The sequence below is a fragment of the Agrobacterium larrymoorei genome, assembly GCF_037722385.1.
Classification (GTDB): Bacteria; Pseudomonadota; Alphaproteobacteria; order Rhizobiales; family Rhizobiaceae; genus Agrobacterium; species Agrobacterium larrymoorei_C.
Genome location: NZ_JBBKAQ010000001.1, coordinates 230,687 through 346,029, shown reverse-complemented (window position 1 = coordinate 346,029; position 115,343 = coordinate 230,687). Strand labels below are relative to the sequence as shown.

General features: G+C 57.3%; 103 protein-coding genes (2 of these 103 running past the window's edge). 56 read left to right on the top strand and 47 right to left on the bottom strand.

Annotated elements, in window-relative coordinates; all coding sequences use genetic code 11:
- The 6 genes from WKI41_RS01555 to WKI41_RS01530 form a co-directional block, all read left to right on the top strand.
- Positions 1-1,343, top strand: the 3' portion of a protein-coding gene (locus tag WKI41_RS01555; protein ID WP_340191776.1) for a DEAD/DEAH box helicase. It extends 160 nt beyond the left edge of the window; 1,343 of the gene's 1,503 nt are visible here — the last part of the coding sequence; its start codon lies beyond the left edge, outside the window; the stop codon is at positions 1,341-1,343.
- On the top strand, positions 1,343-1,756 hold the full coding sequence (locus WKI41_RS01550; RefSeq protein WP_340191775.1) for an NUDIX domain-containing protein: 414 nt from the start codon (positions 1,343-1,345) through the stop codon (positions 1,754-1,756). The genes WKI41_RS01555 and WKI41_RS01550 overlap by 1 nt, the downstream gene beginning before the upstream one ends.
- Positions 1,757-1,903: 147 nt before the next feature.
- A complete protein-coding gene (locus tag WKI41_RS01545) occupies positions 1,904-2,977 on the top strand; it encodes a branched-chain amino acid ABC transporter substrate-binding protein (RefSeq protein ID WP_340191774.1) in 1,074 nt (357 codons plus the stop codon).
- 138 nt (positions 2,978-3,115) lie between these two features.
- Positions 3,116-3,793, top strand: coding sequence for a ribulose-phosphate 3-epimerase (gene rpe / locus WKI41_RS01540; protein ID WP_340191773.1), 678 nt, complete (start codon positions 3,116-3,118; stop codon positions 3,791-3,793).
- 128 nt (positions 3,794-3,921) lie between these two features.
- Positions 3,922-5,229 (top strand): adenylosuccinate lyase, encoded by a 1,308-nt coding sequence (gene purB, locus WKI41_RS01535; protein ID WP_340191772.1) that lies wholly within the window; start codon positions 3,922-3,924, stop codon positions 5,227-5,229.
- Positions 5,230-5,391: 162 nt separating this feature from the next.
- A complete protein-coding gene (locus WKI41_RS01530; RefSeq protein ID WP_340191771.1) occupies positions 5,392-5,979 on the top strand; it encodes an RBBP9/YdeN family alpha/beta hydrolase in 588 nt (195 codons plus the stop codon).
- A 192-nt stretch (positions 5,980-6,171) separates the two neighbouring features.
- On the opposite strand, the gene WKI41_RS01525 is transcribed toward WKI41_RS01530, so the two are convergent.
- On the bottom strand, positions 6,172-6,513 hold the full coding sequence (locus WKI41_RS01525) for a DUF1476 domain-containing protein (RefSeq protein WP_340191770.1): 342 nt from the start codon (positions 6,511-6,513) through the stop codon (positions 6,172-6,174).
- A gap of 248 nt (positions 6,514-6,761) precedes the next feature.
- On the opposite strand from WKI41_RS01525, the gene purC reads away from it, so the two are divergent.
- The 5 genes from purC to gpt all read left to right on the top strand — a co-directional run bounded on the left by purC (position 6,762) and on the right by gpt (position 9,731).
- Positions 6,762-7,526 carry a phosphoribosylaminoimidazolesuccinocarboxamide synthase gene (gene purC, locus WKI41_RS01520; RefSeq protein WP_027673419.1) on the top strand — a complete coding sequence of 255 codons (765 nt, stop codon included), beginning with the start codon at positions 6,762-6,764 and terminating at the stop codon, positions 7,524-7,526.
- A gap of 17 nt (positions 7,527-7,543) precedes the next feature.
- Positions 7,544-7,786, top strand: a complete 243-nt coding sequence (gene purS, locus WKI41_RS01515) for a phosphoribosylformylglycinamidine synthase subunit PurS (RefSeq protein WP_062441600.1) — start codon at positions 7,544-7,546, stop codon at positions 7,784-7,786.
- Between the two features lie 119 nt (positions 7,787-7,905).
- On the top strand, positions 7,906-8,577 hold the full coding sequence (purQ, locus tag WKI41_RS01510; protein WP_340191769.1) for a phosphoribosylformylglycinamidine synthase subunit PurQ: 672 nt from the start codon (positions 7,906-7,908) through the stop codon (positions 8,575-8,577).
- Between the two features lie 66 nt (positions 8,578-8,643).
- Positions 8,644-9,048, top strand: a complete 405-nt coding sequence (locus WKI41_RS01505) for a hypothetical protein (protein ID WP_340191768.1) — start codon at positions 8,644-8,646, stop codon at positions 9,046-9,048.
- 185 nt (positions 9,049-9,233) lie between these two features.
- Positions 9,234-9,731 carry a xanthine phosphoribosyltransferase gene (gene gpt / locus WKI41_RS01500; RefSeq protein ID WP_296021871.1) on the top strand — a complete coding sequence of 166 codons (498 nt, stop codon included), beginning with the start codon at positions 9,234-9,236 and terminating at the stop codon, positions 9,729-9,731.
- Between the two features lie 115 nt (positions 9,732-9,846).
- Here the strand turns inward: gpt and soxR are convergent, their stop codons facing one another.
- Entirely contained in the window at positions 9,847-10,314 is a 468-nt protein-coding gene (gene soxR, locus WKI41_RS01495; protein ID WP_340191767.1) for a redox-sensitive transcriptional activator SoxR, read from the bottom strand.
- A gap of 65 nt (positions 10,315-10,379) precedes the next feature.
- Between soxR and WKI41_RS01490 the strand changes: the two genes are divergently transcribed.
- The 4 genes from WKI41_RS01490 to WKI41_RS01475 all read left to right on the top strand — a co-directional run bounded on the left by WKI41_RS01490 (position 10,380) and on the right by WKI41_RS01475 (position 18,404).
- A complete protein-coding gene (locus tag WKI41_RS01490) occupies positions 10,380-10,955 on the top strand; it encodes an NADPH-dependent FMN reductase (RefSeq protein ID WP_340191766.1) in 576 nt (191 codons plus the stop codon).
- Positions 10,956-11,748: 793 nt separating this feature from the next.
- Entirely contained in the window at positions 11,749-15,552 is a 3,804-nt protein-coding gene (locus tag WKI41_RS01485) for a vitamin B12-dependent ribonucleotide reductase (RefSeq protein ID WP_340191765.1), read from the top strand.
- Positions 15,553-15,671: 119 nt separating this feature from the next.
- Positions 15,672-16,766, top strand: coding sequence for a protein kinase domain-containing protein (locus WKI41_RS01480; protein WP_340191764.1), 1,095 nt, complete (start codon positions 15,672-15,674; stop codon positions 16,764-16,766).
- A gap of 111 nt (positions 16,767-16,877) precedes the next feature.
- Positions 16,878-18,404 (top strand): hypothetical protein, encoded by a 1,527-nt coding sequence (locus WKI41_RS01475; protein ID WP_340191763.1) that lies wholly within the window; start codon positions 16,878-16,880, stop codon positions 18,402-18,404.
- 207 nt (positions 18,405-18,611) lie between these two features.
- Here the strand turns inward: WKI41_RS01475 and WKI41_RS01470 are convergent, their stop codons facing one another.
- The 5 genes from WKI41_RS01470 to WKI41_RS01450 all read right to left on the bottom strand — a co-directional run bounded on the left by WKI41_RS01470 (position 18,612) and on the right by WKI41_RS01450 (position 24,450).
- Complete coding sequence (locus tag WKI41_RS01470; RefSeq protein WP_340191762.1) at positions 18,612-18,953, bottom strand: hypothetical protein; 342 nt, start codon at positions 18,951-18,953, stop codon at positions 18,612-18,614.
- Positions 18,954-19,136: 183 nt separating this feature from the next.
- Complete coding sequence (locus WKI41_RS01465; protein WP_425340963.1) at positions 19,137-20,744, bottom strand: ABC transporter ATP-binding protein; 1,608 nt, start codon at positions 20,742-20,744, stop codon at positions 19,137-19,139.
- 1 nt (position 20,745) lies between these two features.
- Positions 20,746-21,876: an ABC transporter permease gene (locus tag WKI41_RS01460; protein WP_340191760.1), complete on the bottom strand. Its 1,131-nt coding sequence runs from the start codon at positions 21,874-21,876 to the stop codon at positions 20,746-20,748.
- On the bottom strand, positions 21,869-22,792 hold the full coding sequence (gene oppB / locus WKI41_RS01455; protein ID WP_340191759.1) for an oligopeptide ABC transporter permease OppB: 924 nt from the start codon (positions 22,790-22,792) through the stop codon (positions 21,869-21,871). Before oppB ends, WKI41_RS01460 begins: the two co-directional genes overlap by 8 nt.
- Positions 22,793-22,851: 59 nt before the next feature.
- Complete coding sequence (locus WKI41_RS01450; protein ID WP_340191758.1) at positions 22,852-24,450, bottom strand: peptide ABC transporter substrate-binding protein; 1,599 nt, start codon at positions 24,448-24,450, stop codon at positions 22,852-22,854.
- Between the two features lie 380 nt (positions 24,451-24,830).
- Between WKI41_RS01450 and WKI41_RS01445 the strand changes: the two genes are divergently transcribed.
- The 8 genes from WKI41_RS01445 (at position 24,831) to WKI41_RS01410 (ending at position 33,260) form a co-directional block, all read left to right on the top strand.
- Positions 24,831-25,628: a DeoR/GlpR family DNA-binding transcription regulator gene (locus WKI41_RS01445; RefSeq protein WP_340191757.1), complete on the top strand. Its 798-nt coding sequence runs from the start codon at positions 24,831-24,833 to the stop codon at positions 25,626-25,628.
- An 82-nt stretch (positions 25,629-25,710) separates the two neighbouring features.
- The gene (gene glpD, locus WKI41_RS01440) at positions 25,711-27,219 is read left to right on the top strand and encodes a glycerol-3-phosphate dehydrogenase (RefSeq protein ID WP_340191756.1); all 1,509 of its coding nucleotides are present in this window, start codon (positions 25,711-25,713) and stop codon (positions 27,217-27,219) included.
- A gap of 77 nt (positions 27,220-27,296) precedes the next feature.
- The gene (locus tag WKI41_RS01435) at positions 27,297-28,379 is read left to right on the top strand and encodes an ABC transporter ATP-binding protein (RefSeq protein WP_340191755.1); all 1,083 of its coding nucleotides are present in this window, start codon (positions 27,297-27,299) and stop codon (positions 28,377-28,379) included.
- A gap of 12 nt (positions 28,380-28,391) precedes the next feature.
- On the top strand, positions 28,392-29,462 hold the full coding sequence (locus WKI41_RS01430) for an ABC transporter ATP-binding protein (protein WP_340191754.1): 1,071 nt from the start codon (positions 28,392-28,394) through the stop codon (positions 29,460-29,462).
- 3 nt (positions 29,463-29,465) lie between these two features.
- On the top strand, positions 29,466-30,332 hold the full coding sequence (locus WKI41_RS01425) for a carbohydrate ABC transporter permease (RefSeq protein WP_340191753.1): 867 nt from the start codon (positions 29,466-29,468) through the stop codon (positions 30,330-30,332).
- Between the two features lie 14 nt (positions 30,333-30,346).
- Positions 30,347-31,162, top strand: coding sequence for a carbohydrate ABC transporter permease (locus WKI41_RS01420; protein ID WP_340191752.1), 816 nt, complete (start codon positions 30,347-30,349; stop codon positions 31,160-31,162).
- Positions 31,163-31,176: 14 nt separating this feature from the next.
- Complete coding sequence (locus WKI41_RS01415) at positions 31,177-31,458, top strand: DUF2160 domain-containing protein (RefSeq protein ID WP_306928115.1); 282 nt, start codon at positions 31,177-31,179, stop codon at positions 31,456-31,458.
- 80 nt (positions 31,459-31,538) lie between these two features.
- Positions 31,539-33,260 carry an extracellular solute-binding protein gene (locus tag WKI41_RS01410; protein WP_340191751.1) on the top strand — a complete coding sequence of 574 codons (1,722 nt, stop codon included), beginning with the start codon at positions 31,539-31,541 and terminating at the stop codon, positions 33,258-33,260.
- Positions 33,261-33,379: 119 nt separating this feature from the next.
- Here WKI41_RS01410 and WKI41_RS01405 read toward each other — a convergent pair whose 3' ends face one another.
- From WKI41_RS01405 to WKI41_RS01390, 4 genes are all read right to left on the bottom strand, one after another.
- A complete protein-coding gene (locus WKI41_RS01405) occupies positions 33,380-34,402 on the bottom strand; it encodes an LLM class flavin-dependent oxidoreductase (protein ID WP_340191750.1) in 1,023 nt (340 codons plus the stop codon).
- Between the two features lie 91 nt (positions 34,403-34,493).
- The gene (locus tag WKI41_RS01400) at positions 34,494-35,576 is read right to left on the bottom strand and encodes a betaine/proline/choline family ABC transporter ATP-binding protein (RefSeq protein WP_340191749.1); all 1,083 of its coding nucleotides are present in this window, start codon (positions 35,574-35,576) and stop codon (positions 34,494-34,496) included.
- The gene (locus WKI41_RS01395) at positions 35,569-36,456 is read right to left on the bottom strand and encodes an ABC transporter permease (protein ID WP_340191748.1); all 888 of its coding nucleotides are present in this window, start codon (positions 36,454-36,456) and stop codon (positions 35,569-35,571) included. Before WKI41_RS01395 ends, WKI41_RS01400 begins: the two co-directional genes overlap by 8 nt.
- Positions 36,457-36,604: 148 nt before the next feature.
- Positions 36,605-37,606 carry an ABC transporter substrate-binding protein gene (locus WKI41_RS01390; protein ID WP_340191747.1) on the bottom strand — a complete coding sequence of 334 codons (1,002 nt, stop codon included), beginning with the start codon at positions 37,604-37,606 and terminating at the stop codon, positions 36,605-36,607.
- Between the two features lie 413 nt (positions 37,607-38,019).
- On the opposite strand from WKI41_RS01390, the gene fba reads away from it, so the two are divergent.
- From fba to WKI41_RS01375, 3 genes are all read left to right on the top strand, one after another.
- Complete coding sequence (fba, locus tag WKI41_RS01385) at positions 38,020-39,084, top strand: class II fructose-bisphosphate aldolase (protein WP_340191746.1); 1,065 nt, start codon at positions 38,020-38,022, stop codon at positions 39,082-39,084.
- A 184-nt stretch (positions 39,085-39,268) separates the two neighbouring features.
- Entirely contained in the window at positions 39,269-39,928 is a 660-nt protein-coding gene (locus tag WKI41_RS01380; protein ID WP_340191745.1) for a peroxiredoxin, read from the top strand.
- A gap of 168 nt (positions 39,929-40,096) precedes the next feature.
- Positions 40,097-41,725 (top strand): ABC-F family ATP-binding cassette domain-containing protein, encoded by a 1,629-nt coding sequence (locus WKI41_RS01375; RefSeq protein WP_340191744.1) that lies wholly within the window; start codon positions 40,097-40,099, stop codon positions 41,723-41,725.
- Between the two features lie 77 nt (positions 41,726-41,802).
- Here the strand turns inward: WKI41_RS01375 and WKI41_RS01370 are convergent, their stop codons facing one another.
- A complete protein-coding gene (locus WKI41_RS01370; protein WP_340191743.1) occupies positions 41,803-42,036 on the bottom strand; it encodes a DUF2171 domain-containing protein in 234 nt (77 codons plus the stop codon).
- 201 nt (positions 42,037-42,237) lie between these two features.
- On the opposite strand from WKI41_RS01370, the gene WKI41_RS01365 reads away from it, so the two are divergent.
- Entirely contained in the window at positions 42,238-43,917 is a 1,680-nt protein-coding gene (locus tag WKI41_RS01365) for an FAD/NAD(P)-binding protein (protein WP_340191742.1), read from the top strand.
- Positions 43,918-43,970: 53 nt separating this feature from the next.
- Complete coding sequence (locus tag WKI41_RS01360; RefSeq protein WP_340191741.1) at positions 43,971-44,711, top strand: MOSC domain-containing protein; 741 nt, start codon at positions 43,971-43,973, stop codon at positions 44,709-44,711.
- 8 nt (positions 44,712-44,719) lie between these two features.
- On the opposite strand, the gene WKI41_RS01355 is transcribed toward WKI41_RS01360, so the two are convergent.
- From WKI41_RS01355 to WKI41_RS01300, 12 genes are all read right to left on the bottom strand, one after another.
- On the bottom strand, positions 44,720-45,970 hold the full coding sequence (locus WKI41_RS01355) for a glucoamylase family protein (RefSeq protein ID WP_340191740.1): 1,251 nt from the start codon (positions 45,968-45,970) through the stop codon (positions 44,720-44,722).
- 125 nt (positions 45,971-46,095) lie between these two features.
- A complete protein-coding gene (locus WKI41_RS01350) occupies positions 46,096-47,166 on the bottom strand; it encodes a lipocalin-like domain-containing protein (protein WP_340191739.1) in 1,071 nt (356 codons plus the stop codon).
- On the bottom strand, positions 47,156-49,564 hold the full coding sequence (locus WKI41_RS01345) for an ABC transporter permease (RefSeq protein ID WP_340191738.1): 2,409 nt from the start codon (positions 49,562-49,564) through the stop codon (positions 47,156-47,158). The genes WKI41_RS01350 and WKI41_RS01345 overlap by 11 nt, the downstream gene beginning before the upstream one ends.
- Positions 49,561-50,220 carry an ABC transporter ATP-binding protein gene (locus tag WKI41_RS01340; protein ID WP_340191737.1) on the bottom strand — a complete coding sequence of 220 codons (660 nt, stop codon included), beginning with the start codon at positions 50,218-50,220 and terminating at the stop codon, positions 49,561-49,563. Before WKI41_RS01340 ends, WKI41_RS01345 begins: the two co-directional genes overlap by 4 nt.
- A gap of 51 nt (positions 50,221-50,271) precedes the next feature.
- Positions 50,272-50,781: a 2'-5' RNA ligase family protein gene (locus WKI41_RS01335; RefSeq protein WP_340191736.1), complete on the bottom strand. Its 510-nt coding sequence runs from the start codon at positions 50,779-50,781 to the stop codon at positions 50,272-50,274.
- A 1-nt stretch (position 50,782) separates the two neighbouring features.
- Positions 50,783-51,034: a DUF2188 domain-containing protein gene (locus WKI41_RS01330; protein WP_340191735.1), complete on the bottom strand. Its 252-nt coding sequence runs from the start codon at positions 51,032-51,034 to the stop codon at positions 50,783-50,785.
- Between the two features lie 117 nt (positions 51,035-51,151).
- Complete coding sequence (locus WKI41_RS01325) at positions 51,152-52,048, bottom strand: DMT family transporter (RefSeq protein ID WP_340191734.1); 897 nt, start codon at positions 52,046-52,048, stop codon at positions 51,152-51,154.
- Between the two features lie 252 nt (positions 52,049-52,300).
- Positions 52,301-54,043 carry a methyl-accepting chemotaxis protein gene (locus tag WKI41_RS01320; RefSeq protein ID WP_340191733.1) on the bottom strand — a complete coding sequence of 581 codons (1,743 nt, stop codon included), beginning with the start codon at positions 54,041-54,043 and terminating at the stop codon, positions 52,301-52,303.
- 169 nt (positions 54,044-54,212) lie between these two features.
- Positions 54,213-54,869 (bottom strand): DNA oxidative demethylase AlkB, encoded by a 657-nt coding sequence (gene alkB / locus WKI41_RS01315; RefSeq protein ID WP_340191732.1) that lies wholly within the window; start codon positions 54,867-54,869, stop codon positions 54,213-54,215.
- Between the two features lie 2 nt (positions 54,870-54,871).
- Entirely contained in the window at positions 54,872-55,507 is a 636-nt protein-coding gene (locus WKI41_RS01310) for a hypothetical protein (protein ID WP_340191731.1), read from the bottom strand.
- 190 nt (positions 55,508-55,697) lie between these two features.
- On the bottom strand, positions 55,698-56,684 hold the full coding sequence (locus tag WKI41_RS01305; RefSeq protein ID WP_425340978.1) for an aldo/keto reductase: 987 nt from the start codon (positions 56,682-56,684) through the stop codon (positions 55,698-55,700).
- Positions 56,685-56,787: 103 nt separating this feature from the next.
- The gene (locus WKI41_RS01300) at positions 56,788-57,564 is read right to left on the bottom strand and encodes an SDR family NAD(P)-dependent oxidoreductase (protein WP_340191729.1); all 777 of its coding nucleotides are present in this window, start codon (positions 57,562-57,564) and stop codon (positions 56,788-56,790) included.
- A gap of 108 nt (positions 57,565-57,672) precedes the next feature.
- Between WKI41_RS01300 and WKI41_RS01295 the strand changes: the two genes are divergently transcribed.
- The 3 genes from WKI41_RS01295 to WKI41_RS01285 all read left to right on the top strand — a co-directional run bounded on the left by WKI41_RS01295 (position 57,673) and on the right by WKI41_RS01285 (position 60,831).
- Complete coding sequence (locus tag WKI41_RS01295) at positions 57,673-58,593, top strand: LysR family transcriptional regulator (RefSeq protein ID WP_340191728.1); 921 nt, start codon at positions 57,673-57,675, stop codon at positions 58,591-58,593.
- A gap of 207 nt (positions 58,594-58,800) precedes the next feature.
- A complete protein-coding gene (locus tag WKI41_RS01290; protein WP_340191727.1) occupies positions 58,801-60,021 on the top strand; it encodes a GGDEF domain-containing protein in 1,221 nt (406 codons plus the stop codon).
- Between the two features lie 87 nt (positions 60,022-60,108).
- The gene (locus tag WKI41_RS01285) at positions 60,109-60,831 is read left to right on the top strand and encodes a metallophosphoesterase (protein ID WP_340191726.1); all 723 of its coding nucleotides are present in this window, start codon (positions 60,109-60,111) and stop codon (positions 60,829-60,831) included.
- A gap of 448 nt (positions 60,832-61,279) precedes the next feature.
- On the opposite strand, the gene WKI41_RS01280 is transcribed toward WKI41_RS01285, so the two are convergent.
- A complete protein-coding gene (locus tag WKI41_RS01280) occupies positions 61,280-63,091 on the bottom strand; it encodes a dihydroxy-acid dehydratase (RefSeq protein ID WP_340191725.1) in 1,812 nt (603 codons plus the stop codon).
- 489 nt (positions 63,092-63,580) lie between these two features.
- Here WKI41_RS01280 and ytfQ point away from each other — a divergent pair, with 489 nt between their 5' ends.
- From ytfQ to WKI41_RS01255, 5 genes are all read left to right on the top strand, one after another.
- A complete protein-coding gene (gene ytfQ, locus WKI41_RS01275) occupies positions 63,581-64,546 on the top strand; it encodes a galactofuranose ABC transporter, galactofuranose-binding protein YtfQ (protein ID WP_340191724.1) in 966 nt (321 codons plus the stop codon).
- A gap of 173 nt (positions 64,547-64,719) precedes the next feature.
- Positions 64,720-66,243, top strand: coding sequence for a sugar ABC transporter ATP-binding protein (locus WKI41_RS01270; RefSeq protein WP_340191723.1), 1,524 nt, complete (start codon positions 64,720-64,722; stop codon positions 66,241-66,243).
- Positions 66,243-67,286, top strand: coding sequence for an ABC transporter permease (locus tag WKI41_RS01265; protein WP_340191722.1), 1,044 nt, complete (start codon positions 66,243-66,245; stop codon positions 67,284-67,286). Before WKI41_RS01270 ends, WKI41_RS01265 begins: the two co-directional genes overlap by 1 nt.
- Positions 67,283-68,263 carry a galactofuranose ABC transporter, permease protein YjfF gene (gene yjfF / locus WKI41_RS01260; RefSeq protein ID WP_340191721.1) on the top strand — a complete coding sequence of 327 codons (981 nt, stop codon included), beginning with the start codon at positions 67,283-67,285 and terminating at the stop codon, positions 68,261-68,263. The genes WKI41_RS01265 and yjfF overlap by 4 nt, the downstream gene beginning before the upstream one ends.
- 21 nt (positions 68,264-68,284) lie before the next feature.
- Positions 68,285-69,016, top strand: coding sequence for a FadR/GntR family transcriptional regulator (locus WKI41_RS01255; RefSeq protein ID WP_340191720.1), 732 nt, complete (start codon positions 68,285-68,287; stop codon positions 69,014-69,016).
- A 50-nt stretch (positions 69,017-69,066) separates the two neighbouring features.
- On the opposite strand, the gene WKI41_RS01250 is transcribed toward WKI41_RS01255, so the two are convergent.
- The 11 genes from WKI41_RS01250 to WKI41_RS01200 form a co-directional block, all read right to left on the bottom strand.
- A complete protein-coding gene (locus WKI41_RS01250) occupies positions 69,067-72,333 on the bottom strand; it encodes an error-prone DNA polymerase (protein WP_340191719.1) in 3,267 nt (1,088 codons plus the stop codon).
- Positions 72,330-73,847 (bottom strand): DUF6504 family protein, encoded by a 1,518-nt coding sequence (locus WKI41_RS01245; RefSeq protein WP_340191718.1) that lies wholly within the window; start codon positions 73,845-73,847, stop codon positions 72,330-72,332. Before WKI41_RS01245 ends, WKI41_RS01250 begins: the two co-directional genes overlap by 4 nt.
- Entirely contained in the window at positions 73,762-74,523 is a 762-nt protein-coding gene (locus WKI41_RS01240) for an ImuA family protein (protein ID WP_340191717.1), read from the bottom strand. The genes WKI41_RS01245 and WKI41_RS01240 overlap by 86 nt, the downstream gene beginning before the upstream one ends.
- A gap of 117 nt (positions 74,524-74,640) precedes the next feature.
- Positions 74,641-75,912: an O-antigen ligase family protein gene (locus tag WKI41_RS01235; RefSeq protein WP_340191716.1), complete on the bottom strand. Its 1,272-nt coding sequence runs from the start codon at positions 75,910-75,912 to the stop codon at positions 74,641-74,643.
- Positions 75,913-75,919: 7 nt separating this feature from the next.
- Positions 75,920-77,188 (bottom strand): polysaccharide biosynthesis/export family protein, encoded by a 1,269-nt coding sequence (locus WKI41_RS01230; protein WP_340191715.1) that lies wholly within the window; start codon positions 77,186-77,188, stop codon positions 75,920-75,922.
- Positions 77,189-77,305: 117 nt separating this feature from the next.
- The gene (locus WKI41_RS01225) at positions 77,306-77,986 is read right to left on the bottom strand and encodes a sugar transferase (RefSeq protein WP_340191714.1); all 681 of its coding nucleotides are present in this window, start codon (positions 77,984-77,986) and stop codon (positions 77,306-77,308) included.
- A gap of 670 nt (positions 77,987-78,656) precedes the next feature.
- On the bottom strand, positions 78,657-79,217 hold the full coding sequence (locus WKI41_RS01220; protein WP_340191713.1) for a DJ-1/PfpI/YhbO family deglycase/protease: 561 nt from the start codon (positions 79,215-79,217) through the stop codon (positions 78,657-78,659).
- Between the two features lie 39 nt (positions 79,218-79,256).
- Complete coding sequence (locus WKI41_RS01215) at positions 79,257-79,481, bottom strand: hypothetical protein (protein WP_340191712.1); 225 nt, start codon at positions 79,479-79,481, stop codon at positions 79,257-79,259.
- 350 nt (positions 79,482-79,831) lie between these two features.
- Positions 79,832-80,734: an amino acid ABC transporter substrate-binding protein gene (locus WKI41_RS01210; RefSeq protein WP_340191711.1), complete on the bottom strand. Its 903-nt coding sequence runs from the start codon at positions 80,732-80,734 to the stop codon at positions 79,832-79,834.
- Positions 80,731-81,531 (bottom strand): amino acid ABC transporter substrate-binding protein, encoded by an 801-nt coding sequence (locus tag WKI41_RS01205; protein WP_340191710.1) that lies wholly within the window; start codon positions 81,529-81,531, stop codon positions 80,731-80,733. Before WKI41_RS01205 ends, WKI41_RS01210 begins: the two co-directional genes overlap by 4 nt.
- Positions 81,532-81,682: 151 nt before the next feature.
- A complete protein-coding gene (locus tag WKI41_RS01200) occupies positions 81,683-83,893 on the bottom strand; it encodes an EAL domain-containing protein (RefSeq protein WP_340191709.1) in 2,211 nt (736 codons plus the stop codon).
- A 260-nt stretch (positions 83,894-84,153) separates the two neighbouring features.
- Between WKI41_RS01200 and WKI41_RS01195 the strand changes: the two genes are divergently transcribed.
- Entirely contained in the window at positions 84,154-85,086 is a 933-nt protein-coding gene (locus WKI41_RS01195; protein ID WP_340191708.1) for a methylenetetrahydrofolate reductase, read from the top strand.
- A gap of 31 nt (positions 85,087-85,117) precedes the next feature.
- Here WKI41_RS01195 and WKI41_RS01190 read toward each other — a convergent pair whose 3' ends face one another.
- The 4 genes from WKI41_RS01190 to WKI41_RS01175 are packed head-to-tail and all read right to left on the bottom strand — an operon-like array spanning position 85,118 to position 89,001.
- A complete protein-coding gene (locus WKI41_RS01190) occupies positions 85,118-86,032 on the bottom strand; it encodes an ROK family protein (protein WP_340191707.1) in 915 nt (304 codons plus the stop codon).
- Positions 86,029-87,210 (bottom strand): N-acetylglucosamine-6-phosphate deacetylase, encoded by a 1,182-nt coding sequence (gene nagA / locus WKI41_RS01185; protein ID WP_340191706.1) that lies wholly within the window; start codon positions 87,208-87,210, stop codon positions 86,029-86,031. The genes WKI41_RS01190 and nagA overlap by 4 nt, the downstream gene beginning before the upstream one ends.
- The gene (locus WKI41_RS01180) at positions 87,207-88,229 is read right to left on the bottom strand and encodes an SIS domain-containing protein (RefSeq protein ID WP_340191705.1); all 1,023 of its coding nucleotides are present in this window, start codon (positions 88,227-88,229) and stop codon (positions 87,207-87,209) included. Before WKI41_RS01180 ends, nagA begins: the two co-directional genes overlap by 4 nt.
- Before the next feature lie 22 nt (positions 88,230-88,251).
- Complete coding sequence (locus tag WKI41_RS01175; protein WP_340191704.1) at positions 88,252-89,001, bottom strand: GntR family transcriptional regulator; 750 nt, start codon at positions 88,999-89,001, stop codon at positions 88,252-88,254.
- A gap of 471 nt (positions 89,002-89,472) precedes the next feature.
- Here WKI41_RS01175 and WKI41_RS01170 point away from each other — a divergent pair, with 471 nt between their 5' ends.
- The 5 genes from WKI41_RS01170 (at position 89,473) to WKI41_RS01150 (ending at position 94,911) form a co-directional block, all read left to right on the top strand.
- The gene (locus tag WKI41_RS01170; RefSeq protein ID WP_340191703.1) at positions 89,473-90,651 is read left to right on the top strand and encodes a Gfo/Idh/MocA family protein; all 1,179 of its coding nucleotides are present in this window, start codon (positions 89,473-89,475) and stop codon (positions 90,649-90,651) included.
- Between the two features lie 13 nt (positions 90,652-90,664).
- Entirely contained in the window at positions 90,665-91,549 is an 885-nt protein-coding gene (locus WKI41_RS01165) for a carbohydrate ABC transporter permease (protein WP_340191702.1), read from the top strand.
- The gene (locus tag WKI41_RS01160; protein WP_340191701.1) at positions 91,546-92,406 is read left to right on the top strand and encodes a carbohydrate ABC transporter permease; all 861 of its coding nucleotides are present in this window, start codon (positions 91,546-91,548) and stop codon (positions 92,404-92,406) included. The genes WKI41_RS01165 and WKI41_RS01160 overlap by 4 nt, the downstream gene beginning before the upstream one ends.
- Positions 92,407-92,501: 95 nt before the next feature.
- On the top strand, positions 92,502-93,665 hold the full coding sequence (locus WKI41_RS01155; protein WP_340192290.1) for an ABC transporter substrate-binding protein: 1,164 nt from the start codon (positions 92,502-92,504) through the stop codon (positions 93,663-93,665).
- 127 nt (positions 93,666-93,792) lie between these two features.
- Complete coding sequence (locus WKI41_RS01150) at positions 93,793-94,911, top strand: sn-glycerol-3-phosphate ABC transporter ATP-binding protein UgpC (protein WP_340191700.1); 1,119 nt, start codon at positions 93,793-93,795, stop codon at positions 94,909-94,911.
- 119 nt (positions 94,912-95,030) lie between these two features.
- On the opposite strand, the gene WKI41_RS01145 is transcribed toward WKI41_RS01150, so the two are convergent.
- The 4 genes from WKI41_RS01145 to WKI41_RS01130 form a co-directional block, all read right to left on the bottom strand.
- Positions 95,031-95,432, bottom strand: a complete 402-nt coding sequence (locus tag WKI41_RS01145; RefSeq protein WP_340191699.1) for a DUF1398 domain-containing protein — start codon at positions 95,430-95,432, stop codon at positions 95,031-95,033.
- A gap of 43 nt (positions 95,433-95,475) precedes the next feature.
- On the bottom strand, positions 95,476-95,919 hold the full coding sequence (locus WKI41_RS01140; RefSeq protein ID WP_340191698.1) for a MarR family winged helix-turn-helix transcriptional regulator: 444 nt from the start codon (positions 95,917-95,919) through the stop codon (positions 95,476-95,478).
- Between the two features lie 72 nt (positions 95,920-95,991).
- On the bottom strand, positions 95,992-97,467 hold the full coding sequence (locus WKI41_RS01135; protein WP_340191697.1) for a M81 family metallopeptidase: 1,476 nt from the start codon (positions 97,465-97,467) through the stop codon (positions 95,992-95,994).
- A gap of 33 nt (positions 97,468-97,500) precedes the next feature.
- Positions 97,501-97,989 carry a hypothetical protein gene (locus tag WKI41_RS01130; protein WP_340191696.1) on the bottom strand — a complete coding sequence of 163 codons (489 nt, stop codon included), beginning with the start codon at positions 97,987-97,989 and terminating at the stop codon, positions 97,501-97,503.
- Between the two features lie 113 nt (positions 97,990-98,102).
- Between WKI41_RS01130 and WKI41_RS01125 the strand changes: the two genes are divergently transcribed.
- The 7 genes from WKI41_RS01125 to WKI41_RS01095 all read left to right on the top strand — a co-directional run bounded on the left by WKI41_RS01125 (position 98,103) and on the right by WKI41_RS01095 (position 105,748).
- Positions 98,103-98,489: a RidA family protein gene (locus WKI41_RS01125; RefSeq protein WP_340191695.1), complete on the top strand. Its 387-nt coding sequence runs from the start codon at positions 98,103-98,105 to the stop codon at positions 98,487-98,489.
- Between the two features lie 10 nt (positions 98,490-98,499).
- Complete coding sequence (locus WKI41_RS01120) at positions 98,500-99,366, top strand: MurR/RpiR family transcriptional regulator (protein WP_340191694.1); 867 nt, start codon at positions 98,500-98,502, stop codon at positions 99,364-99,366.
- A gap of 4 nt (positions 99,367-99,370) precedes the next feature.
- Positions 99,371-100,153, top strand: coding sequence for an SDR family oxidoreductase (locus WKI41_RS01115; protein ID WP_340191693.1), 783 nt, complete (start codon positions 99,371-99,373; stop codon positions 100,151-100,153).
- A gap of 27 nt (positions 100,154-100,180) precedes the next feature.
- Positions 100,181-102,100, top strand: a complete 1,920-nt coding sequence (locus WKI41_RS01110; protein ID WP_340191692.1) for a beta-N-acetylhexosaminidase — start codon at positions 100,181-100,183, stop codon at positions 102,098-102,100.
- A gap of 14 nt (positions 102,101-102,114) precedes the next feature.
- Positions 102,115-103,554, top strand: a complete 1,440-nt coding sequence (locus WKI41_RS01105; RefSeq protein ID WP_340191691.1) for a M81 family metallopeptidase — start codon at positions 102,115-102,117, stop codon at positions 103,552-103,554.
- Between the two features lie 207 nt (positions 103,555-103,761).
- Positions 103,762-105,021: an MFS transporter gene (locus WKI41_RS01100; protein ID WP_340191690.1), complete on the top strand. Its 1,260-nt coding sequence runs from the start codon at positions 103,762-103,764 to the stop codon at positions 105,019-105,021.
- Positions 105,014-105,748 carry a copper homeostasis protein CutC gene (locus WKI41_RS01095; RefSeq protein WP_340191689.1) on the top strand — a complete coding sequence of 245 codons (735 nt, stop codon included), beginning with the start codon at positions 105,014-105,016 and terminating at the stop codon, positions 105,746-105,748. The genes WKI41_RS01100 and WKI41_RS01095 overlap by 8 nt, the downstream gene beginning before the upstream one ends.
- A gap of 32 nt (positions 105,749-105,780) precedes the next feature.
- On the opposite strand, the gene WKI41_RS01090 is transcribed toward WKI41_RS01095, so the two are convergent.
- The gene (locus WKI41_RS01090; RefSeq protein ID WP_340191688.1) at positions 105,781-107,190 is read right to left on the bottom strand and encodes a sensor domain-containing diguanylate cyclase; all 1,410 of its coding nucleotides are present in this window, start codon (positions 107,188-107,190) and stop codon (positions 105,781-105,783) included.
- Between the two features lie 332 nt (positions 107,191-107,522).
- A complete protein-coding gene (locus WKI41_RS01085) occupies positions 107,523-109,613 on the bottom strand; it encodes a carboxy terminal-processing peptidase (protein ID WP_340191687.1) in 2,091 nt (696 codons plus the stop codon).
- Positions 109,614-109,787: 174 nt separating this feature from the next.
- Here WKI41_RS01085 and WKI41_RS01080 point away from each other — a divergent pair, with 174 nt between their 5' ends.
- From WKI41_RS01080 to WKI41_RS01050, 7 genes are all read left to right on the top strand, one after another.
- Positions 109,788-110,615: an alpha/beta fold hydrolase gene (locus WKI41_RS01080; protein ID WP_340191686.1), complete on the top strand. Its 828-nt coding sequence runs from the start codon at positions 109,788-109,790 to the stop codon at positions 110,613-110,615.
- 159 nt (positions 110,616-110,774) lie between these two features.
- Complete coding sequence (locus tag WKI41_RS01075) at positions 110,775-111,062, top strand: hypothetical protein (RefSeq protein WP_340191685.1); 288 nt, start codon at positions 110,775-110,777, stop codon at positions 111,060-111,062.
- Positions 111,063-111,448: 386 nt separating this feature from the next.
- Positions 111,449-111,949, top strand: coding sequence for a ribonuclease H family protein (locus WKI41_RS01070; protein WP_340191684.1), 501 nt, complete (start codon positions 111,449-111,451; stop codon positions 111,947-111,949).
- Between the two features lie 137 nt (positions 111,950-112,086).
- Positions 112,087-112,953: an SDR family oxidoreductase gene (locus WKI41_RS01065; RefSeq protein ID WP_340191683.1), complete on the top strand. Its 867-nt coding sequence runs from the start codon at positions 112,087-112,089 to the stop codon at positions 112,951-112,953.
- Between the two features lie 94 nt (positions 112,954-113,047).
- On the top strand, positions 113,048-113,434 hold the full coding sequence (locus WKI41_RS01060; protein WP_340191682.1) for a hypothetical protein: 387 nt from the start codon (positions 113,048-113,050) through the stop codon (positions 113,432-113,434).
- Positions 113,435-113,508: 74 nt separating this feature from the next.
- Complete coding sequence (locus WKI41_RS01055; RefSeq protein WP_340191681.1) at positions 113,509-113,976, top strand: hypothetical protein; 468 nt, start codon at positions 113,509-113,511, stop codon at positions 113,974-113,976.
- Positions 113,977-114,144: 168 nt separating this feature from the next.
- Complete coding sequence (locus WKI41_RS01050) at positions 114,145-115,284, top strand: ceramide glucosyltransferase (protein ID WP_340191680.1); 1,140 nt, start codon at positions 114,145-114,147, stop codon at positions 115,282-115,284.
- 51 nt (positions 115,285-115,335) lie between these two features.
- Here the strand turns inward: WKI41_RS01050 and WKI41_RS01045 are convergent, their stop codons facing one another.
- On the bottom strand, positions 115,336-115,343 hold the final stretch of the coding sequence (locus tag WKI41_RS01045; RefSeq protein WP_340191679.1) for a hypothetical protein. Its footprint extends 244 nt past the window's final position; only the last 8 of its 252 coding nucleotides appear in the window; its start codon lies off the right edge, out of view; its stop codon occupies positions 115,336-115,338.

Sequence of the window (115,343 nt, the reverse complement as noted above, 5' to 3'; positions counted from 1 at the left end):
CGTCCTTCGTGCTGCCGATGCTCACGTTGCTCGAAAAGGGCCGTGCTCGCGCGAGAATGCCGCGGACGCTCATCCTGGAGCCGACGCGTGAACTCGCCGCTCAGGTTGCCGAGAACTTCGAGAAGTACGGCAAGAATCACAAGCTGAACGTCGCACTTCTGATTGGCGGCGTTTCGTTCGAAGAGCAGGATCGCAAGCTGGAGCGTGGCGCGGATGTCTTGATCTGCACCCCCGGCCGTCTGCTCGATCACTGCGAACGCGGCAAGCTGTTGATGACAGGCGTGGAAATCCTCGTCATCGACGAGGCCGACCGCATGCTCGACATGGGCTTCATCCCCGATATCGAGCGTGTCGCGAAAATGATCCCCTTCACGCGTCAGACGCTATTCTTCTCGGCAACCATGCCGCCGGAAATTCAGAAGCTTGCCGATCGCTTCCTGCAAAACCCGGTCCGCATTGAGGTCGCCAAGCCCTCTTCGACGGCGAAGACTGTGACGCAGCGTATCGTTGCGACACACGACAAGGACTACGAGAAGCGCGCCGTGCTTCGCGACCTGATCAAGGCACAGACTGATCTGAAAAACGCGATCATCTTCTGTAACCGCAAGAAGGATGTGGCCGATCTCTACCGTTCGCTTGAACGGCACGGCTTCTCCGTCGGCGCCCTGCATGGTGACATGGACCAGAACTCGCGCACGAAAATGCTTGCGGGCTTCAAGGACAATCAGATCACGCTACTGGTCGCTTCCGACGTTGCCGCGCGCGGTCTCGACATCCCCGATGTCAGCCACGTCTTCAACTTCGACGTTCCGATCCATGCGGAAGATTACGTTCACCGCATCGGCCGTACCGGCCGCGCCGGTCGCTCCGGTGCTGCGTTCACACTCGTCAACCGTCGTGACACCAAGTATCTCGACGCGATCGAGAAGCTGATCGGCGAAAAGATCGAGTGGCAGAGCGGAGATCTTTCGGAACTTCCGGCACCCATGGAAAGTTTCGCCACCGATCGTCCACGCCGCGGCAAGGACAAAGATAAGGATCGCGGCCGTGGCCGAGATCGTAACCGCCGTGAAGCGCCTCAACAGGTCGAAGCGGAAACCCCGAATGAAAAACCGGCTGACAACATTCAGGTTGCGGCAAATGGAGGCGACAAGGTGAAGGCAGAGCGCAGGCACGAGAAGGCTCCTCGGAATTTCGACCGGAACCATGGTGCTTCCCACGCGAATGACGACAACCGTGATCGTCGCCGCCATTACCGCGATCATGATGATGGCCCGACACCGGTCGGCTTCGGCGACGACATTCCAGCGTTCATGCTGATCGTCGCAAGCGCCAAGGGCTGATGGCACAGCCAGGCATCGATTTTCCAGGTGTTGGATGCGGTCTCGTCATCAGACGAGACGGCAAAGTGCTGCTCTATAAGCGCGTCAAGTCGCCTGAAGCCGGACACTGGAGTATCGTGGGCGGCAAGGTTGATCATATGGAGCATGCCCTAGAGGCGGCCCGTCGCGAAGCCGAGGAAGAAAGCGGGCTCACCATCGGAGACGTTCGCTTCCTCTGTATCAGTGAGCAGATCATACCAGCCGACAGACAACATTGGCTGTCACTGATCTATGTGACGGACGATGTGGCGGGAACGGCACAATTGACGGAGCCGGACAAGCTGTCCGATATGGGCTGGTTTGATGTCGACGACCTGCCCTCTCCGCTCTCCCTTTTTGCGAAGGATGCGTTTCGCCATCTCGCATCACGTTAGGACGACGGCTGCGCCAGCGTCGGCACGCCGGCCATCCTGCAACGAACGATCATTCTTCACCATAAAGCGCACTTTTCTTGGCGTTGAACCTTTTGCATCCTGCTCAGCCTCGATAACATCGGACAATCGCACAGGATAATGCCGTCCATGAATTCACTTAACCTGCTCAGTCTTGCCTTCAGTCTCAGCCTGGCCGGCGCTGCAAGTGCCGCAACCATCGCGGTCGTTGCTCCGCAAAATGGCGCATATGAGATGCTGGGGTTGCAAGTTCGGCAGGGTGTAAAAGCGGCAGCCGCCAAGGTTGGCCTCGATGTGATGGAGATCCACGAGAGCTGTGAGGACGGCAGCGGTGGTGCGATCGCCGATGGCCTTGTCGCCTCGAAAGTGTCCGTTGTCGTCGGCTTCCTGTGCACGGAAACCCTGGCAGACGCGCTACCCACTCTCAAAAATGCGGCGATCCCGGCCATCACATTGTCAAGCCGATCGCCCATCCTGATGGAAGATGCATTGAAGCGCGGCTGGCCCCTCTTCCGTATGGCCCCTTCGGAGAACGACGAAGCTTCTGCCGTGGCAGACATCATGCTGCGCGACTGGAAGGGGTTGCCCTTCGCGCTTCTCGATGACGGAACGATCTATAGTCGCGAACTCGTTGACCGCGTGCGTGCGCGGTTGGAAGAAGCGGGGTTGAAGCCAACCTTTACGGACACGCTTCGCCCCTCTCAGGAACAGCAGATTGCCCTGGTACGTCGTCTTAGTCGAACCGGCGTCACCCATGTTTTCGCCGCCGCTGAGCGCAATGACCTTGCAATCATCGGACGCGACGCTTCCGCAGAAAAAATTCCGCTTGTGCTCTTGGGCAGCGATGCGCTGAGAGCCGCAAACGCGCCTGTCCCGCTGCAATCGGGCACGCTTGCCGTTGCTCTGCCGGACTCCGCGATACTTCCCACAGCGGCAGAACCGGTGCAACAGTTGCGTACTGCCGGTGTCGAACCCGAAGGCTATGTGCTTCCGGCCTACGCTGCCACTCAACTCTCCGCCCAAGCGTTGGAGAAGGCATCGGAGCAATCGAAGCCAACGCCTGATGTGATCGTCGGCGCAACGTTCAATACTGCCATCGGCCCTATCATCTTCAACGATCGCCACGAGTTGCAGGACAATCCTTACAGGCTTCAACGCTGGACTGGAACGAATTTCGTCTCCGTCGACAAGGCGTTGAATTAAGGCGCTCCGGCAACCTCGTATCGGGAGATCCATTTCCATCTAATCGATTTGGCCATTGCGAGGTTTGGATCGACGCTTGTTGACCCATGCGTGTGGTGCTAAGGGCCAGCAACGCCTTGCCAACTGGAGCATTTGCAGATGACCCTTCCCGTCCGGATCGCCCCTTCCATTCTTGCCTCCAACTTTGCAAAGCTCGGACAAGAAGTTGCCGATGTGACGGCGGCGGGCGCCGACTGGATTCATCTGGACGTTATGGACGGACACTTCGTGCCGAACATTTCTTTCGGGCCCGATGTGATCAAGGCGCTCCGCCCCCACAGCAAGGCCTTCTTCGATTGCCATTTGATGATCGCGCCAGCCGATCCATATCTTGAGGCCTTCGCCAAGGCTGGATGCGACAGCATCACCGTCCATGCCGAAGCCGGAGCGCATCTGCACCGCTCGCTGCAGACCATCCGCGCACTCGGCAAGAAGGTGGGCGTTACTCTCAATCCCGCAACGCCGCTCTCGGTTCTCGAAAACGTTCTGGATGATGTGGACCTCATCCTCATCATGAGCGTCAATCCGGGCTTCGGCGGCCAGAAGTTCATCCCAGCCATGCTCGACAAGATCCGCGCGGCAAAGTCGCTCATCGGCAATCGCCCGATCGAGCTGGAAGTGGATGGCGGCATCACCACCGAGACGGCAGGCAGCGCCATTGCAGCAGGTGCCAATGTGCTCGTTGCCGGCTCCGCGGTGTTCAAGGGTGATGGTGTAGACGACTACACCAAAACCGTATCTGCTCTCAGAGCCGCCGCAGAAAGCGGTCGCGCCTGATCGCAAGGTATTGCCTGCCAGAAGAATGCTGAGATCCCGGGATTCACCCTGACGCGCCGAATGCGTTGAGATTGCCGGAACACTTTGCTAAACGGGCACCAGATTTCTCAGTTCAAGAAGGCTTAGCCATGATCCCTCGTTATTCCCGGCCGGAAATGGTCGCTATCTGGTCGCCGGAAGCCAAGTTCCGCATCTGGTTCGAAATCGAGGCGCATGCCTGCGACGCGTTGGCCGACATCGGCGTAATCCCGAAGGAAGCGGCGAAGACCATCTGGGAAAAGGGTGGGGCTGCCGAATTTGACGTCGCCCGCATCGACGAGATCGAAGCCGTCACCAAGCATGACGTCATTGCCTTCCTCACCCATCTTGCCGAATTCGTCGGGCCCGACTCGCGCTTCATCCACCAGGGCATGACCTCCTCAGACGTGCTCGACACGACGCTGAACATCCAGTTGGTCCGCGCCGCCGACCTGCTGATCGCCGATATGGACCGCGTTTTGGCGGCGCTCAAGACCCGCGCATTCGAGCACAAGAACACGGTGCGCATCGGTCGCAGCCACGGCATTCATGCCGAGCCGACGACAATGGGTCTGACATTTGCGCGCTTCTTTGCTGAGATGGACCGCAACCGCGTCCGTCTCGTCAATGCGCGTGCCGAAATCGCCACGGGCGCCATTTCCGGCGCTGTCGGGACCTTCGCCAATATCGATCCGTCCGTCGAGGAGAAAGTCTGCAAGGCCCTGGGCCTCACGCCAGAACCTGTCTCCACGCAGGTCATTCCGCGTGATCGTCACGCCATGTTCTTCGCCACGCTCGGCGTCATCGCCTCCTCGATCGAAAACGTCGCCATCGAAATTCGCCATATGCAGCGCACGGAAGTTCTGGAAGCGGAAGAATTCTTCTCGCCGGGCCAGAAGGGTTCGTCGGCCATGCCGCACAAGCGCAACCCCGTTCTGACCGAGAACCTCACGGGTCTTGCCCGCCTCGTGCGCATGTCAGTCGTCCCGGCATTGGAAAACGTGGCTCTCTGGCATGAGCGCGATATCAGCCACTCGTCCGTCGAGCGCGCCATCGGCCCAGACGCCACCATCACGCTCGATTTTGCGCTCAACCGTCTGGCAGGCGTGATCGAGAAGCTGGTGATCTATCCCGAAAACATGTTGAAGAACATGAACAAGTTCCGTGGTCTCGTCCATTCGCAGCGCGTCCTTCTGGCTCTGACGCAGGCTGGCGTTTCGCGCGAGGATTCCTATCGCCTCGTGCAGCGCAATGCCATGAAGGTTTGGGAAGAGGGCAAGGACTTCCTTGAAGAACTGCTGGCCGACGAAGAAGTGCGCGCCGCCCTTCCGGAAGAAACGATCCGCGAAAAGTTCGACCTTGGCTACCATACAAAGCACGTCGACACGATCTTCAGCCGAGTCTTCGGCGAGGCTTGATCCTTAAGCCGAAGACAGAACTGACGCTTCGCCTCTCTTGAAGATCATCGCTCACTTCGGTCGAAACCGAGGTGAGCGCAGGCACCTCATACGATTGTATCCATCGGCATTTCCTGTGCTTTGCATCTTGATAACGCCATCCAACACACCAAGATAAGCGGCATGAAAGCATCAGAAGCAGATATCCTCATCGTCCCCGGCTACACCAATTCCGGCCCCGACCATTGGCAAAGCCGCTGGCAGGAGAAACTCTCCACAGCACGCCGTGTCGAGCAGGCGGAGTGGTCCAAGCCTGTGCGCGAAGATTGGGTTGCCCGCCTTGTGGAGGAAGTCAATGCCTCGACGAAGCCTGTGGTTCTCGTCGCGCATTCGCTCGGCGTGCCGACGGTAATGCACGCCTTGCCGGAGATTGCTCCCAAGGTAGCTGGTGCAATGCTCGTAGCACCGCCAGATGTCGCCAACCCAGACATCCGGCCAAAGCATCTGATGACCTTTGGCCCCTACCCTCGTGATCCGCTCCCCTTCCCGGCGATCACCATCGCCAGCCGCAACGATCCCTTCGGGACGTACGAGCATGCCGACGACATTGCTGCGGCCTGGGGGTCGCTTCTGATCGACGCCGGCATGTCAGGGCACATCAACACGGAATCGGGTCACGGCCCGTGGCCGGAGGGAACGATGGTCTTTGCTCAGTTCCTGAGCAAGCTTAAGCCGCCACCAGGCTTTATGTCCGCTGAACAAAAAAACTAGCAATATAATCGCAGCGTGAAGCGGTTTCGGTGATTAGCAAGTAAACAGAAATGCCGCGCAAGTATATCCCGCGCGGCTCCGGCCTCTCGGCACCTTGTGCTCAAACACCCTGAAGCTCGCGCCGTGCAAAGGCTGGATCATCTCCAGACACCACGAAAAGCTCTGTCGGTTGTTTGGAATTCAAAATGAAGTTCAGGCAGCGCGCTTGCTGTCAAATTGCGAGATTCCGTTGCGCAACTCGTCGGCGGCACAGCGCAGCAGGCTGCTCATCTGATCATGGATCGCATCGTCGGTCACGCCGACACCGGCGGCGACAAAGTCGTCGTGCAGCTTGTTGAACACGGCTTCATCGCCTTCGCGGCCGATGGAGGTAGCAACAATCTCGCTGGCATAGGAATTGGCGTCTTCCTTGTGCATCAGGGAGGCAGCCCAAAGGCCCATCAACCTGCTGCGCATGCCGTGAAGACGAAAGCTCAATTCTTCTTCGTGAAAATACAGATTCTCGATCGCTTTACCGCGCTGTCTCAGACCCATGATTATACCCCGTTTTTACTCTGTTGTTATTTGCGTCCTCTTGATCGGGACAACACTGTTCTAGAATACAACTGTTGAAAAAGCGTAACTTTGAGATGATGCCTTGGAAGAGCCAAAAACAGGGTTGAAGAATTGCAAACAAGCGCGTGCGGTCGCATTGTGAATTTGCTTCTTTTCCGTTATGGGACCGCTTCAAGAAACGAAACGAACGCCATCCGCACCGGCGCTACAACAAGAGATATGTCACTATGAACCGTCGCCGCCGAATCTATGAAGGCAAGGCCAAGATCCTTTATGAAGGTCCGGAGCCGGGAACGCTCATCCAGTTCTTCAAGGATGACGCCACCGCTTTCAACAAGAAGAAGCACGAAGTCATCGACGGCAAGGGCGTTCTCAACAACCGCATCTCGGAATACGTCTTCACGCACTTGAACAAGATCGGTATTCCCACCCACTTCATCCGTCGCCTGAACATGCGCGAGCAGCTGATCAAGGAAGTGGAGATGATCCCGCTCGAGGTTGTCGTGCGCAACGTTGCCGCAGGATCGCTCTCAAAGCGTCTTGGTATCGACGAAGGCGTCGTGCTGCCGCGCTCGATCATCGAGTTCTATTACAAGTCGGATGCGCTGGAAGACCCGATGGTGTCCGAGGAGCACATCACCGCTTTCGGTTGGGCAAACCCTGCTGAACTCGACGACATCATGGCGCTTGCCATTCGGGTCAACGACTTCCTCTCCGGCCTCTTCCTCGGCGTCGGCATTCAGCTCGTTGATTTCAAGATCGAATGCGGCCGCCTGTTTGAAGGCGATATGATGCGCATTATCCTTGCGGATGAAATTTCGCCGGATAGCTGCCGTCTGTGGGATATCGAGACGCAGGAAAAGATGGACAAGGACCGCTTTCGCCGCGATATGGGTGGGCTTGTGGAAGCCTATTCGGAAGTCGCGCGCCGTCTTGGCATCATCAATGAAAACGAACCGATCCGCGGCACAGGCCCGGTTCTCGTCAAGTGAAATCAGGAGACCATCAGGTGATCAAGGCACGGGTGACTGTTACGCTGAAGAACGGCGTTCTCGATCCGCAGGGTAAGGCAATCGAAGGCGCGCTGGGCAGCCTCGGTTTTGATGGCGTCGGCCAGGTTCGTCAGGGCAAGGTCTTCGATCTTGAACTGAACACGACCGACAAGGCCAAGGCCGAAGAAAACCTGAAGGCGATGTGCGAGAAGCTTCTCGCCAACACCGTCATCGAAAACTACGCGATCGCCATCCTCTAGAGCAATTCGGGTGGACGGGGTTCACCTCGATTGCTCTTAACTCTTTGTTTGACGCATTTCCTGACGCAAGACCGCAGATAGTTTTGCTGGAAATGCTCTGAATTTCGGAGCCAAGGCCCATGAAATCCGCAGTCGTCCAGCTTCCTGGCCTCAATCGCGACCGTGACATGATCGCGGCCTTGACGAAGATTTCCGGTCAGGCGCCCGTCACCATCTGGCAAACGGAAACGCAGATTCCGGATGTCGATCTCATCGTCATCCCCGGCGGCTTCTCCTATGGCGATTATCTTCGCTGCGGCGCGATCGCAGCTCGCATGCCGGTCATGCAGGCGATCCGCGAAAAGGCTGACCAAGGCGTCAAGGTTCTGGGTGTGTGCAACGGCTTTCAGATTCTGGTTGAAGCCGGGATGCTGCCAGGCGCATTGATGCGCAATGCCTCGCTCAAATTCGTCTGCCGCGAAGTGAAGCTCGAAGTCGTCAACAACGATACCGAATTCACGCGCACCTACGACAAGGGCCAGATCATTCGCTCGCCCGTTGCTCACCATGACGGCAACTACTTCGTCGAAGCCGACGAACTGAAGGCGATGGAAGACAATGGCCAGGTCGTGTTCCGTTACGCTGAGGACACCAACCCGAACGGCTCACTCAACGATATTGCCGGCGTCATCAATGCCAAGGGCAATGTTCTTGGCATGATGCCGCATCCGGAAAACCTCATTGAAGCCGCCCATGGCGGCAAGGATGGCCGTGGCATATTCGCCTCAGCGCTCGGCGTCATCGCCGCCTGATATCGGAAGCATCGAGCCGGGCGGATCAGCCCGGCTTTCTTTTTGCCGCTCATGCTGGATTGAAGAATGAACCGCACCGCTCCCACACGTTCCTTCGGCGTCGCCGCTCTCGGCTTTGCAGCGCTCGCACTTGCTGCATGCCAGCCGAAGCCTGAGCCACCGCGGGCTGCGTCGCAGGCTGCCCTTCCGGTGATGGAGCGCATCGCACTCGGCGCCAATGCCTGCTGGTTCAAGTCTGGCGATCCAGCGTTCAAGGCCTACCGCCTAGCACCGGAACTTAACTCCTTCTCCGGTCGTCCTCGCATTCTGCTCGTTCCACGCAACAGCCCGGAATCGCGCCCGATGCTCGTGGTACAGGCCGAAGGCAATCCGGCAAATCTCCAGGCCTTCGGTCCTGTAATGAATGACGGTCACGCTCCTCGCATCTCAGCAGACATCAAGCGCTGGGCGAATGGTGGCAAGGGCTGCTGATCGTCCATAGACCGGCTACGGTCTGTTGTGACGTTGATAGGAAGCACGCTGGAAATTCTCCGGCGCCTCTCCACAGGCAGCTTGAGCAAGATCATGATCGCCGCAAGCGCGCAGACTTGCTTTTTGCCGTTTCTTGCCGCTATTAGCCAAAGCCATCAGCAATTGAATGAGATGGCAAACCCACCATGTCCCTTCCCGATAAAGCCTTTCCCGTTTCCTGGGATCAGTTTCACCGCGATGCCCGTGCACTGGCATGGCGGCTTGCCGGCCTGAACCAGGAGTTCAAGGCCATCGTCTGCATCACCCGCGGCGGCCTCGTTCCAGCAGCGATCATTTCCCGCGAGCTTAACATCCGCCTGATCGACACGGTATGCATCGCCACGCGCCACGATTACCTGAACCAGGGCGATACCGTTCTGCTAAAGGGCATCTCTCCCGAACTGCTGGAAAAGTCTGGCGAGGGCATTCTGGTCGTCGACGATCTGACCGATACGGGCAAAACGGCACTGGAAGTGCGCGAGATGCTGCCCAAGGCGCATTTTGCCTGCGTTTATGCCAAGCCGACCGGCGTTCCAACCATCGATACCTTTGTCACCGAGGTCAGCCAGGACACCTGGATCTACTTCCCATGGGACATGGGCTTCACCTACCAGGAGCCGATCGCCAAGGGCGCGCCCGGCTGATCACCACGCATTGATCATGTCGCGCCAGGCGATTGAGGTTTGGCGCGACATGATCCGATCCTGTTTTTCCAGATCGTGTCTCGTCTGACAGACCTGAAGTGTATGGCTCAAGAAGCTACGGCCCCGGTTCGAGCAGCACCGGACCGGTGCCTTTATCTCCCAATATATCGGCCGGGTTGCGCAGTGGGCATTCGTCCGTCGAGAGGCAGCCGCAGCCGATGCAACCGGTTAGTTGATTGCGCAGCCGCGTGAGGCGTGCAATGCGGTCATCCAACTCGGCCTGCCAATGGGTGGCGAGCCTCTGCCAGTCCTTACCCGTTGGCGTGCAACCATCCGGCAGAGTGTTCAAGGCCTGCTGAATTTCCTTCAACGGAATGCCCGCCCTCTGCGCCACCTTGATGATGGCAATGCGTCTCAGCACATCGCGCCCATAGCGACGGTGATTGGAGCTGTTGCGCCAGCCTTTGATCAGCCCTTCTGCCTCGTAAAAGTGCAGCGTCGAGACCGCTACACCGGCGCGCTCGGCAACATCGCCGACCGATAGATCGCGCACCAGCGGAATCTGCTGAAGTTTTTTCGTCATGCGTATTGACCTCAACCTTACTTGAGGAACTACCACAAGGAGCTCAACACCGAAAGGGGTAATCCATGACTGAAAAAGCGCTCTCGCTACGCATCATCCTGGGCAGCGCCCGCACCAACCGCTTTGCCGACATTGTCGCAAGTTGGGTGGCCGCCAGACTTTGGTCTATGCCGCATATCGCGGTGGAGATCCTCGACCCGCGTGAACTCAAGCTGCCACTCGGGCATGATCCGGCGGCCGCTTCGGTAAAAGCATTGCGCGCGAGCCTTGATCGTGCCGACGCCTTCATCGTCGTGACGCCGGAATATAACCGAAGCTACACGGGTGAACTGAAGACGCTAATCGACTCCGCCTACGCCGAATGGAACGCAAAGCCTATCGGCTTTGTCTCCTATGGCGGCATTTCCGGTGGTCTTCGTGCCGTGGAACATCTACGCACCGTCTTTGCCGAGACCCATGCTGCAACGATGCGCGATGTGGTCAGCTTCTCCAATCCGTGGAATTTGGTGGATGCGGAGGGCAAACTCGCTGCCGGACAAGATGCAGACGCTGCCTTTCAAACTCTGATGGGACAACTGGAGTGGTGGGCTGAAGCGTTGAAGCATGGTCGCCAGACTTCACCATATAAGAGATCCGCTTGATGGGTGCGCATCCGCTGGCGCTGAAGACGCCGCCACCGGCGGGGTCCCGTATCAGCGCAAACGGGTGATATCGACGAGCCGGCTTACATGTCGGTCACCTGCCGTCGAGACGGTCCATGAAATCAAATGCTTCGACCAACGAGGCGGATACACCGCCAGATGTAGTTGTGGGCCTGTGCATAAAGGTGGCTCGCGCAACAATTGGCTGTATAAAGCGCACCTCATGTTGCTGCTTGGCAACATCGAAAATCTTCCCGAAAATGCTGGATTCCCTGCCCTCCGTAACGACAGGCAAGCTTCACGCAAGGTAAGCAGTGAGCCTTCAATCCCCGCAAGTCCCTGAAATCTATAGAGGGTTTTTCTTTCCCCGTTTTCCACAACCTATCCACACCACATCTTGTGGTAAATAAACACTTACAAACTAGCACTTGACGGAATCGGCTCGTTTTCTAAAAGTACCCCCATGTTGCGGCGGCAACGGAATCGGCAGGGTCATCTGCGGTTCTTTCCTGTATCTGTTCACGCGTTGTCTTGCGTTCCAACCATGAGGGGTGAGGAACGTGAGGGTGTGTCCATGTCTGGGAGCTGCCAAAACGTGAGGCGGGGTCTGGCGACAAGAAACTGTTAATACTATATATAGTATGCTTGCAGCCGTCATAACCACGAAATAAGGGAACAACATCCAAGGATGAACGTTTCCAGTCATCGGCAAACAACTGGCTGCGCATGGCCCATGCGACGCCGGAACGATATTTTGCGCCTGATCAGGCGCCAACGGACAAGGACACCAACGATGCGCATCGAACGCCGCTTTACGAAGCCCGGCCAGTCGCCTTACGCGGAAATCGAATTCCGCAAGGCCATCAGCGAAATCAAGAATCCCGACGGTTCCATCGTGTTCCGCCTTGCGGACATTGATGTGCCGGCGCAGTTCAGCCAGGTGGCGACCGACGTGCTGGCGCAGAAGTATTTCCGCAAGGCTGGCGTTCCCAAGGTCCTGAAGAAGGTCGAAGAGAACGACGTTCCGTCCTTCCTGTGGCGCTCCGTTGCCGATACGGCTGCCATGAAGGATCTGCCCGAATCCGAGCGTTACGGCTCGGAAATCGACGCACGTCAGGTTTTCGATCGTCTTGCCGGCACCTGGGCCTATTGGGGTTGGAAGGGCAAGTATTTCTCGTCCGAAGAAGATGCTCTCGCTTTCCGCGATGAGCTCGCCTACATGCTCGCCACTCAGCGCGTTGCGCCGAACTCCCCTCAGTGGTTCAACACCGGCCTGCACTGGGCCTATGGCATCGATGGCCCGGGCCAGGGCCACTTCTATGTCGACCCCTTCACCGGCAAGCTGACCAAGTCCAAGTCCGCTTACGAACATCCGCAACCGCATGCCTGCTTCATCCAGTCCGTTGAAGACGATCTCGTCAACGAAGGTGGCATCATGGACCTTTGGGTTCGCGAAGCCCGTCTGTTCAAATACGGCTCTGGCACCGGCTCCAACTTCTCTTATCTGCGTGGCGAAGGCGAAAAGCTTTCCGGCGGCGGCAAGTCCTCCGGCCTGATGAGCTTCCTGAAGATCGGTGACCGCGCAGCTGGCGCCATCAAGTCCGGCGGCACCACCCGTCGCGCGGCCAAGATGGTCGTCGTCGATGCGGACCACCCGGATATCGAGGCCTATATCGACTGGAAGGTGAACGAAGAGCAGAAGGTTGCCGCCCTCGTTACCGGTTCCAAGATCGTCGCCAAGCATTTGAAGGCCATCATGAAGGCCTGCATCAACTGCGAAGGCGATAACAGCGATTGCTTCGACCCTGCCAAGAACCCAGCCCTCAAGCGCGAAATCCGCGCTGCCAAGAAGGATCAGGTTCCGGAAAATTACATCAAGCGCGTCATCCAGTTTGCTCAGCAGGGCTACAAGGATATCGAATTCAAGACCTATGACACGGACTGGGATTCGGAAGCCTACCTCACTGTGTCCGGCCAGAACTCCAACAACTCCGTTTCGTTGAAGGATGACTTCCTGCGCGCTGTCGAAAGCGATGGCGACTGGAACCTGACCGCTCGCCGCGACGGGAGAGTGATGAAGACGCTGAAGGCACGCGACCTGTGGGAAAAGATCTCGCATGCCGCATGGGCCTCTGCCGATCCGGGCCTGCACTTCAACACCACCATGAACGACTGGCACACCTCACCTGCCGCTGGTTCCATCCGCGCATCCAACCCATGCTCGGAATACATGTTCCTGGACGATACGGCCTGCAACCTTGCTTCGCTGAACCTGCTTCAGTTCAAGGACGCAGCGACCAAGAAGATAAACATTGCCGATTACGAGCACGCCGTTCGCCTGTGGACCGTCGTTCTCGAAGTCTCGGTGATGATGGCGCAGTTCCCATCGCGTCAGATCGCCGAACGCTCTTACGAATACCGCACCCTCGGCCTCGGCTACGCCAATATCGGCGGACTGCTGATGTCGTCCGGCATTCCTTATGACAGCGATGAAGGCCGTGCGATTGCAGGCGCCCTGACCGCAATCATGACCGGCGTATCTTACGCGACGTCAGCTGAAATGGCTGGCGAGCTTGGCCCATTCCCGGGTTTTGCGCCAAACCGCGACAACATGCTGCGCGTCATCCGCAACCATCGCCGTGCGGCTCAGGGCCTGGCCTATGGTTACGAAGGCCTGTCGGTAAACCCGGTTCCGCTCATCCATGCCGATTGCACCGATCAGGAGCTGATCAAGCACGCCGTTGCTGCCTGGGACAAGGCGCTGGAACTTGGCGAACAGAACGGTTACCGCAATGCCCAGACGACCGTTATCGCGCCCACTGGCACGATCGGCCTCGTGATGGATTGCGACACCACCGGCATCGAGCCTGACTTTGCGCTGGTGAAGTTCAAGAAGCTTGCCGGCGGCGGCTACTTCAAGATCATCAACCGCGCGGTTCCCGAATCGCTGCGCTCGCTCGGTTACTCCGAAAGCCAGATCGCCGAGATCGAAGCTTACGCTGTCGGCCACGGCAACCTCAACCAGGCGCCCGGTATCAACCCCGGCTCGCTGAAGGCCAAGGGCTTCACCGATGAGAAGATCGAGGCCGTCAATGGCGCGCTGAAGAGCGCCTTCGACATCAAGTTCGTCTTCAACCAGTGGACGCTTGGCGCCGACTTCCTGAAGGACACGCTGAAGATTTCCGACGAGCAGCTCACAGACATGAGCTTCAATCTCTTGGAGCATCTCGGTTTTGCGAAGAAGGACATCGAGGCAGCAAACGTACACGTTTGCGGCGCGATGACGCTGGAAGGCGCGCCGTTCCTCAAGGACGAGCATCTCTCGGTTTTCGATTGCGCCAATCCCTGCGGCAAGATCGGCAAGCGTTATCTGTCGGTCGAATCCCACATCCGCATGATGGCGGCTGCACAGCCCTTCATCTCAGGCGCGATCTCCAAGACGATCAACATGCCGAACGATGCGACGGTGGAAGATTGCGGCGCAGCCTACATGCTGTCCTGGAAGCTTGCACTGAAGGCCAACGCACTCTACCGCGATGGCTCGAAGCTCTCCCAGCCACTGAACGCCTCGCTGGTGGAAGATGAGGACGACGAAGACGCCATGGAAGAACTGCTGGCTCAGCCACAGGCAGCCCAGGCCGTCACCATCACCGAGAAGATCGTCGAGCGCATCATCGAGCGTGTCGTTCGCAGCCAGGAAAAGCTGCCGACCCGCCGTAAGGGCTACACCCAGAAGGCAAAGATCGGTGGTCACACTATCTTCCTGCGCACGGGCGAATACGACGACGGCCGTCTTGGCGAAATCTTCCTTGACATGAACAAGGAAGGCTCGGCCCTTCGCGCCTTCATCAACAACTTCGCGATTTCCGTGTCGCTCGGCCTGCAATATGGCGTGCCGCTGGAAGAATATGTCGACGCCTTCACCTTCACCAAGTTCGAACCGGCCGGCATGGTGACGGGCAATGACGCAATCAAGAACGCCACGTCGATCCTCGACTACGTGTTCCGTGAACTCGCCATCTCCTATCTCGGCCGCCACGATCTGGCGCATGTCGACACCTCGGACTTCTCCAACACCGCACTTGGTCGCGGCGTGTCCGAAGGCAAGGCAGATGTCGTCTCCAAGGGCCTGACCCGCGGCTACAAGCCAACTCTCGTCTCCAACAACGGCAGCGAACGCGGCTCGGCGGAAATCAAGGGTTCTGCAACCGCAGCCCCTGCCCGCGCCTCGGCCAATGTGACGGCAATCTCCGGCAATGCGGCCCGCAAGCTGGAGACGACAGTTTCAGTCGCCACCTCGGAAGTCGTCGCCTTCAAGCGTGACTATGAGGAACGCGCCCGGGAATTGGCCGAAGAGATTGCAGAAGAAGTGGTCGAAACCGAACAGAGCGCCACCGCCCTTTTCTCGGACAAGGCCGCAGCCGACGCCGCCTCTGCCAAGGCCGACGCCAAGAAGGTGGAAAACGAACGCCGCATGCGCTCGATTGCCCAAGGTTACACAGGCAACATGTGCTCCGAGTGCCAGAACTTCACGATGGTCCGGAATGGGACTTGCGAGAAGTGCGATACTTGTGGTGCGACTAGCGGTTGCAGCTGATTATTGCAGCGGCTTATCCACCTTACAGAGTACTTCGGGCAGCCTGGCGCTGCCCGAAGGGAACTTAAAAGAAATATCTAGGAGCGAACGTCACTGACGGCAGTAAGAGGAGGAGCTTAATGTCCGTTGACCATCTAGCTGGAGCTTGGCGACTGCTTGGTATGAGTCTGCCGAATGGTTGGAAAGTGATCGAGACAGTTGGGTGGGACCCCACGACTGGAGTCGGTAGCGACCACTACAATGGTACAGGGGGACACTTCTCTGTGCCTTACATTGTTGAGAAGGACAAAAAGCGTGCTTTTCTCAAGGCAATCGATCTAACGGCAGCAATGCATGCGCCCGATACTCTGCGGGCACTGCACGAGATTACCTCCGCACACAGCTTCGAAGCCGAGCTTCTCAAAGTTTGCGCGGGAGAGAAAATGGATCGAGTTGTAGTCGCGCTTGAGAGTGGACAGGTTTCCGCAGGTAGCAACCTCCAAGACAAAGCGCCGTATCTGATATTCGAACTTGCTGACGGTGACGTCCGACGCAGAGTGCAACGCGTGAACGAATCTCTTCGTTTATCTTGGTGGCTCCACGCAATGCATCAAATCGCCACAGGATTGCAACAGCTTCACTCCCGTCGAATAGCGCACCAAGATCTTAAACCATCAAATGTTTTAGCTTTTGGCAACACGCGCGACTTCAGGGTAGCTGACCTCGGCCGCGCAGTGTGCGATGGAACAGCTGGTCCACATGATGATCTAATCTTCTCCGGCGATTTTGGTTACGCTCCGCCGGAAATTCTATATGCCCAGATCGACCCCGACTTCGCCATGCGCCGGTTAGGATGTGATCTCTACCTACTAGGAAGTATGATCTTTTTCTTCGCTACGGGTTATGGATGCACGCAACAACTTGTGTCGCGCCTATCCATTGCCGAACGTCCACCAACGTTGCGCGGAACGTGGAATGGTACATATGCAGCCGCGGCGCCACTTGTGCAGCATCATTTCACCGATCTCCTAGCAGAGCTGAACGGGTCCCTGCATCCGACCGTTGCAGATGAGCTTACAAAAGTTGCATCGGAGCTTTGCAATCCAGACCCTGTACTCCGGGGACACCCGCTTGATCGCGCGAGGGCTGGCAACCGGTTTTCGCTTGAAAGGTACATCGCAATCTTCGACAGGTTAGCCAAGCGAGCGGACCTCGTTTATCGAATGGCAATCTAAGTGTTTGATAACAATGACCAGGTAGGTCGGCAGACTATTCCGCGGTGGCTGTCGATAGGAGAATCCAGGCTGCTCGGAGAGCTCGGTGCAACTTCGCGTCCGGCATCCCAAATGCAACTGGGTATAGTCAGTGAGGCAAATTGCTTCCTTGATGCGGAGTTTAACAGAGCGGTAGATCGCTGGTCCAAAACGAACTCCCTTGAGGACGCCGAAGAATTGATCGGGCTAGCTCTCCTAATAGACCGCTTGGATCATCCTCAGGCGGAGCGCGCAGGACTCGCGCTTATCGAACGAGTTGAAGATGACGACGCACGGCTCCAATTTGTGAGGCGGGTTCTCAATCGAACGTCTGATTTGGAGAATACGACGCTTCCTGTAGAGGAAGCTCACATTCGTGTAGAAATCGCTAAACGTAAACGCCTTCTTGACCTAAATCCGAGAGACGCTCTGCGTCTAGCAGATTCAGCTTTGCTCTACGCCAACCTCGGTCAAAGACGGTCAGCGTTTTCGCTTTTGAAACGCGCACTTATTCTTCGACCTGACGATCGCTATGTTCTCAGGGCTGCATCACGTTTCTTCGTACATATCGGGGAGCCAGAAAGAGCGTTGCATTTTTTGAATGCATCTCGCGCCACGCGGTCAGATCCTTGGCTCAAAGCAGCGCTCTTCGCAGTTCAGGCCGCTTCAGGAGTAGCTTCGGCAGGTTGGCGAAAGGCAAAAACATTGCTTAGTGATGCGAGCTTCTCAAGCCGCGACTTGTCAGAACTGGCAGTACAAATGGGAAGTATGGAATATGACGGAGGATCCCGAAAGCAAGCAATCAGAATGCTGCGTCAGGGGGCAATAAGCCCGACAGAGAATGCGATCGCCCAGATCGGCTGGGTAGCGCGACACCGAACTGGCCTAAAGCATGCAGATATTAATGTCGATATTTCGCTTTCAAAAGAGGCGTCTGCTTATACGGCATATGAGAAATCGCAGTGGGCTAGCGCTATAGCGCACTGCTCTGACTGGCGAAAGATCGAGCCGTTCAGCGCTCGTCCAGCGATCCTTGCGACATTTATCGGCTGCGTCTCAGCGGAAGGTCTAGAAGAAGCGGCAACAGTCGGCGCCTACGGTTTGATGGCCAATCCTAAGCACAAAACACTTTTAAACAATTTGGCAGCAGTGAGAGCACTGCAGGGACGTCTTGAGGACGCTAGAAGTTTGGTCGCACGCGCCCAAGCATCTCCAGGAGATGATGATGATGACGTCATCGTCACTGCTACAAACGGTCTAATCAACTTCCGAGAAGGAAAATACGAAGAAGGTGGCGCACGGTATATAGAGGCGATCGAAAAGGCACTGCAGAACAAGAACAGACCTCTAGCATTCAGAGCGATCTATTATCTGTCTCGCGAAGTTTCCCGCGTTGATCCTGACCACGGACAAAAGCTTTTGGATAAAGTGGACTGTGATCTAGAGCTTGCGAGCAAGAAAGGATTAGCGATTCCTAAAGATATAGAAGTGATTAGAGGACAGGTAGACAAAGACCGTAAAATGGTCGCCGGTGACGCCATCGCGCCAAGCTCCGCACTTTCCGTTAGATGGGATGATGTCATAGGCCACGCTGGTACACGACTGCTGGAAGACGACTGATCGACACTAAAGATGAGGACATTAGTTATTTCACCTCATTTATCGGCGGAAGCGAGTACATGAAAACCGCTTTCCAAAAAGCGTCAGCGACCATTAGCCTTTTCTGCACATAAAAAGATCCTTGGGTCGAATACCCGCCTCGAAATATCTTTAAACGCAAAAAGGCCCACCTAAGCGGACCTTTCTAACTTCATCTAAAACCTAAAATCAAATCTCCGGGCAACCGCGCTGGTTGGCGAAGGTGATTGTGTCGGTTCCGCGGCGGGTGTCGCCTTCGACGACCACGCGGCGTGGCGTGACGCGCACGACTTCAGGGTCACGCAGGCCGGATGCGCGGGCGGCGGCACGGGCTTCGCGTTCGCTGCAGCCTCTCATCGGGCCGCGGCGGTCCATGTCGCGGCGGTCGCGGTCGCGATCACGGATGACGGGACGGACGCCGTCTGGGCCGATGCGCAGTTCCACGTCCTGCGCCTGTGCTACGCCGGATATGGCGACGCTGGAAACTGCCATAGTAACAGCAAGTCCTGCAACTTGAATAATCTTCCGCATGTTGCCTCCTCAGTGCCATTACTTCGGCACACGTCAATGTTCACCGCCCTATAACGTCGAGACGTCTCGCTGGTTCCTTCGCGGTTGTTTCCTGACTATCTGGGGATGCTAGGAAGGTCGAAATAAAATGCCCCGCCGAAGCCGGGCATGAAGAATGGTGATGCGCGTTAAACGGTCGCTATGTCAGGCCGCTACATCAGCCGTAAAGGCGGACTTGATCAGCGTCTTCGTGTAGTCGGCAGCGGGCGCGTTGAAGATCGCATCCGTCTCTCCTTCTTCCACGATCTTCCCGTCCTTCATCACAATCACATAGTCCGAAATCGCCTTGATGACCGATAGGTCGTGGCTGATGAAGATGTAAGAAAGGCCGTGGGTCTTCTGCAACTCGCGCAGCAGATCGATCACCTGGCCCTGCACCGAGCGGTCGAGTGCCGAGGTCGGCTCGTCCAGCACGACGACGTCGGGTTTCAGGATGATGGCTCTGGCAATGGCGATACGCTGGCGCTGGCCGCCGGAGAATTCGTGCGGGTAGCGGTTTCGCGCCGCCGGATCGAGACCCACCTCCTTTAGCGCTTCAATGGCGCGCTTGTCGCGCTCGGCGCGGCTCAGTTGCGGCTCGTGAACGAAGAGGCCTTCGGTGATGATCTCGCCCACCGTCTGGCGCGGAGAGAGAGACCCGTAAGGATCCTGGAACACGAGTTGCAGCCGACGACGCAAAGGGCGCATGGCCTTGCGGTCCAGCCCCGTAATCTCCTTCTTCTCGAAGGTGATGCGTCCCTTGGCATTGGTAAGCCTCAGCAGCGCACGACCAAGCGTCGATTTGCCCGAACCGGATTCACCGACGATGCCGATGGTCTGGCCCTGGCGCAGATTGATTGTCACGCCATCGACGGCGCGAAACACGCTGGCCTTCGACAGGAAGCCACCGGGAATATCGTAGTCGACGGTGACATTCTGCCCTGACAGCACGACGGGCGTGCCGTCTGCAACCGGCGGCTTGTGACCGCTCGGCTCGGCGTCGAGCAGCATCTTGGTGTAGTCCGCCTGCGGGCGCTCGAAGATGTCTTCCGTCGTGCCGGCCTCGACCACCTCACCGCGCCGCATCACCGTGACCCGATCGGCAAAATGGCGCACCACGCCGAGATCGTGGGTGATCAGAACCACGGCCATGCCGAAGCGCTGTTGCAGCGATTTCAAGAGATCGAGGATCTGCGCCTGGATCGTGACATCCAGTGCCGTCGTCGGTTCGTCTGCAATGAGGATATCCGGCTCGTTTGCCAGCGCCATGGCGATCATCACGCGCTGACGCTGTCCACCGGAAAGCTCATGCGGGTAGCTGTCGATGCGGCGTTCCGGGTCAGGAATGCCAACCAATTTCAAGAGGTCGAGGACGCGAGCGCGCGCCTCGCTCTTGCTCCCACCGCGATGATGCAGGATGGGCTCGGCAATCTGCGCGCCGATCCGGTAGAGCGGATCGAGCGAGGTCATCGGCTCCTGGAAGATCATGGTGATCTTCACACCGCGGATGGTGTTCAGCTCATCGGTCGGAAGGCCGACAAGCTCGCGTCCGCGATATTTCGCCGAACCCTGGATGACACCATTGGAGGCGAGAAGCCCCATGACGCCCATCATCGTCTGGCTCTTGCCGGAGCCGGACTCACCGACGACGGCGATGGTCTCGCCTTGGCGAACATCGAGGTCAATGCCCTTGACGGCATGGACCATGCCGTCCGGCGTGGTGAAGTCCACTTTTAGATTGCGAACCGAAAGTATGGTTTCAGATGTCGTCATATCAGCGATCCTTTGGATCGAGTGCATCACGCAACCCGTCGCCCACGAAGTTGAGAGAGAACAGGGTCAGCACGAAGAACAGGGCCGGGAAGATCAACAGCCATGGAGCCGACTGCATGTTGTTGGCGCCTTCCGAAATCAACGCACCCCAACTCGTCAGCGGCGCCTGAACGCCAAGTCCGAGGAAGGAGAGGAAGCTTTCCAGCAGGATGACCTTCGGCACCACCACGGTCACGAAAACGACGACCGGGCCGATGGTGTTGGGAATGATATGACGGCGGATGATCTGCCAGTCGCTCAAACCCAGAGCCTGTGCCGCGCCGACGAACTCCCGACGCTTGAGTGCCAGCGTCTGGCCACGCACAATGCGCGCCATATCCAGCCACTCGACGGCCCCGATCACCAGAAAGATCAGGATAAAGCTTCGGCCGAAGAATACGACGAGCACGACGACGAGGAAGACGAAGGGCAAGGAATAGAGAATTTCGACAAAGCGCATCATCACATTGTCAACACGTCCGCCGATGTAACCAGCCGTCGCACCATAGACGACGCCGATGCCCAGCGACACGAGGCTCGCCAGAACGCCAACCGCAATCGAGATCTGCCCACCCAGCATCACGCGCGCCAGCATATCGCGTCCGTTGGTATCGGTACCGAAGAAAAAATATTCCCGGTTCACTTCGCCTTCCAGCTTCAGTGTTCGGCCTTCGTCTTCGGTGGCAACGACCTTGGTGTTTTCGAACTCGTTGGCACGGTCGAAATAGCGTGTCGTGCGCGGATCGATGGCGCTGCTCGACGTCACCGTTGCCGTGAAGCTCTGGCCGCTGACGGCAAACTCTTTCAGATCAACACGGGCGCGGCTTGCCACACCCTCCATCACCTCTTGCAGGTTGTTCACGTCCGGGCGCGGCTCCAGGCTCGGTGGCACGGAGACATACGAGGAGAACACCTGGTCATAGGTGTGAGTGAGGAAGTGGGGGCCAACAAACGAGAAGAGCGTGATCAGCACCAGCATGACGGAGCCCGCCATCGCCGCCTTGTTGCGCCGGAAGCGCATGGCTGCAAGCTGGAAGAGGCTTCGGCTTTCCACGGTTGGTGTGGTTGGAGGATTGGTTGCAATATCAGTCATGTCTGACCCTCGGATCGAGCAGGCCGTAGAGAATATCGACCACGAGATTGAACAGGATGACGAAGATGGCGACGAGAACGACGGTTCCCATGACCAGCGTATAGTCGCGATTGATGGCGCCGAGAACGAAGTAACGGCCGACACCTGGAATGGTGAAGATCGTTTCGATCACGGCAGAACCGGTCAACAGTGCTGCTGCGCAAGGTGCCAGATAGGACACGACCGGCAACATCGCCGCGCGCATGGCGTGAAACACGACCACGCTCTTTGCCGGTAGACCGTAAGCCTTGGCAGTACGGATATGGTCCATTCGCAAAGCCTCGATCATCGCGCCACGCGTCAGCCGCGCGATCACCGCAAGCTGCGGCAATGCCAGCGCAATCATCGGCAAGATGAGATACCGCAGCGATCCGTCACCCCAGCTACCGGCGGGCAGCAATCCGAGGAACAAGGCGAACACCAGCGTCAGCACAGGTGCTACGACGAAGTTCGGCACCGTGACCCCTACCGTCGAAATCGACATGATGGAGAAATCGAAGGTGCTGTTTTGCCGAAGGGCCGCAAAAGTGCCAGCCGTCACGCCGCCGATCAACGCCAGAAGCAGCGCATAGCAACCAAGCTCGAGTGAATAAGGCAAGCCCTTGCCGATCAACTGAGCAACGGTGTTGTCCTTATAGATATAGCTCGGGCCGAAATCGCCGGTCACCGCATTGCGCAGATAAATCAGATACTGGCGCCACAATGGTTCATCCAGATGATAGGTTCTCATCAGGTTTTCCATCGTTTGCGGCGGCAGCGGGCGTTCAAGATTGAACGGACCGCCTGGTGCAAAACGCATCAGGAAAAAGGAAATGGTGATGACGATAAACAGCGTCGGCACCGCGCTCGCCAGACGGCGCAGAACAAATGAAATCATGGCTTTTCAGGCTCCGGGCATGGCACGGCGGGCTTATTCGGCCGCCGTGCCAGCGCTGCTTATTCGGAAACGCTCAGAAAGCGGCTCAGGTGTTCGTTGGCAGCGTTGTCGTGCCAACCTTTCACGCGATCCGAGACCAGCCACAGATCGGCCTGGGTCAGAAGCGGTGCCACCGGCTGTTCCTTCATGAGGATGGTCTCAGCCTCATGCAACAGCTTGGAGCGGGCAGCCGGATCCTTCTCCTCATAAGACTTCTGCATCAACGCGTCATACTCGGCGTTGTTGAACTTCGCATAGTTGAAGGTCTTGTTGGAGGAAATGGAAAGCGCCAGGAAGTTTTCAGCGTCCGCATAGTCGGCAACCCAGCCCGCACGCGCGACATTATATTTACCGCCTTCCTGCAGGTACCCGTAGTGGGAGGCGACGTCGAGGTTTACGAGCGAAACCTTGGCGCCGAAGGTGTTCTTCCACATATCGGCAATGGCGGTTGCCACGCGTTCGTGGTTCGGGTTGGTGTTGTAGCGAATTTCGATGGAGAGCGGCTTGGCGCCCTCACCATAACCGGCTTCCTTCATCAGCTTGAGAGCTTCGTCTTCGCGATCGAGCTGAGACATGGCGGCGAAATCAGCCTTTGCCGGCTCGCCATAGGAATCCATGCCAGGCGGGACCATGGAATAAGCTGGAACCTGCGAACCGCTGTAGATTTCCTTGGCGAGGAAGTCGCGATCCACCGCCATGGAGAGTGCCCGGCGCACGCGAACGTCGCTATAGGGCGCCTCGCGGGTATCGAAAGTGTAATAGTAGGTCGCAAGGGTCGGCGATACGTGAACCTGCTCGCCATAGGACTTGCGCAGACGATCGAGCTGATCGGCCGAGAAATTGTACGCGAGGTCCATCTCCTTCGCTTCGAAGCGACGTACCGATGCGGCCTGGTCGTCGATCGGATAGAAGATCACCTTGTCGATCTTGGTGTTGGCGGCGTCCCAGAAGTTGGCGTTCTTCACCACAGTCAGGCTGTCATTGGGAACATGCGACTGGAGCGTATAGGCGCCGTTCGAAACCATGACGCCCGGCTTGACGAAGTCCTTGCCGTTCTTGTCGAAGCTCGCCTTGGACACAGGCAGTGCCGTCTGGTGAGCAAGAAGTTCGAGGAAGAAGGGGGTCGGGCGCTCAAGCGTGATTTCAAGCGTTTTGTCGTCCACCGCCTTCACGCCAAGCTGATCGAGCGGCAATTCGCCCTTGTTGATCTTTTCGGCATTCTTGATGGGATAGAGAATGTTGGCGTATTTCGCTGCCGTCTTCGGGTCCTGAACGCGCTGGTAGGAGAACACGAAGTCCTGTGCCGTGACCGGCGAACCATCGGACCACTTCGCGTTGTCGCGAAGCTTGAACGTGTAGACCGTGCCGTCATCCGACAGCTTCCAGCTTTCCGCCGTTCCGGGGATGATCTTGCCGGCAGCGTCGTAGATCGTCAGACCTTCGTAAAGGTCTTTCAGAATGAAGGCTTCGATATTGATCGAGGTCTGTGCCTGATCGAGAGTTTGGGGTTCCCCGGGATTACCGCGATGCAGAACGGTTTCAGCAAGAGCGGAACTGGCGCCAATCAGAAGTGAGCCGAGAAGAAGTGCGGCCCGCGTTGTCGTTTTAAACGAAATCATTTTTTTAATGCTCCCAGACAGTTTGAGAGGCCTAAAACAAGGACATATTGGCTTGACGCGCAACCCCCAATATTTTCAGCAACTTCGCAGCAGGGTGTAAGCGGGCACCGAACAAGACTGCGCAACAATGCGGCAGACAGAAAATATGCTGAAAAAATATCGGGATACGCGCCGCCGCAATCGGTCAAGCTGACTGACAAATTTACTCCGAAGTTCTCGCGCTGCTGTGGAAAAAGATGAACCGGATAGTTCAGATAAATCTAATCTTTGCGAGAATCCTCTGCTGAAAGACGGTACCGAAATAGCCCTCAGAGGCGCTTGAGTGACTTTCGTTTTTGGCTAAACTGAACCAAAACGAAAAGATTTTAGGGGGCCATCCGATGTTTTTCAGCGCACGTCAGACGGAGATTATAGAGCTTGCGAAGACGGAAGGCCGGGTGCTCGTGGAGGATCTGGCGACGCGCTTCTCGGTCACGCCGCAGACAATCCGCAAGGATTTGAATGAGCTTTGTGAGAACCGGACGCTGAACCGCATTCACGGCGGCGCCATCTTCCCCAACGGCACCGAAAATATGCGCTACGAAGCGCGCCGCTCGATTGCAGCAGGCGAAAAGCAGGCGATCGGCAAGGCCGCGGCAAGCATCATTGCGAACAAGTCCTCGCTCTTCATCAATATTGGCACGACGACGGAGGCGGTCGGAGATGCGCTCCTCGATCATCAGGAACTGATGGTCATCACCAACAATATCAATGTCGCAAACCGGCTGCGCATCTTCCCATCTATCGAAGTCATCATAGCTGGCGGTGTCGTGCGCGGTACCGATGGGGGAATCGTCGGCGAGGCCGCGGTGGATTTCATCCGGCAGTTCAAGGTGGATTATGCGGTGATCGGCGTTTCGGCCATCGATCCAGACGGCGCATTGCTCGATTACGATTTCCGTGAGGTGAAAGTCGCTCAAGCCATCATCGCCAATGCACGCCATGTGATTCTTGCCAGTGATTCCAGCAAATTCGAGCGCACGGCCCCGGTCAGGATCGGCCATCTATCGCAAGTTCAAACCTTTATCACCGACCATTGTCCATCGGAATCGATCCGAAACATCTGCCGGGAGGCCGGCGTCGAGCTGATCGAAACGGCGCCGATGAATACTCCGACTATAGACGATAGTTTCGTTTGACATTCGCTTTGAGTTCCTTTTATTTTCCCTTTAACAAAAAAATCGTTCGGCTTGCACGCGCAACAACAGGGAGTGGGGACAGGTGGCTCAAGAGGCGGTTCGCGACATCTTCGTGATCGGCGGCGGCATAAATGGCTGCGGCATTGCACGTGATGCGGCCGGCCGTGGGTATTCCGTCACGCTTGCCGAGATGAAGGACTTTGCTTCCGGCACGTCCTCCGGCGCTACCAAACTGATCCATGGCGGCTTGCGCTATCTTGAACATTACGAGTTCCGTCTCGTGCGCGAAGCCTTGATGGAGCGCGAAGTTCTCTGGGCGATGGCACCGCACATCATCTGGCCGATGCGCTTCGTTCTGCCGTTCCACAAGGGCGGCATTCGCCCGGCTTGGCTGATCCGGCTCGGCCTTTTCCTTTACGATCACCTCGGTGGTCGTAAGTTGTTGCCCGCCACCAAGTCCCTCGATATGCGACGCGATCCGGCCGGCAAGCCGTTGAAGCCGCTCTTCACCAAGGCCTTCGAATATTCCGATGGATGGGTGGATGACGCCCGTCTCGTCGTCTTGAACGCACGGGATGCGGCTGACCGCGGCGCGGACATCCTGAACCGCTCGAAGGTGACATCGGTCCGACGTGAAAACGGTCTTTGGACCATCAACGTCCAGGACATCGAAAGCGGCGAGGTCAAGACCGTGCAGGCGCGGATGCTGGTCAATGCAGCCGGTCCTTGGGTGGATCAGGTTCTGTCCAACGCCGCCGGAAAGAACCAGGTCCATAATGTGCGCCTCGTTCAGGGCAGCCACATCGTGGTGAAGAAAAAGTTCAACGATCCGCGGGCCTATTTCTTCCAGAACCCCGACAACCGCATCATCTTCGCCATTCCCTACGAGACAGACTTCACCCTGATTGGTACCACCGACCGCGACTATGACGGCGATCCGTCCCAGGTGAGGATCAGCGACGAGGAAACGGATTATCTCTGCAAGGCCGCCAGCGAGTATTTCGCCGAGCCGGTGACGAAGAATGACATCGTCTGGACCTACTCTGCCGTTCGTCCGCTTTATGATGACGGTGCATCCAAGGCGCAGGAAGCCACGCGCGACTATGTCTTGAAGCTGGAGCAGAACACCGGCGAACCGCCACTGCTCAACGTCTTCGGCGGAAAGCTTACGACCTATCGTCGCCTTGCCGAACATGCGCTGGAAAAGATCAACGAGGCGATCGGCACCAAGGGCTCGCCCTGGACGGCGAAGAGCTCATTGCCGGGCGGTGACTTTGCCCCCACCGGTTATGATGCTGAAGTGGCGAAACTGAAGGCTCGCTATGGGTTTCTGTCGGATCGCCATGCCCGCCGTCTTGTCCGTCTATACGGAACGAAAGCTGCCGTCTTCCTAGGCGATGCGGCCGGTGTGGAGGCACTGGGTCGGCATTTCGGAGGCGACCTTTACGAACGCGAAGTCGCCTGGCTGATGGACAAGGAATGGGCCAGAACGAGCGAGGACGTGCTCTGGCGCAGGACGAAGCAGGGCTTGCATTTCTCCAGGGAGGAAGCAGCCGCACTTGACGAATACATGACGGCGAAAGCCGCTTGATACGACCGCCGTAACCGGCGTGCATAAGACATATTGATTGCAGACATCTTGCTGGTTGGAGGAGGCCGCGGGACAGAATGCTTGAATTGCGCAACATCGCCAAGATGGTGGGTGGGGATTATCATATCTACCCAACCAATCTCACACTGAAGCGGGGCACGCTGAATGTCCTGCTGGGTCCGACCTTGTCCGGCAAGACATCCCTGATGCGGTTGATGGCCGGGCTTGACAAGCCGACCGAAGGTTCGCTGATTTTCGACGGCACTGATGTCACCGGCAAGCGCGTGCAGGATCGCAGCGTTGCCATGGTCTATCAGCAGTTCATCAACTATCCCTCGCTCTCCGTATACGAGAACATCGCCTCCCCGATGCGGATCGCCAAGAAGGATAGCGCGACGATCGATCGCGAGGTGCGCAAGGCCGCAGACCTGTTGAAGCTGACGCCCTATCTGGAGCGCACGCCCCTCAATCTCTCCGGTGGCCAGCAACAGCGCACCGCCCTTGCCCGCGCAATCGTCAAGAACGCCAGCCTCGTTCTTCTAGACGAGCCGCTTGCCAACCTCGATTACAAGCTTCGAGAAGAACTGCGCGAGGAACTGCCAAAGATCTTCGCCTCGTCAGGCGCAATCTTTGTCTACGCCACAACCGAGCCCTCCGAGGCGTTGCTGCTTGGCGGCAGCACCGCAACGCTCAATCAAGGCCGCATTACCCAATATGGCCCGACCATCGACATGTATCGAAATCCGGTCGATCTCGTTTCGGCCAGAACCTTCGCCGATCCGCCATTGAACATCGTCGAATTGACCAAAGCCGGAAGCACGTTTCTGCAAAATGGAAAGCCCGCCTTCGCAGTCCCTGCTCATCTTTCCGGCATTGCCGACGGACCGGTGACTGCCGCGTTTCACCCGCACCACCTTTATCCCGAGCCCACCAACGTCAATGCCGTGAAACTTCAGGCAAAGACGTTGGTCTCGGAAATCGCCGGCTCGGAGAGCTTCATTCATCTCGATTTCGCCGGCCATCGCTGGGTGATGCTGACCCGCGGTATTCTCGATATCGAGCCTGACCGACAGATCGACATCTATCTCGACACCCGTCACCTGATGGCCTTCGATATGAACGGCCGTTCCCTCGCCACCCCAACGCTTGCTGCCGCGTGAGGAGACAGAGACATGGCACGTATCAGTCTCGATCACATTCGCCACGCCTATAACGCCAAAGCCAAGGCAGCCAATGATTATGCTTTGAAGGAAGTGCACCACGAATGGAGCGATGGCGGCGCCTACGCGCTGCTGGGGCCATCGGGCTGTGGCAAGACGACCTTGCTCAACATCATCTCCGGACTGATCCACCCTTCGGACGGGCGCATTCTCTTTGATGGCAAGGACGTCACCAACCTGCCGACCGAGCAGCGCAACATTGCGCAGGTTTTCCAGTTCCCGGTCATCTATGACACGATGACGGTCTATGACAATCTGGCGTTTCCCTTACGCAATCGCGGCGTGGCGGAAGCTGAGGTCGATCGCCGCGTCAACGAAATCCTGGAGATGATCGATCTTGGCGCCATGGCCAAGCGCCGTGCGCGCCGCCTTACTGCAGACCAGAAGCAGAAGATTTCGCTCGGTCGCGGACTGGTGCGAAACGACGTCAACGCCATCCTTTTCGACGAGCCGCTAACCGTCATCGACCCGCATATGAAGTGGGTGCTGCGCTCGCAGTTGAAGCGCCTGCACCGCCAGTTCGGCTTTACCATGGTCTACGTCACGCATGACCAGACGGAAGCCCTGACATTCGCGGACAAGGTCGTGGTCATGTATGACGGCCAGATCGTCCAGATCGGAACGCCTGCGGAACTCTTCGAGAAGCCAAGCCACACCTTCGTCGGTTACTTCATCGGCTCGCCCGGCATGAATGTGCTGCCCGTTTCCGTGAATGGCGCGCAGGCGACCATCGGCGACCAGACAATTGCGCTGTCTTCCACGCCAAACGTCAGTGCGGGAGCCAAGACCGAGCTTGGTATCCGTCCCGAATTCATCTCGCTTGGTCGCGACGGCATGCCGGTCTCGATCAACAAGGTGGAGGACATCGGTCGCCAGAAGGTCGTGCGCTCCAGCTTTGCTGGTCAGCCGCTGACCATCGTCGTGCCCGAAGATGGTGAAATTCCCGCAGACCCGCGGGTGACCTTCGATCCAAAAGCGATCGGCATCTACGCCGATAGCTGGCGCGTCGGAACAGGAGCCTGAGCCATGGACAAGACAGTCAACAACAAGGCTTGGTTCCTCGTCATTCCGGTTCTGGTGCTCGTCGCTTTTTCGGCGGTCATCCCGCTGATGACGGTCGTCAATTATTCAGTACAGGATACGTTCGGCAATAATGAGTTTTTCTGGGCGGGCACCGACTGGTTCGTGCAGATGCTGCATTCGCCACGCTTCTGGGATGCGCTGATCCGCAACCTGATCTTCTCGCTGGTCATCTTGGCAATCGAAATCCCGCTTGGCATTCTGATCGCGTTGAACATGCCGAAGAAGGGTCTTGGCGTTCCGGTTTGCCTCGTTTTGATGGCGCTGCCGCTGCTGATCCCATGGAATGTCGTCGGCACCATCTGGCAGGTTTTCGGCCGCGTCGATATCGGCTTCCTCGGCCATTACCTCTCGATGCTCGGCATCGACTATAACTATACGCAGGACCCGGTGGATGCCTGGGCCACCGTCATCATCATGGATGTGTGGCACTGGACAAGCCTCGTCGTGCTGCTCTGCTATGCCGGTCTCGTTTCCATCCCGGATGCCTATTACCAGGCCGCCCGTATCGATGGCGCGTCGCGCTGGTCCGTTTTCCGCTTCATCCAGCTGCCGAAGATGAAGCGCGTGTTGTTGATCGCCGTGCTGCTGCGCTTCATGGACAGTTTCATGATTTATACGGAGCCTTTCGTCGTCACCGGCGGCGGTCCCGGCAACTCCACGACGTTCCTCTCCATCGACCTCGTGAAGATGGCCGTCGGTCAGTTCGATCTGGGGCCTGCTGCGGCGATGTCCATCATCTACTTCCTGATCATCCTGGCGCTGTCCTGGATCTTCTACACGGTCATGACCAACAGCGACGCGGACGCGTGAGAAAGGAGATCGATATGAGCAATTCTACCATGAGCCGTTTCTCCTTTCTGATCCCGACGATCTACATCCTCTTCCTGCTGCTGCCGATCTACTGGCTGGTGAATATGAGCTTCAAGGAGAACGCTGAAATCCTCGGTGCCTTCTCGCTCTGGCCGCAGAACCCGACACTTCGCAACTACACAATCATCTTTACCGATCCGTCCTGGTATAATGGCTACATCAACTCCATCATCTATGTGGCGCTGAACACCGTCATCTCGGTCGCAGCGGCCCTTCCGGCGGCCTACGCGTTCTCCCGCTATCGCTTTCTTGGTGACAAGCATCTGTTCTTCTGGTTGCTCACGAACCGTATGGCCCCGCCAGCCGTCTTTGCGCTTCCCTTTTTCCAGCTTTATTCGGCATTCGGCCTGATCGACACACATATTGCTGTCGCGATTGCCCACTGCCTGTTCAACGTGCCGCTCGCAGTGTGGATTCTGGAAGGTTTCATGTCCGGGGTTCCGAAGGAGATTGACGAAACCGCCTATATCGACGGTTATTCCTTCCCACGCTTCTTCGTGAAGATTTTCATGCCTTTGATTGCCAGCGGTATCGGCGTGGCTGCCTTCTTCTGCTTCATGTTCTCGTGGGTGGAGCTGCTGCTCGCCAGAACCCTGACGACGACTGCGGCGAAGCCGATTGCCGCGACCATGACCCGCACGGTGTCCGCGTCGGGCATGGACTGGGGCGTGCTGGCAGCCGCCGGTGTGCTGACAATCATTCCTGGCGCACTCGTCATCTACTTCGTCCGAAACTACATCGCCAAGGGCTTTGCCCTCGGTCGCGTCTAACAAGGAGAACTCATATGCATTTTTCCTGGATGGCATGGACGCTGCCAACGGCACTGTTTTTTCTGACAATCCTCGCTTTGCTCATTGGCATGGCGGTGTGGGAGTATTTTTCGCCCGGCGGCAATCCTCGCGTCGGTATTCTTCGCTTCGAGACGACACGCGGCGACAGGCTTTTTGTCTCGCTGCTCGGCTCCGCCTTCATCAATCTCGCCTGGCTCGGCTTTGTCGGCACAGGCCTGTGGTGGGCGCTCGCGCTTTCGGTTGTCTATGCGATCGGCGTTTTCCGCTTCGTATAGCTGCCGACAACATACCGGGGCGGAGGACGGCCCGGCAATTCTAGACATGACGCAATCGCAAAACCTTGGGAGGACCTCTTATGCGAATGCATCTTCTTACCACCACGGCAGCGGCGCTGCTGGCAATCACCGGCGTGGCTCACGCCGGTATGAATGAAGCCAAGACCTTTCTGGATAAGGAAGTCGGCGACCTTTCTTCCCTTTCCCGTGCGGACCAGGAAAAGGAAATGCAATGGTTCATCGACGCTGCAAAGCCGTTTGCAGGCATGGACATCAAGGTCGTCTCCGAAACGCTGACGACGCACGAATATGAATCCAAGGTGCTGGCCAAGGCCTTCTCGGACATCACTGGAATCAAGATCACCCACGACCTGATCGGCGAAGGCGACGTGGTCGAGAAGCTGCAGACGCAGATGCAGTCCGGCGAAAACATCTACGATGCTTTCGTTAACGACAGCGACCTGATCGGTACCCACTGGCGCTACCAGCAGGTGCGCAACCTGACCGACTGGATGGCCGGCGAAGGCAAGGACGTCACCAACCCTGGTCTCGACCTGCCCGACTTCATTGGCACCAAATTCACGACCGCTCCGGACGGCAAGCTCTACCAGCTGCCGGACCAGCAGTTCGCCAACCTTTACTGGTTCCGCTACGACTGGTTCAACGATGCCAAGAACAAGGCAGATTTCAAGGCGAAATACGGCTATGACCTCGGCGTTCCGGTTAACTGGTCGGCCTATGAGGATATCGCCGAGTTCTTCACTGGTCGCGAAATCGACGGCAAGAAGGTCTATGGCCATATGGATTATGGCAAGAAGGACCCATCGCTCGGCTGGCGCTTCACCGACGCCTGGCTTTCGATGGCCGGCAATGGCGACAAGGGCCTGCCAAACGGTCTGCCGGTCGATGAATGGGGCATCAAGGTCAACGAAAAGTCCCAGCCGGTCGGTTCCTGCGTGGCGCGCGGCGGTGACACCAATGGACCTGCTTCTGTCTATGCCATCCAGAAATACCTCGACTGGCTGAAGGCCTATGCTCCTCCGGCAGCGCAGGGCATGAACTTCTCCGAATCCGGTCCCGTGCCGGCCCAGGGCGAAGTCGCTCAACAGATCTTCTGGTACACCGCCTTCACCGCCGACGCGGTCAAGAAGGGCCTGCCGGTCGTCAACGAGGACGGCACGCCGAAGTGGCGTATGGCCCCCTCCCCGCATGGCGTCTACTGGAAAGACGGCATGAAGCTCGGCTATCAGGACGTGGGTTCCTGGACGCTGATGAAGTCTACCCCGACGGATCGCGCCAAAGCCGCTTGGCTCTACGCGCAGTTCGTCACCTCCAAGACGGTGGATGTGAAGAAGGCGCATGTCGGCCTCACCCTCATCCGTGAATCGACGATCAATCATGAGAGCTTCACCAAGCGCGCCAAGGATCTCGGCGGTCTGATCGAATTCTACCGTTCGCCTGCCCGCGTTCAGTGGTCTCCGACCGGCACCAACGTTCCTGACTATCCGAAGCTGGCTCAGCTGTGGTGGCAGGCCGTCGGTGATGCGTCGTCCGGTGCGAAGACCGCACAGGAAGCCATGGACTCGCTTTGCGCCGAACAGGAAAAGGTCATGGCACGTCTGGAACGCGCAGGCGTTCAAGGCGACAAGGGACCGAAGCTCGCCGAAGAGCACGATCTCGAATACTGGCACAAGGACGCGGTCGCCAAGGGCAACCTCGCACCGCAGCTGAAGGTCGAGAACGAGAAAGAAAAGCCGGTCACCGTCAACTACGACGAACTGGTGAAGAGCTGGCAGAAGTAAGTCTGCTTGCTTGAGGAAGAGAAAGCCGGGGCAAGGTCCGCTCCGGCTTTTTTATTACCGCATCCAGGCGGTTGGAGCGTCCTTTGTGGCCATGAAGGGTGCAAGACGCTCAAATATCGTCAGCGCCAGCCGAGTTCCGGCGCAACATGTTTCAAGATCGCCTCCAAGGCGTGGACGTTATACTCGACGCCGAGCTGGTTCGGGATCGTCAGAAGCAGTGTATCGGCTTCGGCCACCGCCTCATCCTTTGCCAGTTCTTTGACGAGGACATCCGGCTCGGCGGCGTAGGACCGTCCGAAGATTGCACGCGTATTGGCGTCGATATAGCCGATGCTGTCGCTCTCCTTGGAACCACGGCCGAAATAGGCGCGGTCGCGATCGTCAACGAGTGCGAAGATGCTGCGGCTCACCGACACGCGTGGCGTCCGTTCATGGCCCGCTTCCTTCCATGCCTCGCGATAGGCCCGGATCTGCGCCGCCTGCTGAACGTGGAACGGTTCCCCGGTCTCGTCGTCCTTCAATGTCGAGCTCTGCAGGTTCATGCCAAGCTTTGCTGCCCATTGGGCGGTGGCGTTAGAGCCCGCACCCCACCAGAGGCGTTCGCGCAGGCCTTCCGAATGTGGTTCCAACCGCAATGGTCCGGGCGGATTGGGGAACATCGGCTGTGGATTTGGCTCGGCAAAGCCTTGGCCTTTGAGTACCTCCAACAGGATCTCGGTGTTGCGACGGCCCATATCGGCATCGCTTTCTCCTTCTGCTGGACGATAGCCAAAATAGCGCCATCCGTCGATCACCTGTTCAGGCGATCCTCGGCTCAGGCCCAATTGCAGACGCCCGTTCGATATGAGATCGGCGGAGCCAGCATCCTCGGCCATGTAAAGCGGGTTCTCGTAGCGCATATCGATGACGGCCGTGCCGATCTCTATCGACTTGGTGCGCGCGCCGACTGCCGCAAGCAGCGGAAAGGGCGATGCGAGCTGGCGAGCAAAGTGGTGCACACGGAAATAGGCACCATCGACACCAATTTCTTCGGCGGCGACCGAGAGTTCGATAGACTGTTGTAGAACGTCCTTGGCGGTGCGGGCCTGCGAATGCGGTCCAGGGCTCCAATGGCCGAAGGACAGAAAACCGATCTTCTTCATGAGGTAAAACCTGCTGGCTTAATTAATGTGGTTGTCCCACATATAGTGCGTCGCCAGCAGGATGTACCGAAGCGATTAGTGAACAGTCCGTTCAGGCCTGTGCACGAACGACGTTATCTCCATGAGAGTGTTCTGCAGAGCCAGGCGCATTGACCATCGCACCAGCCAGTTGACGGAAGGTCACGATGCCGAGCGGCTCGGCCTGCTTGCCCACCACGGTCGCAACCTCATGTCCGCCGATGGCGAGCAGGCGCATCGCTTCCTCGATACTGGTGCCGGCAGGAACGGGTGGAGCATCAGCAACGACATTGCTGCGGACCGGCGTCATCACGGCTTCGACGTTGACGACGCGACCGCGGTTCACTTCCTTGACGAAGCTTTCAATGTAAGCGTCGGCCGGACGAAGCACGATATCCTGCCTGTCACCCTGCTGGATAACCTCGCCGTCGCGCAGGATGGCAATCTGGTCTCCTAGCCGAAGTGCTTCATCCAGATCATGCGTGATGAAGACGATGGTTTTCTTGATCTCGCTTTGAATATCGAGAAGCACCGTCTGCATGTCCGTACGGATCAGCGGATCAAGCGCCGAGTAGGCCTCATCCATCAGCAGCACCGGCGCGTCGTTGGATAGAGCCCGCGCAAGACCGACGCGTTGCTGCATGCCGCCCGAAAGCTGGTTGGGATAGCGCTGCTCAAAGCCCTTCAGACCAACGCGCTCCAGCCAGCGCATGGCAATATCGATGCTCTTGTCACGCGCAACGCCCTGAACTTCGAGCCCGTAGATCGTGTTATCCAGCACGTTGCGATGCGGTAGAAGTGCAAACTTCTGGAACACCATGGCCGTCTGGTGGCGACGAAACTCGCGAAGCTCCGTCGCTGACATCTTCACCACATCCACGCCATCCACCAGCACCTCTCCGGCGGTCGGGTCGATCAGCCGGTTGATGTGGCGGATCAGCGTCGACTTGCCGGAACCGGATAGCCCCATGATGACCTGGATGCAGCCCGATGGAATGGTGATGTTGATGTCGCGAAGCCCGAGCACATGGCCGTACTTCTCGTTCAACTCACCCTTCGTCAGTCCGTTTCGTACTGCATCCACATGGGACTGAGGATTCGAGCCGAAGATTTTGTAGAGATTGCGGATTTCAATCCCGCCGAAGCTATCAGCCATGGGCGATCTCCTGGTGTTTCTGGAGCCGCTTGCCATAGGCCTGGCTGATCCGGTCGAAGATGATGGCAATGCCGACAATGGCAAGACCGTTGAAGATGCCGAGAGTAAAGTACTGGTTGGCGATGGCTTTAAGCACCGGCTGCCCAAGCCCCTGTACACCGATCATCGAGGCCACAACCACCATGGCAAGCGCCATCATGATCGTCTGGTTGATACCGGCCATGATCGTCGGCAAAGCCAGCGGCAGCTGCACCTTGAAGAGCTTTTGCCAGCTGGACGATCCGAAGGCATCGGCTGCCTCCAGCACGTCCTTGTCGACCAGGCGAATGCCGAGATCGGTCAGGCGGATCATCGGCGGGATCGCGTAAATGACGACGGCGATCAAGCCAGGAACCTTACCGATGCCAAGCAGCATGACGACCGGGATCAGATAGACGAAGCTCGGCATCGTCTGCATCACGTCGAGCACGGGATTGACGATCCGCTGGAAGCGGTCGGACCGCGACATGGCGATGCCTAGCGGAAGTCCAATGGCAATGGAAAGCACCGTGCAGACGAAGATCATTGAGATCGTCCGCATAGTGTCGGTCCACATGTCGAAGTAACCGATGAGGAGAAGCGTGATCAGACAGCCGAAAACGATCTTGAGGCTGCGGCTGGCGAACCAGGCGATCGCCATGATGATCAGGATGATGATCGGCCACGGTGTCTGTGTCATGAAGCGTTCGGCCGAGATCAGAAAATGCTGAAGCGGCGAAAAGAACGTTTCAATCGCGCCACCCCATTCTCGGGTAAAGCCGCGGAAGCCGTCGTCGATCACCTTCTTGAGGTTCCGAAGAGCCTCATCATTCATATGCGGAAATGTGTAGAACCAATCCATAGTCATCCCCTGTGAGCGTTACCCCTTCGGGGAACGGTCGAACAGTGACGTATCGTCACCCACGGCGTTGACATGCGGCAGATGGGCGCCGCATGTCGTTTCGCGTGCCGCGCGCTCTTGAAGAGAACGGCGTGGCGCGGGGGAGTAGTTAGAGAGACGCCTTGATCTTCTTGGCCGCTTCTGGCGACACCCAGGTCGTCCAGACGTCGGCATTTTCCTTGAGGAAATGCTTGGCACCGTCTTCGCCAGTTGCCTGGTTGTCGGTCATCCACGCCATCAGCTTGTTGACGGTGGCGTTGTCCCAGGAGCGCTTGTTGAGATAGGCCATCACGTCCGGGCCGGCCTTCTCGGAGAAGGGCTTGGCGACAAGCGTCACGACCTGGTCTACCGGCCAAGCGTTTGGCTTGGGATCGGGGCAATCGGCAACGGTGTTGCAGCGCTTCCATTCCACCGGATCGTTCGGCACGTCCTGCGTCAACTTCACCATCTCATACTTGCCGAGGATAGCGGTAGGGGCCCAGTAGTAACCGACCCAAGGCTGCTTGCGCTCGTACGCCTTGGCAATGGAACCGTCGAGACCGGCCGCCGAGCCGCTATCGACGAGCACGAAGCCAGCCTTTTCGCCGCTATAGGCTTTGAAGAGCTGCGCAGTGACGACCGTGCCACCCCAGCCCTGTGGGCCGTTGACAACAGCGCCCTTGCTCGGATCTTCAGGGTCTGGGAACAGCTTCGGGTTCTTGAAGACGTCAGCGAATGTCTTGATTTCAGGATGCGCATCCGCGAAATATTTCGGGATCCACCAGCTCTGAACGCCGCCGTCCTTCAGAGCCTTCGCCGCAACAACGAGCTTGCCTTCGTCGACACCTCGCTTGACCACATCTGGAAGCAGATCCACCCATGCTTCCGGTGCGATATCAGGCTGGCCCTTTTCGGCCATGGAGGTGATGGTGGGAACGGTGTCGCCGACGGTGATTTCCGCGCTGCAGCCATAACCCTCGTTCAGGATGATCCTGTCGATGTTGGAGAGCACTTCAGCGCTTTGCCAATTCATGCTGGCAATGGTCGGGCTACCGCACTCGGCAGCGTTGGCGGCGGCAGCGCCGCCCAGCAGTCCAAATACCAGACAGGTCGATGCAAGAAGTTTGTTCATATCTGTTCCCTTTGTTGGCGGCATCTATGAAAGCGCAAGTGCGCCGCTGGCACCAGGCTCGTTTCTTGTCTTTTGCAAGCTTGGGGGGATGATGGCGTGAAGACTGCCGACAGCCTGCGCAGAAAGCGACGGGTTTTCGCTCAACTACGACAGGTTAATTTCTTTTGAATTCGCTTATTGAAAGAGGCGATTCGATTCTCGCTTAAGTTGAAAACGATGACCGAAGCAGCAGTTTGACGGACGATCCCAAAAAAAGATTCGATCCAAATCGTTTGAAAAACTCGTGCCGCTAAAAAGTGCTTGGCGAGTTATGTCCTTCAAGACAAGAGTGTTTTCCGTGATGAAAAATCGGTCACACACTCGGTTCAAATGGTCCCCGCAATCGACGGCGACCTCAATTAAGGGGAGAAACCTTGGCTCGAATTACGCTCCGCCAACTGCTCGATCATGCAGCTGAACACGATTATGGCGTGCCCGCCTTCAACATCAACAACATGGAACAGGCGCTGGCCATCATGGATGCTGCCAGCGAAACCAATTCGCCGGTCATCATGCAGGCTTCGCGCGGCGCTCGTGCTTATGCGCATGACATCATGCTCAAGCACATGATGGACGCCGTGGTGGAAATCTATCCCGACATCCCCGTCTGCGTTCACCTCGACCACGGCAACGAGCCTGCCAACTGTATGACGGCCATCCAGGCTGGCTTCACCTCGGTGATGATGGACGGCTCGCTGAAGGCTGATGGCAAGACGCCTGGCGATTGGGATTACAATGTCGGCGTGACGCGCCAGGTCACCAACATGGCCCATTATGGCGGCATCTCGGTCGAAGGCGAACTCGGTGTTCTCGGCTCTCTCGAAACCGGCATGGGTGAGGCCGAAGACGGCCACGGAGCAGAAGGCGTCCTTTCGCACGACCAGCTTCTGACCGATCCCGATGAAGCGGTAAAATTCGTGCGCGAGACCAAGGTGGACGCTCTGGCCGTCGCCATGGGCACCAGCCACGGTGCGTACAAGTTCACGCGCAAGCCTGACGGCAGCGTTCTGGCGATGAATGTCATCGAGGAAATCCACCGCAAGCTGCCAAACACGCATCTCGTGATGCATGGTTCCTCGACGGTTCCGCAGGATCTTCAGGACATCATCAATGCTTATGGTGGGGCGATCAAGCCAACCTTCGGCGTACCGATCGAAGAAATCCAGCGCGGCATCAAGAACGGCGTTCGCAAGATCAACATCGACACTGATTGCCGTATGGCGATCACCGGCCAGATCCGTAAGGTCCTCGTCGAAGAGCCTGCTGAATTCGATCTGCGCAAATACCTCAAGCCAGCGCGCGAAGCCATGACCAAGCTCTGCAAGGAGCGCTTCGAACTGTTCAATACCGCGGGTCAAGCAACCAAGATCAAGCCGATCGCCCTGCGCGACATGGCAAAGCGTTATGCATCCGGCTCTCTCGATCCGGTCATCTCGTAACCTCAACTACTGCACGATGGCCGAACAAGCCGTTCGGCCATCGCTCTGCCTGAGGATAAATTTTGCGCTGATACTCCGAATTCAGACTCATTTTCCTTTGAAGCTCTTCGGCAAGCACAAATCTGCGGCGACACGTGGCGGCTTTCGCGGCACTATTCCGTCAGCATGTGAATGGGAGCAGACAATGACATTGCGCATCAACCAGACCGCACCGGATTTTACCGCCGACACGACCCAGGGCCAGATCAGCTTTCATGACTGGATCGGCGATAGCTGGGCCGTCCTCTTCTCTCACCCCAAGAATTTCACGCCTGTCTGCACCACCGAACTCGGTGCCATGGCTGGTCTCGATGAAGAATTCAAGAAGCGCAATGTCAAGGTCATCGGCATTTCCGTCGATCCGGTGGAGAGCCATGCGCAGTGGAAGCAGGACATCAAGACCGCCACCGGTTTCAACGTTGAATATCCGTTGATCGGCGACAAGGAGCTAAAGGTCGCGAAGCTCTATGACATGCTGCCTGAGGATGCAGGCAGCAGTTCTGAGGGACGTACACCGGCTGATAACGCCACCGTGCGCTCCGTCTATGTCATCGGCCCCGACAAGAAGATCAAGCTGATCCTCACCTATCCGATGACCACCGGCCGCAACTTCGATGAAATCCTGCGCACGATCGACTCCATCCAGTTGACGGCAAAGCATCAGGTGGCAACGCCCGCCAACTGGAAGCAGGGTGACGATGTGATCATTACCGCAGCAGTCTCCAATGAAGATGCGGTGAAGCGCTTTGGGTCCTTCGACACGGTCCTTCCTTATCTGCGCAAGACCAAACAGCCACAGGCATAAGAGCCTCCCAAGGCGGGAAGACGAAAAAGCGGCCCCTGCAAGCGGCCGCTTTTTCCGTTTCCGGCCAGTTCGGCACCTGTTAATGGCCACCTTCGCCATTCAACGGATGACACCGCAGGCGGTCCGTGGCATAGGGGCGCAACCTTCCGACAATTTGGTCCGCTTCCCATGATCCGCATTGAAAATATCAGCAAGTCCGCCAGCCACCGCATTCTCTATATCGAGGCGTCCGCGGCACTCAATCGCGGCGAAAAAGTCGGTCTGGTAGGGCCGAACGGCGCAGGCAAAACCACGCTCTTTCGTATGATCACGGGCGAGGAACTTCCCGACGAAGGCCAGGTTGCCGCTGAGAAGAACATCACCATCGGCTATTTCAATCAGGATGTCGGTGAGATGGCGGGCCGAAGTGCTGTTGCGGAAGCCATGGAAGGCGCTGGCCCCGTCAGCGTCATTGCCGCAGAGCTTCGTGAACTCGAAGCCCGTATGGTAGACCCTGATCAACTCGATCAGATGGACGAGATCATCGAGCGTTACGGCGAGGTCCAGGCCCGCTATGAGGAGCTTGATGGCTATTCGCTGGAGGGCCGCGCGCGCGAAGTGCTGGCGGGCCTCAGCTTCAGCCAGGAAATGATGGACGGCGATGTCGGCAAGCTTTCGGGCGGCTGGAAGATGCGTGTGGCACTCGCCCGCATCCTGTTGATGCGCCCCGACGTCATGCTGCTCGACGAACCGAGCAACCATCTTGATATCGAAAGCCTGATCTGGCTTGAGAATTTCCTCAAGACCTATGACGGCGCGCTGCTGATGACTTCGCACGACCGGGAGTTCATGAACCGCATCGTCAACAAGATCATCGAAATCGATGGCGGCTCGCTGACAACCTATTCGGGCGATTACGGCTTTTACGAGCAGCAACGGGCTCAGAACGAAAAGCAGCAGCAGGCACAGTTCGAACGTCAGCAGGCGATGCTTGCCAAGGAACTGAAGTTCATCGAACGCTTCAAGGCACGCGCGTCGCATGCAGCCCAGGTGCAAAGCCGGGTGAAGAAGCTGGACAAGATCGAACGCGTCGAGCCGCCCCGTCGTCGCCAGTCGGTCGCCTTCGAATTTCTTCCCGCACCGCGCTCCGGGGAAGATGTGGTGTCGCTCAAGAAGGTCAAGAAGGCCTATGGCAGCCGCACAATCTATGACGGTCTGGACTTCATGATCCGTCGCAAGGAACGCTGGTGCCTGATGGGTGTAAACGGTGCCGGCAAATCTACCCTGCTGAAACTGGTCACCGGCAGCGCCGAACCGGATGCCGGCATCGTCACGATCGGGGCCAGCGTCAAGCTCGGCTATTTCGCACAGCACTCCATGGATCTTCTGGACGGTGACGCCACGATTTTGCAGTGGCTGGAACAGCGCTTCCCTAAGGCCGGTCAGGCACCGCTTCGCGCGCTGAGCGGCTGCTTCGGTTTTACCGGCGATGATGTGGAGAAGAAGTGCCGCGTACTCTCGGGCGGCGAGAAAGCCCGCCTGGTGATGGCCGCGATGCTGTTCGATCCGCCGAACTTCCTCGTCCTCGACGAACCGACCAACCACCTGGATCTCGACACAAAGGAAATGCTGATCAAGGCGCTTTCGGAATATGAAGGCACGATGCTCTTCGTATCGCACGACCGCCATTTCCTCGGCGCCCTTTCCAACCGCGTTCTCGAGCTGACGCCGGATGGAATCCATCAATATGATGGCGGATACACAGAATATGTCGAGCGGACAGGCGTTGAAGCGCCAGGCCTGGAACGAGCCGCCTGATGGCGGGGAGCACATGAAAGCGAGTAAAGAAAAATGCGGCTCAGAGGCCGCATTTTTCGTGGTTGGATATGACTCAATCAGTTGAGTGTTTCCCAGTTCTGTCGCACGTCCGATGCGGACTTGCTGAGGTGAACGTGGGAGTCGACGTGATCGACCCAGTCAAGCGGAATGAGATGATGCTTGCCGTCGTCGGCGTCGTTCTTGGTGAGCTTGATGCGGCTCTGGCCTTCCAGGTGGTCGACGGTGCCGACATGGCTGCCATCAGCGGCTTTGACTTCCATATGCTCGCGAATGTTCTCTGCAGATACCATTGGTACTTCCTCCTGTTTTATCGTTGCTGACGCGAAGGAAATGAGCCCGGCGCTGTTTCGTTCCGAGAAAAAACCGCGCATTCCCCGGAGCGAAACACCAACTCTGTCCGTTAGCGGACACTTAAAAAAGAGTTTGGAACAACATCCTGATCCTGATCTTTAACATCATCACCATCATTATCCGGATTGGGCGGGATCTTCGTGAAAAACAGAATATGCATTATTGGATCGGGTCCAACCGGCATCTACACGCTGAAGACCCTGATCGAATCCCCCACCCCGCTTGACATCACCATCTACGAGGCAGAGAGCGAAGCAGGAAAGGGCACGCCCTATCTGCCGGGTATCAACGATCCTGTGATGCTCTGCAATATTCCGAGCATCGAAATTCCGTTGATAGGCGAGACGCTGACGGATTGGCTGAAGCAGCAACCAGATGCTTACCTGCAACGCTTCGGCATCGTCAAAAGCGAGATCAACGAGCGCCAGTTCTATCCACGGGTCATGCTGGGAGATTACTTCCATACACAGTTTCAGTTTCTCCTCAACACCGCGGGAGAAAGAGGACACATCGTCACGGTAAAGCCTGGCCACCGCGTCTGCGATATCGTCGTCGGTCCGGGCGCTATTCAGGTAAAGACAGAGAATGCCGAGAAACTGGGAAGCGCCTTCGGCCACGTGGTGATGGCAACCGGCCATGATTGGCCTGAAACGACCGAGAAGAAGCCCGGTTACTTCGTCTCTCCTTGGCCCGCCACCGCACTGGAAGGCATTCGCGGCGGCAGCCTCGGCATTCTCGGAACGTCGCTCAGCGCCATCGACGCCTTGATGACTGTCTCGACGTCAAACGGCTCCTTCATCTATGACGAGGCGGGTGCACTTACCTACAAGCCAGCAAGCGAGGCTGGCGATTTTCACGCAACGCTGATGTCGCGAAAAGGTCTGCTCCCAGAGGCCGACTTCTATTTTCCTATTCCTTACGAAACGCCGAGCATCTGCACGGAAGACGCCATTGATGCGCTGATTGCCGAAGGACCAACCGGCCTTCTGGATGCGGCATTCGAACTTTTCCGTCAGGAGCTTTCGCTCCGCGATCCAGATTATGCGATGCAGATCGGATTGTCGGAACTCGACGTCGATAGCTTTGCCGAAGCCTATTATGCATACCGATCCGGAACCGACCCCTTTGCCTGGGCAGCGCTCAATCTGGCTGAGGCAAAGAGCAATATGGCTCAAGAGATAACCGTGCCCTGGCGCAACGCGATCATGATCACCCACGAGATCATTGCCAGGATCGTGCCGCACCTGGACATGAAGGACTTCAAGCGTTTCGGAAAGTCCTTCAAAAGCATTTTCATTGATGAATATGCGACGGTCCCGCATCTTTCCATCGAGCGTCTGCTAGCACTTCGCAATGCTGGCGTGCTGTCGATCCAGAAACTTGGAAACGACTACGAGATCGCAACCACACCAGGGCGCAGGGGCGTGATAGTAAAGATGGGAGATAAGACCCTGGAGTTCGACACCTTCATCGATGCAACGGGCCAAAGTGCGCATTCGGCCAAGGACATTCCCTTCCCCAGCCTGATAAGCGGCGATGTCGTCCGACAGGCTCCGACGGTACTGGAAAGCAATGCTTTTTCCGATGGCGGAGACCGAGAGTTTGCTCACCTCGGTGGCATCGATGTGGATGAAGACTATCGCGTGATCTCAGGCGGGGCTCTTCATACGGCGCTCTATTGCGCGGCCATCCCATACCTTCTGCACAAGCATCCCTTTATCCAGGGTATCACCAGTGCCGCGGAGATAGGAGAAGTCGTTGCCGTATCGATCATCAAGGACTTGACGAAAATCGACCTGCACGAGCGCCTCACGGCTTGATGAGACTTCCTGTGATAAGGAAAGTAGTCTGATCAACCGTTGGAATTCGCAGCATGAATAAAGTCGGCCACATCCAGGAAATCTGGCGTTATCCCGTCAGCTCGACTGGCGGCGAAAGGTGTGAAACCGTAACCCTGCATGAAAGAGGCATCGCCGGCGATCGTTGCTTCGGGCTTTTTGAGGCGAGCACTGGCGCGCTCGCCACGCCGGAAAAGGACGCTCGCTGGCGCCCTGCCCTTCTGCTCTCAAGCCGAACGGATGAAACAGGCAAAACCTGGCTTCGCTTTCCCGATGGGGATGAACTGACCGTCGACGATCAGCATCTACCAGCAAGACTATCGGCGCATTTCGGTTTCGGTGTTTCTCTTGGAAAGTACCCCGATATGGCAGAAGAGCTCGAACCGAGGCTACCGGTCATCGGCAGGGCCTATCAGGCGAGCCCGCTTCACCTTCTTTCCGTGGCGTCGATCAAACAGATCGAAGACCGACTGGCATCAGGCGAGGCAGATCGCAGGCGTTTCAGGCCGTCGATTTTTTTTGGCTCTTCTGTGAGCGAGGCGTTTCCAGAGGATGGCTGGATCGGCGCCATCCTGCACATCGGCAACATCCGGGCCATCGTGATTGAAAAGACCAAGCGCTGCGGCATGACTTTGATCCCGCAACCGGAACTGCCCGAGCAGCCGGATGTCTTGAGAACGATCTTGCGCGCGAACCACAGATGCCTTGGCGTTTATTGCGATGTGGTCGAGACCGGTACTCTACACGCAGGCGACGACGTTTTCATCGAAGACTGAGACGTCGCTCAAGGTTCCGATTTTGGGCGCTCAAAACCCAGACGGTCAAGTCCACGTTGAACCTCCGGTGCGCGCATGAACAATCGCCAAAGAAGACCAGAGCGATGGTTTTCCATCATCGCCACGATCGGACCCTGATTGGTCGCCAGATGCGTGCGCGCCGTCCACCCGGTGGCGGGTGAGAATGAATCGACGAAACCATATCGCCCCAACAGCTTCCGGTGGGCATGAGAGGCGAAGATTTCCAGCGCCCTTTGCGCTTCATCCGGCAGGAAAGCAAAACTTGAAAGTGCGGCTGTCGGTGCAAGAATGCCGCCATCGACGGTCGGAGAAAAGGCGCGATATCCCTTCGGACCATCACAGGCCGTCATGCCCCAAGGTGCATCGGCCCCAAGCTGCGCCTTGCAGTAATCATGATTGATCCGGGCGTGAGCCCTCACCTGTTCAGCATAATCGCAGTAGCGGTCGCGAAGCCCAAAAGGATTGAGGCCACAAAACGAATATTGTGACAGGAAAAGCGGGCCACCAAACGGTTCGCCCAGTGGCAATACCGTTCCGAGATAGGTGTTACCATTCGCCATTTCGCCGTGTCTTGCCCATCCGGCATGATAGCTCTCTGGCTTGATAGCGTGGTGTTCTGCACCAGCTGCTAGCACGTAACTAATCAGCGCTTCGTTCCAGCCAGTGATTGGCACATTGCGCGCCCAACGGTGCTTCGGGCTCCAGTGCCAGTAAAGTGGCCCGTCCTTTTTGCGGGTAAACCAGGACCACTCCACGCCTTGAATGAGCTGATCCGCCGACGCCCGGAAGGACGTTTCGGCTGGCGTCTGCTCTGCGAAGAACTCCCGGGCACAGATGAGGCCCTGCAGCAACAGGGACGTTTCCACCAGATCGGCGCCATCGTCTCTCCGGCTGAAGGGAAGGATCGTCAGCGTCTGTGCATGAATGAAATGCGGCAGCGCTCCGTGAAAACGCTCGACGGAAAAGAGTGACTGGAGAACAAGCGCAGCACGTTCGAGCGCTTGTCCACGACCAATCCATCCCTGCTCCGCGCCGACGAGAATGGCCATGAGGCCGAAGCCCGCGCCCGAGATCGAAACGATGTCGTTGATGGGTGTTCCGTCAGCACTCAGTCGATCGAACGGCAAGCCTGTGTCGGGGTGAACACCAGACCAGAAGTAGTCGAAGGTCGAGCGGTGTATGTCATCGAAAAGATTGACGGTGGGAAAGGCACTTGCCTCGGAAGTCTCTATTCGCACGCTTGTTCGACCACCGCCTGCGCGACAGCCGCTCCTATGGCATCAGGACGCTTTAGCGTCGAGATCATGTTATAGAACACGCTTCCTCTCTATCGAAGAGACAATGCTCTGCATAGGCTTGGCTATCAATAGCCCGTCATCTCCAGATAACCTACGCCCCTGCTACTGCCCTCGAACGAGATGGGTCCCTCCCAATAGGGTGTGGATGTGGCCATCCAGGACTGATCGTTGAGCGGACGTGTCGTAATATCAAGACCTTTGCCCGGAATCCTCACCCGCCACGCCACCGGAATAGTGCGGCCATTCACCACCGTGCTTCGCAGCGGTTCAAGAATAACGTCATCGGAAGAGATCGGCGCAGTCTTGCCATCGGCAGAAATCCAGTTGGCGGACGTGTAGCCACCCTTGCGGTCGCGTAGTCGAAACGCCATGACCTTTTCGCCCGATGCCAGATGAAGCGAGAACCAGTCCCAGCCGGTCTGATCCGCGGCAAGAGGCTGGGATGACCACTCACGATCGAGCCACGCACGCCCGCTGACCTTAATCGGCTGGCCATCCAGTTCGACGCTGCCTGTAATCTGATAGAAGGGCTGGGAGTAATAGTAGCTCGCCTGCCCCGCCAGCGACTTAACTGAAAAACCACGGTCTCCCTGGAGCGCGAGAGGTCCGTTGGCATCCAATTGGAGGCGATAGGAGAAATTCGTGCCATTTGCGTTTAAAGTCAGATGATCCAATGCCTCGCCGGGATTTTCTGAGCGGCTGGTCATCTGCCAATCGTCGATCCAGGCGTGAAAGGGGGAAATCTCGACGCCTGCTTGGCCGACGCCGCCGCGGCCCAGCCGTTCGGCAACGTAGTGTTTTTCCGCGGTAGTCACCGCTGCATGGCCGATCCAGATCTGCGAACTGGACCAGCCTTGCTTGTCGGTTGGCGCAAGGGCGGAACGAAAGAGCGTCCATTGCGCTCCTAGAGCACGACCGTCCTCGGTCGTGAGATTGGCCGTCACGTACCACCACTCGATGCGGTAATCCGGATGTGCGCCATGATCTCTGGGAAAGTTCAAGGCCACCCCACGCTTTGGAATGGCAAAGCCCTCAGCATCAGAACCCAACCCCGCAAAGCCTTGCGCGGAAGCTGCGAGTGGCTGCAACAGGCCAAGGCCTAGAAGTAAGACGTGGAGGAACAGTCTACCGCTCATTGGCAAACACTCTGAGAAGATCGGCCGGGTCGAGGAAAGCCAGACGGCGGACGGGCAACACGATGGAAAGAAGTGCGGCGATGAGCGCAATGACACCGAGGCGCAGCCACTCCAGCGGAAAGATCATCATCGGAAGCTTCCAGCCGAAGGCCTCGACATTGACGACCGCCAGCAGCACCCATGCCAGGGCAAGGCCGACGGGAATAGCCAAGATGAAGGTGATGAACCAGAGAGCCAGGGTTCGCCACACTTCGAAGAGCGCCAGCTGGCGCCGCCTGATCCCCATGGCCCAGACCGGTGCAAGCTGTGGCAGTCTCGCTGCGGAAAGGGTGAGAAGGCTGGCGAACATGGCAAAACCCGCAACGCCAAGCGTCAATATGTTGAGGGCCGCCGTGACAGTAAAGGTTTGCTCGAAGACGGCCCGAGACTGGCGCTTGATCGCCGCCTGGTCGACAATATTGCCGTCGGGCAATCCAAGCTCTGCCACCATCTGCCTCTTTAACTCAGAAGCACGTCTAGGATCGACGCGTATGCCATAACGCAGGCGGGAGGCGTCAGGATAATGCGCCGTCAAGGCGTCGGCACCGACCATGATCTGGCCGCGTGGGTTGCCGTAGTCGGAGTAAACGCCAACGATACGAACGGTCCAGCCGTTCACGAGGCTTACGGGCTCTCCAAGTTTCAAATTCTCTGCGCGCCAAAGCTGCTCATTGATGAGCACACCGCTTCCCCTCGCAACTGCGTCCCAGGCCCCAGGCTCCTGCGACAGCAGCGGCCAGTGATCGCGGTAGGTAGTGTGGTCGGCAACGCCGGAAATCTGTACAGGCTTGCCCTTCACCTCGCCCTGCGCGCTGAAGATCGGGAGGACCGCATCAGCATGCTGCGGCAACCATGCTCGGAGACGAGCGGCCTCTTCGTCGTTCCTGGCGGTGACGTAAAGCTCAGCGACAAGGCGCTGGTCGAGCCAACCGATAAAGGTCATCCTGAAGCTCGACACCATTGTCCCGACGCCGATATTGGCCGAAAGCGCCAGAAGCAGCGCCATCAGAGCAAGAGACAGACCGGGCAATTGCAGACGCGTATCGGCCCAGAACCACACGCTTAACGCCGCCTTGGCACGGCGTTGCGCCCATGTCAGCACGTTGGATAGAAAGGCCGGTAGCAGCAGCGCCGCGCCTAAAAGCAATGCCCCGAGCACCGTGAAGCCGCTAGCGAGGCCCTTGCCAAGCAGTCCGGCCATCACCGCGATGAAAAGAAGGCCGACACCTGCAAGGGCCTGGAAGCGGAGCGCACGGGCCGATGAAACGCCCCAAGCTTGCGGCTGCGAAGACGCAAGCAGCGGCATGTGGCGCAGCCTCCAAAGGCTTTGCATCGAGGACAGTAGGGTACCAAGAAGCGCCATGCCCATTCCCGTGGCCCACCACTCCGGACGCAGCTGAAGACTTCCCGGAACGGATGCACCGTAAAGACCGCGGAGTGTCGATGAAACACTTGGAAGGAGTGCCGAGGCGATGACGTAGCCGAGCGCGACACCGATCAGGCCGGCCAAAAACGCAAGAACCATGATCTCCGCCAGTAGCAGCGCCGTCAGCATGGGCAGCGAAACACCAAGCCCGCGGATGGTACGAAAACTGGCTCGCCGCTGTTCGAAAGATAAGCCTGTTGCCGAGTAGACGATAAAGAGACCGACGATGAAAGCAAGAAAACCGAAGGCAGTGAGGTTTAGGTGGAAGCTATCGGTCAGGCGAGCCATGTCTGCTCGGTCTTGGGCAGGCTGGACGTGAAGCGCCGGCACAATCGTCTGCACATCCGGCAGGTTGGATCGTTGTTCCTGCGCCATCACGATACGGCTTAACCGACCGTCTCGCCTCAACAGCCTGTCCGCCAATCCGATATCGACGAAGGCTGCGTCGTCCGGCACATCGGGCGAGATCTTCAAGGGGATTTTGGTCTGCCCTTCAAGCCGCGCTGCCGTCGCGCGTGACACGACCAGCAGCCCCTGATCTCCCATGAAGTCCACAAGATCGGATGAACTGGCGATCTGGACTGGCCCGCCTCCACCCGTCATCGTCAGCGGGTCCACCCCGATCAAACGTATTCTTGTCGTGTCGAAGCGATAATCACCCTCGATGACAGGAGACACATTCCACCCAGCTCTACGAAGAGCACCGAAATCGCCTGGCGCAATCAAGTTTCCGTCTGTGGCAACAAGGCGGGAGAGACTGCCTTGCTCGATGATCGAGGCCGAGCGTGCATAGCTTGCCCTTGCCTCCGCATTGATAGCCTGAACGCCGGACCAGAGCGCGGTTGCAAGACCGATGCCGAGCACGAGCGTCAAAAGCTGCAGCGGGCGGTAGCGCCAATGCGAAAGCTGCGCGCGGAATATGGTCACGATCATGCGACGATCTTCCCGCCGCGCAGCACCACCTGCCGGTCGAGTTTGGCGGCCATGCGGTTGGAATGGGTGACGAGCAGCAGTGCCAAGCCCGCACTTCGGCTCAGCGAGATCATCAGGTCGAGCACCACTTCGCTGGTGGTTTCATCGAGATTGCCTGTCGGCTCATCGGCAAGGACAAGCGCCGGGCGCGCCGCCAGCGTCCGGGCGATAGCGACACGCTGCTGCTGCCCGCCCGACAACTGCTCAGGATAGCGATTGAGCAGCGCTCCGAGGCCCAGGTTCTCGGCAAGTTCACCTGTCCAAGCAGCATCGTAGCGGTCGGCTAGCTTCGCATGAAAGGCAATATTATCTGCAACGCTGAGCGAAGGAATGAGATTAAACTGCTGAAACACAAGGCCGACAGTGTCGCGCCTGTAGCGAGCGCGTCCCGCCTCATCCAACGCGGTAATGTCTTCACCATTGACAATGATCGAGCCGGCATCGGCGCGATCCAGCCCGCCGGCAAGATGAAGAAGCGTGCTCTTGCCGCTGCCCGATTCACCCGTCAGCGCCACACTTTGCGCGGCATCGACAGACAGGTCGATGCCACGTAGAACGGCGACCGTCCCCTCTGCCGTGCGATAAGATTTACTGACATCAGAAAGCGTTAGAAGCATTGCGACAGGCATCACCTTAAGGTTGGTCGGCAGCAGATGGAAAGCACCACCTTATTTCGGAAACGACAAAAAAGCGCGGTGTTCCCATGGTCCACCAAGATAGTCCCAAAGGTCAATTCCAAGGATCATGATCTGGCGCGGTTGGAAACCAGCCCGCAGGTCATCGTAGAGACGATCCGCCAGCGCCTTCTCGACCTTGTTCTGCACGGTGATGTGCGGCTTGAATTTCTGTCGATCCTGAGGGCCGGGCCACGAACCAAAGCCTTTAAAAAGATCGGCGCGCAAGATTTCTAGTTCGGGGCTTTTGATCTCGAACGCAACACCGCCTCCCAGATGTCGAACGGCCGACACCTCTGCCGCGAAGGGGTTGTTTTCCCGCGCAGTCTCTCCAGCGACACTAAGCGCGTCATCGAAGACCCGTCCGGGCAGATGATGAAACATGGTGATGTGGGCGTTTAAGAAATTGCGGTGGGGCGGAAAATGCTTCCGCCTCAGCTGTTCGAAATACGCCATATCGCCCGGTGCGACGTGTGCCGTGACGATGATGGGCGCTGGCGTCATCTTATCGATCTGCAGTATCGTCGACGACATCCGTTTCTGGACGGTCACCACCCTTTACATGCTGCGACTGCCAACGTCCGTCGGCAAGCTGGTAGGAAATTTCCACTTCGTCTCCACCGATCTGCTGTCGGCGCGCTGCATCCCGCGCAGCTTCCAGCGCCGTGTCATGATCTGGAAAAGTCTCGGACCAGACATCCTCGACACGATAAGCGAAACCACCGTCATGTTGAGCGACATGATAAACAACTGCCATGAGAGTCTCCTTTTACAGGCTCTCGCAAACGTCGCGACGGCGCGGATGTTCCCGTAAGGAGGAGGTTTGACAGCGAAAGCATGCACGGCGCAGACGTGTCAAAGGGGGCGGCGACGCTTAAAGAATACGCTCTTTGGGTGTTCGCGCCATCCGCCGCCGTTCCCAACCCACCAGTACTAGGCTGGCGCTGACGATCAGGATAGCGCCGATGAAGACGTTGGCAGCCGGGATTTCCGACCATATGAGATAGCCGTAGAGAAACGCCCAGATCAGTCCGGTATATTCCACCGAGGCAAGCGACGAGGCTTCCGCGTGTCGGAATCCTTCGTACAGAAGAAACTGACCGAGCGTGGAGATGAGACCGACGCCGATCATCAGCGCCCATCCCTGCATGTCCGGGCTCTTCCACAGCCAGGGTAGCGCCAGTGCGCAGGCGATACCAAACAGCGCGCTCGTTGCATACATCTGCGTCAGCGTCGTTTCGCTCTTGCTGACGATACGGACCAGAATCGTGCTCCAGGCCCAGCAGAACCCAGCAACGATGCACAGAAGGGCCGGAAGCCAGTTCGGCGAATGAGTCGGATTGGCTGCAATTATCACGCCGACGAAACCGAAGGCGCATGCAATCCATCGCCCGACCCCGACCTTTTCCTTCAAAACAAAGATGGAAAGGACGACGACCATGATCGGCGCGGAGAAATAGAGCGTCGTCAATTCCGCCAGACCAAGATAGAGCGACGAACTGTAGAACAGCATCCACGCAATCAGCATCAGTGTGGCTCGCAGCGCCAGCGTGCCACGATGTTTACTCTTCAAAATGGATGGATGGCGGTAAAAATAAGCGAGCGTTCCGGTGATGGAAACGATCACGACACTGCGGACAAAAAGGATTTGCGGGACATAGTAGGTTGCGACAAGGTATTTCACCAACGCATCCTGCATGGCAAAGCAGGCATAGCCCATAGCCGCAAGACTGATGCCAAAAAGCGGCCTAGCCTCCAAAGAACCCGTCATTCTCATTCACCACTGGCTATCGATGCCCGCCCGTTGCAGCGCAATCGGTCAACGGAATGTCGAGCAAAACGAAACGCGTCCCCGATCAGGAACACAGTGCCGGATGGATCGGACATCCGGCGCGCTTTTGCAACCCCAAAATGCGTGGACCCGCTTTGCTAATTCAACACTTGCGTGCGTATGCGACAAAAGCAAAAAGCCGCAGAGCGAACTCTACGGCATTTGCATGTCTGTTAGGCGTGCTCTCAGCGGTCAGAACAGCGCATCTGCAAACAGGTCGTCATCGTCTGCCGCCGCAGAAGGCGCGGCAGCCGCCTGTGCGCTTGCGCTCTTGGCAGGCAGGTACCGCACGTGGATATCGCGCTCATGCGCCATGGTGTAGAGCTTGTAGACGCGTGACGAAAAGCCTTCAATCTTGTCGGCGAAACCCGATACATCAGCCTCAAACCCCTCCGACAACTGGGCCGCGATGTTGCAGCAATCGTTGAAGGTGGCCCCCAATTCGCTCTCGAAATCGAGTGTGGTGACCACGGCACTGATGCGGCTGAAGACGGCTTGCCCTTCTTCTGCCAGTGCCTGCGTACCCTGCTCCATCTGAGATTTGGCATTGCGGATCGAATCCAGGGCCTCATTGAGCGGCGCACTGAAGTTCTTCGAAAGCCCCTGCCCCTGCTCTACCAGAGCCTGTGTGGCAACTTCCACGCCACGCAGATCCTCGACGATGGCATCCGCCGGCGTCTCGAGCTTGCCAGCAAAGATCCGCATTTCGCCGCTGACGACGTTGACGGAACGTCCAGCCTCGCCAAGCTTCGAGCAGCGCAGGTTGGAGTTGAGCGCCATGTAATGGATGTCGATCTTGATCGAACGCAAAACCTCGATGCCGCGAAGCAGTTCCTTGGCGCTTTCGGCCACGGAAAACACGACCTTGTCCGCGTCGCCGCTGCTTCCCTGAACACGTTCCGCCAGCTTGCAGGCCTCGACGATGTCTTTTTCCATCAGCGCCAGGACGTTTTTGTCACCATTGGAGCTGCGGTCGATCAGTTCATCGCGAAGTGAGAGAATGCGCGCCGCATCATCGGCGAAGCTGGAAATGCTGGTGAAAATCTTGCTGCAATCGCGCTGGAAATCCGCAGCCGTTTCATCCATTTGCGCGCTGACGAGTTGCAGTACCGCTTCGCGCAGAACCTCATGCTCAGTCTCGGTCAGCGCTTCACCGTCCGGCGAGGCAACGAATTCTTCCAGCAGTTGGAGAATGCTCTGAATATGCTCGATGCGCTGTCTTGTTATGTCGCCGATCTGCAGATTGGAGAGGACAGAACCGATCTTGCCCTGCACCCCTTGCGCGATCTTTTTGACCTGTCCGGCGATCTCCGCCATTTCTCGATGCTGGGCAACGATGCGAGCGGAGTTTTCCGTCAAACCGTTGATGATTGGCGGAATGATCGAGCCGAAGTCGGTGAGCGTCTTCGATGAGAATGAGCGGGCATCTGACAGTTGCAGACGCATCGCCTCGAGATTGGCACCAAAGCGACCGACCTCATCCGCACCGGATTGAATGCGTTCGCGAATTTCATCGGCAAAGCCGGAGAACTCGGCAAGGCCCGCACCTGCAATTTTAACCGTCACAGCGAAGGTCTTCAGATAGCGGATGGTCTCATGAATATCGTCGATATGACCGCGGGTCGAAGAGCACATGGTGGTCAGCGCTTCGAAACCTGATTTGCGATCACGCTCGATTTCCGGCAAGTGCCCCAGATCCGTCATCGTCCTGCGCAGACCGGCGACCGTCTCTTCGGTCTTGCCCTGGTCCATCGTTCCAGTGATGCCATCGAGAATACCGATCAGATCGTTGAGCATTTCCATGACCGACACAAGCACTGCGCCGCCGTCGAGAAACCTTTTCTCGATACGCGCATGGGCAGCGGTGAGCTTGCTGTTAAACTCGATCTGGCGATTTGTATCGTAAGCCCTGTTCGCTTTGAGCATTGCACCCATGGTCGTTTCCCGATCTCGTGTTGTGCTTTCACGCTACACAGCAATGACGAAACGAGAGGTAAACGCGACTTCAGGAAAGGGCGGAGATCATTTTTAGAGTTAACACAGTCGTTAAAGTCGTTTCTTTTGGCGGTCCTGTTCAAGTGCGTGGCTGAACCTGCACAACGTTTCATCCAACCTTCGCGTGGCGGAAAGTGAGATTGTAACGGAAGCGACCCGCTTTCTCATGGATGCCGTCCTTCAACGTCAGCACACCGTGATAAAAGAGCCGCGAGGGCCCTCCCCACACGACCACATCCCCATGTTGCAATGGATACTTCGTAACGGGGTCGGTGCGCGTTGATCCGCCGAACTGAAAGGCAACAGGCAGACCGAGCGACACGGACACGATTGGGCGGGTAAAGTCCTTCTCGTCCTTGTCCTGATGCAGCGACATCTTCGCGCCTGGTTCATAGCGATTGATTAGGCAGGCATTCGGCATGAAATCGGCATAGCCCGCCTCGGTGGCGGTCTCCAATGCAAGCGACAGAAAGCTTTCCGGCATGGGGCTCCAGTCATGGCCTGTCAAAGGATCCTGCCGTTCATAGCGATAACCACGCCGATCCGTCACCCACCCATATGTGCCACAGTTGGTCATCGCAACGGACATGGAAAAACCGCCGGGGGTAACCATGTGCCGGAAGGGAGCCGATGATGAGATGCGATGGATATCGGCAATCAGTTGGTCAGCGCCTGCGAGAGCACGGCCACGCATAAGCACTGCACCATCTGCCATATCCTGCCGAGACGTCTGCTGAGGCTCGATACCGGCAAAGAGATCATTCATCGTCAGACAGCATCCAGATCAGCAGTTTCAAGGGACGGATGGAGCACGGGCTTATAGCCTGCCTCCAGAGCCTTTAGCGTGGATGGCGGCGTCAACAGCCCGTCGATGAAGGGCATAGTAGACGTCTGACGGTATCCTTCGGGGCGCCAGCGATAGGTTTTACCTCCAGCCACGAGATAGGCCTCGCCTTCGGCCGCTGTCATTGTGCCGTCCGGCAGCTCGTCGACAGGCGTGAGAAGGACATTGACACGCTTGCGCTTCATCTGCAGCCGTTCCCGGTGCAGCGTTGTATCGATATCGCGAATGGAGTTCGCCGGAAAACCGTTACCTTCGACCCAGGCAGCGACGAACTTGCTAGCCTCTTCACGTCGGCATTGAAAGCAGGGTCTGTGGCCGGCAGCCAGTGCGGTCGCCTCATCCAGAAAGAACAGCTCCGTCCAGCTTCGCGACGCCATGACATCGCGCCGGATATCCTTATAGCTACAACTGCAAATCAACCAGGACTTCGAAGCCCAGCGCTTGGTCGTCAGTGTCCTTGAGGCCGGGTCATGAATGATGCCGCGATTGCCAGTAAAGAGGCCTCGCATTGGCAGGTCGAGGATATCCCCGAATGGATCGACACGGTTTTGTAGCGGCATGTCCTTCCTCCCTTGCTTCCTGAGCAACATCAACAGTACCTTGTAGAATGTGGACCATTTTAGGGTCAGAACGGGCGAAAGGACGAATATCTCGAGATACGAGTTACTTTGGTCTCAAGAGATAGAGGCATACATAACTTTGGTTTGTAGAGCGTCGTAGGTGAAACGACCACGACGCTCTGCGCTATACCTACCATCGCTGATGGACATGCGGCGCGATTTTGTCGCGGTAAAGCGCCCGCACCTGATCCATAACCACTGAAGGAATCGCCGGCACACGGCTCGCGTCCGCGTTCGAGGTTGCTTGATCGCGATTCTTTGCACCGGGAATGACAACCGAGACGGCCTCTTCCATCAGGATCCAACGCAGCGCAAATTGCGCCATAGTGGCATTACCAGGAATGAGCGCTCGCAGCTCTTCGACCGCCTCAAGCGCAACGTCATAAGGGACGCCGGAGAAGGTCTCGCCAACATCGAATGCCTCACCATGTCGATTGAAGTTTCGATGATCGTCGGCGGCGAAGGTTGAGTCCTTGCCCATTTTCCCTGTTAGCATTCCGCTTGCCAGAGGCACGCGCACGATGACGCCGACATCGCGCCGCTTAGCTTCGGAGAAGAAGAGGTCGGCGGGACGGTGACGAAACATGTTGAAGATGATCTGCACGGTCGAGACGTTTGCAAACGCGACCGCCTTCAGCGCTTCCTCCACCTTCTCGACAGATACGCCATAGAAGCGGATCTTGCCTGCCGCAATGAGGTCGTCCATGGCACCGAACACTTCCGGACGATAGTAGACCTCTGTCGGAGGGCAATGAAGCTGGACGAGATCAAGGGCCTCGACGCCAAGGTTCGACAGGCTTCGATCAACAAAGGCCTCGAGATTGACCTTAGTATATCCATCGGCCACATGCGGGTTGAGCCTGCGCCCTGCCTTGGTGGCAACGATCGGGCGCTCACCACCGCGCTCCTTCAAGACGTCGCGGATGATGCGCTCGGAGCGACCGTCACCATAGACATCCGCCGTGTCGATGAAGGTCATTCCGGCATCAAGCGCGGCATGGACGCTGGCCTTGGCATCAGCTTCGTCCACGTCTCCCCACGAGCCGCCGATGGCCCAGGCGCCGAAACCGATTTCCGAGATGTTCCAGCCGGTACGGCCAAGACGACGTGTCTGAATGGTCATGAATATGCTCCGTTGATAAATCGTAAACTTCGGCAGAAAGCCAATCGACGATGCGGGATGTCAAAGATTGGACGATGCCAAGGTGCCTAATCCGCCGTCACGGCATGAGCTGTCCGCCGTTGACTTCAAGAATTTGCCCGGTGATGTAGCCAGACAGAAGTGGCGAGGCGAGAAAGAGATAGGCGCCCACACATTCATCCGGTGTACCGACACGGGCCATCGGAACGCTCTGCCGCTGGGCGTCAAGCATCTCAGCGCTTGTGTAGCGATCATGAAAAGGCGTTGAGATGATACCGGGTGCAACGGCATTAACGCGGATACCATCGCCGACGAACTCCTTTGCGTGGCCGCGGGTGATCGTCGAGACGAAGCCCTTGGCGGCAGCGTAGAGGATTGCGCCGTTACCACCGCCATTCCGCGCTGCAATTGAGGTCGTGTTGATGACGAAACCCTGCCGCCGCTTCAGCAATGGCACGGCCGCCTTTGTCGCGGCCAGCACCGATCGGGCGTTGAGGTCCATCACACGAGCGTAATGAGCGTCGTCCATATCCGCCGTCGGCACGCGACCGAGCATACCGCCGGCATTATTGATAAGTCCGTCAAGCCCTCCGAGCTTTTCAGCGGCGGTTTCGACCACGCGTTCGCTCACCCCCGGCTGGGACACGTCACCTTGAACAAGGATAGCTTCGCCGCCCGCCTGGCTAATCTCGGTAAGGACTGCCTCGGCAGCCGCGGCGCTTTCATTGTAGTGGACGGCGACCCGTGCGCCTTGCGCGGCCAGCGCCTTGGCCACTGCTGCACCGATGCCCGTCGATGCTCCTGTCACAAGAACGGCTCTGTCGCTGAGATCCGGGATTTTCAATTCTTGCCACATGGTTGCTCCTCCGCACGCTTCGGTTGACCCAACCCTAGGTCTTGTGAGCATAGAAGCAAGTTCTTATGCTTGCACCTGATTCAACGGTGCACTGAACGGAAATCATCCATGCCGCCCTTTCTGCGATCTGAGCTTCCGGACCTCGTCGCCTTCTCCATTGTCGTGCGGCGTCGCAGTTTCAAGGCCGCTGCAATCGAGCTCGGGATCACCGCCTCTGCCCTCAGCCACGCGATCCGCCGACTGGAAGATCGCTTGGGGACGAAGCTTCTCAATCGCACGAGCCGCAGCGTTGCTCCCACCCCTGCGGGACTGCGCTTCGCTGCGCGCCTAGAGGCAGGGTTTGACGAGATCGGCTCCGCTTTGTCCGAGATGGATGATGGGCATGCCGGGGCGTTCGGTGAGTTCCGCCTGAACATCCCTGCTGACGCGAGCCGGCTCCTGGTGAGCCCCGTGCTTCCAGATTTCCGTCGGCTCTTGCCGGATATCCGCTTTACAGTCGTCGTGGAAAATCGGCCCGTGGATATGGTGGCTGAAGGTTTTGATGCCGGCATCCGATATGGGGACACCGTTCCGGAAGACATGATTGCAGTCGCACTTACCGAACCCTTGGAATGGGTTATCGTCGGCGCCCCTTCTTACCTCGATAGGTATAACCGACCGGAAAAGCCTGAAGACCTCATTCAGCATTCCTGCCTGCGCCTCCTCCTTGGCGATAATTCCGCGTTCCGATGGGAGCTCGGCAATGGCGAGACGATGATGAGAATCGATGTTCCAGGTAACTGCACCATCAGCGACACCCAGACAACCATCGATGCCGCCGTCGATGGTCTGGGTCTCGGCTATGTCTTGAAACGGCGCGCCGAGGCAGAGCTACGCGACGGGCGGCTGGAGATTGTTTTGCCGGAATGGTCGTCCACCGGTGCCGGCTTCCACATGTATTATCCCAGCCGAAGACAGAACCATCCAGGGCTACGTCATCTGATTGATCTTATCCGAGAACGGGAAGGGCTGCCATCTCTGGCGCGTTGACGCTCTGCTTACGACCTTTCGGTTGCTCCAAAGCTTGGCGAAGCGCAGCGTCTTCGAAACGGCGCAAGCGATGGACGGTAAAATCTGTGCTCGAACATTGCGCATATTTCCGGCGTTTATGATGTTCTAAACTTATTCAATATAACGTTCCAGTTCAACGGCCCTCTGCCGGCAATCGTGAAGCATTGGCAAGAACTGGAAATTGGTGTGGATCAGACCTTAATCCGGCAGCACTATGATTTGGGTGACCGTCCGATACTCGATTTTTTATTGCGCTTCGCTCCGCCGGTACAGGCTCGATATGATCATGAGGAGAGCGCAGGACGCATCATCGACTTGCGATCCGCCGTTCTCGTTGGTCTTGCGTTCTATAACGTCTACAACGTTTCGAGCTATATTTTGCTCAGCGACATCTTCTTGATGTCCGTTCTCCTCCGTATCGGCCTCGTGACCCCGGTCTCTATCGCTCTGCTCTGGGTGATCAGTCGCACACCCCCTGCATGGACAGAGCGGCTCATCACGTTTGGTGTCATAAATGCTTACATCGTGCCCGTATTCCTCTTCTGGATGACCGGCTTCGAGATGGGTTTATTCACCTTCGGCGAACTCCCGCTCACCATCATTTTTGCCAATATGTTGCTGGCCTTGCGATTTCCGCATGCGATACTCTTCACGTCCTCGGCGCTGGCGTTGAGCCTCCTCGCTGTGGTCACCAAGGACAACCTCGATACTTCTTTGATGGTGGCATTCAGCATTCAGATCACAACTGCCTGCGCGTTTGCCATCTACGCCAATTATCGTCTCGAACGACGTCGCTGTACGGACTACCTTACGGCCCTGGAGGCAACTCTGCTCGCGGAAGATGCCGATGCCGCACGAAAGCAATATCAGGACCTTTCAAGAACTGACGCCTTGACCCGGCTTCCCAACCGCCGCCACTTGTCGGAACAGGTAGAAACTTGGCTCTCCAGTTCGCAATCGATCGGGTTGATGATGATCGATGTCGATCATTTCAAATTCTATAACGACACTCTCGGCCATCCCGCCGGGGACGCATGTCTGCAGCAGGTCTCCGCGGCTTTGGCGAATGCCACGAATGCGCTCGATGGTGCTTTCTGCGCGCGGTTCGGAGGAGAAGAATTCAGCGTCGTTTTGCGTGATGCAAGCGAGAGAAGCGCCACAAGCGCAGCACAAGCTATTCTTCAAGCTGTCGCAGATCTACAAATCCCGCATCCCAGCCGCCCCGATGGGCTTGGTATCGTGACTGTCAGCATCGGCGTCCTCGTCGGCTGCTCCGAAGATCCAGATGTCTCGTTCAACCACATGGTTGAGTTCGCGGATAGGGCTCTCTACGTGGCCAAACGACGGGGACGAAATACCTTGAGTATGGATTTGGCATCTGGCGAGGCTATGAGGCTTTGCATATAGAAGGCTTCGTCATTCCGTGCGACGTTGACTAATGAGCCAGGAATCGATGCTCCAGCTTTCGTCTTCTCCAGATCAATTGGTCCCGCCATGCGCCAGAAGCTCTTCTTTTCCGAAAGACCGGAGGTTATCTACGCTGTCGGCGATGTTCACGGCTGCCTCGACCTTCTTCATATTTTACAAGAGAAGATAAAGGCAGACGCGGCGCAGGAGGCAGGTGAAAAGTGGATCATCATGCTCGGTGACTATGTCGATCGCGGACCGAAATCCTCCTCCGTTATTGAAGAGTTGAGCACGAGCCAGCCAAATGGCATCAAGCGTTTTTGTCTTGCCGGAAACCATGAAGAATCCATGCTGGATTTCATCCGAAATCCGTATCGGGATCACCGCTGGCTTGAATTCGGTGGGGTGGAAACCTTGCAGTCCTACGGCATCCGATGGCTTCCGGACGACAATCGGCAGCTGCGTGCGGCGGTACAGCAGGCCATTCCGCCTCATCACATCGCCTTTGCCGCCGGCCTTCCTTCTCTCATTTCGGTGCCCGACATTTGTTTCGTTCACGCCGGACTTTTAAACGACGTTCCTCTCGAACAGCAGGAGGACAAAAATCTCCTCTGGATCCGACCAAGCCAACAGGGAGCGCCTTCTCTGGCAAATCCGTTTCTGACGGTCCACGGGCATACGCCGGTGCGCAATGTCGCGATGGTCGCCAACCGACTGAATGTCGATACCGGCGCCTTCATGACGCGACGACTTTCTGCTGTGAAGATCAAACGCAATGGCGAGATCACCGTCATGACGTCGGACGCTTAGAGCGTTTCCTTGTTAAATAAAAACGTTCTGCCGGAGCAGGTTTTCATCAAGGCAAAGGCGATTGGCGAAGGGAATACCCAAAGGTACGGTCGAGCCGCCCTCCCTTGATTTTGGCGCCTTTGAGCCTGGCGGAAAAATGCCGGGCCCTCCCGTCGCGCCGCTTCTCTTGCGAAGCGATAAGCGCGCCGGGCAATTGAAGCTCTTGCAGATTTGCCAGCACATCTGCGGGAGGGTTGGTTGAAACGGGCCACCTGCTTGCCCGGACGGCTTGGCCGTATGCTTTGGCTACGGCACGGGCGCTCCGGACAATCAGTCGATCCAGTTAGAACCAAAAGAAATGTTTCTATTTAACAAGGAAACGCTCTAAAAAAACAAAAGCCGCCGGCTGCATAACAACCGACGGCAAAGATGGACTGTGCCGGACTGCTCCGGCAACTCACCTGATCAATCAGTGATTATCGCGCGGCAGGCCCTTGGTCTGAGCAATGCGCTGATACTTGATAGCAGGCTCGAGAACAGCACCGGTTTCCATCTGCCCCACGATGCCGCGCTGGATTTCCTGCCAAGGTGTCTGGTGATCAGGATACTTGTAGCCGCCTTGAGAATTCAGCGCTTCGTAACGCTTTGCCAATTCTTCCGGCGAGATCAGGATATCGGCGGTGCCTCTGCCCACATCGATGCGAACGCGGTCACCGGTCTGCAGAATGGCAAGACCGCCGCCTGCCGCCGCTTCCGGCGAGGCATTGAGGATCGAGGGGCTGCCCGAAGTGCCAGACTGACGGCCATCGCCGATGCAAGGCAGTGAGTTGACGCCTTCCTTCAGCAGGTAATCAGGCGCACGCATGTTGACGACTTCTGCAGCACCAGGATAGCCGATCGGGCCTGCGCCGCGCATGAAGAGAACCGTCTGCGCGTCGATGCCGAGCGACGGATCGTCGATGCGGTGGTGGTAATCCTCCGGACCATCGAACACCACCGCACGGCCTTCGAAAGCCTCCGGATCGTTGGGATTGGAAAGATAGCGCTCACGGAATTCTGGGCTGATAACGCTGGTCTTCATGATCGCGGACGAGAAGAGGTTGCCACGCAGCACACGGAAGCCTGCACGCTCCTTCAGCGGACGATCGTAAGGACGGATGACCTTTTCGTCTTCGATGATCGCGCCACGGCAGTTCTCACCGATCGTCTTACCGTTGACGGTCAGCGCGTCCTCCATGATGAGGCCCTGTTCCATCAACTGGTTGACGACGGCCGGGACACCACCGGCGTGATAGTAATCTTCGCCAAGATATTCGCCGGCGGGCTGAAGGTTGACGAGCAGCGGAACTTCTTCGCCATAGGTCTGCCAGTCATCGACGGTCAGTTCGACGCCAACGTGGCGTGCAAGGCCGTTCAAATGGATAGGCGCGTTGGTGGAGCCGCCGATCGCCGAGTTGACGCGGATGGCGTTGATGAACGCATCCTTGGTCATGATGTCGGACGGCTTCAGGTCTTCCTTGACCATCTCAACGATACGAAGACCCGTAAGATAGGAAATTTCCTGGCGATCGCGATACGGTGCAGGGATCGCGGCGGAGCCGGGAAGCTGCATGCCAAGCGCTTCGGCAAGCGAGTTCATCGTTGTCGCAGTACCCATGGTGTTGCAATAGCCGGTGGACGGAGCAGAAGACGCGACGAGCTTGACGAAGCCCTGATAATCGATCTCGCCCTTCGCCAGAAGTTCACGCGCCTTCCAGACGATGGTACCCGAACCGGTGCGCTCGCCGCGGAACCAGCCGTTCAGCATCGGGCCGACGGAGAGCGCGATGGAAGGAATGTTGACGGTGGCCGCCGCCATGAGACAGGCAGGTGTGGTCTTGTCGCAGCCGATCGTCAGAACGACACCGTCAAGCGGATAGCCATATAGCACTTCAACGAGACCGAGATAGGCAAGGTTACGGTCGAGACCCGCAGTCGGGCGCTTGCCGGTTTCCTGGATAGGATGGACCGGGAACTCGATGGCAATGCCGCCCGCTTCTCGGATACCTTCACGAAGGCGGTTCGCCAGTTCCAGATGGTGGCGGTTGCAAGGCGAAAGGTCGGAACCCGTCTGCGCGATACCAATGATCGGGCGATCCGACTGCAATTCAGCCTGGCTCAGACCAAAATTCATGTAACGCTCGAGATAGAGCGCCGTCATGTCGGCATTTGCGGGATTGTCGAACCACGCGCGTGAGCGCAGCTTGCCTTGCGGGGCGGTCAAATTCTTCGAGTCTGTCATGATAGTGGTCTCCAGCCGGAAGTGGCGAACGGGTAGGTCAACGGGAGTGCGACGAATTCATGGTGAAGCGTCGACAATGGGACCACGCAAACGCGTAGCGGAGACGACGACATCTGGCAAGGCGGACATCGGCCCAAACCTTCCACTGCGCCCAAACTCTCGCTGACGACTCGCACGATTCCTCCCGCCTCAATCTTTTTCTTCCCCTGCCTGATCTGGGGCAAGTGACGAACGCGGTCAATGCCGCAGATTGTTCTTTATATTCGTATTACTATTTCGGAATGAACGCAATTGTCAAGGAACGCAAAGACGGACACGGCAATGCCGCCAAAAAAATATTACTAAATTATCCTATTGAATCCACTTGGCTTTATTTAGAATGACCCGATCTGTTTCAAGCTAAGTGGTGATCTGAAGCAAAAAATCGCTTTTCAAATATAATACTATATGCTCATATCGCCTCGTCAGCCGACATCATCTCTGGGAGGATTGAAGATGAAAAAAGCACTCGCGGCGGTTACCGTCGCTTTTTCCGTATGCCTGGCTTCTGGCGTATCCGCAAAGTCGCTCACCGTCGGCTTTTCGCAGATCGGTTCCGAATCGGGCTGGCGCGCTGCCGAAACCACCGTCACCAAGCAGCAGGCTGAAAAGCGCGGCATCAATCTGAAGTTTGCCGATGCGCAGCAGAAGCAGGAAAATCAGATCAAGGCCGTTCGCGGCTTCATCGCGCAAGGCGTCGACGCCATTCTGATTGCGCCTGTTGTGGCCACCGGCTGGGACGCCGTTCTGAAAGAAGCCAAGGAAGAAAACATTCCCGTTATTCTTCTCGACCGTCAGATCGAAGCTCCAGATAGCCTCTACCTGACGGCTGTGACCTCCGACCAGGTTCACGAAGGCAAGGTTGCCGGCGACTGGCTGGTCAAGGACGTCGGTTCGAAGGACTGCAATGTCGTCGAACTTCAGGGTACAACGGGCTCTTCGCCTGCCATCAACCGCAAGAAGGGCTTCGAAGAGGCCATCGCTTCGCACAAGAACATCAAGATCACCCGCTCGCAGACCGGCGACTTCACCCGCACCAAGGGTAAGGAAGTCATGGAAAGCTTCATCAAGGCCGAAAATGGCGGCAAGAACATCTGCGCTGTTTACGCCCACAATGATGACATGGCTGTCGGCGCGATCCAGGCGATCAAGGAAGCCGGCCTGAAGCCCGGCACAGACATCAAGGTCGTCTCCATCGACGCCGTTCCGGATATCTTCAAGGCTATGGCGGCCGGTGAAGCGAACGCAACGGTCGAACTGACGCCGAACATGGCTGGCCCTGCCTTCGATGTACTCGACGCTTACCTCAAGGACAAGAAAGAGCCGAAGAAGTGGATCCAGACGGAATCCAAGCTCTACACGGCGTCTGACGATCCGATGAAGGTCTACGAAGCTAAGAAAGACCTCGGCTACTAAGCCCCCTTTTTTGGGGTGAAGCAGGCTTCACCCCAAATGCTCTCATGCTTCCGTTCTTGCGCATTGCAGAGTGCCGCCCACTCTTCGCTGAATATGCCTCAATCGGAACTGGCGATCGGAACGGTGCTCGGCGCCGTTTCCATTCACGCTTTTTCTTCAATGGATGCTTCAGAATGTCCGAACAACCGTCCCTTCTGGAAGCACGTGCCATCGGTAAGTCCTTCCTCGGCATAACCGCTCTCGACAATGTCGATTTCACCTTGCGTGCGGGCGAAGTCCACGCGCTGCTGGGTGAAAACGGTGCCGGCAAATCCACGCTGATCAAAATCCTGACCGGCGTTTACACGCGCGACAAAGGAACAGTGCGCCTTGACGGCGACGAGATTTTCCCAGCCGACGTCGGTGAAGCCCAGGCTCTTGGCATTGGCACCGTCTACCAGGAGGTAAATCTCCTGGAAAACCTGACTGTGGCCGAAAACCTCTTCCTCGGTCGCCAGCCGCGCCGCTTCGGTCTCGTCGACAAGCGCACCATGCGTGACGAAGCCAAGAGGCTGCTTGGCCGCTATGGCCTCAACATTGACGTCAATGCCCTGCTCTCTAGCTACTCCGTCGCCATCCGGCAGATCATAGCCATTGCGCGCGCAGTCGATCTCTCCGGCAAGGTCCTCGTCCTTGATGAGCCGACCGCCAGTCTCGATACGCATGAGGTCGAGATGCTATTCACGGTGTTGAGACAATTGCGCGCCGAAGGTCTCGGCATCGTGATCATCACCCACTTCCTCAATCAGGTTTACGACATTTCCGATCGCGTCACGGTTCTTCGCAATGGCAAGCTGGTAGGAACGCGCACCATTTCGGAGCTTCCCAGAGGCGAGCTCATTTCCATGATGCTTGGCCGCGAATTGCAGAATGTCACGCATAATCGGCAGCCCTCTGACAATGATGTTGTCGAAGGCGCTCCCGCCATCCGTTTTCAAGGCTACGGCAAGCGCGGCAGCGTCGAACCCTTCGATCTCGATATTCGACCGGGAGAAGTGGTCGGCATTGCAGGTCTCCTCGGTTCTGGCCGCAGCGAAACCGCCTTCCTTCTCTTCGGCATCGACAAGCCGGAGAGCGGAACGGCGACAATCGATGGCAAGCAGGTTTCCATCCAATCACCGGAAGCTGCCATCGAACAGGGCTTCGGCTTCTGTCCTGAAGAGCGGAAGACGGACGGCATTATTGGCGATTTTTCCGTCGCCGATAATATCGCGCTTGCCCTGCAAGCCCGTCAGGGCTGGATGCGACCGATTTCCAAGCGTCAGAAGGCAGCACTTGCCGACGACTTCATCAAGTCGCTCGACATTCGTCCCGCCGATCGTGAACGTCCAATCAAGTTCCTCTCTGGCGGCAATCAGCAGAAAGCAATCCTTGCCCGCTGGCTGGCAACCGAGCCTCGCCTCCTCATTCTCGATGAGCCGACGCGCGGCATCGATATTGGTGCACACGCCGAAATCCTCAAGATGATCGAGAAGCTCTGCCAGGAGGGCATGTCGCTCGTCGTCATTTCCTCGGAACTGGAAGAACTGACGGCGGTCGCCCATCGCGTCATCGTCCTGTCGGACCGTCGCCATGTTGAAGAACTCAAGGGATCCGACGTGACTGCAGAAAACATCATGAAGGCGATTGCGACCTCCGCCCGTACGGAGGCCGCGTGATGAAGAGCGTGACATTGAAGTTGAAGAGACTGGCCCCGCAGTTCATCGCGCTATTCATCATTCTGGCCGCCATTACGGTGATCTCACCTGGCTTCCTGAATGTCTCGATGCAGAATGGACGCCTCTACGGCAGCCTTATCGATATTCTGGTGCGCGCCGCGCCTGTCGCACTTTTGACGATAGGCATGACGCTCGTCATCGCCACCAAAGGTATCGATCTTTCGATTGGCGCAGTGATCGCGATCTGCGGTGCGGTTGCAGCGACGTTGATCAGTGCCGGGCATTCCATTCCCGTCGTGATCGCCGTCTCATTGGCAGTCGGCATCGCCTGCGGCATCTGGAACGGCATTCTCGTCGCCGTCCTCGACATACAGCCGATCATCGCCACCCTCATCCTCATGGTCGCCGGGCGTGGCATTGCACAGTTGATCACTGAAGGGGTCATCTTGACCTTCAACAATGACAGCTTCGCCGCCATCGGTTCTGGCTCCTTTGCAGGCGTTCCGCTTCCCGTCATCATCTGGGTGGCGAGTGCCATTCTCATCGGTCTATTGGTGCGTAAATCCGCACTTGGCTTCCTGATCGAGGCGACGGGCATAAACCGCCGCGCGGCAGCACTTGCCGGTGTTCGCGCCCGCTTCCTTCTGTTCTTCGTCTACGCGATCTCGGGGCTTTGCGCAGCAATCGCCGGTATGATCGTGACTGCGGATATTCGTGGCGCGGACGCCAACAATGCCGGGCTGTGGCTGGAACTCGATGCTATTCTGGCAGTGGTCATCGGCGGCACGTCGCTAAATGGGGGACGCTTCTCCATCACCGCTTCGCTCATTGGCGCTCTGATTATTCAGACGATCAATACAGGCATTCTCGTCTCGGGCTTTCCGCCGGAATTCAACCTGATCATCAAGGCTGGCATCATTATCGTGGTTCTGACGCTTCAATCGCCGGCACTTGTCACGTTACTAGGCTTTGCCAAAACGCCGAAAAAACCAAGCCCAGCCGCCCCGGCGCCCGCCGCTAACAAAGGAGAAGCCGCGCGATGATCCACACCCGCAACCTTCCCTTTTTCACCACGCTGGCGATCTTCATCATTGCCTATGCGCTCTGTGTTTCCCAGTATCCCGGCATTCTCAGCACGAGGGTTATCGGCAATCTTCTGACTGATAACGCGTTTCTCGGCATTGCGGCCGTCGGCATGACATTTGTGATCTTGTCCGGTGGCATTGACCTCTCCATTGGTTCTGTCATCGCCTTTGCCAGCGTTTTTGTTGCAACCCTCGTCAACGGCTATGGTGTGCATCCGCTCGTTGCCTTTGCGGCGGTGCTCGTCATCGCCACCATTTTCGGCAGCCTGATGGGCGCGATGATCCGCTTCCTCGCAATTCCGCCCTTCGTCGTAACCCTTGCAGGCATGTTTCTGGCACGCGGTGCCGCCTATCTCATGTCGACCGATTCCGTTCCGATCTCCCATCCGGTCATTGATGCCATCCAGGGCTTCTACATTCGCGTGCCGGGCGGCGGCCGGTTGACGGCGCTAGCCATTCTCATGCTGATCGTCTTTGCGGTTGGGATGCTGGTTGCAGCACGCACCCGCTTCGGCGCCAATGTCTACGCACTTGGTGGAAACCAGCAGTCGGCAGAACTGATGGGTGTACCCGTGGCCAAAACCACGATCGGCATCTACGCACTTTCCGGTTTTCTCTCCGGGCTCGCGGGCATTGTCTACACGCTCTACACCTCGTCCGGTTACTCTCTGGCAACCGTGGGTGTGGAACTGGATGCGATTGCGGCGGTCGTCATTGGCGGAACCCTCTTAACGGGCGGAACAGGTCTCGTCGCCGGCACTTTCATCGGCCTGATGATCCAGGGCCTCATTCAGACCTATATCGTTTTCGATGGAACACTGTCATCTTGGTGGACGAAAATCGTCATCGGCATACTTCTGTTCATATTCATCGTTTTGCAACGCACAATCATCTGGTACTCAAACAGAAGAATGGCGGCGGCTCACCCGGCATAGCAGCAGCGAGGGAGATAGTTGTTGGGGCTACTGGAAAACACGATATCAGGACGAAAGCGGCGCAATAGCCATGCGCACGTCGTGGCGGAACTTGGCAGCGCCATTGTTTCGGGCCGGATACCGGAGGGTTCCCTTCTCCCCAACGATGCCGAACTCTCGCTACGCTTCGGCGTATCGAGAACCGTTCTCAGAGAGACGATGAAGACGCTAGCCGCCAAGCGGCTGGTGGAGGCCAAGGCGAAGGTCGGCACACGCGTTCTCGACAAGTCCAGTTGGAACTTCTTTGATCCGGACGTGCTGGGATGGCGCTGCGACGCCGGCCTCGACCCCGAATTCATCGAGCATCTGGCCGAAATTCGTCTGGCGCTCGAACCTGCCGCTGCTGCTGCAGCGGCACGGCACGCGTCCAGCGAAGACATCGTCTCGCTTTATGCCATTGCGGCAAAATTCGACAATCCTGCGCATACCGCCGAGAGCATTGCCAAGATCGACCTGGAGTTTCATCTCGCCGTTGCCAGCATTTCCGGTAATCCCTTCATGCGCTCAGCAAGCGGCTTGATTGAGGCGGCACTCGCTATCTCCTTCAAACTGTCGTCTCCCGCCTCTGCCCCGGCAACGATCGCAGAGATCGCAGCCAACCATCTGCGTATCGTTCATGCTATCGCGGCACGGGATGAAAACGCCGCCGTAAAAGCGATGCGCCACGTCATCGAAGTCGGCAAGGACCGGATCAAAAACTCTACTCTCACCTGAAACGTCGCCAGAGCGTCATACAATTTGCAACGAAGGCGCATTGTGGCTCTTCAATGGAAGTTGCGGCCTTTGATGATGATGTGATCCTCATCGCTGGTCTGAACAGCTGATCTCGGTGGCAGCCCACGTCTGTCCCGTGTCGGCGGGCTACCGTGATAAAATTCATCGCCGCGCCCATGGGGCAGCGGAAACGGTTTATCCCTTTCCCCGACACTTCTTAAAATGTCCGACAGATCAGTGATGCGGTGGGCGACGATATGAACGACGTCGCCTTCACGCTGAAGCTTACCGTAAATTCCGACCATGCTCGCCGACAGGACGACACGCCGATATTTTTCGAAGGTCTTGACCCAAACGACGGCATTGGCAATCCCAGTCTCGTCTTCAAGCGTCATGAAGATGACCCCTTTCGCAGAGCCCGGCCTTTGACGGATAAGCACGAGACCGGCCACTTCCAGCCAGCGACCGTCTTTGGTTCTATGGGCCTCAGCACATGTGACGATCCGCTTTTGGGAAAGGTCCTGACGTAGAAAGCTCATGGGATGTTCGCGCAGTGTCAGGCCCATATGTCCATAGTCCTGCACCACTTCTCCGCCTGCGGTCATGGGCGTCAAGTTGACTTCCGGCTCCTGCAACTCCTCGATCAAAGTGTTTTCTCTCGCCGCGGCAGCGGCAAAGAGCGGCAATGGCTCGTCCCGCAACCCCTTGATGGCCCAAAGCGCCTCTCTGCGAGAAAGACCAAACGCGGTTAGAAACGCATCCGCCTCCGCAAGGCATACCAGTGTTGAAACGGGCACCCCTGCCCGCCTCCAAAGATCGTCGATAGACTGGAAGGGTCGCTCCTCCCGGCATGCGATAATGGCTGCTGCATGCTTGTTGGACAAGCCTTTCACGAGGCACATGCCGAGCCGAACGGCTTCTCTATCCGGTGCAGTCTTCTCTTCCAGCGTACAATTCCAGCGGCTGGCATTGACGCAAACGGGCCGGACCACAACTCCATGATCACGCGCATCGCGAACAAGCTGTGCCGGAGCGTAAAATCCCATCGGCTGGGAGTTTAACAGCGCCGCACAGAAGACATCGGGATGGTGACACTTCATCCATGCCGATGCGTAGGCAATCAATGCGAAAGATGCCGCGTGGCTTTCTGGAAAGCCATAGCTGCCAAAACCTTGGATCTGCGCGAAGAGCCTTTTGGCAAACTCTTCGCTGAAATTGTTTTTGATAAGCCCACCAATGAGCTGCTTTTCAAAATCTTTGATGGTTCCGACATTTTTGAATGTCGCCATCGCCCGTCTCAGCTTATCCGCTTCACTGGGGGTAAAGCCAGCACAGTCGATGGCAATGCGCATGGCGTGTTCCTGAAACAACGGAACGCCAAGCGTCTTGCGAAGAACCTTTTCGAGAGTGGGATGCTCGTAAACGATCGTCTTACCCTCTGCTATTTCCTGACGCCGCTTCAGATAGGGATGGACCATATTGCCCTGTATCGGACCGGGGCGCACGATCGCCACCTGAATGACCAGATCGTAAAGCTCCCTCGGTCTCAGCCTCGGCAACATAGACATCTGCGCCCGGCTTTCGATCTGGAACGTGCCGATCGTATCGGCTTTGCAGATCATATCGTAAGTCTCTTTGTCGCCACTGTTTATGCTGGTCAGCCCAAACTCTTCCCCCTTGCGCTTCGTCAGCATCTCGAACGCTCTTCGCATGCAGGAGAGCATGCCAAGCGCCAGGCAATCCATCTTCATGAAGTCGACGATTTCAATGTCGTCCTTGTCCCATTCGATGATGCGCCGATCCTTCATGGTTGCTGGAAGAATGGGAACGAGTTCATCCAGCCGATCATGGGTCAAGACGAAGCCGCCCGGGTGCTGACTGAAATGGCGGGGCGTGCCGATCAGTTGGCGCGCGAGATCGAAGGCCAACCTGACGCGTCGATCCTCCAGATTGATGTTCAATTCCTTGGCGTGCTTCTCGCCGGTGCCTTCCGTCCACCACCAGATTTGCGAGGACATGAGCTTGGTCAGATCTTCGGGAAGACCAAGGACCTTGCCCACGTCGCGGATCGCACCTTTGCCGCGATAACAGGTAACCACAGAACAAAGCGCTGCCTTGTCGTGCCCGTAATGATCGTAGATCCACTGAATGATCTCTTCCCGCCGCTGGTGTTCGAAATCGACATCGATATCCGGCGGCTCGTCGCGGTCTTCGGAGACGAAGCGCTCGAATAGAAGGTCGCTTTCCTTTGGATCAATTGCAGTGATGCCGAGAACGAAGCAGACGGCGGAGTTCGCCGCGGATCCCCTTCCCTGACAGAGGATTTTCATCTCTCGCGCCTGCCGGACAATTTTGTTGACGGTTAGGAAATAGGCTGCGTATTTCTTTTTGGCGATGATGGCCAATTCGTGCCGCAGCGTCTGCTCCACCTTCTCCGGCACACCATCGGGATAGCGCTTCGGTGCCTCATCCCAGACGAATTTTTCCAGCGCTTCCTGCGCCGTCAGGCCTGGTATCTGCCGCTCATCGGGATATTGATATTCCAACTCCGAGAGCGAAAACCTGCACTTCTTCACGATCTTCAGCGTATTTTCCAAGGCATCAGGATAGGCAGAAAAAAGCCGATACATTTCTTCCGGCGGCTTCAAATAGCGATCCGCATGTCGCTCGCGGCGAAAGCCGGCATCGTCGATCGTGCAATTGTGGCGAATGCAGGTGACGACATCCTGCAACATGCGACGACCAGGCTCATGAAAAAGAACGTCATTGGTAACGACTGTCGCCACACCGGCGCGCGCTGCCATCTGCGAAAGCTCATGCAGGCGCAGCGCATCATTTGGCCGGCGCCGCAGGCTCATCGCCACATAGGCGCGATCGGCAAAATCCGCTTTTATCCTGCGGAGATGGCTGGGAAGGCTGTCATCCGCCTCATCCGGGAGGAGGACTACGATCAGCCCTTCGCCATAGGCAACCAGATCGCTCCACGTAAGCGAGCACTTGCCGGCCTTTCCGTCTCTCTTCCCGAATGTCAGCAGGCGGCACAGCCGACCATAGGCCTCTCTGTTCGTGGGATAGACCAGCACGGAGACGTCCTGCATCAGATCCAGCCTGCAGCCGACCACCAGCCGAAGGCCGAGCTCTTTCGCGATCTTGTGCGCCCGAGGAATGGCCGCGAGGCTGTTGCGATCGACAATGCCCAGCGCCTCTATGCCGAGCGCCTTGGCCTGGGCAAAGAGTTCCTCGCAGGAACTGGCGCCACGCAGAAAGGAAAAATGCGAGGTCACCTGAAGCTCGGCATAACGAACACCCGCACTCATGCGAAAAATCCATGCATGAACCAGTCCAAGGTGCCAGTCTCTGTGTGCTCGCCATCGCCGGAGCGAAATATCCAGAAGCGCTCACCACTCTCATTCTCGACGCGGAAATAATCGCGCACCGCTAAGAGCTCGCGATCTCGCTTCCACCATTCGCCAAAGACGCGCTCTGGCCCATCTGCTCGTTTGACGACGTGACGCACCCCGCGCCATGTGAAGCTTCGGGGCGGATGATCGGGAAGCAGCGCCACGGTCTGGATCGGCTCCGGCTTGAACAGCAGCCTCACGGGGCGCGGCCAATGTTCCGGCCAACCGGGCGCGTCTTCCATAGTCTCAGCTGGAATTTTCTGGAGGGAGCGCTCCGGCACATCGCTTTGAACAGCGGCATAGCGATAGACCTTGTGGCCACGGTTGAGGATGATATCGACGGCCTCGCCAATATCGCCTCCTGCCTCCTCAAGAAGAATGGAGCGCGCCTGACCGGCAAGAAGCGGCTCCGCATGGGTTGCCGTCAACGTCATCTTCTCAATGCCAAAACCCGGGTCGATCGTCTCGATGCGGTCGGTCAGAAGACGCGACAATTGCTTGCTATCGCGAGCGGGCTTCGAGGTCCCGGCCCGAATGGCCTGCACGCCGCTATCGACACGATGGAAAACGAGATCGACACGACGCGCACCCAATCCGCGCTTTTCCAAACCCAGACAGAGGTCGGATACAAGCTGCCTCGTGTATTTGGCAATAGTTTCGGCAGCACCGATCGGCTCTGGAAAGAAGCGCTTCACCGTCACCAGTTCCGACACGCGAACCGGCTCTATCGGCTCCGACACGATACCATAGGCCTGATCCAGCCTGCGACCCACTTCGGGGCCGAACCGCAAGGTGATAGGCGCACGCGGTGCGGCAGCCAGTTCTCCAATGCGGCGAAAGCCCAGAACCTTCAAATCATTGACCAGATGTGCATCCAGCCGCAGGGCGGCAAGCGGCAGCGGTGCAAGAGCCTCCCTCACCCCACCTTCAGGTAAGATTGTGACGGCCTCCAGCCCAAAACGGGCAAGCGCGTGGGCAGCACCCCAGCTTTCGGCAATGGCCGCACGTGCGGTAAAACCCAGTGCATGGAGGCGATTGATCATGCCGGTCAGCATCAGCCTCTCATTGCCGTGCAGATGATCGGCGCCGGTCGTATCGAGCACCAGCCCATCGGGCGTATCCGGCGCGACAATGGGGGCATAGATGCGCAAAAACCAGAAAGCCAGATCCTCAAGGGCTTTTGCATCCTCCAAGGGCTTCAAGTCTTCGACAATAAGACCCGGCAGAATGGCCTGCGCCTTGCTGGCTGGCATGCCGGGGCGCAAGCCCGCTTTCAGCGCGGCACTATTGAGAGCAGCCACGAGCCGACGGCTTCCTTGGCGCGCAATCATGACGACCGGAGTTTCAACCGGCGGCGCTGCGTCCCCAAGCATCCTGCGGTATCGATCCGTCTGCCATGTCGGCAGGTATAGCGAGACGACCCTCTGCATCACAGGCTTCCACTTCCATTTCAAAAGGTTCGCCACCTCGAACGCGTAACAGTTCCAGAAACCATCGAGACCGCCCTACTCCGCGCACTGGCAACGGTGTGGAGGGACGCATGGAAATGCGCCAGCGGGTAACGGCAGCCGTTGGCTGGCCGAAATCGGCGACACCGCTTACATGACGCCAGCGGCGAAGTGCGATTGCTGCCACGCCTGAAGCTTCCGCCGTCAGTTGCAGTCGCCGCGACATGTTCATCGGCAACTTCGACACTTCACCGATCACCGCACCAAAGCCGTTGCAGCGAAGCCCCTCTTCGAAACAATCCAATACGCCTTTTTCGTCACGACATTCGACGATGATCAGGCGGTTATGAGAAAGTCCCGCCTGTGTAAGGGCTGGCATGAAGAGATCGGGACGCGTCACGCACCAGAGGATTTTGCCTTTCAACCGCGCTGCAATCCCCGCACAAAAAAGCGCAGACGCCGCGCCATCGACGGCACCATTCCCACCACCGCTTACTTCATGTAAGCTGCCGAGCTTCAGGCCTTGGCCAGGAAGACGCTCATCGATGGCAGGAATATCGAAGGGCAGAGTCTCCTGCTGTCTGGCAGGACCTTGGGTGATCCTCTCCAGTCTTTCCCGCAATTCCTCCACGACAAGCTGTTCTGCGCGCTTCTGCATGACACGAAACTTCTCAGAGCATTCCACGCTAAAAAACTAATGTTCACTTTTTGTTCTATGTTCACAAAAGAGTCAACACGAGTCAGCCCGACTCTTGTGGAGAGACGAGAAGATTCTTCATCTGCCCGCCACTGGCTGTACCTGGATACCTGCGACGAAGGGTGATGCAGCCATCGGCACCCGCCGCGGCAGGCAGAGCTTGCCAGCGGCATAAAACAGCAGGAAAGAGCCGATCTGGTATGGGAAGATGATGTCGATCTCGACGAAGGAACGGACGACGAAAAGGGCGCAAAGCGAGAACAGGATCAGCGCCTGGGGATCCTGATTGCGCATCAGGATCGAGCGCAAGTGACCCAGCAACGTGCCGTAAAGCAAGATCGCCAGTAAAATGAGGCCGACGAAGCCGTTCTCCACCACCACCTCTATATAGGTATTGTGGAAATGGAAGCCGCTACGACCGGTAATGAAGAAATCGTCCCAGAGGCGTTCCGCATCTGAAAAGCCCGGCACCCAGAAGCCCTGATAACCGACACCGAAAATGGGGGCCCGCTTGGCCGCCTCGATACCCTGCTGCCAAAGATAGGTACGCCCGGTCAGCGTGGTGTCCTTGCCGAACACACCGAGGATCGCGTCGAAGAGGCCGAACTGCAGCGCTGCCACGACGAACAGACCGCCAAGACCGACAGCGGCGAAAAACAGCATCTTCCTGTTGCCGGGAGACAATATCCAAAGAGGCAGCAGACCGGCCATCATGAGAACGACGGCGGCGGTGGTGATGGCGGATGTCGCCGATTGGGATGCAAGCAGGCTGTAGGCCGAGATCAATCCGGCGACGCCGGCGATCGGCAACCACAAACCCCGTTGGCGCAGGACGAGCACCGAGGCTGAAGCAAAGAGAACGCCAAGCGAGGCATAGAAGCCCAACTGGTTCTTGGACGAAAAGGCGCCGACAAAGCTCGTGGTGCCATCTAGCGCATCGAAAAGATACGTCCCGAAGAGCAGCGAGTAGAGCAGCACAACGGTGATACCGATCAACGCGCCGCGTGTCAGTGTGCGGATCGAGATGATCCGCATGGCAATCAGCGCACAGACGATATGCGTCATGTACTGGATGGAGGCGCGCAGGCTGACGGACATGGCGTCAGACCAGAAGCTCGACAACACCGCCAGAATGCCGAAGGCAAAAATCCAGAAGTAGCGGGCATAATTGCCCAGCACCCGGCGATAATCGACCACGACCAGCGGCAACCAAACGGCGTAATAGGCAAGGATCGATATCTGGCCAAACTTGGACGAGTAGGCGAAGACGAAGAAGGACAGCGCCACCGCCGCCGTTCCGTAAAATCCGTTTCTGTCAGGATCGATCAGTGCCGATTTCGCAATCCGCATCGCAGCCTCACTGCATCAGCACTTCCGAGGACACCTTGATCACGTCGCCAGGCTGAAGAGCCGTGGTTTCGTCGACCTGGATTTCCTTCGATTGTCCATCGTTCTCGCGAACGACCACATAGGAAATCGAGGCAGACTTGCCGGACGGATCGAAACGCAAGGCTTCCGCAGACTGCGCCAGGGCCTCCGACATGAGTTCGCGGCTTGTAGAGAGCTGCAGGTTCAGCTTTTGCAATTCGGCTTGCGTGTCCTGCAACTCCTTGGACCGCTGCGCGTCCCAGTCGTTTCTCAGGTTGATTTCGTCCTGGATTGCCTTGTTGATATCCTGCTTTGCGCGCAGAGCATTGGTGTCGATATCGAGAAGCGATGCCTCGACCTCTGCAGCGCGTTCCTCCGCCGAAATCCGCCGCTGAGCGAGCGCAAGCCCCTGCTCGTTGAGGCGGTTGACCTTTTCCTTATCTTCATTGGCCAATTGCAACTGCCGTTGCTGGCTTTCTGACTTCTTGCGAAGCGACTCGACTTCGGAATCCAGAAGCTCGCGCAAATCCTTCAACGCCTTCAGCTGAAGCGTATAGCGCTCGGTGCGAGACTTCATCAAAGCGCTTTCGCTTTCCAAGAGAGCGTCGATATTGACAACCTTTTCCATTTCCGGCGTCTTCTTGATCTCCTGGGAACCGCTGACTTCCGCAAGCAATCGTGCCTGACGTGCCAAAAGACGGCCGCGCTGGTCGTCGTAAACAGCAGCGTCGCCTCGGGCATTGATGAAGTCACGAGCGAAACGCTGCCCTGCATCGGAACGGCGCAGACCGCCTGCCAGGCTAACAGCCTTCAGAACCGTCATATTCGGTGCGTAGGGATATTCACCTGGTGTTTGCACGTCGCCCGTCAGGAAAACGGGGCGGAACTGAGCGACTTCGACGGAAGCCGATGGAAGATTACGCAGCGCGAACTTGCTCTGAAGCTCCGTTCCGATCGCCTCACCAACTTCTCCTGCGGTCTTTCCGGCCACATTTAATTGGCCGATGAATGGCAGTGACAATGTGCCGGAGGGGCCGACGGAATAATCGCCGTTGATCACATCCCAGTTGCGAATGGTACCGTCAGCCGGCTGCCATTCGGCCACGCGGATGCGAAGCTTGTCAGCGGTTCCAAGGCGGTATTGCCCATCCTGAGCAAGCGCGCTTAGCGGACTGGTGAGCAACAGCGCCGCGGCAACTGCGAAGGCAGTACGTTTGCGCCATGTTTTGGGGAGGGCTTCGTCGGCAGTGCCAACCATGTAAAACTCCATGTTGATGCCTTGAAAAGTGAATGCGCGACCGGTGCTAGTCCGGTCGCAGCTGCAAGGCATGGCACAGGTGGGAGTCCTGCGGCATGCCGAGTATCTATTCTGGCTTCAATAGCTGCCGCGGGACATGCAGACAGCGGGCACGGTTTTCATGATGATGGAAATGTCCTTCATCATCGACCAGTTCTGGACATATTGCGTGTCATAATCCACGCGCTCCTTGTAGGAAACGTCGTTACGACCGCTAATCTGCCAGAGACCAGTGAGACCAGGACGCGTGCTGAGATAGTAGCGCGCGGCACTTTCATAGTAGTTGAGCTCTTCGTCCACGACCGGACGAGGGCCTACCACACTCATTTCCCCTCGAATGATGTTGATGAGCTGGGGCAGTTCATCGAGGCTCAGCTTGCGAAGAACGCTTCCGACAGCTGTGACACGCGGATCATTCTTTAGTTTTCTGGTCTGGCGCCATTCTTCCGCAGCTTGCGGGTCGGAAGCCAGATATTGTTTCAGTACCTCATCTCCGTTCACGACCATCGTGCGGAATTTCAGGCAAGCAAATGTACGGCCATTATGGCCGATACGGCGGTGGCCGTAAAAAGCAGGTCCCTTGTCGGATAATTTGACCAAGACCACGATCATCAGAAAGATCGGGCTGAGGACAAGAAGTGCAAGCAGTGCCGAGGAAACATCGAAACTGCGTTTCAGAATGCCCCCGATAGGAAAGCTCACATCAGACTCTTCAGAACCACTAAGCGGCGAAACAGCCGATCGAGTCGCGGACTTCATAGAGAGAAACTCCATTTATGTTTTGCGATAGGTCGGTACCCGTTGGGCGCGTCATGCAGTCATCATGAGACATGAAGTCTGTGGTCGGAATTTGGTGCTTTTGAATTTTTTGTGAGGCAACGTTACCCGGCATCCTAAAACTGCCCCTTCCAAATTCCTCACATCATGTTCGCTTAGACTATTGGCGAACGCCTATAAAAGGAACAACGACTGCGAAGCGTCATGCATTTCGCGCATGATCGGCGTTCGCATGTATTAATGGGCAGTGTATATTGGAACTGTTCTTCTGGTTTACTCGCTTTGCCTGGGAGTGAAGGCACGTGCAGGCGACTTCTTCAAATAAGATCAATGTAATATTTCTTATATGCGGCGCAGCAAAATTATGGCACCGCACATATAAAATAATTAAAAATAAACCGTTTTTGTTGGCAAAAATTAATCTCTCGCCAGTCCTGAAACGTTTTCGCGACGGAAGCGTGGCTTAAAAAAGGCAGAAATATGGCAGAATACGGCGTGTCGGGGTTTCGCTGCTTCGCGAGTCGCTGTGTCACATCGACCTGCATCTGCTCATCCTGACATTCTTTCAGAACTCAGGAAGCGTGCAAACAAAAAGGCTGGCGCGCCCGCAGCGTACCAGCCTCTCATTGGTCTTCTAGCTATGAAAATTAGCTTATGCTGCGTGGCGCTCGTGGCGACCTTCTTCGACCTCCTCCACGATCTTGGCCACAAAGGCTTCCAGATCGTCTGGGTTGCGAGAGGTCACGATGCCCTTGTCGCACACGACCTTCTCGTCCTTCCAGATCCCGCCGGCATTCTTCACATCGGTCTTGATCGATCCATAGGACGTCACCTCACGGCCGCGAACCGCATCGGCTTCCACCAGAAGCCACGGGGCATGGCAAATGGCAGCCACGACCTTACCGGACTTGACGAATTCCTTGACGACGCGCATTGCATCATCGTTGGTACGCAGGACATCCGGGTTGATCTGGCCACCAGGAAGCACAAGAGCATCGAAGTCTTCGATGCGAACGTCTTTGGCAAGCAGGTCGACCTTGACGCTATCGCCCCAGTCCTTTTCGTCCCAGCTCTTGATTTCGCCGTCCTTGATAGAGGCGATCTTGACGTCGGCACCCTTGCTTTTCAGCTCTTCATAGGGGACGCGAAGTTCCGAGCGCTCATAGCCGTCGGTCGCGAGGATGACGATCTTTGCAGAGTTGATGGCAGTCATGGCTGTTTCCTTCCTGGTCTATCTTCTTGTGGGGATGGCTTATTCGGATTCAACGTCTGAATTCACAGACGGCAAAAAGAACTCCACATCGGCGATCCTCTCTTTGTCGAGGGTCGCGATGCGCTCCTGCCAGAAGCGTTCGGCTTCCTCCGGCTCATGGTCGTACTGGCGAACAAATGTCTTGTTGTCGTCGATCATGACCTGGCGTGTGCCGCCGAGGAGCATGTATTCTTCCGCAAGCTTTCGCGTTTCGGTCTTTTCCACGTAAAACCTCCTTGGCAGCCAAATCGTTTTGGCAGATTGGGCGGAAACGGCCGGATGGATAAGAAGCTCGTCTGCCTATTCGTTGGCCATCGAGAGAAAACGGAAAAATCTCGATGTTCTCCGGCACCATCACGTCCGTTTGACACGGCGCGTTTCCTGCCAATCGAACGTGCCCCTCCGGCAATGGTTCCTGAAAAATTCAGGTCGCGGAGACAGGAACTTTTATAAGAGATATGAAAGAAAGCAGAGCAACTGCGGCTCTGCGCTGTAGACGTGCACAATCGAAACGGCTGGCAACCTAGCAATCCAAGGCCGAAAACAAAGGGCTCACGGTACGCCCTTGATCCTAATCACTGTATCGCTTTGGGGTTCCTCATAGCCTCAATCAGCCATGGGTTCATCGGCAAAGCGAGATCGATGTTCAGCCCCGGCATTGGCGCCTCGAACCAGCGTTTGTAGATGTCCCTCATGGCTTCCGTCTGGTAGATTTCGCTGAGCGCTTCATTGACTGCCGCGATGAAAGACGTGTCGTTCAGCCGCATCATAAAGCCCAGCGGCTGGACCTGAGTGACCTGTTGCTCCGAAAGAACATAATCGGATGGGTTCTGCGTGCGGGCGATCATTGTCTTCAGCAACACTTCATCCATGGCAAAGGCGGCCACGCGACCTTCCGTTACCATATCGAAAGCAGCCTGAAGGCTGTCGACAGGCACCGCTGAGATATTCAATTTTCGTTTGCGGCTGATATCATTGATCTCATTGACGTTGACCGTGCCGAGCGCAACGCTCACCGAACGCCCTTTGAGATCATCCAGCGTCTTGAATCCGTTTTTGCGCAGCGACACATAGCGCGTTACGCCGTAAAAGTGACTGTAAGAGAAGGCCACACTCTTTCGCCTCTCCGCCGTATTGGTGCTGGCGTTGCACTCGATATCCATCGTTCCATCGTTCAGGAGCTGTACGCGGTTGCTGGGTGTGCGCGGTACGAATTCCACGTCGATGGATTGCACCTTCAAACGCTGCTTCAATTTTTCCACCACAGCACGGCAAAGGTCGATCGAGTAGCCGAGAACTTGGCCGTCCGCATTGAGAAACGAGAAGGGAGCAGTCGACCCGTAGCCGATCCTGATCTTGCCGGTCTCAGCAATTCGATCGAGAGTCGGTGTGTCGAAAATCTTGTCCTGCGCCTTGGCTTCAATCGAGATGAACGCGCTAAATACAAGCAGTAGGCAATAGAATACGTGCATTCTCATTGCAGATACTCCTTTGGCTCCTGGAACGCGGCCTTCAACTCAGGCGACAGCGGCAAATTGAAATTGCGCCCGTCCGGCGGCAGGGGCGACATGAACCACCTGTTATAGATCGTCTCGATCTCTCCACTCGTAAACATCTTGAAGAGAGCGTCATTCACCAGGGTCTTGAACGCAACATCCCCCTTCGGCAAAAGGATACCATAAGGCTCAGGCGGACCAAATGTATCCTTCGAGATAGTATAATCCCCGGGTGAAGCTGAAAAAGCCACATGCGCGGCCAGAAGAACGTCATCCATCACGAAGGCGGAGGCGCGATTGCTTTCCACCATCGTGAACGCTTCGGAGTTCACCTTGGTGATGAGCACTGAGATATTCAGCTTCTCTTGTCTGTTGACGTTTTGCAATTGCTCGATGTTGACGGTCCCTGTCGTCGATGCCACCGTCCTGCCGGCAAGATCCTTGATGCTGTTCAACCCGCTCGATTTTTTCGCCACGAAGCGGGTAGCGGTGATGAAGTGCGGATAGGAGAAGGCCACTTGCTCTCGTCGCTCGGCATTGTTGGTAGTCGCGCTGCACTCCATGTCGATCTTGCCCGATTTTACCAGCACGAAACGGGTTGCAGGCGTCGCTAGAACATAATCGATCTTCAGCGCATCGAGCTTTAGCGCTTCTCGAACGTGGTCGGCAATTCTTTGGCAGATTTCGATGGAGTAACCGCGCACGACGCCATCTGGGGTCACATAGGAAAACGGCAGTTCATCCTGCCGGTGCCCGATGGTGATTGTCTTCGTACGCATGATTTTGTCGAGCGTGGGACTCTCTAGGTCCTCAGCCGCGGCAGACAGAGTGAGCAAGGGGGCCACTACAACTGCGGCCAACAAAGTGGAAATAACCGAGGGCCGCGTGAGGCGACGGAGGCAAAGAGAAATATGCTTCAAGTCTCTACTCCTAGCGGTGCACCATCTTCTGAGGTGCAGAACGATACTGGCTCTCGATATCTGCAAGCGTCATGGGGCGACCAAGATGATAGCCCTGTAACAGATCGCATCCGGCTGCACGCAGCAGCGAAAGTTGCTCGTGCGTTTCCACGCCTTCTGCCGTCGTTTTTAACCCAAGTCCCGCAGCGATGTGGATCAGACCCTGAATGATTGCGAGGCTCTGCACGTTGGTCATCACTTCGGCAATAAAGCTGCGATCAATCTTGATCTTGCCGATCGGCAGCTTGGTCAAATAAGCGAGGCTCGAATAGCCGGTGCCAAAGTCGTCAAGCGCGATCCTGACGCCAAGCGCGCGGATGTCCTGTAGACACGCGATAGCCTCGGTTCCCGAAAGAAGAACCGTTTCCGTCAACTCGATCTCAAGCCGCGAAGGCGGTAGGCCGCTTTCGCTCAAGGCGCTTTTCACCTTCGCCACAAGGTCACCCTGCTGAAGTTCGATAGCAGAGATATTGACGGCCACGGTTGCATCATTCGGCAATCGCATGGCGTCCTGGCAAGCACGCTTCAACACCCAGTCGCCGATGGCACAGATCTGGCCCGTTTTTTCAGCGAGCGGTATGAAATCGTCAGGCGTCACCCAGCCGCGAACCGGATGCTGCCAGCGCACCAGCGCCTCGTAAGCCACTGGCATAGGATCGGAGAAACAGAAAATCGGCTGGTACTGCAGCACCAATTCACCCCGCTGGACCGCGAGGTCAAGATCTTGCTGCAGTTCGTAATCCTGCTCCTTCGACATTTCCATGCCGTGTTCAAAAAAGCGGAAATTCCCCCGTCCCTCGGATTTCGCGCAATAGAGCGCCACGTCCGCATGTTTGAGCAACTCGGACATGTCGTGACCGTGGATCGGCGCGATCGAAATGCCGACGCTCGCGCCGATGTAGGCCTCTTTGCCAAGCAACATGAAAGGACGCGATGCCGAGGCGATGATGGCCCTTGCCAGACGGCTTGCTTCACGCACGGCGTTTTTTCGAACGATCTGCAGGATCGCGAATTCGTCACCGCCAAGACGGGCGACCATATCCTGTGGTCCGATCAGTTGCAGCAGGCGCTCTGCAAAGGACATGAGAAGCGCATCGCCACTGGCATGTCCCAAAACGTCATTGACCGCCTTGAAGCGATCGAGATCAAGAAGCATGAGGTTGAAGCGATGGCCATTTGCCAGCTCGACAATCTCACCGTTCAACCGCTTGCTGAAAAAGGCGCGGTTGGGCAGTCCCGTCAGCGGATCGTGATGGGCAAGATGCTCCATCTGTTTTGCCACATCGCGAATCTGGCGCAGGTTCTCCCGCTCGACCACGGCTTCGCGCACCTTCTCGATCGCGACTGCAACGCGACCGATCTCATCATTGCGGTGCTGAAAGGGCGTGACAGAGGCTGTGTCATCATGGGCGATCTTGGTCAGCGCGTCGATCAATGCCGGTACCGGCATGAATACCTTGCGCATCAAAAGCGCAACGACGCCACCGGTTACGAGCAGAATGGTGATGAGGAGTGCCAGCGAGTTCTGCAGAAGCTTGGTCTGCGTCTCAAGAAGCTCGGAGGCTTCGCCGATCGTCGTAACGACCGCGCCCTGCAGCTTACCCTTCTGATCGACCACCGGAACGAAAGCAATAAAATGCCGCACGGTACCAAGCTCGGCAAAACCGACGTAAAAGCCGTTTAACGCTGTGCCTTTAGGCAAAGTCAGTGGGATATTCTCCACCTCCCCAAGCGCATCGGCTGAACTGGTAAATGTCAGCCCGGCAGGGTCTTTTTGAAAGATCCAGACATTGTTCTTGGTCTGAGCAGCGGCAAGCGCCAGCACGTCTCCGGGATTGAATCCCGTATCCAGAATGGAGGCATCGTCACCCAGAGGTCGTTCGCTGGTGATCTTGACGATCTGACCGCTATTGTCGCTGTCGATCGAGATAAAGGTATAGATGGTTCGGATCGCAGAACTCGTCACCTGAGCGTTCAGTTCTGCCTCGCGACGCCACTGGTCAAGCGAGTCTCTCTCGACCATGACCCAGCCGACAGCGGCCCCAACAAGGTAGGCAAGCACGACGCTGGACACGAGAGACACGGTGATCTTCCAGAACAACGACTGGTACCAGACAACTCTGGCCGGCCGTGCTGGCGCATCTGCCTCAAAATGATCCGCACTGTGCGTGCTCAAGAGCATCTGGCTCTCACTTTGGCCTCTTGTGAAAGAGAAATCAGGAGGAATTTATCTTCTAGCGTCTCGTTACGTCGCAGTTTGGAGCACCACTGTTCAGCAAGAGAGTAAAGATATCCTCACATCCTTCAGCGCGATTCGATGAAATGGATAAAAAAGAGCAAACGGATGGATGAGCGCAGATCAGCCCGTTCCGTCGTAGATCTGGCTCGAAGGTCGCTGTGGGCCTAAAACCGGCGCTTAGCAGGCAGGAAGACAATCGGGATATGGCAATACTGAAATTCACCGACAGAGCGAAGAACAAGAGCGGAGCTGGTGCAAAGTGTCCCAACACTCTGCTCGATCCCTACTCCATCGAGGTGACGCCGAAGACCGCTGCCAAGATCAGTGACTTTCCCAAGCTTCTGCCGCCTGGAACGCGGGTCTATATTGCGCATATCGCTGGCACGTCCATCCTTGACATGGTCGCCACGGCAAAGCGGCTGCGCCAGGACGGATTTGCTGTCATGCCCCATTTCCCTGCACGCAGCATTCCTGACTTCACCACTCTGGAGCGTTGGATAGAACTCTATCGTCATGAAGCGGATGTCACTGAAGCTCTTTTGCTGGGCGGTGGAGAGACACGCCCCGCCGGCTCGATCGAAAGCTCGGTCCAATTGCTGGAAAGCGGCCTGTTCGACCGATATGGGTTTAAACGCCTCCACGTAGCCGGTCACCCGGAGGGCAGCCGCGACATCGACCCGGACGGCACGACCCGCAACGTCGACACCGCGTTGAAATGGAAATCGGACTTCGCGAACCTCACGGCTTGCGACATGGCGATCGTTACGCAATTCGGCTTCGAACCCAAGGTGATCACAACTTGGGCGGAGCGAATTGCTCAGGCGGGCATCACCCTTCCAATCCATGTGGGAATTGCAGGCCCTGCAAAACTTCAGACTCTGATCAAGTTCGCCATATCCTGCGGCGTCGGCCCATCATTGAAGGTGCTGCAAAAGCGCGCTTTGGATGTGACGCGACTGTTGATGCCTTATGAGCCGACCGACATGGTAGATGCGCTTACCGCCTACGTCGAGGACAATCCAACGTCGTTGATATCGCAACTCCATCTCTTCCCTCTCGGCGGGATCGAGCCTGCGGCACGCTGGGTTGGAGACAACATCATCACCAGGCCTCACGCGGCCACCGTTACGGCATAGGAAGATTATAGAGCGTGTAGCGCGCGATCTGTTATTGGCTCGAAGCAAATGCCAATCCCAGCACCGCCGCACCCACGAGACCAGGCTCTATGGCACATTCAGCCTGCACAACGAGCGGCCTTTGGAATTTACGCAGAATTCTGCCTCGTACGGCTCGATCCAGTGCCTCGATCAATGGCAGCGAATTAGAAAGCCCTCCACCGACGGGAACGATGGTCGCGCCAGTCATATTGATGACGAGCGATAGGGGGGCCGAAACGATGTCGGTATAGATGTCGATCGTCCGGCTGGCCTTTTTATCACCAGCCTGCCAGGCATCCAGAATCTCTTCCGCCTTCATCTCGGCGCCAGTCAGCTGACGGTGCAGTTTCTCCATGCCGCGGGCGCTACCAATAGCATCGACGCATCCGTCCAGGCCGCAACCGCAGGCAAAACGTGGCAGGTCCACAGGCGGATTTCCAGCACGCGTTGCAGCGACCGGACCGTGACCCCACTCTCCGGCAAAACCACCGGCGCTGTTGATCAGTTTGCCATCCACGACGAGGCCGCCCCCAACTCCGGTTCCGAGAATGGCCCCGAAGACGACACGATGTCCGCGCCCTGCGCCTGCGCCATATTCCGCAAGCGCGCAACAGTCCGCATCATTCGCAATCAACACAGGAAGCTTGAGCGCTGCCTCGAGATCTGCTTGCAGCAGCCGTCCGTGCGCGCAGGGTATGTTGGCGATATTGGCGCGGTTCGTGTCAGGGTCGATAACGCCGGCAATGGACAGCGCGATGCAGTCCGGCTTTTCTCCGATTTCTTCAATCACGGATTTCAACACGTCTACGAAAGCATCGAAATCGCGGATGGGGGTTTGCCGCCGCGCGACCGGGCGGATGTCATCCACAGCCCATGCGCCAGCGCCCTTAATGGCGGTGCCGCCAATATCGAAACAGACGATCAAGCGCCGGCCCCTTTCGAAAAATCCTCACCAAAGACGCAGGCGCCAGCGATGTACGTCGCCATCAAGGTAAGATCGTCTTTCAGCACCAGCACATCGGCGTCCATCCCGGCGGCCAGAGTGCCCTTGGTGGCACACCCGATTGCCTCAGCAGGGTGAAGTGAGGCCATGTTCAGCGCTTCCGTCAAAGGCAAACCGATATGCTCATGGGCAAAGCGCACGCAGGATAGCATGTCGATATCGGCGCCAGCGAGTGTGCCATCGGCAAGTGTCAGACGACCGCCGCGACGGAACACTTCACGATCGTTCAGAAGAAAGCCCTGCTGATCGGTGCCGATCGTCGACATGGCGTCGGTCACCAGGAATATCCGCCCCGGTCCCTGCTTGGCGGCCAGCGCAACCTGCATGACGATCGGATCGACATGAAAACCGTCGGCTATCAGCCCGCAGGACAAGCGGCCATTGGCAAGAGCAACGCCAACCAGACCCGGCTCGCGGTTCTCCATCTGGCTCATCGCATTGAAGAGATGCGTGACCATCGACGCGCCGGCCGAAACGTAGGGCAGAATGTCACGCGCCTTCGCATTGGTATGACCGAGGCTGATGACATATCCGGCTTCAACAAGTGTGGTCACATCGGCGGGCGAGACACTTTCAGGCGCAAGCGTAATCAGGGCCTCACCAAAATGACCGGCTTTCTCCACAAGGAAATGCAGATCGTCACTCTCAAGCGGGCGGATCAGCGAAGGGTCATGGGTCCCTTTTCGGGCGACCGACAGATGCGGGCCTTCCAGATGGAGACCGAGATAGCCGGGCACCTTTTCCGCGAATGCCGCAACGCCGGCTGCCACAGCTTTGGTTCGAATATCGATCGTGTCGGTAATTAAAGTCGGTAGGAGGGCCGTCGTGCCGTACGCAGCATGAGCGGAGCAGATCGTGCGAATGCCGTCGAGGTCAGGCTGGTTGTTTAGCAACACCCCACCGCCGCCGTTGACCTGAAGATCGATGAACCCCGGAACGATGAGGCTACCGGCCACATCCCGCCGCTCGACAGAAGACGATAAATCTACGTCCGCTACAATGGCATCAATACGACCATTCTTGACGACCAGCGCGTGGCTGTCGAGAAAGACGGTTCCATCGAAAATACGGCCGCCACATAGCGCGAATGAACCACTCATCGTGTTTCCGTGACCTTCTTGAGGGCTGCCGGCTTGTCTGGGTCGAATCCACGCGCACGCGACAGCGCTTCGACCATGCCGTAGTAGGGAACAATCAACGCCAAGGCATCGGTCAGCGGGTGACCCGTCTCCACGAACGGAAGGACAGTGGCCCCCTTACCCTTGTCAGATGTCAGATAGACATTGGCATTCTTTCTGACGAGACCAGATGCCGTTTCGGCAATTGACGCTTCCGCCTTATCACGCGCTGCAAAGGCAATGACCGGGAAGCTCTCAGCGACCAGCGAAACCGGACCGTGCAGCACCTCGGCAGAGGAATAGGCTTCCGCATGCAGTTCACAGGTTTCCTTGCACTTCAATGCCGCTTCCGTTGCAATGGCAAGCGCAGGGCCACGGCCAAGCATGTAAAGCGATTCAGCCTTGACCAGTGGCTCCACCAGCGCACTCCAATCGAGCGTCAGCGCCTTCTCCAGGTGATCCGGCAACGCTGCCACGGCCTCTTTCAACGGATCGGAACCACTCCACGCGCCGAGAACTGCCAATCCGGCAACGATCGAATTGACGTAGGACTTCGTGGCAGCAACCGCGATTTCCGGTCCGGCCTGAATATTGAGCGCGATCGAGGCCGTATCGGCGAGAGGGGACGGTGTCGTGTTAACGAGAGAAACAGTCAACGCGCCGCCCGCTTTTGCGCCTTCGAGCATTGAGACGATATCCGGGCTTGCACCCGACTGCGATACCGCGAAAGCCGCAGCCCGCTCCAGGCGCAATGGCGCCTTGTAGATCGAGGCAAGCGACGGACCAAGAGACGCGACCGGCAGACCGAGTTCCAACTCTATGGCATATTTCAGAAAATAGGCAGCATGGTCCGAAGAGCCACGTGCGACTGTCACCACGACCGCTGGATCACGGTCGGCGAGAGCGCTTCCTGCCCGCGCAATATCGTCTTTTCCCGCGTCCAGTAGCCGAGCCACCGCTTGGGGGATTTCGTCGATTTCGCGTCGCATCATTGTCGTCATCAGTATGGCCTCTAGGGTTTGATCAGGCGCCGATCGTGAGTTCTGCGACGAGATCGTAAGCGTCGCTGCGATAAAGCGCGGTGGAAACTTCCATCACGCGCCCCGTATTGAGATAGGCGATGCGCTGCACCGAAAGCGCGGCGGAGCCAAGCGGAACCTCGAGCAACTCGCTTTCGTCACCGCGCAGCAGCACGGCCGAGATTCTCTGATTTGCACGAACCGGACGAATGTCGCGGCTGGCAAGCTCGAGATAGAGAGAGTCCTCGACACGCTCCGGTTCGGGGAGAATATCGTCTGGAAGGCTGGTGCGTTCGAGCGCAATCGGCATATCGTCGGCAGTGCGCAAACGCAGGATGCGCGCCACGCGCGCACCGCCAGACAGGCCGAGCATCATGGTTTCTTCCGGCGTTGGGAATTTAAGTCCGCGTTCAATCCAGCGCGATCCAGCCACCATTCCGCGGCGCCGCATATCCTCGGTAAATGAGGTCAGCCGCGTCAGGGGTTGCTGCATCTTCGGCACTGGCTTAGCGACAAAGGTGCCAGAACCATGCCGACGCACCAGGATGCCCTGCTCCACCAACTCATCGATGGCCTTGCGGACAGTCACGCGACTGATGGCTGCGGCATCGGCAATATCGCGTTCAGCCGGAAGCGCATCCCCGTGCTTCAGCCGGCCGGTGGACACGGCATCCTCGATCAGACGACGCAACTTCTGATAAAGCGGCCCGCCCCGTAATGCCTGCAATTCACCAAACGGCAAAACACCGTCCATTGCGCCTCTCCGATCTGCGTAAGGGGAGATGTCACCACCTATGGCGGAAATGGCGTCTCCCGCACACCATACCAAAACAGATACCAATACAACGCCACATTGGCAATATGCCAAACCAATCAATCGAAAATCGAGAAAATACGAACGATTTCAACGCCGAACATATATTCCATAGCGTCATTACAAGAAATTTTTGTTCTACTGTAGACAGAAGGTATTTTTTTGGTATTAGTTATTAACAACGACGACTGGCCTGCGGTGAACCGAAAGTGGCTGGCGAGGGGAAATGCCCAAGACTCCAGTGTTTAGACGTTCATCGCTCGCGCCCCAAAAGGCGGGAGACCAACAAGATAATTCAATGGGTGAAAATTATTTTCATAGCCACCTTCGTTCGCGGTTTTTCCGGTTGACCATACGGGAAATTTGCAACAGGCTACGAAAATAAATTACGAAAAGGGGAGCTGCAAAGCCATGAAAGTCGCAATAATCGGACTCGGATTCCGCCTCGGCTACCTTGGCCAGGCCTTTACGGAAATCGATCCTGATTTTGAGATCGTCGCTCATGTCGACCCCGAGCCAGCAGGCATGAAGCAGCTGGAAGCCGAAAACATTTCGGCCGGCCGCGCTTACGAAACGCCCGAGGAGATGATTGCGAAGGAAACCTTCGATCTTCTCATGATCGGTTCTCCCAATACCTTCCATCTGGAACATATACGCATCGGCCTGGAAGCAGGCTTAAAGGTCTTCACCGAAAAGCCGATCGTCACAACCATCGAAGAAAGCTTCGAACTTGCGAGGCTCTTGAACCAGTATGGCCAGGACCGCCTGATGGTCGGTCTCGTCCTTCGCTACTCCCCGCTTTATCGCGATCTGCGCCAGGCGCAGGCACAAGGGCTCCTCGGCGATATCGCCTCGATCGAAGCCTCTGAGCATATCGCTCCCTATCACGGCGCATTTTTCATGCGCGACTGGCGCCGGTACGACAAGTACGCCGGCGGCTTCATGCTGGAAAAGTGCTGCCACGATCTCGACCTCTATAACGGCGTGATGGGCGTGCGTCCCCGCTATGTTTCGAGCTTCGGCGGACGTCGCAGCTTCGTGCCAACAAACGCTCCGCAGAATAGCGGCGTCAACGATCTCGATGTCTACTTTCGCAAGCCGAGCGGCTGGATGGGCGCCGACAAGGTGTTCGACAGCGATGGCGACATCATCGACTTCCAGACCGCGATCGTCGAATACGAAAACGGTGCGTCGCTCGCCTTCCATACGAACCTCAACGTTCCGGACGAGTTCCGTCGTTTCTGTGTGGTTGGCGCAAAGGGCATGGCGGAAGGCGATTTCGTTCGCGGCTTCCTCGACGTTCACCGGGCCCACGACAGCGCCAAGCTGATCGGTAATACCTATCAGGCGCCATCGGTAAAGTCGCACCATTACGGCGCCGACGAGCAGATGGCGGCCGACGTCTTCGCTCACGTCACAACAGGTGCGGCCCTTCCAGTCTCGGCGCTCGACGCGATCGAAGCAGGTATCCTGGCAATCGCTATGGACGAGGCACGCGCTGGCCGCAAGGTCGTCGATCTGGCACCCGTCTGGGCGAAATACGACGCCTGCCTTCACGGCACTGAAGACGCGCAAAAGCGCTCCGCCTGATGAAAGGGTGATCATGGACACCAGACGAAGCGCCGTTTTCTTCGCGTGGCTGCTTTTGGCGCCAGCCCTTCTCTACGTTCTTGCAGTCGTAGCCTACCCGCTGGTCGATACCTTCATCCTCTCCTTCACCGATGCATCGCTGAAGAAGACCACCAATTGGGTCGGCTGGACCAACTACGACAAGATTTTCAACGCCACGTTCGCGGAAGTCATTATCCGCACCTTCATCTGGACGTTTTTCTCTGTCGCCATCAAGATGATTATCGGCACCTTCGGTGCCACCATGTTGAACGCCGCGGTACCTGGTCGTGCGATTTTCCGCATCCTGACCATGCCGCCATGGATCGTCCCAATGGCGATTGGCATCTTCATGTGGGGCTGGATGTATAATGGTCAGTTCGGGATGATCTCCGGCATGCTCCAGCGCACCGGCCTGGTCGATGGACCGATTGCATTTCTGGCGCAGGGCTCCACCGCATTCTGGGCAACCGTGATCACCGACGTGTGGATCGGCGTGCCGATGGTGACGCTCTATCTCCTTGCCGCCATGCAGGCGGTTCCACAGGATCTCTACGAGGCAGCATGGGTGGACGGTGCCGGCCGCTTCTATCGCTTCCGCCGCATTACGCTCCCGCTTCTCGTTCCGTCCATGATCACCATGTCGATGCTGTCGTTGATTTCGACATTCAATTCTTTCGACATCATCTGGATTCTGACGCGCGGTGGCCCGAACGGCGAAACGACGACGATGATCATCGATACGTATAAGACTGCGATCGGTTCTTATAAGTATGGTGAAGGTGCCGCGCGCGCCGTGTTGATCTGCATCTTCCTGTCCATCTTCTGCATTGCCTACTTCCGCATTGTCAGCAAGCTATCCGCCGGAGACAAGCGATGACACCTCCTCCCGCACTGATCAACCGTTACAAATGGTACGAAATCCTCGCCATCTATTGCGGCATCACGCTGTTCTTGATTTTCGTGCTGTCGCCATTCGTCGAGGGCTTTCTGGTTTCGCTGAAGCCGCTCAGCCAACTCTTCTCCTCCCCCTACCGCTTCTGGCCTGAAAACGGCTCATTCGAAGCCTACCGGACGATGTGGGTCAGCGTACCGGGCTTTGCCCGCTACATCTTCAACTCGTTCTTTATCTCGGGGATCGTTACGGCAGTCGTACTGGCGCTGGTCATTCCTGCCGCATATGCCTTTGCCCGTTTCGAATTTCGCGGCAGCGGTCTTTTGCTTGGCGCCTTCCTCGCCGTCAACATGTTCTCAGGCGCCGTCCTGCTGATCCCGCTCTTCCGCCTTATGCGCTCGATCGGCGTTCTCAACACCTATCTCGCGATGATCGTGCCCGGTGTGGCCTTTCTCATCCCGTCCGCCATCTGGCTGCTGCGGACCTATATGATGCGCATTCCGCGCGAGCTGGATGAAGCGGCCTATGTCGATGGCGCCGGCTATTTCTACACGCTGCGCCGCGTCATCATCCCGATTGCGATGCCTGGCATCGTAGTCGTGGCGATCACAACCTTTATCGGCTCATATGCGCAGCAGTTCATCTACGCGCTGACCTTCAACTCGAAATCTGAATATATGCCTCTACCGGTCGGTCTGTTTGCCTATTTCGGCCGCCAGGAGGTCATCTGGAACGAACTCATGGCCGCAAGTTTCGTCGGCATTGCGCCGGCAATGATCGTGATCTTCTTCCTGCAACGCTATCTCGTCAGCGGCCTGACCGCGGGCGCGGTGAAACAATAAGACAACCACCAGAGAATGGGAGACTGACCGTGAATACCAAATTCAAGTTTACCCTCTACGCGCTGAGCCTTGCTGCTTCCACGGCACTGGGCGCCATGTCCGCGCACGCCGCCGACAAGGAAATTTCCTGGATCTATTGCGGCGACAAGATCGACCCGATCCATGAAAAATACATCAAGGAATGGGAAGGCAAGAACGCAGGCTGGACCGTCAAGCCGGAAGTCGTGGGCTGGGAACAGTGCCAGGACAAGGCAACGACGCTTGCTGCATCCGGCTCCCCAGCCGCTATGGCTTATGTCGGCTCGCGCACGCTGAAGCAATTCTCTGAAAACGACATGATCGTTCCGGTCCCGATGACGGACGAAGAAAAGAAGTCCTACTACCCGCACATCGTCGATACGGTTACGGTTGACGGCGAGCAGTGGGGCGTTCCGATCGCCTTCTCCACCAAGGCTCTCTACTGGAACAAGGACCTGTTCAAGAAGGCGGGTCTCGATCCTGAAACGCCACCGAAGACCTGGGCTGAAGAAATCGCCTTCGCCAAGCAGATCAAGGAAAAGACCGGCGTTGCCGGTTACGGCCTGCCTGCAAAGACCTTCGACAACACAATGCACCAGTTCATGCACTGGGTGTACACCAACAACGGCAAGGTCATCGATGGCGACAAGATCGTCATGGACAGCCCTGAAGTGCTGGCGGCTCTGAAGGCTTACAAGGACATCACCCCTTACTCCGTCGAAGGCGCAACGGCTTACGAGCAGAACGAAATCCGCGCGATCTTCCTCGACGGCAAGGTCGGCATGATCCAGGCTGGTTCTGGTGCCGCTTCGCGTCTGCAGAAGACCGGCATCAACTGGGGCATCGCAACGCTCCCGCTCGGCCCATCGGCCAAGGGTCCGGGCACGCTCCTCATCACCGACAGCCTTGCTATCTTCAAGGGTTCGGGCGTTGAAGACAAGGCGATCGAATTTGCCAAGTTCATCACCTCTCCTGGTCCGCAGGGCGAGTACGAGCTACAGGGCGATGCCGGTCTGACACCGCTGCGTCCTTCTCCGAAGGTCGACGAGTTCGTCGCAAAGGATCCGTACTGGAAGCCTTTGATCGAAGGCATCACCTATGGTGGTCCTGAGCCGCTCTTCACCGACTACAAGGGCTTCCAGAACACCATGATCGAGATGGTCCAGTCTGTCGTCACCGGCAAGACTGAACCTGAAGCCGCGCTGAAGAAGGCGTCGGGCGAACTCGAGCAGTACAAGTAAGATCGAACCGAAGGGGGCGTGGTTTCAATCGCCCCCTTCGACACCACTGCAGGCATGATAGAGCCTTGCAGTACACCAAACAGCGCTGCCGGATGCATAGAATGCAAACGGCCCTCTGGAGACGATCGTGGGTCAGCTTCATCTCAACAACGTTAAAAAGTTCTACGGCGACTTTGAAGTTCTCAAAGGCGTGCAACTCAATGTTCCGCACGGAGAATTCGTCGTTTTCGTCGGCCCCTCCGGCTGCGGAAAATCAACGCTGCTGCGCATGATTGCAGGCCTGGAATCGATCAGTGATGGCGACATCGTCATCGACGGCATCCGCGTCAACGACAAGCCGCCGGTCGAGCGTGGCATTGCCATGGTCTTCCAGTCCTATGCCCTCTACCCCCACATGACCGTCTTCGAAAACATCGCCTTTCCGCTGCGTGTGGAAAAGATGGCGGAAGACAAACTCCGCGAGAAGGTCCACGCGGTTGCCAAGATCCTCCAACTCGAGCATCGCCTGGAACAGCGCCCCGGCATGTTGTCGGGCGGCCAGCGCCAGCGCGTTGCCATTGGCCGCGCCATTGTCCGCGAACCGAAGATCTTCCTGTTCGATGAACCGTTGTCCAACCTTGATGCAGCACTCCGCTCAGACATGCGCATCGAACTCACCAAGCTTCACCGCCAGTTAAAAGCGACGATGATCTACGTCACCCACGACCAGGTGGAAGCCATGACCATGGCCGACCGCATTGTCGTCCTCAATGCCGGCAGCATCGCCCAGGTGGGTTCGCCGCTTCAGCTTTATCACAAGCCGGACAATCTCTTCGTCGCAGGCTTCATCGGCAATCCCAAGATGAACCTCCTGCCCGTAACCTGTGTGGAAGCTTCCGACACCGGCGTGACCATCGCTTACGAAGGTAAGCAGCTGACGGTGCCGGTCGCGCGCGGACAGGTTCGTGCCGGCGATACACTGACACTTGGTATTCGCCCGGAACATTTGAGCCTCGGCACTGGCGACATGACCATCACCACGGTGCCAACCGTCATCGAGCGGCTCGGCATCAATACGATTTCCTATTCAACACTCTCCTCCGGTCAGCAGTGGTGCGCCCTACTTCCGGGCTCGGCACCGGTCGCGGTGGAGCAGCCCGTCTCGGTCGCGATCAACGGCGCGGACTGCCACCTCTTTGACGGCGAAGGCAACGCGCTGGAGCGTCGTATCGATTGGAAGACACAGGAAATGCCAGTTCTGGCTTGAGCTCACCTCCCGAGGCCAACCAAAAAGTGGGACGCGTTCTTTCGAGTGCGTCCCACTTTTCATTTCAGGAATCAGCGAAAGAAAGCGCCCCTTTCGTTGCACCCGGCACTCAGGCCATATTAGCTTGGAAAAACCTCGACGTGCGTTTCGGCGGTGCGCCCGTAATAGAGAACGCGTCGTCCTGAAAAGGAAACCAGGTAGCCTGCGCATCCAGCTCCCATCGCCCTCTGTGAGAAGGTGACATAGCTGTAATCCGAGGGGTTGGCTTGAGCCCAGACGATGAGACGTTTGATTTCAGTCGCATCAAAAGTCGCTGCAATCGCCTCAACCGCTGCTGGGCTGTCGAGCGTGATGCTGTCGGCGTCCGGCAGATAATAGGTTTGAGTGTGCGCCCGATAGTCGACGGCATATCCTTCAAATCCGGCGGCAATTAATCTGCCCACGATTTCAGGAAAACTAAGGCTGCCGTCATGAGCAGCTTTGAGACAGGCTTGGGCGACAGTCATCCGTTCCGCATCCATGGCGGGTCCTTTCGTCGTTAAAACTGAGGGAGAGAGGGTCAGTCTAATCCAGAGGCGTCTTGGCCAACCCACGCCGTTCGACGAGCGTCTTGAGGAGCATGTCGAGCGTTGCGTGCTCGCTGTGTGTGAGAACGCTGAAATAGTGCTCGTCGTTCTCGTCTGCGATGCGCGCCAAAAGGGGCAGTTTAGACTTCCCGCTTTCCGTGAGCGCAAGCGACTGTGTGCGTCCGCTGGCCTCTGAACGCACGACCAGGTTCTTGGCAACGAGCCTGTCGGAAAGCTTGCTGATGGCACCCCGGGTCATTCCCATCCGGTCCGCCAGTGCCGTCGCTGTGGTCCCCTCGCAATCGAAAAGAGCGCGCAGAAACACCCATTCCGCAACGGTTACGTCTTCCGCTGCAACCTTTCTGGCGAAGTCATAAGATACGGCGTTGGAAACCATGCGCAGCCAGTAGCCGGTATGATCTGTCAAATTGGAAATGGGCATGACGAACTATCTTTGTTGACTAGGAAACTAAACCAGTTTTGTTTCCTAGTCAACAATTATGATCATACCGGTTCAGGCTGCTCTCGTACCGTGCGGATCCTGAATGATTGGCCAGATGTCGCGTCGGACCCTGCGATAGGGATTGGTCGCTGGATCGTTCGGGTACGGCTTGCCCGCCGAACAGTAGAGGATCTGTGAGGCGATCTTCGAAAAAGCCGCATAGAAATGGTTGGTCGATTTGATCAACAAAATCTTCTTCGACAGCGGATCGATGCCAAGCGCCGTGAACAACGAGGGATCGTAGCTTTGAACCCGCACCGTACCCAGGATCACATCGATACCATTGAAATGAATATGGGCCGCGTCGCCGAATGGCGCGATGCTGTCGCCGAATTTCATCTGCGCATTCGGCACCACCTTGACGACCTTGACCAGTGCATCGATCGGATCACCGGTATTGGGTGCGGACTTGGCTCCGAAGCGTAACGGGATCTCAGCCCCCTCGCCTGCCGCCATGCAGACCTGCACAGCAATCGGATCCCATATCAAACCCACGGCCACACTCGTCGCGCCCTGCGTCATCAGTTCCCGCAGCAGTACTGTCGCGTCACCCGCCGTGCCGCCACCTGGATTATCCCATACATCTGCGATAACCACCGGACCGGTCGAGGTTTGCGCCTTCATCGCCAGCGACACAGCTTCGGCCTCGCCGATCTGCGGCATCATGAAAGTGCCGCGCTTGTCGAAAAGTTCAAGACCGATCGACCGCGCCAGCGCCGTGCCTTTCGCTGCATCGCCATCGGTAACCGCGATAGTCTTCGTTCCCATCTCCGGCACATCGCCCGCCATAAAACCATGGATAACCGATAGCGACAGCACCTCCGGATCCTGCTTCTCCGTGGCGAACATGCGATCGACAATGCCGCGCATCGGCTCGCGGGACGTCGGAAACACATCGATCATCCGACAATCGAACACGGACATGACCGGATTGACCCGGCCTTCCAACGTATCCACGGCGATCCGCCACAAATCCTCTGCCCGGTCAACGAAATCGGTATGCGGAAATTCCTTGAAGACGACGAAGAAGTTCACGGCGTCGACGCGCTTTTGCGTCAGATGGCTGTGCGGATCGAGTTCCGCACAGACCAGAATATCCGGCCCGACGATCTCGCGAATGCGAGCCAGGAGATCGCCCTCCGGATCGAGATATCCGTCCGCCACCATGGCGCCATGCAGACCCAACACCACCGCGTCGACCGGCATCGCGGCCCGCAACTGATCGAGAATTTCGTCACGCAAACTCTCGAACGCCTGGCGGTTAATCAATCCCGCCGGGTCCGCCCAAGCTGCAGTTCCCTCGATCAACGTCCAGCCTTTTTCGGCACAGACCGCGCGACCGACAGTGATCGGCGCGGTACAGAGCGTCGGCGTTACCGGATGCTGGCCCGGAGGAGCGTAAAGCGATTCTTCGAAAGCCCGCCTGTCGATGCAGATTGGCGCGAAAGTATTGGTCTCTGTGGCGAGAGCCGCGGTAAAGATGCGCAAGGGCTTGGGCCTTTTTGCTGAAGAGCGGGAGGTTTACTGCCCCATGGGGTTTGGGAGATAACCGGTGAAGCCGGAAATCTTCCAGCGGCCTTCATGCAGACGGCAATAATAAAGCGTCTGCCATTTCATCACATCGGTCGAGCCATCGGCCTTTTTGATACCGCCATCGAATTTCTTGCGCACCAGCGCCGTCTCGCCGGAAATCTCAATCTCTTCCAGCGTCGTCGTGGTGAAGATGGCCCCGCGCGGATCCTCGCCGTAGCTGCCTTCGGCAAATTCGCGCGCCTGTTTCAGCCACTCATCGCGATAAGCGGGAAGATTGGGGAAAGCCAACGTCCATTTGTCCGGGTTCGGCTCGCGATTGCCGCTGATGCCGATGAAACCGTCTTCCACGAAGTCACCCGCTACCATGGACCAGTCCGCGGCCAAAAAAGCATCGATATCGCGTGGAACAAGCATCTCCCAGATCGAATGTCGTGCGCTGTCCGAAGTTGGAAACGGGTTCTGGAAGGGATCGCGCATCGAGGGCTCCATATCTAAATTATTTTCATGATGACCAAAAATCTCTGGCAAAAATCCGTTTTATATGGTCACTTGTCAATGAAGAACGAAAATAATTTGCAAGAGCCCCTTACATGAGCATCAAACGATATGGCGCAGAGAAATCTGGCGCAGGCGGACAAAGACTTCCTTTTGCACGTGCAGTAGAGGCCGATGGCTGGCTGCATGTTTCCGGTCAGGTTGCCATGGAAAATGGCGAAATCATCACCGGCGGGATCATCGAACAAACCCACAAGACCATCGAGAACGTGATCGCCATTCTGCACGAGGCCGGCTACGGCGTCGAGCATGTTGTTCGCTGTGGCGTGTGGCTGGACGATCCGCGCGACTTCTGGACATTTAACCGCATCTATCAAAGCTATTTCGGCGAACATCCACCAGCACGCGCCTGCGTTCAGGCCTCTATGATGGTGGACTGCAAGGTCGAAATCGACTGCATCGCCTACAAGCCAAAGTCCTAAAGGCAGGCTGATGGATATCTTCGCGACCATCCAGGATGAAAGAGCGCAGTTTTCGCCATCCGAACAGCGCATCGCGGAGATATTGCTGAACGAATTCGACTTCGCCGTCGGCGCGTCGATCATCGAATTGGCGGAAAAGGCGGATGTCTCTCCGCCCACCGTCACGCGCTTCTGCCGCAGGCTCGGCTGCCAGAACTTCGCCGACTTCAAGGTGCGTCTCGCCAAGACCGCTTTTGTCGGCGTGCGCTACCTGAACCCGGAAGCAAAAAGCACGTCGGCGACCGATGTTGCTGAAGACATCATCACCAAGGCGCAGAACGCGCTTTTCATGGTCCATCGTGGTCTCGATCCACAGGCGCTGGATACCGTGGCCGAGCGCATCGCCGCAGCGTCCATGGTCTATGCCTTCGGCTCCGGCGGCAATTCTTCTATGGTGGCGACCGAGCTCCAGAACCGGCTATTTCGCCTGGGCACCCGCATCGCCGCCAGTAACGATCACAATATGCAACTGATGCTGGCGGCGGCCGCACAAGAGGGCGATGTCGTCATCGGCTCCTCCTTCTCAGGCCGTAACCAGGAACTGATGCGCTGCTTCAAGCTGGCAAAAGAAAACGGCATCCGCACCATCGCGCTCACTCAAGTGAAAAGTCCCGTCGCAAGGCTCGCAGATCATGTCGTCGGCATCGACCTGCCCGAAGGTGACAATATTTACCGGCCCACCTCGACGCGCTTTGCCTATCTCGCCGTGATCGACGTGATTGCCAGCCTCGTGGCCTACAAGAACCGCAAGCACTCCACGATCACGCTGCGCCAGATCAAGCAGCAGTTGCTGGAGCATCGCGATGGCGGCGACGACCGCCAGATATTGGGAGACTGATGACATGACGACCAATAAGCGCATTGCCGTGGTGACAGGCGCTGCCGGCGATATCGGGCGCGCCATCGCCGCCCGTCTCGCGGAAAGCCATGACCTGGTAGCACTCATCGATATCGATGCCGGGGCACTGGAAAATGCCGTCGCGGCGCTCGGCACGGAATCGTCCTACGTGACGGTCGTCGCCGATGTCACCAGCGCCGACAGCCTAAAGGCCATGACGGAGCAATTAGCAGCGCTCGGCAAGGTCGCAACCCTTGTCAACAATGCCGGTGCGGCCCGCGCGGTCTCTCTGCACGACACGACGCCCGAAATCTGGCGGATGGATTCAAGCCTTAATCTGGAAGCTGCCTTCCTGACCTTCCGCGCGGTGGAGCGCGACCTTAAGGAGCTACAAGGCTCCGTCGTCAACATCGCGTCCGTCAACGGCATGGCTGTCTTCGGTCATCCGGCCTATAGCGCCGCCAAAGCGGGCTTGATCCATCTGACGAAGTTGATCGCCGTCGAATATGGAAAGTTTGGGATAAGAGCTAACGCCGTGGCACCCGGAACAGTGCGCACCCAAGCCTGGGAAGCGCGCGCCGAAGCCAATCCGAACGTCTTCGAAGAGGTCAAGCGCTGGTACGCCCTGCGCCGCATCGCCACCACGCATGATGTCGCCAATGCCGTCCATTTTCTGGCAAGCGATCAGGCAGCGGCGATCACCGGCGTCTGCCTGCCCGTCGACTGCGGGCTGACGGCAGGCCAAGCTGAGCTGGCGCACACCTTCTCTCAATCCGAACACTACTAAACACGCATAAAAATCAAGGGAACGACGATGAGCAAGACCGGATTCCGCCTCGAAAACGCATGGCATCCCATTGATGGCGACCCGTCAGGCGGGTTTGTCTTCACCCTCGTCAACCTCACCGACAAGGCAATCAGCGACTTTAAACTTGCCTATACGGCGTTGACGCGTGTGATGGATAATCCGGTTTGCGAGAACGCGACGTTCCTGTTGCGCAACGCAAATTTCCATCAGTATGCGCCGCATGCTGGCTTCACTCTGGAGCCCGGCGCCAGCTGGCGCTTTACCGTGTGCGGTCTCTGGCGACCCGCAAAGCATAGAACAGATGGGGCAAAATCTGCCTATCTGACATTTTCAGATGGTACCCATCACACCATCGACGTTGCCGACCTGATGCTGGAAGGGCGGCTTAGCGAGCCGCAAAAGCCTCTCCTGCCGGAAGGTCGCGTCGAAGAGCCTTTCTCGCTTCTGCCCTGGCCGAAGCAGGCGGACTTGCAGACCGGTGAAACGCCCGTTGTGATCTACCCAGCACAAGGCAGCACGCTTGCCGATGTGAAGGCAATGGATACGGTGCTCAGCCTCCATCGCCGCCTGTTTTCTTCAGCCCATCAGCCCTTTTCGCTGGTTGCTGTCGAGCAAGGCAAGGCAGTACGTTTTGAACAAAACAGTGCGCTCGTGGCGGAAGCCTATGAACTGACCTTTTCACAAGATGATATAACCCTCGGCTTTGGCGGAGATGCCGGCCGTCAATACGGCCTGACGGCGCTGGCGCAACTTCATGACGGCGCACGCCGAAATGCAGCCCTGTTCCGCTTCCCCGGCTCGGGTACCATCAAGGACGAGCCACGCTATGGCTGGCGCGGATGCCACCTTGATGTCTCGCGCCAATTCGCTCCGGCGCCAGATGTGCTCCGCCTCATCGATATCCTCGCCTGGTACAAGATGAATGTGTTCCATTGGCATCTGACCGATGACGAAGCGTGGCGCTTTGAAGTTCGCGCCTATCCGGAATTGACGACTGTCGGCGTGAAGCGCGGTCCGGACGAGCCGATGCTGCCCCAACTCGGCAATGCCGCAGAACCGGTCGAGGGGTTTTATACTCAGGCCGATGTCACATCCATCATCGCCCATGCAACCGAGCTCAATGTCGAAGTCGTGCCGGAAGTCGATATCCCCGGTCACAGCACTGCAATCTTGGCCGCTCTCCCCGAACTGGTAGACGGTCAGGAAGCGCCGGACAGCTATCGCTCGGTTCAAGGTTTCCCGAACAATGCGCTGAACCCTGCGATCGAGGAAACCTATGTCTTCCTCGGCAAGGTCTTCGACGAAATGGTCGAGCTCTTTCCCTCCAAGCTCATCCATATCGGTGGCGACGAAGTGGCCGACAACACCTGGATGGCCTCGCCGCTTGCGCGTAAGCTGATGGAGAAAGAAGGTCTGGATGGCACCTTCGGACTGCAGAGCCACTTCATGAAGCGGATTCAGAAAATGCTGGCCGAGAGAGGCCGCAGCATGGCCGGATGGGACGAGGTTTCACACGGCGGCGGTGTCGATCCAGATGGTACGTTGCTGATGGCATGGCGTGCACCCGAAGTCGGTGTCGAGCTTGCACAGCAGGGCTATGATGTGGTGATGACGCCAGGGCAGGCCTATTATCTCGACATGGTGCAGGACGAAGCCTGGCAGGAGCCGGGTGCAAGCTGGGCCGGCACCGTGCCACCGCATCACACCTATCATTATGAGGCCGTAGGTGACTTCCCCGAGGAACTGAAACCGCGTCTTCGCGGCGTCCAGGCCTGCATCTGGACAGAGCATTTTCTCAATCGCGACTACTTCAACCATCTGGTTTTCCCGCGCTTGCCGGCAGTGGCGGAAGCCGCATGGACGCCACGTGAGCGCAAGGATTGGGATCGCTTCTCGGCGCTCGTGCGCCTTAGCCCCACGCTTTGATGGGAGACAGTGCCATGGTGTTACGCATTGCGGTTGGCGGTATTCATACGGAATGCTCAACCTATTCCCCGGTTCTCACGCAGCCTGAGGATTTTCGCGTGTTGCGCGGCGAGGATCTGACGGGCGCTGAGTATTTCAGCTTCCTGCCAACCGAGGATGTGGAGATCTATCCACTCCTTCACGCCCGTGCAATCCCAGGCGGGCCGGTCTCGCGCGCTACCTATGAAGGCTTCAGAAAAGAGTTTTCAGAAAAGCTGCGGGCGACCCTGCCGCTCGACGGTCTTTATCTTGCCATGCACGGCGCGATGAATGTCGAAGGCATGGACGATGCCGAAGGCGACTGGATTGCCAATGCCCGCTCGATCATCGGCCCGGATATTCCACTGGCTGTGAGCTACGATCTGCACGGCAACGTCACCCAGAAAATTGTCGATCAGATCGACATCTTCGCCGCCTATCGCACCGCACCGCATATAGACGTGCGCGAAACGATGGAGCGGACGTGGTCGATGCTGATCAGGACGCTTGAAACCGGCGAGAAGCCGGGTGTCGCCTGGGCTTCGGTTCCGGTTCTGCTACCGGGTGAAAAAACCTCGACGGAAGATGAGCCCGCGAAATCGCTCTACCACCGACTGCCGGAGCATGATCGGATCGACGGCGTTTGGGATGCCAATTTGATGGTCGGGTATGTTTGGGCAGATGAGCCGCGAGCAACCGCCTGCGCCGTGGTGACAGGGTCAAATCCCGAAGCGGCGAAGCGCGCCGCGGAAGAGATTGCACTGTCCTATTGGCAGGCGAGAGAAGACTTTCGCTTCGGTCCCGTCACCGGTGATCTCGAAGATATGCTCGACCTAGCCGAGAAGGCCGAAACGCAGCCGGTCATTCTTGCCGACTCTGGCGACAATCCCACTGGCGGCGGCGTGGGCGATCGTGCAGATGTGTTGAAGGCGCTGATCCTGCGCGGCTTCGAGGGCGCCGTTATCGGCGGCATTACCGACCGTCCGGCGGTGGAAGCCTGTTTTGCAGCTGGCATCGGCAAGACGCTCAGCCTCAAAATTGGTGGCTCTCTCGATCCAGCCAGCCCCTTCGCCGAAGTCGGAGCCGAGGTCCGCAGTCTCGATGATCCAGGCCCAGCGGATGAACGGCAGGCTGTGGTGAAGATTGGCGGCATCACGCTTATTCTGGCAGCCCGTCGTCGCCCCTACCACAATATCGCAGACTTCACCCGTCACGGCATCGACCCCGCCAAGGTGAGACTATTGGTGGTAAAATCGGGTTATCTCTCGCCAGAGCTTCAGCCGCTGTCCAACCCCAACCTGATGGCGCTGACGGATGGCGTGATCAACCAGGACATAGAGACACTGCCCTCGAAGCGGCGGGTACAACCTGTATTTCCTTTCTTCAAAGACTTCGACTATACCCCGTCTGCTAAATCATCCGCACGATGGCGTTGAGGCTTTAAGCCCATCCGCTGACTGTTGAATCACTGCTGGGCGCTCGGAACACCTTCCGCGCGCCCCTCAACTTTCCAACCCTGCGTCATCGCAGGTTCTTACCAAGGCGTGTCGCGCTCTTTCAGGTTCGCTCATACGCTTTTAGGTTATTGTTTTACCGCATGTCGTCATCGCAAAATCGCTTCACACTTTTGCCTGGACGATACTTTGAGTGGACGATCCATGCTGTCGGCGCTGCCATTTGTTTATCGACATGACCAGCTGCGGCTCTCGGCCGTTGGCATTTTTGTCTTCGGTTTCACCGGGGCCGCAACAGCGCCTTACATGTCGCTGATCGGCATTCGCGAACTTGGTCTGACAGATGCTGGATTTTCGATCCTGAGTTTTGTCGCAGCGCTGGTCAATGTATCGGCCAGCATCAGCATGGGCATCCTCTCGGACAGACTTGGTCACTATAAGCTCCCCATCCTTGGAGCCTGCATATCTGGAGCCTTGGGCTACGGCGTGGTCTATGCCTTCCCCACCATCTGGACCTTTGCACTTGCGCTGCTGATCCCCGTCCCGGTTTACGGCGCGCTGAACTCGCTGATTTTCGCATATGTTCGCGCAAGCTGCGCCGGCATGCCGCCGCGTGATCTGATTGCGGTCAATTCTGCGGTCCGCGCCGCGATCTCGCTCTCCTGGGTGCTGGTACCAGGCATTGTCGGCTACGCGCTTGCTGGCAGAACGAGCATGCTGCCAGCTTTTCTTCTGGCCGCCCTCGCCTGCGTCTTCTGTTTTATCCTCTTTGCGCGCTTCATGCGTGAAGAGACCGTCGCTCGTGCCGAACGGCAGGAGCCAGCTTACGCGTTCCTTGCATCCATCCGCCATCTCGGCTCACGCCAGATCTGGCCGTTCGTGCTCGCCATCGCGCTGATTTCATCTACCTTACATGTTAACGGCATTGTGCTTCCCCTGGTGGTGACGGGAAAGGCAGGCGGACAGCCTGCCGATGTCGGAGCGATCGTAGGCATCGTTGCCCTTTTGGAAATCATATTCATCTTCTTCTGGGGATGGGTAGAGACCAAGACATCGGCTGCTGTCGCCATCGCCGCCAGTGCGCTTCTCTATTGCGCCTACATGCTGGGCCTCGGCTTGGCGAATGATCCGATCACGGTCTATCTGCTCACACCTCTTTCGGGCCTTGGCGCAGCCGGTATCATTTCACTGCCGATCACTTACTTGCAAAATCTGATCGCGCGGCGCGCAGGGCTTGGAAGCTCGCTGATTGCCGTCAACATCTTCCTCGCGGGTGGCCTCAGTTCTCTGCTGTTCTCCGTCGGCACCGCAGTCAGCGACTATTCTCACACGGCAATTCTCGGCGCGTTGGCCGGTCTCTGCGGCGTCGCATTGCTCGGCTTCCTTCACAAGCGACCTACTGTAAAAGACGATCCCGACATCCAACAGGAAAGCGAACATCATGGCTGATCAAACCGGGCGGTTGCTGGAAATTTGCGTCGACAGCGCGGAAGGTCTCGCCGCTGCGATCGAAGGCGGCGCTGACCGCATCGAGCTTTGCTCAGCGCTTGGCGTCGGCGGACTGATGCCGTCTTACGGCCTGATGCAACATGCAAAGCGCACGAGCCCAATCCCGGTCTACCCGCTCATCCGTCCACGAGCCGGAAGCTTCATCTATGATGAGGCTGACATCGCCATCATGGAAGCGGATATCGCGCAGGCACGGGAACTTGGATTATCAGGCGTCGTCATCGGGGCAATCACCCAAGATCGCCGCCTCGACCGACAGGTTCTGGAGAGGTTGATGGAAGCGGCCTCCGGCGTCGACATCACTCTGCACCGGGCATTCGATATGGTCAGCGATCCTTTTGAAGCGCTGGAGACCGCGGTAGACCTCGGCATCTCCCGCATTCTGACCTCCGGCTGCGCGAAGAACGTTTCTCTCGGCATGGATACGCTAAAGCGCCTGGCCCATCAGGCAAACGGTCGTATCAGCATCATGCCGGGTGGCGGGGTCACGGCCGATCTCGCCCCGGAACTTCTAGCCTCGGGCGGCATCCATGAAATCCATGCGTCGGGCAGCGCCTCTTGCGCAGAAGAGCCGGCGCTCGTCGAATTCGGCTTTGCGCCAGAGCAACGCAAGCAAACCAGCCCAGAGGTCATTCGCGCGTTGAAGACGATTGTTCGGGAAGTCTGAAAAGCTCATGCGCGAGTTGGCATCGGCAAGGATCAAGAGGATGAAGCTGCCAGATCCACTTCGCCTCTGAATGGAGAGGCTGCGCCACGGTTGAGACGCTTGGCAATATAGAGCGCCTCGTCTGCGCGTCTGAAGACGGGATCTGGCGAGCTTTCTACGGCCAGAACTCTGCTCATGCCGTAGGACGCGCCAACCGCCATGATCGTGCCGTTGACTTCATAAGGCTTGGAAATCAGCGCGGCCAGTTGGCGGCAACGCGCCTCCGCCTCTTCTTCCGAGACCTTCGGCATCATCACCGCAAATTCGTCGCCGCCTAGACGGAAGCAGACATCGTCCGCGGCGCACCCGGCGCGCAGTCGTTCCGCAACCTGTTTCAAAAGATCGTCTCCATCGGCATGCCCGAAGCGATCATTGATGGCTTTGAAACCATCCAGGTCGAGGCAGACGACGGTCAGTGATCCCATCTCTGATAGCTGCGTAAACTTGGTCGATACCAGCGTTCTGTTGGCGAGCCCGGTGAGGAAATCATGCGTTGCCGCATGCCGCATGCGTTTCTCAGCATCGACGAGCATGCTGAGCGCCTGACGCGATGTGGAGATCGCAAGGGCGCAGCTGGCGATGAAGATGCAAAGCGTGGCCGCAGCGAAGGGCAAGGACTGACGCAGAAGATCATGGGCTGGCGTGTTTGCTTGCCACGATAGAACCTGCACCTGGCCGTTCGGAGCAACGGCAATATCCACCAAGGCACGACCGGGCTCGACCTGCTCGGCTGGCTCGACGGCTGCGTCATCGAGCATGAAACGTTCACCGAAAAACGTCTGAAGACTGCCAGCGATCGGAATGGCCGAAACCAGGACTGGGGCGCGTTCTGTGTTGGGGACGACCGTGCCAATATCGGCCTGGAAGAGGCTTGCTGTCAGCAACAGCGCGTCGTTCCCAACCACTTCGATCTTGCTCGATGCGATCCTGTCCGGAATTCCCTTTTTCTTTGGCTGGTGCTCGCGAGCACGCACCGCGTCAACCAGCGGACGCGCCGCCGCGACAAGCGCGCTCGGCTCCTGCTTCAGAAACGAGTGATCGGCAAAATCATCTGCCGTCTTGGCGTAGATGATCTCGTCTTTGCCGTTGATGACGGCCAGCGATCGCACATTCGACGTACCGATGATCGACTGACCGAGATTGCGCTCGGCCCAGCCCAGGTCGAAGTTGTTGTTGAGCTTGTCGATCGCTTCATCCCAGATCGTCCAGGACGTCAGAACGACTTCCATATCCGACATCCAGATTGCCACATTGCGCTCGACCATCGTCTCCTGGCGCGCTTTCGCCTCGGCATCCAGACGGTTGGCACCGAAGAACAGCACAGCCGCCAGCCCGAGCAACAAAAGCCCGACAATCACGGCAACAGGGCCGACAAGCTTGAAGTGATTGAGGCGCGCCGTCATGGTGAGTTCCGTTAGCAGTCAGCAGGTACTCTATATCAGCAACAATGCAGCCACAGTTATCAGCCGGAACAATTACCTTGGCAAGGTTAACGGTTTCGTTGGCGCTGGAGAACCCGTACCGGCCTCGCCATCAGCACGCTCAGCATTAACCCGAAAATCGGAATCGATTTCGGGTCAATGCGTAGATGTAAAGCGGTAGAGCGTCGTTTCGCGTCCGATGGGATGCGCGGTGCTTTAGATCGGGCCGAAGAATACACACTTTCCTCGGACGAAGGCCCCGACCGGGAGTGTCAGGAGCTTCCAGGCCGAGGCTGCAGCTCCGTCCAAACCCGTTAGCGTGCCGCTTTGTTCTTGCCGGGCAGCATGTCCGCCACGTCAGCGACGATCGCAGCCGCCTCGGACTGAAGCACATCTTTTGCGTTTTTTCGGGCATTTTCCAAAGCAAGGTTGGCACTCAGGCTTCGTTCGTTCGCCTGCAGTCCATCATCCAGCTCGGGAACGACGACGCCGGCTTCCTGACGTGCCTTCAGCTTCGCAGCCACCGCTGCCATTTCCTTTCGGCGTTCCGCCTCATTAAGCGAGATAGTCTTCTTCTCGCGCTGGACTTTCAGTTCTGCGGCATCTTCGACGAAGCGCTGATAATCCTTGTCTTCCTTGATACGCGCTTCATGACGGCCTTCGAGTTCGGGCAAGAGCGCTGCGACATCGCCGAGCTTCTTGTATTTGGCTGGCTTGATCGTCGTCCACGGCAATGCGTTGTCATAGCTGGATTCACCGAGCGTCTTCGGATCGAGCACGCTTGGTGTGTTGATGTCGGGGGTGACACCGCGCAACTGCGTCGTGCCACCGTCGATCCTGAAGAACTGCGCGATCGTCAATTTCAACTGCCCGAGTTCCGGTTCCTGCTTGCCGGCCACCCTGTCGAGATCGACGACCGTCTGCACAGTGCCCTTACCAAAGCTCGGGTCACCGACGATCACGCCGCGCCCGTAATCCTGAATGGCTGCCGCAAAGATTTCCGAGGCCGATGCCGAGCCGCGATTGATGAGGACGCCGAGCGGTCCATCCCATGCCGGGGTGGAGCGATCGTCGTTTTCGACTTCAACCTTTCCAGCTGCGTTGCGCTGTTGAACCACAGGGCCTTTGCCGGTGAAAAGACCGGTGAGATCAATGGCTTCGGTCAGCGACCCGCCACCATTGTCGCGCAGATCGATGACCACACCATCGACCTTCTCCTGCTTCAATTCGCCGAGAAGCTTTTCGACATCGCGGCTGGCACTTCTGTAGTTCTTGTCGCCAGCCCGGCGTGCCTCGAAATCCTCGTAGAATGTCGGCAGCGCAATTACGCCGATCTTCAATGTCTGGTCGCCAAGCTTGACGGGAACGACTGACTTCTTCGCGGCCTGCTTCTCCAGGCTGACCTTGTCTCGCACGAGGTTGATCACGCGGTGACCACTGGCGTTGCCGGCATCGGCGGGAAGAATATCGAGACGCACGACCGATCCCGCTTCGCCGCGGATCATCTGAACGACTTCGTCGAGGCGGGTTCCCACCACTTCCTTGATCGGACCTTCTTCGCCCTGACCGACACCGATGATGCGGTCGCCGACGACGAGCTTGCCGGAGAGTTGCGCTGGCCCACCGGCCACGAGTTCACGGATCGTCGTATAACCATCGCGCTCTTGCAGAACGGCACCAATGCCCACCAGCGAGAGCTTCATCGAGATATCGAATTCGGCAGAAGCCTTGGCGCTGAAATAATCCGTATGAGGATCGACCGCTGTGGTAAAAGCCGCCATGAAGGACTGGAACACGTCGTCGCCCTTATAGGTCTCGACGCGGTCCAAAATATTCTTGTAACGCTTGTCGAGCGTATCGCGAATCTTTGCCTCGTCCTGGTCGGCAAGCTTCAGTCTCAGCCAATCGCTCTTCACCCGCTTGCGCCAGAGTTCGTTGGCCTCTTCTTCCGTCTTGGCCCAGGGGGCGTCTTCGCGTGACAGCGGATAGTCTTCCTGAACGGTAAAATCGAAGCCGTTCTTCAACAGGCTGCGCGCATAGGTCATGCGCTCGGTCACGCGCTGATTGTAGATCTTGAACATCGAGAAGGGGATGTCGAGTTTCTGGTTCAGAATAGCATCGTCGATCTTCTTGCTGTCCTTGGCGAAACCTTCAATATCGCCCTGCGTAAACAGCATACGGTCGGGATCGAGCGACTTGATATACTTATTCATGACTTTGACGGAAAGCGTATCGTCAAGCGGTACAGGACGGTATGCGTAACGTTCCAGGAACTGCGCGCTGAGAAGGGCCGCTTCTGTCTGGGGCGCGGTGGGTTCGAGCACCGGCGCCTGCGCCGGCTCCCGCGCCTGCGCAACAGAGGCAATTCCGATGACAAGGCCGAAGAAAAGGGGCTTCAAGCGCATCCCGACATGTTCCTTATTATTCAATACCTGCGTCTTATCTTATTCTTGGGCAAAATTGCGATATTTTAAAAGCGATCAAAACATATTGATGCTTGAACTTGAAGCCATCTCAACCCGCTTGCCGGAACCGCCCCGTCGAACAACCGTTCACGTCCGCCACAAGAGGAGACCGATATGGCTTACGTAAAGACCCGCGACGGAACCGACATCTACGTGAAGGAGTGGGGTGAAGGGCGCCCCGTCATCTTGCTGCATGGCTGGCCACTATCTTCTGACATGTGGGATGCCCAGGCCATGGCTCTGGCGGATGCCGGCTATAAGGCGATTGCGTATGATCGCCGTGGTTTCGGCAGATCCGGCCAACCATGGAACGGCTACGATTATGACACGCTAGCCGATGATCTCGCCGATGTTATGGAAGCTCTTGGCGCGACGGAGAATGTCAGCCTCGTGGGTTTCTCCATGGGCGGTGGTGAAGTTGCACGCTACATGAGCCGTCACAGCGGAAAGGGCGTTGTCTCCGCAGCGCTGATCGCATCCGTCGTGCCCTACATGCTGAAAACAGAAGACAATCCAGACGGAACGCCGCAAAAAGTCTTCGACGAGATCGCTGAAGGTATTCAAAAAGACAGAGCCCACTTTTTCAAGTCGACATTCTTTCCGCAGTTCTTCGGCGTCGGTCTTCTGTCCCAACCTGTGAGCGACGAGGTGATTGCCACAGCAACGGCGATCGCAATGACCGCAGGTCTCAAACCCACGCTTGCCTGTGCGCAAGCCTTCGCCACAACCGATTTCCGCCCAGACATGCCTCACTTCCGCGTACCCACGCTGATCGTCCACGGTACATCAGACAAGACCGTCCCGATCGACGCTTCGGCCCGCGCCGCAGCTGCAGGCATTCAGCAGTCCGTCATTATCGAGTATGACAGCGCCCCGCATGGATTGAGCGAAACCGATGGTCCACGCCTCACATCAGATTTGCTGGACTTCTTGCAGAAGTAACTGACCACTTCTTCCTGGGTTTCGGGACGTTGTAGGCCAGGGGAAAAACCCTGGCCTACAATGCAGAGAAACAAATCATCTACAACCTCTTATCTCCTCGACAGGCTTGCCCCTGAGCGTCCGTCGACTTAGACAAGCTCCTGCAATCAGGAGTAAAACATGCAGAATATCAAAAGCTTGATCGTGGCAATCGTCGTCGGCATCGCTGTCGGCGCGGCGTTCATGATGCTCGACAAGTCGCAAGGTGCGGAGTGGGCGGTTTCGCCTCAGCAGATCGAACAGGCAAAGGCGGAAGGCAAGGTCGGATACGAGTCCGCTCCAGGCACAGTCACCGTTCTGCCAATCCGGAGTGAAACAGCAGATGCCCTTCCCTTCAAACGGACGATGTATGGAATGGTGGCTGCTGTCGTGACTTTCGTCACCTTGCGCCGCAGACAAAAACGCTGAAAACGAAAAAGCCTGCCGCGGGAGGAGGTGCGGCAGGCTTTCGAAAAGAACCGAACAGCAACTGGGAGGAGGAGTGCTGCTGTTCTGACAAATGCCCTCTGGGAGGAGGATAAGGACATTTGCAACTCGAAGCTCTGCGGGAGGAGGTGCATCGCTTCGATGATTGGAATGTACCCAAAACTCTCGGCACAATAAATAATCTTTATCGCAGGTGAGATATGCATAAACGCATAACTGGACATCTTGAAGAGCTCATTTCCCCAAACGATGCGACTGAATGAGGCAACTTCCTCCGTTCTATTGTGATAGTTCAAAAGCAGCTAATTGAAATTATTCTTAGCGCGCCTTTAGCGCCCCTATCAACAGATGACTGAAGTTTGCGTCTCGTGCTGACATATGCTCCTCCTACCCTTCATCTCTTCGTTGATGGCTCCTATGACCCGGTCAAGCGCGTCGGTGGATGGGGCGTGGTGATAGTTTGCAACGATGTGGAGATCGCTAATTGCTCCGGCCGCATGAGCTGTGCCGATAACAGTGTCCCGGAACTGGCGGCCATGCTTGAAGCAATTTGCTGGCTTAAGAAGAAGGTGCCGGGAGAGCCAGCGACCATCTGGTCTGACTCCATCTACGCAGTGACGGGATGCAACACGTGGCGGCACATCTGGAGAACAAATCACTGGAGGAAACGCGCCCCGAACGGCAAAGGCCGCAGCAGGGACGTCCCGAATGTCGACCTGTGGAAGGCACTTGACGCAAGCCTGACAGGCTACGAGATGATCGAGATCGCATGGTGCAAGGGCCATGTGGGTCTTGCATGGAATGAACGAGCGGATGCTTTGGCTAGACAGGCGGTCAAGTCCGCAACAGCCGGAGTTTCTCACAAGTAAGTTTCACCTCTGGCTCTCGGAAACTAACGTTTCAAATGTCGGCAGGGCGCAAGATGCTTGAGCGCTTGCTAAAACCTTTGGGGAACTGCAACTGCTAAAACGTGTTTGGGCTTCGTCAACAATTGTGGAGCACAGACATGGATTCCGATACTCGCCGCCCTTCCCCGCCCTATCCCGAACAGCAGCAGACGCCACCCGGAACGACCGGCCAGATGGAGCCAAAGCCGGATCATGGTGAACAGTCCTACAAGGGAAGCGGCCTTCTGAGCGGCAAAGTCGCTCTGATCACCGGCGCGGATTCCGGCATCGGCAAAGCCGTTGCGATTGCTTTTGCGCGGGAAGGTGCCGATCTCGTCATCTCCTATCTCGATGAGGAGGAAGACGCGCGCAATACGGTAAAATGGGTCGAGGAGGCCGGTCGCAAAGTGGTGGCCATTCCCGGCGACATCACGTCGGAGGACCATTGCAAGTCGTTGGTACAGCGCACCGTGGACGAATTCGGCAAGATCGATATTCTCGTCAACAACGCCGCGTTCCAGCGCACCTATGCGGATATCGGCGACATTGAGGCTGCCGAATGGGATGAGACCTTCAAGACCAATATCTATGCGCCCTTCTTCCTGTCGAAAGCCGCCGTGCCTCACATGAAGCCCGGAAGTTCGATCATCAACACAGCCTCGATCCAGTCGAAACAGCCTTCCCCGCAACTGCTTGCCTATGCCTCCACCAAGGGCGCAGTGCTCAATTTCACGGCTGGGCTAGCAGGCATGGTTGCCGAAAAGGGCATCCGCGTAAACGCTGTGGCACCCGGCCCGATCTGGACACCGCTCATTCCATCCACAATGGGTGTCGAGAAGACGAAAAAGTTCGGCGAGCAGACATTGATCGGACGCGCTGGACAGCCAGCGGAGCTTGCTGGCGCTTACGTCCTCCTAGCCTCGGACCGCGGCAGCTACATGACCGCTGCTGTCATCCCCGTCACAGGCGGCGAGATCATGATCTGACCTTCATGGGGTCCGAGATCAGGGAGAAGGCGGAGCCGCTGCGGAACCGCCTTTTCCGTCTGCGGTTCGGTTTGAAAATAAGGAGAAGATTCCAATGACCGACCTGCCCCGCACCGTAGTCTCGAATGACGCTGGTTCCGAAAGCCGATCGCTCGGATCCGAAACTCTAAACATCTACAAACTGGTTCCTGTGGCAGCGGCAGATGATCCTCGCTGGGATAAAGACGCCTCTTATGGAGAAGTTCTTGTCGCCGCTCGTTCATCTGGCGATGCGCGGATCGTCGCGGCCGAGGCACAGCCAGATTTCCCTGAAGCAAATGCGCTCCCAGCCGAAGATGTCTCAACTCGCTTTGCCAGCGCATTTCGCGACGAGAAGCTCTACACCGTGATCGAGGTCGAGCAGGGTCGCTCGGGCGTGGGGCGCGGCATTATTCCCGACCTGTCTGTGGCTGCGACAATGGAAGCAGGTGGCGACGCCTGATCCGTTCTCAACCGGACCGGAACCCTCCCGCGTTTGAGAAGTTGAGACGACGAACCCTCACGGAGACAAAAAACATGGCCGACCAGAATTCCACGTCACCTGCCGTCGCCTCTCTGCATGAAGAGCAGGCAAGACAGCGCAGCGGAAAAGAAGATCTTCAAAAGGGGCTCGAGGACACATTTCCTGCGTCCGACCCCGTGTCACACACGAATACGACGACCGCGACGCAGACCTCTGCCCCGGAAGACAGCGAGCAGCACGAGACCGACGAGGCACCCAAGGTGGATGAGGCGCTTGCTGCCGTAAAGGCACGACACGACGCTCCGACGACCGACCACGCGATGGAAGAAATCAGGGCTCTGCGCTCTGAACTCGGTCGGATCACCGAGTCTGCCCAGGAAATGCTTTCCGGCTCAGCGCGCGTCGCCCAAACTGAAATACGTTCCGCACAGAGCGCTGTCATCCGGCAGGTGCGCAAGCATCCGCTTCAGTCTTTGGGTTTGGCCGCATTGGTGGGTTATGTCTGGGGAATGACGCGGTAGTCTCGAACGTCCGTAGAGCGGCGGACGGCGACACAATACGTGTCATCCACAGCCGAACGAGCCCAATGTGACAGGCGGAGAGATATGACATCCGTCTGTCATGAAAGCGTTATAGTCCCGATAGTGACTTAAACGCCGGGCGGATGCGCCGGATGTGTGGAGCTGCACATGGACATTGCCCTCGCCGTTCTTGCTGTGGCGCTCATCCTCGTTCACCTACTGAGCATCGCTCTGACTGTCTATCGTGTCAGGCCGAAGCCGAAGCGCGTCGCTGCGCAGCATACTCAACCGCCCGTCTCTCTGGTCATTCCACTTCGCGGCGTCGAAAATTTTACCGCGATGACCATCCCGCGCGCCTTCCAATTGGATTGGCCAAACTACGAAATACTCTTCTGCGTCGCCGATGCCACAGACCCCGTCATTCCTCACGTCAAATCTAACATCGCCGCCTTTCCTCACATCCGGGCAACGTTGCTGTTGGGTGACGATCGGGTCAGCGCCAATCCAAAACTGAACAATTGCGTCAAAGGCTGGCGTGCAGCCGCCAGCGAATGGGTAATCCTAGCCGATTCCAACGTGCTGATGCCCCACGATTACATTGCGACGCTTATGGGCGCGTGGCGAAAGGATAGCGGGCTCGTCTGCTCGCCGCCGCTTGGTTCACGCCCCGCCGATATCTGGTCGGAACTGGAATGCACCTTCCTCAACACCTTCCAATGCCGATACCAATATGCGGCGGAGACATTGGGCCAAGGCTTTGCTCAGGGCAAGACGATGCTGTGGAACAAGCCACTTCTCGATTCACTTGGCGGCATCGAAGCGCTTGGTGCTGAAATTGCCGAAGACGCCGCAGCCACCAAGCTCATCCGCGCAAGCGGTCGAAGCGTCCACCTCGCGCCAGCCCCTTTTGAGCAGCCACTTGGCAAACGAAGCTTCGCCGAAATCTGGTCAAGGCAGGCACGTTGGGCGCGGTTGCGCCGCGTGACCTTTCCCCACTTCTTTGCGCCGGAGATCCTCGTAGGTGGTATCCCGCCTCTGGTTCTGACAGTCATGGCAGCCGTACTTTTTGGCGCAGACGAAAAGACGGTGGTGGCACTTACGGCGGCCGTTTTAGGCCTCTTCTATGTTCCAGAACTCGCACTCGCCAAACTCAAGGGTTGGCACGTCTCGTGGACCAGTTTCCCGGCAATGATCATGCGCGATGCTCTACTACCGCTCATCTGGGCAAGGAGCTGGATAGGATCTTCGGTGTCTTGGCGAGGCAACATGATGACAGTCGGAACACAGGAAAGCACCTTGAGCGGCTGATGGCTGTCGACGAGTGCGAAAAAATAAGTGTGAACGCGTACGGTTATCGCATCAGGCTT

Excerpts from the sequence above, each read along its gene's own strand:
- WKI41_RS01550 (WP_340191775.1), top strand. The coding sequence starts at position 1,343 with ATGGCACAGCCAGGCATCGATTTTCCAGGTGTTGGATGCGGTCTCGTC.
- WKI41_RS01545 (WP_340191774.1), top strand. The coding sequence starts at position 1,904 with ATGAATTCACTTAACCTGCTCAGTCTTGCCTTCAGTCTCAGCCTGGCC.
- rpe (WP_340191773.1), top strand. The coding sequence starts at position 3,116 with ATGACCCTTCCCGTCCGGATCGCCCCTTCCATTCTTGCCTCCAACTTT.
- purB (WP_340191772.1), top strand. The coding sequence starts at position 3,922 with ATGATCCCTCGTTATTCCCGGCCGGAAATGGTCGCTATCTGGTCGCCG.
- WKI41_RS01530 (WP_340191771.1), top strand. The coding sequence starts at position 5,392 with ATGAAAGCATCAGAAGCAGATATCCTCATCGTCCCCGGCTACACCAAT.
- WKI41_RS01525 (WP_340191770.1), bottom strand. The coding sequence starts at position 6,513 with ATGGGTCTGAGACAGCGCGGTAAAGCGATCGAGAATCTGTATTTTCAC.
- purC (WP_027673419.1), top strand. The coding sequence starts at position 6,762 with ATGAACCGTCGCCGCCGAATCTATGAAGGCAAGGCCAAGATCCTTTAT.
- purQ (WP_340191769.1), top strand. The coding sequence starts at position 7,906 with ATGAAATCCGCAGTCGTCCAGCTTCCTGGCCTCAATCGCGACCGTGAC.
- WKI41_RS01505 (WP_340191768.1), top strand. The coding sequence starts at position 8,644 with ATGAACCGCACCGCTCCCACACGTTCCTTCGGCGTCGCCGCTCTCGGC.
- gpt (WP_296021871.1), top strand. The coding sequence starts at position 9,234 with ATGTCCCTTCCCGATAAAGCCTTTCCCGTTTCCTGGGATCAGTTTCAC.
- soxR (WP_340191767.1), bottom strand. The coding sequence starts at position 10,314 with ATGACGAAAAAACTTCAGCAGATTCCGCTGGTGCGCGATCTATCGGTC.
- WKI41_RS01490 (WP_340191766.1), top strand. The coding sequence starts at position 10,380 with ATGACTGAAAAAGCGCTCTCGCTACGCATCATCCTGGGCAGCGCCCGC.
- WKI41_RS01485 (WP_340191765.1), top strand. The coding sequence starts at position 11,749 with ATGCGCATCGAACGCCGCTTTACGAAGCCCGGCCAGTCGCCTTACGCG.
- WKI41_RS01480 (WP_340191764.1), top strand. The coding sequence starts at position 15,672 with ATGTCCGTTGACCATCTAGCTGGAGCTTGGCGACTGCTTGGTATGAGT.
- WKI41_RS01475 (WP_340191763.1), top strand. The coding sequence starts at position 16,878 with ATGCAACTGGGTATAGTCAGTGAGGCAAATTGCTTCCTTGATGCGGAG.
- WKI41_RS01470 (WP_340191762.1), bottom strand. The coding sequence starts at position 18,953 with ATGCGGAAGATTATTCAAGTTGCAGGACTTGCTGTTACTATGGCAGTT.
- WKI41_RS01465 (WP_425340963.1), bottom strand. The coding sequence starts at position 20,744 with ATGACGACATCTGAAACCATACTTTCGGTTCGCAATCTAAAAGTGGAC.
- WKI41_RS01460 (WP_340191760.1), bottom strand. The coding sequence starts at position 21,876 with ATGACTGATATTGCAACCAATCCTCCAACCACACCAACCGTGGAAAGC.
- oppB (WP_340191759.1), bottom strand. The coding sequence starts at position 22,792 with ATGATTTCATTTGTTCTGCGCCGTCTGGCGAGCGCGGTGCCGACGCTG.
- WKI41_RS01450 (WP_340191758.1), bottom strand. The coding sequence starts at position 24,450 with ATGATTTCGTTTAAAACGACAACGCGGGCCGCACTTCTTCTCGGCTCA.
- WKI41_RS01445 (WP_340191757.1), top strand. The coding sequence starts at position 24,831 with ATGTTTTTCAGCGCACGTCAGACGGAGATTATAGAGCTTGCGAAGACG.
- WKI41_RS01435 (WP_340191755.1), top strand. The coding sequence starts at position 27,297 with ATGCTTGAATTGCGCAACATCGCCAAGATGGTGGGTGGGGATTATCAT.
- WKI41_RS01430 (WP_340191754.1), top strand. The coding sequence starts at position 28,392 with ATGGCACGTATCAGTCTCGATCACATTCGCCACGCCTATAACGCCAAA.
- WKI41_RS01425 (WP_340191753.1), top strand. The coding sequence starts at position 29,466 with ATGGACAAGACAGTCAACAACAAGGCTTGGTTCCTCGTCATTCCGGTT.
- WKI41_RS01420 (WP_340191752.1), top strand. The coding sequence starts at position 30,347 with ATGAGCAATTCTACCATGAGCCGTTTCTCCTTTCTGATCCCGACGATC.
- WKI41_RS01415 (WP_306928115.1), top strand. The coding sequence starts at position 31,177 with ATGCATTTTTCCTGGATGGCATGGACGCTGCCAACGGCACTGTTTTTT.
- WKI41_RS01410 (WP_340191751.1), top strand. The coding sequence starts at position 31,539 with ATGCGAATGCATCTTCTTACCACCACGGCAGCGGCGCTGCTGGCAATC.
- WKI41_RS01405 (WP_340191750.1), bottom strand. The coding sequence starts at position 34,402 with ATGAAGAAGATCGGTTTTCTGTCCTTCGGCCATTGGAGCCCTGGACCG.
- WKI41_RS01400 (WP_340191749.1), bottom strand. The coding sequence starts at position 35,576 with ATGGCTGATAGCTTCGGCGGGATTGAAATCCGCAATCTCTACAAAATC.
- WKI41_RS01395 (WP_340191748.1), bottom strand. The coding sequence starts at position 36,456 with ATGGATTGGTTCTACACATTTCCGCATATGAATGATGAGGCTCTTCGG.
- WKI41_RS01390 (WP_340191747.1), bottom strand. The coding sequence starts at position 37,606 with ATGAACAAACTTCTTGCATCGACCTGTCTGGTATTTGGACTGCTGGGC.
- WKI41_RS01380 (WP_340191745.1), top strand. The coding sequence starts at position 39,269 with ATGACATTGCGCATCAACCAGACCGCACCGGATTTTACCGCCGACACG.
- WKI41_RS01375 (WP_340191744.1), top strand. The coding sequence starts at position 40,097 with ATGATCCGCATTGAAAATATCAGCAAGTCCGCCAGCCACCGCATTCTC.
- WKI41_RS01370 (WP_340191743.1), bottom strand. The coding sequence starts at position 42,036 with ATGGTATCTGCAGAGAACATTCGCGAGCATATGGAAGTCAAAGCCGCT.
- WKI41_RS01360 (WP_340191741.1), top strand. The coding sequence starts at position 43,971 with ATGAATAAAGTCGGCCACATCCAGGAAATCTGGCGTTATCCCGTCAGC.
- WKI41_RS01350 (WP_340191739.1), bottom strand. The coding sequence starts at position 47,166 with ATGAGCGGTAGACTGTTCCTCCACGTCTTACTTCTAGGCCTTGGCCTG.
- WKI41_RS01345 (WP_340191738.1), bottom strand. The coding sequence starts at position 49,564 with ATGATCGTGACCATATTCCGCGCGCAGCTTTCGCATTGGCGCTACCGC.
- WKI41_RS01340 (WP_340191737.1), bottom strand. The coding sequence starts at position 50,220 with ATGCTTCTAACGCTTTCTGATGTCAGTAAATCTTATCGCACGGCAGAG.
- WKI41_RS01335 (WP_340191736.1), bottom strand. The coding sequence starts at position 50,781 with ATGACGCCAGCGCCCATCATCGTCACGGCACACGTCGCACCGGGCGAT.
- WKI41_RS01330 (WP_340191735.1), bottom strand. The coding sequence starts at position 51,034 with ATGGCAGTTGTTTATCATGTCGCTCAACATGACGGTGGTTTCGCTTAT.
- WKI41_RS01325 (WP_340191734.1), bottom strand. The coding sequence starts at position 52,048 with ATGACGGGTTCTTTGGAGGCTAGGCCGCTTTTTGGCATCAGTCTTGCG.
- WKI41_RS01320 (WP_340191733.1), bottom strand. The coding sequence starts at position 54,043 with ATGGGTGCAATGCTCAAAGCGAACAGGGCTTACGATACAAATCGCCAG.
- alkB (WP_340191732.1), bottom strand. The coding sequence starts at position 54,869 with ATGAATGATCTCTTTGCCGGTATCGAGCCTCAGCAGACGTCTCGGCAG.
- WKI41_RS01310 (WP_340191731.1), bottom strand. The coding sequence starts at position 55,507 with ATGCCGCTACAAAACCGTGTCGATCCATTCGGGGATATCCTCGACCTG.
- WKI41_RS01300 (WP_340191729.1), bottom strand. The coding sequence starts at position 57,564 with ATGTGGCAAGAATTGAAAATCCCGGATCTCAGCGACAGAGCCGTTCTT.
- WKI41_RS01295 (WP_340191728.1), top strand. The coding sequence starts at position 57,673 with ATGCCGCCCTTTCTGCGATCTGAGCTTCCGGACCTCGTCGCCTTCTCC.
- WKI41_RS01285 (WP_340191726.1), top strand. The coding sequence starts at position 60,109 with ATGCGCCAGAAGCTCTTCTTTTCCGAAAGACCGGAGGTTATCTACGCT.
- WKI41_RS01280 (WP_340191725.1), bottom strand. The coding sequence starts at position 63,091 with ATGACAGACTCGAAGAATTTGACCGCCCCGCAAGGCAAGCTGCGCTCA.
- WKI41_RS01270 (WP_340191723.1), top strand. The coding sequence starts at position 64,720 with ATGTCCGAACAACCGTCCCTTCTGGAAGCACGTGCCATCGGTAAGTCC.
- WKI41_RS01265 (WP_340191722.1), top strand. The coding sequence starts at position 66,243 with ATGAAGAGCGTGACATTGAAGTTGAAGAGACTGGCCCCGCAGTTCATC.
- yjfF (WP_340191721.1), top strand. The coding sequence starts at position 67,283 with ATGATCCACACCCGCAACCTTCCCTTTTTCACCACGCTGGCGATCTTC.
- WKI41_RS01250 (WP_340191719.1), bottom strand. The coding sequence starts at position 72,333 with ATGAGTGCGGGTGTTCGTTATGCCGAGCTTCAGGTGACCTCGCATTTT.
- WKI41_RS01245 (WP_340191718.1), bottom strand. The coding sequence starts at position 73,847 with ATGCAGAGGGTCGTCTCGCTATACCTGCCGACATGGCAGACGGATCGA.
- WKI41_RS01240 (WP_340191717.1), bottom strand. The coding sequence starts at position 74,523 with ATGCAGAAGCGCGCAGAACAGCTTGTCGTGGAGGAATTGCGGGAAAGA.
- WKI41_RS01235 (WP_340191716.1), bottom strand. The coding sequence starts at position 75,912 with ATGCGGATTGCGAAATCGGCACTGATCGATCCTGACAGAAACGGATTT.
- WKI41_RS01230 (WP_340191715.1), bottom strand. The coding sequence starts at position 77,188 with ATGGTTGGCACTGCCGACGAAGCCCTCCCCAAAACATGGCGCAAACGT.
- WKI41_RS01225 (WP_340191714.1), bottom strand. The coding sequence starts at position 77,986 with ATGAAGTCCGCGACTCGATCGGCTGTTTCGCCGCTTAGTGGTTCTGAA.
- WKI41_RS01220 (WP_340191713.1), bottom strand. The coding sequence starts at position 79,217 with ATGACTGCCATCAACTCTGCAAAGATCGTCATCCTCGCGACCGACGGC.
- WKI41_RS01210 (WP_340191711.1), bottom strand. The coding sequence starts at position 80,734 with ATGAGAATGCACGTATTCTATTGCCTACTGCTTGTATTTAGCGCGTTC.
- WKI41_RS01205 (WP_340191710.1), bottom strand. The coding sequence starts at position 81,531 with ATGCGTACGAAGACAATCACCATCGGGCACCGGCAGGATGAACTGCCG.
- WKI41_RS01200 (WP_340191709.1), bottom strand. The coding sequence starts at position 83,893 with ATGCTCTTGAGCACGCACAGTGCGGATCATTTTGAGGCAGATGCGCCA.
- WKI41_RS01195 (WP_340191708.1), top strand. The coding sequence starts at position 84,154 with ATGGCAATACTGAAATTCACCGACAGAGCGAAGAACAAGAGCGGAGCT.
- nagA (WP_340191706.1), bottom strand. The coding sequence starts at position 87,210 with ATGAGTGGTTCATTCGCGCTATGTGGCGGCCGTATTTTCGATGGAACC.
- WKI41_RS01180 (WP_340191705.1), bottom strand. The coding sequence starts at position 88,229 with ATGACGACAATGATGCGACGCGAAATCGACGAAATCCCCCAAGCGGTG.
- WKI41_RS01175 (WP_340191704.1), bottom strand. The coding sequence starts at position 89,001 with ATGGACGGTGTTTTGCCGTTTGGTGAATTGCAGGCATTACGGGGCGGG.
- WKI41_RS01170 (WP_340191703.1), top strand. The coding sequence starts at position 89,473 with ATGAAAGTCGCAATAATCGGACTCGGATTCCGCCTCGGCTACCTTGGC.
- WKI41_RS01165 (WP_340191702.1), top strand. The coding sequence starts at position 90,665 with ATGGACACCAGACGAAGCGCCGTTTTCTTCGCGTGGCTGCTTTTGGCG.
- WKI41_RS01160 (WP_340191701.1), top strand. The coding sequence starts at position 91,546 with ATGACACCTCCTCCCGCACTGATCAACCGTTACAAATGGTACGAAATC.
- WKI41_RS01155 (WP_340192290.1), top strand. The coding sequence starts at position 92,502 with ATGTCCGCGCACGCCGCCGACAAGGAAATTTCCTGGATCTATTGCGGC.
- WKI41_RS01145 (WP_340191699.1), bottom strand. The coding sequence starts at position 95,432 with ATGGATGCGGAACGGATGACTGTCGCCCAAGCCTGTCTCAAAGCTGCT.
- WKI41_RS01140 (WP_340191698.1), bottom strand. The coding sequence starts at position 95,919 with ATGCCCATTTCCAATTTGACAGATCATACCGGCTACTGGCTGCGCATG.
- WKI41_RS01130 (WP_340191696.1), bottom strand. The coding sequence starts at position 97,989 with ATGCGCGATCCCTTCCAGAACCCGTTTCCAACTTCGGACAGCGCACGA.
- WKI41_RS01125 (WP_340191695.1), top strand. The coding sequence starts at position 98,103 with ATGAGCATCAAACGATATGGCGCAGAGAAATCTGGCGCAGGCGGACAA.
- WKI41_RS01120 (WP_340191694.1), top strand. The coding sequence starts at position 98,500 with ATGGATATCTTCGCGACCATCCAGGATGAAAGAGCGCAGTTTTCGCCA.
- WKI41_RS01115 (WP_340191693.1), top strand. The coding sequence starts at position 99,371 with ATGACGACCAATAAGCGCATTGCCGTGGTGACAGGCGCTGCCGGCGAT.
- WKI41_RS01110 (WP_340191692.1), top strand. The coding sequence starts at position 100,181 with ATGAGCAAGACCGGATTCCGCCTCGAAAACGCATGGCATCCCATTGAT.
- WKI41_RS01105 (WP_340191691.1), top strand. The coding sequence starts at position 102,115 with ATGGTGTTACGCATTGCGGTTGGCGGTATTCATACGGAATGCTCAACC.
- WKI41_RS01095 (WP_340191689.1), top strand. The coding sequence starts at position 105,014 with ATGGCTGATCAAACCGGGCGGTTGCTGGAAATTTGCGTCGACAGCGCG.
- WKI41_RS01090 (WP_340191688.1), bottom strand. The coding sequence starts at position 107,190 with ATGACGGCGCGCCTCAATCACTTCAAGCTTGTCGGCCCTGTTGCCGTG.
- WKI41_RS01085 (WP_340191687.1), bottom strand. The coding sequence starts at position 109,613 with ATGCGCTTGAAGCCCCTTTTCTTCGGCCTTGTCATCGGAATTGCCTCT.
- WKI41_RS01080 (WP_340191686.1), top strand. The coding sequence starts at position 109,788 with ATGGCTTACGTAAAGACCCGCGACGGAACCGACATCTACGTGAAGGAG.
- WKI41_RS01075 (WP_340191685.1), top strand. The coding sequence starts at position 110,775 with ATGCAGAATATCAAAAGCTTGATCGTGGCAATCGTCGTCGGCATCGCT.
- WKI41_RS01065 (WP_340191683.1), top strand. The coding sequence starts at position 112,087 with ATGGATTCCGATACTCGCCGCCCTTCCCCGCCCTATCCCGAACAGCAG.
- WKI41_RS01060 (WP_340191682.1), top strand. The coding sequence starts at position 113,048 with ATGACCGACCTGCCCCGCACCGTAGTCTCGAATGACGCTGGTTCCGAA.
- WKI41_RS01055 (WP_340191681.1), top strand. The coding sequence starts at position 113,509 with ATGGCCGACCAGAATTCCACGTCACCTGCCGTCGCCTCTCTGCATGAA.
- WKI41_RS01050 (WP_340191680.1), top strand. The coding sequence starts at position 114,145 with ATGGACATTGCCCTCGCCGTTCTTGCTGTGGCGCTCATCCTCGTTCAC.